This window comes from Curtobacterium sp. VKM Ac-2865 (genome assembly GCF_015350905.1).
Classification (GTDB): domain Bacteria; phylum Actinomycetota; class Actinomycetes; order Actinomycetales; family Microbacteriaceae; genus Curtobacterium.
In genome coordinates, this window is sequence record NZ_JADKRZ010000005.1 from 57,400 (window position 1) to 170,749 (window position 113,350).

A 113,350-nucleotide genomic window follows, 5' to 3' on the forward strand; every position below is an offset into this window, starting at 1 on the left:
GATCGGACGAGATGCGCGAGGACGCACGACTGGTGCGGAAGGGACGCACGACTGGTGCGGAAGGAGGGACTCGAACCCTCACGCCTGAGCACAGGAACCTAAATCCTGCGTGTCTACCGATTCCACCACTCCCGCGAGCACCGACAGCGTACCGAGCCGAGGCCGCACGGTGCGCGTCCGCTCGGCTGGTGCGAGCTCGACCACGTGGTGCGGGGGCAGGACCGCGCACGGGGTGTGCAACCTCGCACCAGGCGGAATCACGGGCCGCACTCGCCGCACTCGCCGCCCCGCCGCCCGAGGCCGCCGGGCGCTCAGCGCAGGCGTCGGGGCAGGTACCGCGGCACGTAGCGGAGCAGGACACCGGCCCCGACGAGCCCGAGCACGCCCATCACCCCGCTGGCGACGGCGATCGTGGCCACCGCGGTGATCCCCGAGATGAGCAGCGGAGCCGCCGCCTGCCCGAGGTCGCCCGTGAACCGCCACGCCCCGAGGAACGGTGCCGGGTTCCCCCGCGGGGCGAGGTCGGCGCCGAGGGTCATCAGGATCCCGGACCCGACGCCGTTCGCGAGCGACATCCCCATCGCGATCCCGACGAACCACCCCACGCGGGCGTCGAGGTGCCCGCTCCACGCGAGCAGGAAGTAGCTGATGCTGAGCCCGAGCATGCACGGCAGGGCGCTCGCGAGCCGCCCCCACCGGTCCATGATCTGACCGCTCGTGTAGAACAGCGCGAAGTCGACGGCTCCCGCGATGCCGATGACCAGGGCGGCGGTCGCGTCGTCGAGCCCGACACTGACCGCCCAGAGCGGCAGGATCACCTGGCGCCCGGCGCGCATCGCCCCGATCAGGCCCGCCCCGCTGCCGAGCCGCAGCAGCACGGCTCGGTTGGCGGCGATGGTGCGGAACAGCCCGTGCGACTCCTGCTGCACCAGGACCGCGCCCGTGTCGGTCGCGTCGTCTGCGGCTCCGCCGTCCTGTCGGTCCGGACGGGAGGCTCGGCTCGGCCGTCGCAGACCGCGCACGCCCGTCGCGGGGTCGCGCAGCACGAGCAGGGTCACCGCCGCCGCGAGGCAGCAGACGACGTGGATCCAGAAGGCGCTCTGCGTGGTGCCGGTGAGGTGGACGACGCCGGCGGCGATGAACGGGCCGACGAAGTACCCGAAGCGGAAGACGCCGCCGAGGCTCGACAGCGCGCGGGCCCGGACGGCGAGGGGGATCGCGGTGGTCATGTAGGCGTGCCGTGCCAGGGCGAAGACCGCCGTGGAGAGCCCGACGAGGAACACCCCGACCGCGAGCACGACGGGGTTCGGCGCGACCGTGCAGACGACCAGGCCGACGACGGACACCAGCGCGGCGCCGATCATCGCGTTGCGCTCCCCGATCCGTGCCACGACGACGCCGGACGGCACGTCGCCGATGAGCTCGCCGACCAGGATGAGCGACGCGACGAACCCGGCGATCGCCAGGCTCGCGCCGAGGGAGTCGGCGGCGATCGGGATGATCGGGATGATCGCGCCCTCGCCGATCGCGAAGAGCGCGGCGGGCAGGAACCCGGACAGCAGCACGGCCTTGAAGTCGAAGGGGGAGGGCTCGGCAGTCGTCATCGCGGACTCCACGGTACGCCCGGGGCGGAGTTACCCTGGACGCATGCGTGTTCTGGCGGCGATGAGCGGTGGTGTCGACTCGGCGGTGGCCGCAGCCCGGGCGGTGGACGCCGGCCACGACGTGGTCGGGGTGCACCTGGCGCTGAGCCGGATGCCGGGGACCCTCCGCACCGGCAGCCGTGGGTGCTGCACCATCGAGGACTCGATGGACGCCCAGCGCGCCGCGTCGGCCCTCGGGATCCCGTACTACGTGTGGGACTTCTCGGCGCGCTTCAAGGAGGACGTCGTCGACGACTTCGTGGCCGAGTACCAGGCCGGTCGCACGCCGAACCCCTGCATGCGCTGCAACGAGCGGATCAAGTTCGCCGCGCTCCTCGAGAAGGCGCTGGCCCTCGGGTTCGACGCCGTCTGCACCGGGCACTACGCCTCGATGGTCACGGGCCCGGACGGCTCCCGCGAGCTCCACCGCTCGGCGGCGTGGGCGAAGGACCAGTCCTACGTGCTCGGCGTGCTGACGGCCGAGCAGCTCCAGCACGCGATGTTCCCCCTCGGGGCCACCCCGTCGAAGGACGAGGTCCGTGCCGAGGCCGCTGCCAGGGGCCTGACGGTCGCGCAGAAGCCCGACTCGTACGACATCTGCTTCATCCCGGACGGTGACACCCGCGGCTGGCTCGCCGACCGCGTCGGGACCGCTCCCGGCGACGTGGTGGAGCGCGACGGCACCGTCGTCGGCGCGCACGACGGCGCCACGGGCTACACGGTCGGACAGCGTCGCGGCCTGGCGCTCGGCCGGCCTGCACCGGACGGCAAGCCCCGGTTCGTGCTCGAGATCCGGCCGAAGGACAACACCGTCGTCGTCGGCCCGAAGGAGGCGCTCGCCGTGTCCTCGATGTCCGGCTCGCGCTTCACCTGGGCGGGCTCCGCTCCCGCCGACCCGGCGACGCCCTTCGCCTGCGACGTGCAGATCCGCGCGCACGCCGACCCGGTGCCGGCGACCGCCCGGGTCGAGGACGGCATGCTCGTCATCGACGTCGACGAGCCGCTGCACGGGGTGGCCCCCGGCCAGACCGCCGTCGTCTACGTCGGCACCCGGGTGCTCGGACAGTGCACGATCGACACCGCGGTCAGCGCCGTCCCCGTCGAGGCCTGAACCCGCCGCTCCCGGGGCGCGCGGCCGCTGACGCGAGGGTCGGTGGCTCCCTGTAGAACTGTTCCATGAGCGAGACCGACGCCACGTTCGAGACCATCGACCCCGCCGAGCTCGACGCCGCCCAGGCAGCGCGGGAAGCCGACCGGCTGCGGGCCCTGGTCAACGAGCTGCGGGCCGGGTACTACGAGGCCGACGCGTCCCCGGCGAGCGACGCCGAGTACGACGCGCTGATGCACCGGCTCGACGCGGTCGAGCAGCGCTTCCCGGAGCTCCTGACCGAGGACAGCCCCACGCAGACGGTCGGGGGCCGCGCGCAGACGACGCAGTTCGCCCCGGTCGAGCACGCCGAGCGCATGCTGAGCCTCGACAACGTGTTCAGCCCGGAGGAGCTCACCGACTGGGCGGTCAAGGTCCAGCGGGACGCCGGCGCCGAGCGTGTCCGGTTCCTCACCGAGCTGAAGATCGACGGCCTGGCGATCAACCTGCGCTACGAGCACGGTCGACTGGTGACGGCGGCCACGCGCGGTGACGGCGTCGTGGGCGAGGACGTCACCGGCAACGTCCGCACGATGGGCACGATCCCCGACCGCCTCACCGGCACCGGGCACCCGCCCCTCGTCGAGGTCCGGGGCGAGATCTTCTTCCCGGTCGCGCAGTTCGACGAGCTGAACGCGAAGCAGCTCGCGGCGGGAGAGCGCCTGTTCGCCAACCCGCGCAACGCCGCCGCCGGGTCCCTCCGCCAGAAGGAAGAGGGCAAGTCCCCGGCGAAGCGCGAGCTCATGGTCGACCGGCTCCGACGACTCCGCATGCTCGTGCACGGCATCGGCGCGTGGCCCGTGGCCGAGCTCGAGCAGGACACCGACGTCCGCTCCCAGTCCGAGGTCTACGAGCTGCTGCACACGTGGGGGCTGCCCACCGGCACGCACCACCGGGTCTTCGACGGCATCGACGACGTGCTCGGCTTCGTGAAGGACCACGGCGAGCGGCGCTCGGCGGTGGAACACCAGATCGACGGCATCGTGATCAAGGTCGACGACCTGGGCCTGCACGAGGAACTCGGCTCGACGTCCAGGGCACCGCGCTGGGCGATCGCCTACAAGTACCCGCCAGAAGAAGTGCACACGAAGCTCGTCGACATCGTCGTCAGCGTCGGGCGCACCGGCCGTGCCACCCCGTTCGCCGTGATGACGCCGGCCGAGGTCGCCGGGTCCGTGGTGCGCCAGGCCACGCTGCACAACCAGCAGGTCGTGAAGGCCAAGGGCGTCCTGATCGGAGACACGGTCGTGCTGCGGAAGGCGGGGGACGTCATCCCCGAGGTCCTCGGCCCGGTCGAGGAACTCCGCGACGGCACCGAGCGCGCGTTCGTGATGCCGACCGAGTGCCCGGAGTGCGGCACCACGCTGGCTCCGGCGAAGGAGGGCGACATCGACCTCCGCTGCCCGAACGCCAGGAGCTGCCCCGCGCAGGTCCGCGGTCGCGTCGAGCACATCGCGTCCCGTGGGTCGCTCGACATCGAGGGCCTCGGCGAGGTCGCTGCGGCTGCCCTGACGCAGCCGCTCGCACCCGAGGTCCCACCGCTGCAGACCGAGGCCGGGCTCTTCGACCTGACGATGGAGGACATCGTCCCGATCGAGGTCATCGTCCGCGACGCCGAGACCGGCATGCAGAAGACCGACGACGCGGGCGTCCCCAAGCGCGTCACGCCGTTCAGCCGTGCGCGCAAGAAGACCGACCCGCCCTTCGACCCGGACGCCCGCGGCGCCGACCACACCGGCGCGCCCAGCCGGTACCCGTCGAAGAACGCCTTCGAGATGCTCGCCAACATCGACGCCGCCAAGACCAAGCCGCTGTGGCGCATGCTCGTCGGGCTGAGCATCCGGCACGTCGGCCCCGTCGCCGCCCGGGCGCTCGCGAACCACTTCGGGTCGCTCGACGCCATCCGGTCGGCCTCACGCGAGGACCTCGCGGCCGTCGACGGCGTCGGCGGCATCATCGCCGACGCCCTCCTCGACTGGTTCGCGGTCGACTGGCACCGCGACATCGTCGACCGGTGGACCGCGGCCGGCGTGCAGTTCAGCACGCCCGGTCACCCCGGACCGGGCGCTGCCGCGGCCGAGGGTGGGGTCCTCAGCGGCGTCACGGTGGTCGCGACGGGTTCCCTGGAGGGGTACACGCGGGAGGGCGCCCTCGAGGCCATCATCGCCGCGGGGGGCAAGGCCGCGTCGAGCGTGAGCAAGAAGACGGACTTCGTCGCGGCGGGTCCCGGCGCCGGCTCGAAGCTGACGAAGGCCGAGCAGCTGGGCCTGCGGATCATCGACGCCGAGCAGTTCGCGCTCCTCGTGACCGAGGGGCCGGCAGCGCTCGGCGAGGGGGCCGAGCCCGTCGTCGAAGCGCCTGACGACACGCCCGACAGGGACTGACCCGACGGACAAGCACGTTCCGGCTTCGAGCGCACGCAGCGACGCGCCGAATTCCGGTCCCCAATTCGGGGTACAAGTTGCAACGAGCACGGCCGATTCCGGCCATTTCTCCGTAGACTCGACAGAGCATCACCTGTCGTCTTCAGGGAGACGACAGGATGGCCTTCCCGGGGGAGACCGGTTTGCTGTTCGTCGTCGCTGCTCTGTTCACCGCCTCGTTCCACTCTCTCGGAGTGCTCGAGTCGTCCGTCGCGCCCGTGCTCACGACCCACTCGGCCGTGCACGTGGCTGCCGATCCGCACGATCCAGGAACCGCGCCCGGGCTGGTCATGACCGGGGGACGAACGACGCTGGCCGACCTCGCAGGTTCGCGCGGCCGGCCGTTCCTCGACGACCTCGTGGCACTCGCCCCGGACGTCCTCGGATCCGCCGACCAGGACGCCCGTGTCGTGGCGACGGCGATGGACGACCCGCCGACGCCCGCGACCGTCGTCGGCTGGTGGTCCGGTCTGAGCGACGCTGACCGAACGCGGCTCGAGCAGCGCGCACCCGTCGTCGTCGGGAACCTCGAGGGCGTCCCGTACACCGTCCGTGGCCGGGTGAACCGTGCCGTGCTCGACGCGGGGCTGCGCGACCCGCACGCCGACGCCTCCCGGACCGCCATGCTCGGTCAGGTCCGCGACGCCCTCGTGCAGGAGTCCTCCGGGGCCCGTCGCTCCCTCATCACGCTCGACACGCGGGGTGCCGGGCGTGCGGCGATCGCGATCGGCGACCTCGACACCGCCGCCGACGTCTCGGTGGTCGTCCCCGGGATGTTCTTCACCGTGACCGGGCAGATGGCCGACTTCACGAACACCGCGGACACGCTCTGGACCGAGCAGGCGACCCTCGCGCCCGTGGCGGCGCCGGCAGCTGGCAGCGGTGTCGCGGTCGTCGCCTGGATGGGCTACCGCACGCCGGACCTGTCGAACATCCTCTCGCTCGACCTCGCCAGGAGCGGTGCCGTGCGGCTGGAGCGGGCCGTCAGCGGTCTCCGGGAGATCCGCGACGGCGCCGAGCCCCGGCTCGGGATCGTCGCCCACTCGTACGGCTCGACGACGGCCCTCATGGCGCTGGCCTCCGGCCGGATGAGCGCGGACAGCCTCACCGTGCTCGGGTCCCCGGGCAGCGACGTCCGGAGCGCCGCCGACCTCGCCGTCACCGCCGACCAGGTGTTCGTCGGGGGAGCGCACTGGGACCCCGTCGCCGGTTCCGGGTACTTCGGCACCGACCCGGGCTCCGCCGGGTTCGGCTCCACGGTCCTCGACCTCGCCGGCGGGGTCGACCCGGACGACGCCGGGGACGCGTTCCGTCGGCCCGTCGGCCACAACGACTACCTCAAGCCGGGCACCGCGTCCCTGCACGACGTCGCCCTCATCGCCGTGGGGCGTGGCGACCTGGTCCGCGAAGCACTCCGACACGGTGGTGGCCGGGGCGAGGGCGTCGTGCAGGCGTCGCCGGACATGTACCTCGTCCGTCCGCAGGACCTGCAGCCCCGCGACTGACCCAGCTGCCTGCCCTCGTCGGACGTGACCGGATCGTGACCGCGAGCGGCGGGACGGGCGCGAGCCCAGCCTCCAGGCCGTTCCGCAGGGGGTGCCGGACCGCACCTGCACGGGAACCTGAGCGGCGGTGCAGCCAGGAGGGCTGCTGGAGCGGCCCCGACCCAGGACCGCTCCCTACCGTGCCGACCATGCGTGTAGTTCGGTGGCCCGGCGCCCTCCTGATGTTCGTCGTGATGTCGGTGCTCGCCGGTCTGCTCGTCGCGGTCGCGGTGACCCCGGGGGTCGCGGTCGCCGGTGAGGGAGCGTCGGGTGCGGCGGCGTTCTTCGAGGACCTGCCGAGCTACCTCGACGTCCAGACGCCGCAGCAGGTGTCCTCCGTGTACGCGGAGCAGGGCGGGCAGCAGGTCAAGATCGCGTCCTTCTACGCCGAGAACCGCACGGTCGTGAAGCCCGACGCCATCGCGACGACGCTCAAGCAGGCCGCGATCGACACCGAGGACCCGCGCTACCACGAGGAGGGCGGCATCGACGTCATCGGCACCCTCCGTGGTGCTGCCGCCACGGCGGTCGGTGGGGACGTGCAAGGTGGGTCGAGCATCACCCAGCAGTACGTCAAGAACGTCCTCGTGCAGCAGTGCGAGCAGCTGACCGGCAAGGACGCCAAGGCGACGCAGGCGAAGATCGACGCCTGCTACCAGGACGCCGCCGGGGTCACGCCGCAGCGCAAGCTGCAGGAGATCCGCTACGCGATCGCCGTGAACAAGAAGTACACGAAGACGCAGATCCTGACCGGCTACCTCAACATCGTCGGCCTCGGCGGCCGGGTGTACGGCGCGGAGGCCGGTGCGGAGTACTACTTCGGCGTGCACGCGAAGGACCTCTCGCTGGTGCAGTCGGCGACCCTCGTGGCGATCCTGAACAACCCGGCGAACCTGCGCATCGACCAGCCGTCCGACACCGGCAACGGGGCGGCGAACGGGTACAAGGAGACCAAGCAGCGTCGCGACTACGTGCTGCGTCGGATGGCCGCGCACCACTCGATCAGCGCCGCGGCGGAGCGGCAGGCGATCGCGACGCCCGTGCAGCCGCACGTCACGCAGACCGCGAACGGCTGCTCCGCCGCCGCGACGGACCACGACGCCGGGTACTTCTGCGACTACGTCCGTGCCCAGGTGCTGCGGGACCCGGCCTTCGGCGCGACGGCGGCGGACCGCATCGCGACCCTCGACACCAAGGGGCTGCAGATCCACACCTCGCTCGACCTGGACCTGCAGGGGCAGGCGCAGGACGCCCTGTCCTCGTACGTCCCCACGACGATGGCGGGCGTCGACGCGGGCGGGTCCAACGTCACCGTCGAGCCCGGCACCGGTCGCATCCTGTCGATGGTGCAGAACACGACCTACACGCAATCCGACTCGGCGACGCGTGGCGAGACCGCGGTGAACTACAGCGCCGACGAGGGCTTCGGCAACTCGACCGGGTTCCAGACCGGGTCGACCTACAAGGTGTTCACGCTCGCCGAGTGGCTGGCGAGCGGGCACACGCTGTCCGAGTCGGTACCGACCACCGAACACACCTTCCAGAACTCCGAGTTCACGAACTCGTGCCAGAACGTCTCCGGTGGCGTCTGGCCGGTCGCGAACGCCGAAGCCGTCCCCGCGTCGATGACCGTGCAGGACGCGACGACCGAGTCCATCAACACCGCGTTCGGCGCGATGGGCAAGCAGCTCGACCTGTGCAAGATCGCCGAGCTGGCCAAGTCGATGGGGATCCACCGCGCAGACGGCGGCGCGCTCGGACAGACCCCGTCCTCGATCCTCGGCGTGAACGAGTTGTCGCCGATCGACCTCGCCGAGGCGTACGCCGGGTTCGCGAACGGCGGCATCGTGTGCACGCCGACCGCGATCGACTCCGTCACCACCGCCGACGGCACGAAGATCACCCCGACCCCGGCGTCGTGCACACGAGGTGTGTCGGCCGAGGTCGCCGGCACCGTGGACTACGCACTGCAGGGCGTACTGAGCGGCAAGGGGACCGCCGCGACCGCGAACCCGGGGGACTCGGTGCCCAAGTTCGCCAAGACGGGGACCACCGACGGCGACGTGCAGAACTGGCTGGTCGCGTCGAGCACGAAGTACACGAACGCGACCTGGATCGGCAACGTCCTGGGCAGCGTCCGGCTGGCGAACTGGCCGTTCCTGCAGGGCACGACCGGGTACAGCGCGAAGTTCGGGGTCGCGAAGTCGATGATGGGCTACCTCGACGCGCACGTCGGCGGGGACCCGCTGCCGGCGCCGGACCAGGCGCTCATCGGGACCCCGGCGCACCAGCAGGCCGCGACCGGTGGCGGCTCCGCGAACCCTGGTGCCGCTGCGAACGGCGGTGCCGCCGCGTCTGGTGGTGCCGCTCCTGCCGCCGGCGCCCCGGCTCCCGCACCCGGGGCGGCTCCGGCTCCTGCCTCCGGTGCTGCCGACGCCGCAGCCGCAGCCGCGGCCGTCGCCGGTGCCGTGGCCGGTGCAGCGAAGCGGCACTGACGGCGACCGCCTGGAGGCCCGACACCGGTCCGGCGGACCGGCACCGGGCCTCCAGGCAGTCCTCCCCAGGGCCCGGGTCGGCTCCGTCGTCCACAGGCGGCCCGACCCCGCTCGGCCCGCCCAATAGACTGGTGCGCACATGACGAATCGATCGACGGAGCACCATGCCTGACATCACGAGCGAGCAGGTCGCCCACCTGGCGAACCTCGCACGTATCGCACTCACGCCAGACGAGATCGAGAAGCTGACCGGGGAGCTGTCGCACATCGTCGACAGCGTCGCGAAGGTGACCGAGGTCGCCACGCCGGACGTCCCCGCGACGAGCCACCCGGTGACGCTGCCGAACGTCCTCCGACCCGACGTGGTCGGCGAGACGCTGACCCAGGAGCAGGCGCTGTCCGGCGCCCCCGACTCCGACGGCGAGCGGTTCCGTGTGACGGCGATCCTTGGAGAAGAGCAGTGACCGACGACATCACGAAGCTGAGCGCCGCGGCGCTCGCCGACGCCCTCGTGGCGCGCGACGTCTCCAGCGTCGAGGCCACCCAGGCCCACCTGGACCGCATCGCGGCCGTCGACGGCGACGTCCACGCGTTCCTGCACGTCAACCAGAACGCCCTCGGCGTCGCGAAGTCGATCGACTCGCGCCGTGCCGCCGGTGACGACCTCGGCCCCCTCGCCGGCGTGCCGGTCGCCATCAAGGACGTCCTCTGCACCATCGACATGCCCTCCACCTCCGGGTCGAAGATCCTCGAGGGCTGGGTGCCGCCGTACGACGCCACCACGGTCCTCAAGCTCCGCCGTGCCGGCCTGGTGCCGCTCGGCAAGACCAACATGGACGAGTTCGCGATGGGCTCCACGACGGAGTTCTCCGCGTACGGCCCGACGCACAACCCGTGGGACCTCGACCGGATCCCCGGCGGCTCCGGCGGCGGGTCGGCCGCAGCGGTCGCCGCGCACGAGGCCCCGCTCGCACTGGGGTCGGACACCGGTGGCTCCATCCGCCAGCCGGGTGCCGTCACGGGCACCGTCGGTGTCAAGCCGACCTACGGCGGGGTGAGCCGCTACGGCGCCATCGCGCTGGCGTCGAGCCTCGACCAGGTCGGACCGGTCGCCCGGACCGTCCTCGACGCCGCGCTCCTGCACGACGTCATCGGCGGGCACGACCCGAAGGACTCCACCTCGATCCGTGACGCCTGGCCCTCGTTCGCCGCTGCGGCGCGCGACGGGCTGCAGGCCGACACCCTCCGCGGGCTGCGCATCGGCGTCGTCAAGGAGCTCGCCGGTGGCGACGGCTTCCAGGCGGGCGTCGTCCAGCGCTTCCAGGAGTCCGTCGCGATCCTGCAGGCAGCCGGTGCCGACGTCGTCGAGATCGACGCCCCGAGCTTCGCGTACGCCATCAGCGCGTACTACCTGATCCTCCCGGCAGAGGCCTCCTCGAACCTCGCCAAGTTCGACTCCGTGCGCTTCGGCCTGCGCGTCACGCCCGAGGGCGGCGCCACGGTCGAGGACGTCATGGCCGCCACGCGTGAAGCCGGCTTCGGACCCGAGGTCAAGCGCCGCATCATCCTCGGCACGTACGCGCTCAGCGCCGGCTACTACGACGCCTACTACGGCAGCGCGCAGAAGGTCCGCACGCTCGTGCAGCGCGACTTCGACGCGGCGTTCGGGCAGGTCGACCTGCTCGTCAGCCCGTCCGCACCGACCACGGCGTTCCCGCTCGGCGAGCGGATCGACGACCCGCTGTCGATGTACCTCAACGACCTCACCACGATCCCGGCGAACCTGGCCGGCGTCCCGGGGATGAGCATCCCGAACGGCCTGGCACCAGAGGACGGTCTGCCGACCGGCATCCAGCTCATGGCGCCCCAGCGCGAGGACGCCCGGCTCTACCGCTACGGTGCGGCGCTCGAGCGCCTGCTCGAGCAGCAGTGGGGTGCCCCGCTCATCTCCCGGATCCCCGACCTCGACCCCGGTCAGCAGTCGGCAGCAGAGGAAGGCGTGGTCTGATGGCCAAGGACGCACTCATGGACTTCGACGAGGCACTCGAGCGCTTCGAACCGGTCCTCGGCTTCGAGGTCCACGTCGAGCTCGCGACCGCGACGAAGATGTTCTCCGACGCCCCGAACTTCTTCGGCGGCGAGCCGAACACGAACGTCACGCCGGTGGACCTCGGGCTGCCCGGGTCGCTCCCCGTCGTGAACGAGCAGGCCGTGCGCTTCTCGGTCAGCCTGGGCCTGGCGCTCGGCTGCTCGATCGCCGAGTCGTCGCGGTTCTCGCGGAAGAACTACTTCTACCCGGACAACCCGAAGAACTACCAGATCTCCCAGTACGACGAGCCCATCGCCTACGAGGGCGAGGTCGAGGTCGAACTCGCGGACGGCACGCTGTTCCAGATCCCGATCGAGCGCGCCCACATGGAAGAGGACGCCGGCAAGCTGACGCACGTCGGTGGAGCCACGGGTCGCATCCAGGGTGCCGAGTACTCGCTCGTCGACTACAACCGCGCCGGGGTACCGCTCGTCGAGATCGTCACGAAGCCGATCGTCGGTGCTGCACACCGTGCCCCGGAGCTCGGCGCCGCGTACGTGCAGGTCATCCGCGACCTGGTCCGCGCGCTCGGGGTGTCCGAGGCCCGCATGGAACGCGGCAACCTGCGCTGCGACGCCAACATCTCGCTGCGTCCGTGGGGCCAGGAGAAGCTCGGCACCCGCACCGAGACGAAGAACGTCAACTCCTTCCGTGCCGTCGAGCGGGCGATCCGCTACGAGATCCAGCGCCAGGCGGCGATCCTCGCCGACGGCGGGACGATCACGCAGGAGACCCGGCACTGGCACGAGGACACCGGGCGCACCTCGGCCGGACGCCCGAAGTCGGACGCCGACGACTACCGCTACTTCCCGGAGCCCGACCTGCTGCCGGTGGTCCCCGACCCCGCCATGATCGAGGAGCTCCGCGCCGCCCTGCCCGAAGCCCCCGTAGCCCGGCGTCGTCGGCTCAAGGGCGACTGGGGCTTCGCGGACCTGGAGTTCCAGGACGTCGTCAACGGCGGGCTGCTCGACGAGGTCGAGGCCACCATCGCCGCCGGGGCCGCCCCGCAGGCCGCACGCAAGTGGTGGACCGGTGAGATCAGCCGCGTCGCCAACTCCCGGGACACCACCCCCGGCGAGCTGGTGTCACCCGCGCACGTCGCGGAGCTCATCACGCTCGTCGAGTCCGGCGAGCTGACCGACCGACTGGCACGCCAGGTGCTCGAGGGCGTCATCGCCGGCGAGGGCTCCCCGTCGGCCGTCGTCGAGTCGCGTGGGCTCAAGGTCGTCTCGGACGACTCCGCCCTCACCGCCGCCGTCGACCAGGCACTCGCGGCGCAGCCCGACGTCCTGGCGAAGATCCGCGACGGCAAGGTGCAGGCCGCCGGCGCGATCATCGGCGCCGTGATGAAGTCCATGCAGGGCCAGGCGGACGCGGCCCGCGTCCGTGAGCTCGTGTTGGAGCGCGCACAGGCGTAGCGACGCACACCCCAGGAGGCACCCGGCGACGCGCCGGGTGCCTCCGTCGTTCCTGAGGACATGCGCACGACCCGGTGACAGGATGAGGCGTGTCAGCAACCATCCGTGCCATCGGGACCGCCGTCCCCGCCACGACCCTGCAGCAGGTCGCCGTCCGGGACCTCTTCGCCTCCCAGCCCGGCCTCGGCCGACTCGGCAGCCGGATCGTCCCCGCCGCGTTCGACGCCTCGGCGGTGGAGCACCGGCACACCGTCCTCGGTGAGCTCGACGCCTCTGCGGCGCCCGGCCCGTTCCGCGACGCCGAGGGGCTGCTGCACTCGCCGTCCACCGGCATGCGGAACGACCGGTACCGCGACCTCGCGCCGGCGCTGTACGTCGAGTCCGCGCGGGACGCCCTCGAGCGTGCCGGTGTCGACGCCGCCGACGTCACCCACGTCATGACCGTGTCGTGCACGGGCTTCACGCAGCCGGGCCCCGACCTGGCCATCGTCACGGAGCTCGGCCTGCGCCGCACCGTGTTCCGGCACCACATCGGGTTCATGGGCTGCTGCGCCGCGTTCCCCGCGCTCCGGAGTGCTGCCGCGTTCGCCGAGTCCGACCCGACCGCCGTGGTGCTCGTCGTCTGCGCCGAGCTGTGCACGCTGCACGTCCGGGCGTCGAACGACCCCGACCAGATCGTCGCCAACAGCGTCTTCGGCGACGGCGCTGCCGCTGCCGTCGTGACCGCTGACGGCCCCGGACTACGGCTCGACGCGTTCGCCACCACCGTCGTGCCCGAGGGGGCGTCGGAGATGGCGTGGAACATCGGCGACGAGGGCTTCGAGATGGTCCTCAGCACCGCGGTCCCCAAGCTCGTCGGTGCGACGGTCGCCGAGGCCGTCGGTCCGCTGCTCGACGGCCCGGCTGCCGACGTCCCCGTGTGGGCGGTGCACCCCGGCGGCCGCGCCATCCTCGACCGCACGCAGGACGCGCTCGGGCTGCCCGACTCGGCGATGGTGAGCAGCCGTGCTGTGCTCCGTGACCACGGCAACATGTCGAGCGCCACCGTGCTGTTCGTCCTCCGGCACGCGCTGGACGCCGGCATCGAGGACGGCAGCCCGGTCGTCGCGCTCGCCTTCGGCCCGGGGCTCACCGTCGAGAGCGCTGCGCTCACCGCGGTCGGGACCTCCGTGGCGGTGGCGAGCGAGGCCCTGGACCTGGCCACGGTCGCGTCGTGAGTCGTCCTGACGATGCCGGGGTGAGCCTCCCGGCACTCGACCTGCGCGTCCGCGACCTGGAGCTCCGTGAACTCATGGACGACCCGGACTGCGACCCGCGGGCACTCGCGCGGACGTTCCGTCGGTTCGCCCTGGTCAACGCGCTGGTCAGCGGATGGCGGTCGGTGTGGCGGACGCACGTCGTGCCCGCGCTGCCGGCGCACGGTCAGGGTCGGATCCTCGACCTCGGGTGCGGTGGTGGTGACCTGGCCCGGGCGATCGCGCGGTGGGCCGCCAGCGACGGCTTCGACGTCGAGGTCGTGGGCGTCGACCCGGACCCGCGTGCGATCGACGCGGCGACCCGACGGGCGCCCCGCGGCGTGACCTTCCGCGAGCAGTCGAGCGGCGACCTGGTGACGGCGGGGGAGCGGTTCGACGTCGTCGTGTCGAACCACGTGCTGCACCACCTCGGCGACGAGGAGCGAGCCGGGTTCCTGGCCGACTCCGAGGCCCTGGCGACGACACGCAGTCTGCACTCCGACATCCGCCGGTCGGCTGCGGCGTACCGGGCCTACGCGTTCGGGTCCGCCCTGGTGTCGGCGGGGACGTTCGTCCGCGTGGACGGGCTGCGCTCGATCCGGCGGAGCTTCACGGTGCCGGAGCTCAGCGCTGCGCTGCCGTCGGGGTGGCGCGCGGAGCAGGCGACCCCGCACCGCGTGCTCGCGATCCGCGACGCCTGAGCCGCGGACGAGACACCCCCGTCTGCGATGGGCGCCGGTGTCTCGGGCGGGCGCAGACGGCTGCGACGAGGGCGTCTCGACAGGGCACGCGAGCGAGACACCCCCGTCTGCGCGAGACGCCGCCCGGCCGCCGAGACGCCGTCGTTCCCGGCGGCGTCTCGCGGCTTCAGAGGCGTCTCGGCCAGACACCGGTGTCTCGGTCGCGCTCTCGCGCCAGACACCGGTGTCTCGGTCGCGCACCCGCCCCGCGGCCTGCGGCTCAGCGGATGAGGGACGTCGTCGACGCGAACGACCGCGACAGCACCGCCGCGCGGTACCGCTCGAGCGCCGCGGCCCCGGCCCCGACGGACTCGAGCGCCGCGAACCCCGCGCCGAGCACCGGCGGGACGGTCACCCACGTGGGCACCGCGCCGGGGACCCGGGCGGCGAGGCCGTCCACGACCGCGTCGACGAGCAGCGGGTGCCGTGCCGCGAGCACGCCCCCGCCGAGCACGACGGGCACCGGCACCGCTGCCGATCCACCGAGCCCGAGGCGCTCGAGCGCGACGGCCGCCAGCAGGACGATCTCCTCCGCCTGGCGTGCCACGACCCCGGCAGCGACGGCGTCACCGGCCCCGGCGACCTCGAACAGCACGGGGCAGAGCCGGTTCACCACGCCCGGGTCGAGCCGGCCGAAGTGGATGGCCTCGGTGACCGAACGGACGGTGTCGAGCCCGAGCGCCGCCGGCACCGCTGCCTCGAGTGCCGTGGCGGGACCACGGCCGTCCTCCGCACGGGCCGCGTGCCAGAGCGCCCGGTTGCCGAGCCAGGCACCGCCGCCCCAGTCGCCGGAGACGTCCCCGATCGCCGGGAACCGGGACGTCTCGCCGTCGGCACGGACGGCGAGGGCGTTGATCCCGGTGCCGCACACGACCGCGGCGGCGTCCGGGGACAGGGTGCCGGCCCGCAGCAGCGCGAACAGGTCGTTGTCGAGGACGTCCGGCGCGCCGCCGTCCTCGGCCCAGTGGGCCAGGGCCGCCTCGGCCGCGACGAGCTCGTCATGCAGGTCGAGCCCCGCCAGGTACACGTGCGTGGTCAGGATCCGCGCACCGCCGAGCGAGCGCACCACCCGCCCGCGCACGTCGTCGAGGATCGGGCCGGCCAGCTCCCACCCGCGGGTCTGCGGGTTCGAGCCCGGCCCGCGGGCGTGGCCGACGATCGAGCCGTCCAGGGCGATCGCGACGACGTCGGTCTTGCTGCCGCCGCCGTCGACGGCGAGCACGACGTCGGTCGCCTGCGGTGCCGTGGTACGCGGCGGAGCCGTCGGACGGGAGGCTCGGGCCGTCCCCGCCTCGCCGGCTCGGCTCAACCCGCCCACGTCCCCTGCTCCGATCGCGCCCACGGGATGTGGTCCGCGTTCGCGGCCAGCAGCAGGTCGGTCAGCTTCTCGGCCTTGTCGAGCTGCCCGACGAGCGGGTGCGCCCACATCGCGCGGAGCACCCGGTCGCGGCCACCGTGCACGGCCGCGTCGAGGGCCAGGCGTTCGTACCCGGCGACGTGCGCGACGAGTCCGGCCATGTCGGGGTCGAGCGGGTTCACGGGCAGCGGGGTGATCGCCTGCCGGGTGACGCGCGCCGGCACCTCGATGACGTGGTCGTCGGGGAGGAACGGGAACGTGCCGTCGTTCCGGACGTTGAGCACCTGCACGTCGCCGCGGTCGCTGAGGATCGAGGAGAGCACGTCGATCGCTGCCTCGGAGTAGTACGCACCACCGCGCTGCTCGAGCTCGACGGGCTTCGTGACGACGGACGGGTCCGCGTACTTCGCCAGCAGTGCCCGTTCGGTCTCCATGACGGCCTCGGCGCGCGTGGGCTCGTGGAGCTGTTCCTCGAGCACGACGTCGTGGCTGTAGAAGTACCGCAGGTAGTACGAGGGGATGGCATGTTGGAGCCGGATCAGGTCCTCGCCCATGTGGACGCTCTCGGACATCCGGGTGAGTGCGCCGCCGTCCGGGCTGAGCAGCTCGTCGAGCACGTCGCGCGAGGACCCGTCGGCGCCGGTGACGTGCACGCCGCGCTCCCACGTCAGGTGGTTCAGGCCGACGTGGTCGAGCCGTACGTGGTCCGGCGCGACACCGAACTCCTTCGCGAAGCGCCGCTGGAAGCCGATCGCCACGTTGCAGAGGCCGACGGCGCGGTGTCCGGCCTCGAGCAGTGCCCGCGTGACGATGCCGACCGGGTTCGTGAAGTCGACGATCCAGGCGTCGGGCTTGGCGTGCTTGCGGACCAGCTCGGCGTACTCGAGCACGACGGGCACGGTGCGCAGCGCCTTCGCGAAGCCGCCGGGGCCGGTGGTCTCCTGCCCGATGCAGCAGGCTTCGTGCGGCCAGGTCTCGTCCTGCTGCCTGGCCGCCTGCCCGCCGATGCGGAGCTGGAACATCACGGCGTCGGCGTCGGTCACGCCCGCGACGACGTCGTCGGTCACGTGCACGGTGCCCGGGTGGCCGGCGTGGGCGAACATCCGCTTCGCCACACCGCCGACGAGTTCGCGGCGCACGGGGTCGGGGTCGACGAGCCAGAGCTCGTCGATGGGGAGTTGGTCGCGGAGCCGGGCGAAGCCGTCCACGAGTTCGGGGGTGTAGGTGGAACCGCCACCAACGACTGTGAGTTTCACTGGTGCTTATCCCTTCACGCCGGTGAGCGCGATGCCCTCGACGAATGCCTTCTGTGCGAAGAAGAAGATGATGACGACCGGGACCATGACGACGACGGTCATCGCCATCGTCATCGACCAGTCGGTGCCGTGCTGCCCGCGGAACGTCGCGAGACCGTACGCCACCGGCCAGGCGGCCTGGTTCTCGGACGCGTACAGGAGCGGGCCGTAGTAGTCGTTCCACGAGTGGAAGAACATGAAGATGGCGGCGGACGCGATGCCCGGTCGGGCCATCGGCACGATCACGCGCCAGAGCACCCGCCACTCACCGCAGCCGTCGATGCGTGCGGCGTCGCCGTACTCCTTCGGGATCGTCATGAAGAACTGCCGGAGCAGGAAGATGCTGAACGCGTCCCCGAGCAGGTTCGGCAGGATCAGCGGCCACAGCGTGCCGGTCAGGTGCAGGTGCGACCACATCACGTAGACCGGCACCGCGGTGACCTGCGGGGGCAGGAGCATCGCGACGATGATCACGGTGAAGATGAGGTTGGCGCCCTTGAACTTGATCTGGGCGAGCGCGTACGCGGCCGGCACCGAGCTGACGAGCATGAACGCGGTGGCGAGCACGGCGTAGAGCGCCGAGTTGCCGAACCACTGCGCGAGCGGCAGCTCCGTGAAGACCTTGCCGTAGTTGCTCAGGTCGAAGGGCTTCGGGATGATCGACGCCGTCAGGGCCTGGTTGCTCGACATCAGCGACGTCAGGACCACGAACAGGATCGGGGCGATCGTCAGCACGGCGACCGCGACGAGTGCGGCGTGCTCGGCGACCCACAGGAGCATGTTCCGGCGAGGCTTCCCAGCTGGCGTGCGGGGAGTGGGAGACGGCAACTCCAGGGCGCGGACGGCCTTCGGCCGCGTTGCCGGTGTCCTCCGGCCGACTGTGCTCATGATCCGTCCTCCGGCCGGAACACAGAGATCCGGCGCAACGTGAACACGAGCACCACGGCGGTCACCACGAACAGCACGACGGCCATGGCGGACGCGTACCCGAACTGGAAGTTCGCGAACCCGTGCTGGTACAGCAGCTCGGTGTAGGTCAGCAGCGACGTGCCCGGGTACCCGAGCAGCGCCGCCGTCCCGCCGCCGATCGTGGCCTTGCCGGACGCGACGCTCGACGCGACCGCGGCCTCGGTGAAGTACTGCAGGGCGGCGATCACCCCGGTCACGGCGGCGAAGCCGATCACCGGCGAGATGGTCGGCAGCGTGATGTGTCGGACCTGCTGCATCCCGGTCGCACCGTCGAGCGACGCGGCCTCGTACAGGTCGCGTGGTACGTCGAGCAGGGACGCCAGGAAGATGATCATGATGTCGCCCATCACCCAGACGCCCAGGATCACGAGCGAGGGCTTCGACCACGACGGGTCGTTGAACCACAGTGGTCCGTCGATGCCGAAGACCCGCAGGATCTGGTTCACCGGCCCGGTGCCGGGGTTGAACAGGAACACGAACGCCACGACGCTCGCCACCGGCGGCACCAGGGCGGGCAGGTAGAACAGCGTCCGCCAGAACCCGGTCATCGTCTTCGCGCGGCTGAGCAGCCCAGCGACGAGCAGCCCGAACACGATGCGGACCGGCACCAGGATGACGACGAACCAGATCGTGTTGAGGACCGCCGGCCCGATCTGCGGGTCCTGGGTGAACAGGAACTTGTAGTTGAGCAGCCCGACGAACTGCGGTTCCTGCAGCTGGTTGTACCGCGTGAACGAGTAGAAGACCGATGCCACGAGCGGGTAGGCGAAGAAGATCGCGAGTCCCGCCAGGGCCGGCGCCAGCATCCCGAGTGCGACCAGACGGCGGCGCGAGTCCGCGGAGCGGCGCCGACGGGGCGGGGCCGCGGCGGGCACCGGACCGGACCCCGTCGGGCCCGTGGGCCGGGAGGACCGGCCGAGCCGGGCCTCCCGGCCGGAGGCGGTCTTGGTGGGTGTGCTCATCAGGGACCCGCCAGCTGGTTCGCGTTGTCGATGTCCGAGTCGAGCTTCTTCAGCTTGGCGTCGAGGTCCCCGCCGTTCTGCTGGTAGGCCTGCCAGAACTTCGTGAACGTGCCGATGTAGGCGGCGCCGTCCGCGGTCGCGGGGGACGTGATCGTCTTCGGGTCACCGGCGACGTCGACGAAGGTCTTGTAGTTCGCGTCCACCTCGAGGTCGGGGGACTTCAGGGCGGACGTGAGCGTCGGGATGTTCTTCAGCCCGTTGCCGAGCGTGACCTGCGCGTCCGTGTCCGTCGACAGGTACTTGAGCAGTGCCCAGGCGAGCTCCGGGTTCTTCGAGCCCTTCGCGACACCCGCCACGTTGCCCGCGATGTACGTCGAGCCGTAGTTGCCGACGCCGTCCAGCACCGGGGTGGGGGCGGTGCCGTAGTCGAGGTCCGGCTTCTGGTCCTTGATGAACGCGGTGCGGTACTCGCCGTCGATCTGCATGGCGACCTGGCCGGTCTGGAACGCGTTGTCGGCGGCGAACTCCTGGCCGAGGCCGGACGTGAAGGCCTTGAGCTTGTCGTAGCCGATCGCGTCGACGTAGCCCTTCTGCCACTCGATCAGCTTCTTCCAGTCGGGGGAGGAGCCGATCTCGCTGTTCCCCTTCGTGTCCAACCAGGTGCCGTTGATCATCGGCGCGAAGTGCTCGGGCGAGTTCTCGTAGAAGTCGATGAGCGGGTTGAAGCCGAGCTGCTTGATCGAGCCGTCCGCGTTGTACGTCGTCAGCTTCAGACCGTCGGCCTTGAGCTCGTCGAGGGTCTTCGGTGGTGTGGTGATGCCGGCCTTCGCGAACGCCGCCTTGTTGTACATCAGCGCGCTCACGTCGGCGAGGGCCGGGAGCGTGCAGCGCGTGCCCTTGTAGGCCGTGTAGCCCCGGACCGCCTTCGGGATGTCGGAGATGTCGACCTTGTCCCGCTTGATGTACGGCGACAGGTCGCGGAAGGCACCGGAGGAGCAGAAGCTGCCGACGATCGCGGTCGAGTACGACAGTCCCACGTCGATGTTCTGCCCTGACGAGATGGCCTTCTGCAGCTTCTCGTCGTCCTGCCCGGCGTGGATGTCGACCTTCACGTCGGGGTTGGCCTTCTCGAAGCCGTCGACGGCGCTCTGCACGACGCCGGCCTCGCGACCGGTGAAGAAGTGCCACAGGGACACGGTGCCCTTGAGCTCCTTCGGCGCGGCCTTGTCGATCGACGCCGCGCTGCTGCCGGAGCTGCAGCCGGCCATGACGAGGGCGCCGGTGGCGGCGACGGCGGTCGCGGTGACGATCCGCCGGAGGGTGGGACGGGGGAGTGACATGCGGTACTCGCTCTCTGGTCTCGCTCCGTGTTGCTCGTCCGGGGCCGACCGCGCGGACGTCGTCCGTGCGACGGGCCCTGGTTCCGGGCGCGACGAAGAGCCCTGTGACAGGGCTGGGGTGGATGTGCCTCGAGTGGTGCGGGTGGGAGTGGTGCTGGTCTAGGTGCGCTGGACGGTGTCCGGCTCGGGCGCATCGTCGCTGATGGTCTCGAGCCGGTCGCCGAGCGCGGACCGCACGACGTCGATGAGGACGTGTCGTGCGCCGTGGAGGACGGGGGTGTCGGGGACGCCGGGTGGCACCACGGCCGTGGACCAGCGCGAGCGGGTCCTGAGCCAGGCGGTCACCGCGGCGGCCAGAGCGGGACCGCCCGCGATCCCGGTCGGGCCGTGCAGCACGACCGTCTCGGGGTCGGCCACGGCGAGGGCGGGGAGCACGTTGTGCCCGACGCGCTCGCCGAGGGCGGTCATGAAGGGGTGCTGCGCGGGGAGCCCCGGCAGCTGCGGGAGCACCTGACGCCAGTCGGCAGCACTGCCGTCCGGCGCCGTGATCCCGTGTTCGGCGGCGAGGGCGATGATCGCGGGCTCGGAGATGAGGTCCGCGACGATCGTCGCCGTCGGGTCGAGGGGGAGCGCGTCGGCGGGCACGCTCAGGTAGCCGATCTCGCCCGCGGCGCCCGAGGCCCCGGCGTGCAGACGGCCGTCGAGGTCGAGTGCCATGCCGAGGCCCTCCGCCATCCAGAACAGCGCGAACGAGCCGGGGGCGCGGCCCGCACCCATGTTCCGCTCGGCGATCGCCGCGAGGTTGGCGTCGTTCTCGATGACGACCCGCACGCCGAGGGCGTCCGACAGGGTCCGCGAGACCTGCTCGCGCGGCCACCCCGGCAGGCCGTCGGTGAAGATGAGGGTGTCCGTGGCGTGGTCGACACTGGCCTGCACGCCCACGGCGACGGCGGTGACGAGGTCGGGGTCGATGCCCGCGGCCGCTGCGGCACGGCTGACGGCGGCCGCGACGATGTCCTCGCCCGGCGCGCGCATCTCCTGCTCGTCCATCCGGTGCTCGGCGACGGGGTAGGACCGCCCGCTTGCGTCGACGACGGTCGAGCGGACGTCGACGAGTTGGACGTCCACGGCGACGGCGAGGTCGCGGTCGGTGATGGCCTCGTACACGACGGCGCTCGGGCCGCGGCGGCCGGCCTGCGAGTCGGTGCCGGCTTCGCGGAGGAGCCCCGCGGCTTCGAGTCGGCGGATGATCTCGGCGGCGGTCGGCTTGCTCAGGCCGGTGCGCTGGGCGATCTCGTTCCGCGTCATCGGGCCGTCGTCGAGCAGCAGGCTGAGGGCGGCGCGGTCGTTGAGCACGCGGAGGAGGGCCGGCTGCCCGGGGGTGCGTCCTCGTGGTGTCATGTCGAGGACTGTAACGGACAACCTTCTTTACTGAAAGGTTTGTTCACAGTTCCGAAACACGCGTTCCGCTGCGCGAAACACGGGGGGTGGGGTGGGTGGCGCTTTCGCGCGTTGGGGGTCGTTTCGCGCGTAGGAGGTCGTTCCTTCCGACCCACCACGCGCGATCCCGCTCGCCAGCGCGACCGTCATGGGTCGGAACGTGCGCCGAGACGGACGGGAGGCTCGGTGCCAGCTGGCGCCGAGCCTCCCGTCCCGTAGTGGTACATCGGGAGCATCCGGTGGGAGGCGCGTCAGGGGGCGACCGTGACTGGCGGGACTGCACCCTGATGGCACGGAGCTCGTCCGGGTCCGCGGTGGCCCGATCTCGTCCTCCGATGGCGATGCGTGGACACCCGAACCGACGTCGTGGAGCACCGTGTGACCCGCGTTCCGGGTGTACCCCATGTCCCCTTTTCAACCCACCGTTCCCTGAGAATCATCATGGAAATCGGAATCCAGGCCTCTGGTATTTCACGCTTCGACGCTACGTTTTCGGGAACCCGATCCGGAGCGGATCGGGAGGAACGGCGGGGGGCCGTTGATTGCGCTCCTCCGCTCAACGCAAGAGGAGAAACGCCATGTCACCGACTGCCGTGAACGAGCTCGAATCCGCTCTGGCCGCCCTCGACGACTTCAGCGGTTGGGACGTCGTCGTCCCGGACACCGCGGAAGCCGTGATGACCGTCGAGCGTCGCGACGTGATCGAGATCACGAGCGAGTTCTCGACGCTGGGCGGAAGCCGCCCGCGTCAGATCTCCTGATCAACGACGTGGCGTGCCGGATCCGGCACGCCACGTCCTCTCCGCCATTCGAACTCGCTCTCGTGAAGGGCTCCAGTGCACCTCGATCCAGTCGTGACCCCGCCGAGCCACTCGGTTTTCGACCACATGCTCGCTGTCCCCACGCCCGCGCTCGTCTATGACCTGGACAACGCGCTGCGGTCGGTCGGCCGGATGCTCGAGGATGTGTCCCTCGTGTCGGGTGCGCGCCTGAACGTCGCCCTCAAGTCGTGCCACACCCCCTCGGTGCTCCGCCATCTGGCGGATGCGGGACTCGGTGCGGACTGCGCTTCAGTGCGTGAGGTCGACCTGGCCGTCTCGGTCGGGTTCCATGAGGTGTCGGCGACGGGGCCGAGCTTCTCCGACGAGGGTGCGCTCGATCGGCTCTCTGAGACCGGCATCGTCGTCGACGCGACGTCGATCGACCAGCTCGAACTGATCGGCGCGATCCAGCCAGGATCGAACGTCGGGCTCCGTCTGCGCCTCACGATCCCTGAGGCTCTGGACACGGCCAACTCCTTCGGCGCGAACAGCCGCTTCGGGGTCGTCGCAACCGATCCGGCCGTCCATGCGGTCCTTGCCCGTCACCAGCTGCACGTCACTCGCCTGCACCTGCACACCGGGCAGATGTCTCCTCGCCTGTTCCTCTGGGAACTCCGCTACACGCTCACCATCGCGGAGTCCCTCTCCGGCGTGGAGCTCATCGACTTCGGGGGAGGGTTCTACGACTTCTACGCGGATCGTGCGAAGGCGCGGCGCGCGTTGCAGACGGCCGACGAACTGCTCGGCCAGTGGCGTGAACGAACCGGGCGGCCGATGGCGATCCGCTTCGAGCCGGGAGCCGCCGTCCTCGGGCCCCACGGGTACCTCGTGACGACGGTCCAGTCGATCGAGCCTGCCCATCCCGTCTACGATGCCGAAGTCGTGCAAGTCGACACGTCCGCCTGGAACTACGCCCCCTGGCACCTCCCTGTTGCGGTGCCTCTCGACGAGCTCGGTCGCCAGCCGAGGGCCCCTCGGCTCATCTCGGGCAACACGCTGTACGAGAACGACTTCTTCGGGATGACTGGTCGGAGTGCACGCCCGCTCATCGACATGGCCTCGGTGTCTGTCGGGGAACGGCTCGTGCTGACCAACGCGGGCGCGTACACCATGACCAACCGGCGTGACTTCAACCTCTTGGGGAACCTCCGCGAGTACCTGGTGGTCGACGACACCCTGCATCCGGTCGACACCGAGATGTCGGCAACGCCGTGATGACCGGCGGCGCGACCGCGCTCGAGCTCGAACGCACACTGCTGCAGCAGCTGATCGACGAGAACGCTCTGCTCGACCGGGCACGCATGGCTCGGATCTCCCAGACGCTCGCGGACGGTGTCATCGGGGGAGATGAGCGCGACCATGAGCGCTTCCTGCACGATCGGTTCCTCGACGTCCGGCACGTGCTACGGAGCCGAGCCGATCGCTCCATGATCGATCGCTTCGCGAGCCCCGCGTCCGGGCGCGATGCGGATCCCGAAGTGGACTACGGATACGAGCGGAGCGCCCCGAGCGCTGTGCTCGACGGCAGACTGATGCACGGAGAGCCTGACGTCGCGGGGTGGACAGCGTCGGGCGTCATGTGCAGCAGTGGAATGGCTGCACTCAGTGTCGCGCTGCACTTCGCGACCTACGAATTCCGCGCGGCGAACGGCAGGCTTCCAAGCATCGCACTGCTCGGTGACTACTTCGAGACGGCGATGCTGATCGAGCTCCTGTCGACGTCGTTCTCGTCCTGGTCCCAGTGCGGGTCGGTGAGCGAGCTCGTCGACGCCCGTGCGGACGTGGTCGTGATCGAGCCCGTCCGCTATGACTGGGATCTCCACACGGTCGACTTCATCGAGTTGACCGCCGCGTGGGCGGTCCAGGGGGCACCGTGGTCAGTGATCGTGGACCCGAGCCTGACGCCGGGTGCCTGGCCGAAACACCAGCTCCTGGCGACCTTGACCGAGACACGGACAGCGATCGTGATCGAGGCGCGCTCGGCGCTCAAGCTCGATCAGGTGGGGCTCGAACTGGCGAACGCCGGTGCGGTCGTCGTCCACCGAAACGACTTGCTGACCACCGCAGCGTCCGACCCAGACACGCTCAGGAACGCCCGATCGGTCCTCGGCGCAGCACTCCCCCCGCGCTCGGCGAGCGCACTCGACAACTCGTTCTTCCTCAGCCCCCGGTGGCGTCGAACACACGTCGCCCTGGTCGCCAGGAACAACGAGGCGTTCGCGCGTTCGTTCTCGGACGAGCGTGGCCTCTTCGAGACCGTCGCGCATCCCGTGAACCGACAGCGGGGCGTCGACGACAGTGAGGGCTCGGTGCGGATCGCACCGTTCACCGTGCTCCGTCTCGAGGACGACGACCTGCTCGGGTACCGCGTGCTCCTCGGGGTCATCCGGGCAGAGGCGGATCGTCGTGGTGTCGACCTGCAGTTCGGAGCGAGTTTCGGATTCCGGTCGCATCGACACGAGACGATCGTTCCCCGGAAACGGGATCTCCGATGTCTGCTCAAGGTCGCGCTCGGCGCCCGAGGTGGGCCCGCTATGGACGGAGTGATCGACCTGTTCGGGGACCTCCACGCGCTCGGCACCATGGATGCCGTGCGACGGCAGTTCCCAGACGTCCGCCCGATCGAGCTGGCGCTGTGAACGCCCCAGAGAAGCGGACCGGGCACACACTTCGATCACTCCCGCCGCTGCTGCGAGGACACCGACGGGCGTTGACGGTGCTCGTCGGTCTTGCACTCGCGGGGACGCTCGCCGAAGCGTGCTTGCCGATCGGGCTCGGGCGCGTTGTGGATGGAGTGCAGCATGGACGATTCGACACCGTGCTCATCGCCTCCGGGGTGTTGGCGCTGGTGGTCGTCGCTCGCGTCGCGTCGTCCGTGGTCGCCCACGCGGTCGGTCGCAACGCCGAGATCGACCTGGCCGTCGGTCGCAAGCGTGGAGTCGGCGCGCACCTCGTGGCGAACCGATCGGTGATCAGTGATCGCTTGAGTCTCGGCGACGCGGTCGAGACCGCGGAGTCGGACACCGAGACGATCGCCGGCGTGGTGGGTGTGGCACGTTCGCTGGTCGTGTCGGTGGTGACCTTCGTCGCGATCGGCGCCTACCTCGTCGTCAACTCCTGGGTGATCGGTGGGTCCATCGTCGCCGGGGCACTGTGCATCGCCGTGTTCCTGCCCGGTCTGATCGGGTCGCTCGAACAGCCGCTCGAAGCACACCGTGCGCGTGCGGGGGCCGTCGCGGGGTTGGCGGCCGACGCGGCGAGCGGGCTGCGCGACCTCCGTGGTGTCGGGGCCGAGGACGTGTTCCTTCGTCGGTTCCGCAGTGCCTCCGCGGAGATGCGTCTGGCGGGTCTCAGGGTCGCGCGTCGTCGAGCGCTCATCGCGGGTGTCCAGGTCGCGATCCCCAGTGCGTTCGTCTTGCTCATCCTCGGGATCGCGCTGTGGCAGTGGCGTTCCGGCGACCAGACCGCGGGCGACCTGGTCACGTACTACGGTCTCGGCGTGTTCCTCGTGGGGCCGGTCGGGTCGTTCATCGGAGCATGGAACGAAGTGCCCGCCATCGCCGTCGCGGCACGTCGGGAGCAGGAACTGCTCGACGCTGGACACCCGCCCCGAGCCGGACGCGAAGGGACACCCACCGGAGACCTCGTGGACGAGATCAGCGGTGTCGCAGCGCATCCGGCCGAGTTCGTGCTCGTGACGGGTGCGGAGCTCGCGACCCTCCGTTCCGTCGCTGCCCGCCTGGCCGGAGCAGCCGACGCGGCGAGCGCATCCGTCGGTCCGACCCGATGGTCGGATTGGGACGAAGGTGCGACGAGGAGGCACGTCGTCGTGCTGGACTCTGACGCGCGCCTGGTGTCCGGCACCGTGCGGGAGATCCTGGGGTGCCGGGACGACGACCACGCCCAGGCCGTGCTGCACGCCGCCGCTGCCGATGACTTCATCGGTGACGACCTCGATCGTGAGGTCAGCGAGGGGGGACGTGATCTCTCCGGTGGGCAGGTGCGCCGGCTCCTCCTGGCCCAGGCGCTCGCAGCAGACACCGAGGTCCTGGTGCTGGTGGAGCCGACACGTTCGCTCGACCTGGTCACCGAACGGCGCTTGCTCGAGCGCCTCGTGCGTCACCGGGCCGGCCGGACCACGATCGTGTGTTCGCAGTCTCCCGCGGTGTTCGCAGTTGCCGACCGCGTCGCCGTCGTGGACAGTGCGGGTTCGGTACCGGAAGCGGCTCGCCTCGCGGTCGACGGTGTCGGGGACACAGTGGGACAGGGGGACGCCCGATGAAGGCTCCGCTCCTCGTTGCAGGGCCGACCGACACACTCAGGGCGATCCGCCGTGTGGTCGGGTCCCATCGTCGTCGCCTTGCTCTCATGCTGGGCTGGCACGCGTTCGCGGTCGCCGCAGCGGTCAGCGCGCCGGTGTTGTTCGGCTTGCTCATCGACAGCGTGAGCGCGGACGGTCAATGGGGCCGGATCGTCACGCTGTTCCTCGTCCTCTGTGGTGTCCTGGTCGTCAGGACCCTGCTGAGTGTGGCGTCCCAGGATGCGTCCTGGAGGTTCGGCGAGGACGTGTTCGCGCAGCTCCGCGACGAGGTCGTTGAGGGGGTGGTGCGCCTCCCGCTCCGCGTCACGGAGCGAGCCGAACGCGGCGAGGTCCTCGCCCGGACCTCGAACGACGTCGACGCGGTTTCCGAAGGCGTGCGCGTGGGCGTTCCCGAGGTGCTGGTCGGCGTCTTCACCGTCGTCTTCACAGCGGCCACCTCCTTCGTGCTCGACTGGCGCGTCGCCATCGCGTCCGTCGTGGGCCTCCCGATCCTCGTCCTGTCGACGAGGTGGTACGTGCGCCGGTCGCAACCCGCGTACGAAGCGGAACTCAGGAGTCATGCCCGCTTCAACGGCAGTGTCCTCGAGACCGCGACGGCGTCACGGACGCTCGGGCTGCTCGGAACAGGACATCGACTCCTCCGGCGCATCGACTCACGAGCGGGTGAGGTCCGCGCAGCCGAGCGCGTGACGCTGGGGCTGCAGTCGCGGTGGTTCCCTGTCGTCCAGCTCGGCTACTACCTGCCGTTCGCAGTGGTGGCGACGTGGGGAGGATGGCTCGCGGTGCAGGGGGAGGTCAGTGTCGGGACCGTCGTCGCAATCGCGCTCAACGTCCAGCTCATCGTCGACCCGCTGGATGACCTCCTGTACTGGTCGGACCAGCTGCAACTGGCGTGGGCAGCCTTCCGGAGGATGTCCGGGGTCTCCCGCCCGGTGTCGGCCTCGTGCGACGACGACCGCGTCGTTCCTCGAGCCGAGGCATCTGGTTGCGCCATCCGCTGTGCCAGTGTCTCGTTCTCGTACGATGACGGCCCGCCCGCCGTTTCAGCGATCGATCTCGACATCGCGCCCGGCGAGCACGTGACGATGTTCGGCGCCTCCGGAGCTGGGAAGACCACCCTGGGGCTGCTCCTCGCCGGTGCGCTGGAGCCGGACACCGGACGGATCGAGGCCAGCGGCGAGACTCGGGGGGCTGCGGTGCGGATGATGGTGAGTCAGGACCCTCATGCCTTCACCGGGACGCTCCGCGACAACCTCACGCTCGCAGCGGGGGCGGCGTCCGACGAAGAACTCCTCGGCGCTCTCGCGGTCGCAGGCGCTCCGACGGACCTCGAGGGGCTCGACTCGGAACTCGGGCCCACGTCGATCGACCCCGTCCACCTGCAGCGGATCGCACTCGCGAGAGTGGTCCTCCGAGACCCGGACATCGTCGTCCTCGACGAGTCGACCTCGCATCTGTCGGTGGGCGAATCACGGATCCTCGACCGCGACATGGCAGCGGTGTTCCGCGGGCGGACCGTCGTCACCATCGCACACCGTCTGAGCGCAGCGTTCGATGCTGATCGCGTCCTCATCATGGAACACGGTCGAGTCAGCGAGATCGGCACGCCGCGCGAACTCCTCGATTCCGGAGGACTGTTCGCCGACCTCCACGAGCAGTGGACCCACCGACCCGAAGAAGGACACCATGAACGCTGATGACGTCCTCGCGGTCGACCAGGGGTTCGTCGTGCGTGGTACCGGCCCCGACGGGACACTGACGCTCTGGTCGCCCAGGACGGGCACGGAGCTGCAGCTCAGCCGCAGTGCGCACGCCCTCCTGTCCCGGTTCGCTGTGCCGACGGCGCCGTCCGTGGCGTTGAGTGCCATTCCCGAATCCGCGCGGGAGCCAGCCCTCCGCGCCGTCACTGCCTTCGTCGAAGGAGGACTGCTCCGTTCCTACGGGGTGGCAGCGGACTCGAGTGGCGCCCCGCGGGGGCTGTTCGGTGTGCCGATGACGACGCTCGGTCACGCGGTGACCGATCCTGCGATCGACGCGGTCGTCGTCGGTGTCGAGTACGACGCTGGTGCATCTGCGCGGGGTGGTTCGAAGACGGCTCCCGATGCTCTCAGACGTGTGGCTGCCAGTCTGTTCGCGCCGAGATCCGACCGGGGTATGTGGGACCCGGCGTTGGGACGGCGCATCCTCGACGGCATCCGGATCGGCGACATCGGGAACATCGGCGACGTCGTCCAGATGCGCAACGGCCCGGTCCTCGATCGACTTGCTGGCGCAGTGGAGGCGGTCACAGCTGCCCGCAAACTCCCGGTGGTGGTCGGTGGTGACCATTCGATCACCCACGCGGTGGTCCGGGGGATCCTTGCAGCGTCTGAGGGCGCGATCGGCCTCATCCATCTCGATGCGCACACGGACTACTTCCGTCCAGCTCGCGGGGACTGGCGTTCGTCGCTCCACCACGGGAACGTGATGAGCTGGGTCGCCGGGGAAGAGCGGGTGGAACGCATCGCGCAGTTCGGTGTCCGGCAGCGAGTGGACGACGACCCAGAGTTCGGCTCCAAGACCGTCGTCTGGGGCGGGCGGTCGTCGATCGACGCCGACATCAACGATCTCCTGGCGGACCTGCCGGCGCATCTCGGGTGGCACGTGACGATCGACGTCGACGTCCTCGATCCGGCGTACATGCCGAGCACGGGAACTCCCGTACCCGGAGGGTTCAGCACCCACGAACTCATCGACCTCGTTTGTCGGCTGGTGTCACGACGCCGGATCGTGGGCGTCGACATCGTCGAACTCATCGGGGAGGGTGAGGGCGCTCAGCGATCGGCGCTCGCAGCCGCGGACGTGCTGGCTCGGACGCTCGACGCCGCGCTCAGACCGTCGGCTGATCGTCCGACAGGAACGGCGTCGTCGTCCCGGTGAGGTGGTCTTCCCGCAGGAGCCCGTACGCGACAGAGTCCCTCGGCGCCCCGCCGTCCACCGGCCAGGTGCGCCGGTAGTGCGCTTCCTTCACCCACCCGTTCCGCACGAGGGCCGCGCGCATGGCGACGTTGTCGTCACGGGTCTGGGCCTCGATCCGTGTCACCTCGGGGAACGCAGCGAAGACGTGGTCGGCGAGCACGCGGACGAGCACGGTGCCGATCCCTTGCCCGCGCGAGCGCTCCGCGAGCCGGACGTCGATCATCGGTGCGTCGTCGTCGAGGTCGTCGAGCACCACGATGCCGGCGGGTGCCCCGTCGACGTCGACCCGGAGCAGCGCGTGCTCGGGCGCGGAGAACGCACCGGCGTCGATCCGCTGCTCGATGGCGTCGCGCGTCGGTGTGGAGGAGACGTGGAACGGGAACCGGTTCGTGGTCAGGAACTCGATGAGGACGGAGCGGTCCGAGGGATCAGCAGGGTCCATCTGGTGGAGTTCCACATCCATGACCCGACCGTACACGCCGGATCGCGGACGACGGGCGCTACGCTCGTGCGGGTGGATGAGGACCGGTACGGCGGCGACGTGCTCTCGGGCGACTGGCGCTCGCGAGGCGTGAAGAAGGTGCGGCAGGTGCCGCTCGAGCGGGACATGGTGCTCGAGGACCCGGTCTCCGGTTGGGCCGGCGCCGTCGTCGGCCTCGAAGCGGGGAACATCGCGCTCGAGGACTGGAAGGGCCGCACCCGCGCCTTCCCCTTCGAGGGGCAGTTCCTGCTCGAGGGCGAGCTCGTCACGCTCGGCCGTCCGCAGGCGCCGGTGGGGCGATCTGCCGCCACCGCTGCTGGTCGAGGTGGTCCCGCTGGTCCCGCTGGTTCCGTCGGTTCCGTCCATGCTGACTGGAGGCCCGGGGCTGCGCCCGCCGTCCGGCAGACGTCCGACGGTGGTCGCCTCCGCACTGCGTCGGGGTCGTTCGCCGTCGAGCAGCAGCGCGCCCGCGTGGCGCTGCCCTCGCGGATCATGGTCGAGGGCAAGCACGACGCCGAGCTCGTGGAGAAGGTCTGGGGAGCGGATCTCCGCGTGGAGGGCGTCGTCGTCGAGGAGCTCTCCGGCGTGGACAACCTGGCTGACGTGCTGGATGACTTCCGCCCTTCGCGGGACCGCCGCGTCGGCGTGCTCGTCGACCACCTGGTGCCCGGGTCGAAGGAGTCCCGCTTCGCCGACGCCGTGATGCGCGGGAAGTGGGGTGCGCACGTGCTCGTCGTCGGGCACCCCTTCGTCGACGTCTGGCAGTCCGTGAAGCCCGCGCGCGTGGGGCTGCAGGCGTGGCCGACGATCCCGCGGTCGATCGAGTGGAAGGCCGGCATCTGCCAGGCGCTCGGGTGGCCGCACGCCGAACAGGCCGACATCGCCCGGGCGTGGCAGCGGATCCTCGGGCAGGTGCGCACGTTCGCCGACCTCGAGCCGCAGCTGCTCGGCCGGGTCGAGGAACTCATCGACTTCGTCACCGAACCGGTCGCCTAGCCCCTGCTCGACCCCGTCGTCCGTATCGTTGGACCATGGACGGCATCGACGGACGCGTGCGGGGCGCCGTCGACGTGTGGCTGCGCTGGCTGCCGCGGTGGCAGATCGGCACCGCACGCCCGCGCACGCGGATCTGTCGGAAGTGCACCGGGTCGCCGATCGCGAGCGCGGCGGGCTTCGGACCCGACGTGCCGCACCCCGTCCAGCACGCGTTGATCGGCCGGATGTCGGCCATCGTCGAGGACGCCGTCGACGACTACACGGCGAAGAACCTGCCGTTGCTGCACCGGGAACTCGAACGGGCCGCTGCACGGAAGCGGCACGCGGGGTACCAGCCGGCCGAGGGGTTGTCGCCGGAGTTCCAGGGACTCGACGTCGACCCGCAGCCGCAGGACGGGTCGCCGTTCCTGTTCACGCTCGAGGAGCTCGCGGGGACCGGGGCGTCGTCGGACACCGTGCCGCGCGAGCCGCTGTCCGAGGAGGCCAAGGCCGCGCTCCGGCACGAGATCGACCTGTCCGACGAGTGCGCCAGGGCGACGGGGACGGCGGTGTGCCTCGCGCTCATCGACCACCGGCCGCGGATCGCCGAGGCCGTCGAGCGGCTGGTCGAACCGCAGATCGAGGCCCTGGTGTCGGACATGTTCCGTGGGCTCGACGGCGACGGTCCGCGCGGCGGGTTGTTCTAGCGCGAGGCGCGCGCGGGTGCGGGGGTGTCAGGCCTCGCGGGTCGGCGGCGTGCGGCGTGCACGGAGCCGGAGGACGCCCCGGACGACGGCGCGCCAGCCGAGCAGGAACACGCCGAGCACGATCGTCGCGACGATGACGAACGAGATCGGCAGCGGGTTGCCGTCGACGACGCCCTGCCCGGTCGCGACGCGGATCGCCATGCCGACGAACACGGTCAGGACCCACACGACGACGCCGGTCGGCCAGAACCGCAATGGGCGTGCCCAGGCGCCGCTGGTGACGTAGCCGATCGCCCAGCCCGCGAGGAACGGGTACGCGGTGGTCCACAGCGCCAGCAGGGTGTTCGCCTCGCCGTGGGAGGACCGCCCGATGAGCGCGAAGACCACGATGAGCACGACGTCGATGACGGCTGCGAGCCAGCCCCAGGTGCGTACGGTCACGCCTCCATTGTCGCAGCCACTGCAGCACGCTCGGGCAGCGTTCACCCGGAGGACACCGGGGGTTCGCGCAGGGACGGGAGCATGACCGGATGACGACGACGGTCCGGACCTCTGACGCGCCCGTGCTCGACACCGCCACCGCCTCCGACACCGGCCTGACCACCGATGCCGCGTCGACGTCCCGGCAGCCGCGCCTCGTCGCCCACCGTGGGGCACCCCGGGTCCGCCGCGAGAACACCCTGCCGGCCGTCGCGGTCGCCGAGGCCCTCGGCGCGGACGTCATCGCGGTCGACGTCCGACGCACCGCCGACGACGTCGCCGTGCTGCTCCACGACGAGACCCTCGGCCGGATGTGGGGCGACGCCCGCCGGGTCCGCGACGTGGCCTGGTGCGACGTCGCCCGGCTCGGCAACGGCCTCGACCGCATCCCGCGGCTCGACGGCGTGCTCGAAAGACTCGACGGCTGCCGGTCCTCGCTCCTCGTCGCCGTGGTGGACCCGCTCGACGCCGTCGTCGCCGCCCAGACCGTGTCCGGCTCGCCGTGGGCCGTCACGGTCGCCTGGTGCGGTGCCCCCGAGGCCGTCGCCGCGGTGCGGACCGTGCTGCCGGACGCCGACGTGTGGCTGGCGTGGGAGTCGCTCGAGCCCCCGACGCCTGAGGCCGTCGCCGCGCTGACCCCGTCGACGCTGCACCTCGACGTCGCGTTCCTCACCCCGAGGACCGTCGCGGCGGCGCACGCCCTCGGCCTGCAGGTCGCCGTGTGGACGGTCGACGACCCGGAGCCGGCGCTGTGGGCGGTCCGGCTCGGCGCCGACCTGGTCACGACGAACGACGTCGCCACGATCCGAGCGACACTCGCCGCCGCCGAGCGTGACGGGTGGCCGCAGCCCGACCGCGAACCGTCCGAGGCCGAGGTCGCCGGCCGCGCCCAGGCCCTCGCGCACCGCATCGCGCACGAGGTCATCGCCTTCACCCGGGAGCACCCGGTCGGTTCCGTCACGACGAAGGCCCACCCGGCGGACCTCGTCACGGACGTCGACCGCCTGGTCGAGCAGCACGTCCGCGGACGTGTCCGTGCCGCGTTCCCGACGCACGGGTTCTCGGGCGAGGAGTACGGCGACGCCCCGGGCGACCGACACCGCTGGTACCTCGACCCCGTCGACGGCACGACGAACCTGGCGAACGGCATCCCCTGGACGAGCACGTCGCTCTGCCTCACCCGGAACGGCGCACCCGTCGTCGGGGTCGTCGCCGACCCGTGGCGCGGCGAGGTCCTCGAGGCCCGACGCGGCCGGGGCGCGAGCGTCCGCGACCGCCAGCTCCGACTCGACGACACCCCGCGCGCGCTCGCCGGCGCCGTCGTGGGCACCGAACTCGACGGGCACCGACCGTGGCCCGGGTTCAGCCAGTTCCTCGACGCCCTCGCCGCCCGGTCCTGCACGGTGCGCGTCCAGGGGTCGAGCACGCTGACGATCGCCCAGGTCGCGGCCGGGCGGGGGATCGGCGCGTGCGTGCCGACCTTCGACCCGATCGACCACGGCGCCGCGGTGCTGCTCGTGCACGAGGCCGGCGGGGTCGTCATGACCGAGGCCGGACCGGTCTCCGGCTTCCCCGACCTCGGTGCGCCGTTCCTGGTGGCGCACCCGGGGGCTGCGGACGAACTGCACCAGGTCTGGACCGGCGCGTTGCGCGCCGGACGCTGACGCACCACGTCCCGGACTGGAGGCTCGGAGCGGCGCCGCCACGAGCCTCCAGTCCGGTGGCGGGTGACGTCCACCGCATTCTGTGCGGCCACACAGTCATCGCTCGCCGCGCGACCATACTGTGGCAGTCCACGGACACGGTGTCCGTGCCGAAGGAGCAACGACATGGGATTCCTCGACCGCCTGCTCGGCCGTGAGGACCGACAGCACCCGCAGGGCTGGAACGCGCCCCGGCAGCAGCAGCCCCAGCAGCAGGGGTACCAGTACGGACAGCAGTCCTACAACGCCCCGACCCCCGGATACGGCGCCCCACAGGACCAGTACGGCAGCGCCCAGGGGCAGTACGGCGCTCCGCAGGGCGGCGACGGTCGGACGCAGGACCAGCAGGCCGTCGACCGCTACCGCTACCTGCTCCGTACGGCTCCGCCCGAGCGCATCGAGGAGGTCCACGCCGAGGCCTTCGAGCGGCTGACCCCCGAGCAGCGTCGGATGGTCTACGACGAGTTCACCCGGACGGCCCCGACCGGCGAGGCGCCCCGCGGGGACGACGCTCGCTCGCTGGCCCAGGCCGCGACCCGCTCGGAGATCCGACAGCCCGGGTTCATGGAGCGCTCGCTCGGCGGCATGAACGGCGGCGGCATGAACGGCGGGATGGGCGGCCGTGGGGGCTTCGGCGGACGCCAGGGACCGTCCTTCGGCGGCATGATGGGCGCCTCGATCCTCGGCTCGGTGGCCGGCTACGTCATCGGTTCGACGCTGATGAGCGCCTTCCTGCCGGATCCGTCGTCCTTCGACGGCGGAACGGACGCATCGGGGGATGCGGGTGACGGCGGTTCGGGGGACACTGGTGCTGACTCCGGTGACGGCGGCGCATCCGACGGCGGCGGGTACGAGAACGCGGGCTGGGACGACGCCGGGTCAGACACCGGTGGCGGCTTCGGCGACTTCGGTGGTGACTTCGACGTGTGACCCACGTCGGGCCACGCCGGTCACCTGACCTGTTGAGTCGCGACCAGGGAGCGACATGGCCATCATCGAGGCCTCCGGCCTGACCAAGACCTACCGATCCAAGTCGGGACCCGTCCACGCGCTGGCGGGTCTCGACCTCTCCGTCCCGCAGGGCACCGTCACGGCGCTGCTCGGTCCGAACGGCGCCGGCAAGACCACCACGGTCAAGGTGCTGACGACGCTCGTCAAGCCCGACAGCGGCACGGCGTCCATCGCCGGCGTCGACGTCGTCGCGGACCCCCAGGCCACCCGTCGGTCCATCGGGGTCTCCGGGCAGTACGCCGCCGTCGACGAGAACCTGACCGGCTTCGAGAACCTCGAGATGATCGGGCGGCTCTACCACCTCGGCGGGAAGGCCTCGCGGGCCAGGGCGCGCGAGCTCATCGACGTGTTCGACCTGGCCGAGGCCGGGGACCGCCCCGTCAAGGGCTTCTCCGGCGGGATGCGGCGGCGGATCGACCTCGCCGGAGCCCTCGTGATGAACCCGAGCGTGCTGTTCCTCGACGAACCGACGACCGGGCTCGACCCTCGGAGCCGACTGGCGCTGTGGGGGATCATCGAGCACCTCGTGGCCGACGGGGCCACGGTGCTGCTGACCACGCAGTACCTCGAAGAGGCCGACCGTCTCGCCGACGACATCGCGGTCATCGACGACGGGCACGTCATCGCCGAGGGCACCAGCGACCAGCTCAAGGCGCAGGTCGGAGGACACCGGGTCGTCGTGACGCTCGTCGACGACGCCGACGGGGACGCCGCCACGACGGTGCTGCGGCGGTACGGCGTCGGGGACGTGGAGACCTCGGGCGACGGACGCACCAGGGCCATCGCCGTGGAGGCCGGGCCGGCCGCGCTGCAGCACGTGCTCGCCGACCTGGGGGACGCCGGCATCGAGCTGCACGACGCCGGCATGCGCCGTCCGACGCTCGACGACGTGTTCCTCCGGTTGACCGGGCACGCCGCGACCGAGGACGACGCCGGGCCTGACGGTGCCCGTGGCGGCTCGTCCGTCGTCGCCGAGCAGCAGGAGCCGGTCCGATGACCGCCACCGCGACCGCACCCGGCCGCCAGCTGCCCGTCGTCGTCACCGCACCGCTCGCCGTCTGGTTCGAGGACGGCTGGACCGTCACCAAGCGCAACCTCATCTAGATCAAGCGGTCCCCGGACATGCTCGTCTTCGCGGTCCTGCAGCCGATCATGTTCGTGCTGCTCTTCAGCCAGGTCTACGGCGGCGCGATCGCGGTGCAGGGCACCGACTACACGCAGTTCCTGATGGCCGGCATCTTCGCCCAGACGGTCGTGTTCGGAGCGACGTTCTCCGGGTCCGCGATGGCGCAGGACCTCAAGGAGGGCCTGATCGACCGGTTCCGCACCCTGCCGATGTCGGCGTCGGCGGTGCTGGTGGGGCGGACGAACAGCGACCTCGTGCTCAACACGATCTCGATGGTCATCATGATGCTGACCGGGCTGGCGGTCGGGTGGCGGGTGAACTCGTCACCGCTGGAGTTCCTCGCCGGCGTCGCGCTGCTGCTGCTGTTCAGCTACGCGTTCAGCTGGGTGATGGCGCTGCTCGGGATGAGCGTGAAGACGCCGGAGGTCATCAACAACGCCTCGTTCATGATCCTGTTCCCGCTGACGTTCATCTCGAACGCGTTCGTCCCGAGCGACACCCTGCCGCTCGTGCTCCGCGTGTTCGCCGAGTGGAACCCGGTGTCCTCGCTCGTGCAGGCCGCGCGCGAGCTGTTCGGCAACGTCGGCTCGGCGCCGGTGCCCGACATCTGGACGATGCAGCACCCGGTGGTGACGGTGCTCATCGGCATCGCGGTGCTGCTCGTCGTGTTCGTGCCGTGGTCGGTGAACAAGTACACGCGGATCAGCTCGAAGTAGCCCGCTGTCCACCGGGACGTCCGGGGTGTGGGCCGCCGCCGCCCGGACGCCCTACGATCAGCGTGTGACCGCGACAGATGCCCGGATCAGACGCTGGATGCTCCAGGACGACAGCGGCGCCGACCACCAGGGCCCCCACCAGGTCGAGGTCGAGAAGACACATCCGTGGTGGCGGGTCATGTGCCTGACCGGCGTCGACTACTTCTCCACGCTCGGCTACCAGCCGGCGATCGCCGCGCTCGCCGCCGGGCTGCTGTCCCCGATCGCGACGATCGTGCTCGTCCTCGTGACGCTGTTCGGCGCCCTGCCCGTGTACCGCCGGGTGGCGCAGGACAGCTTCCGCGGCGCCGGGTCGATCATGATGCTCGAGAAGCTGCTGCCGTGGTGGGCGGGCAAGCTGCTCGTGCTGGTCCTGCTCGGGTTCGCCGTGACGGACTTCATGATCACGATGACGCTGTCCGCGGCCGACGCCACCGCGCACATCGCCGAGAACCCCTTCACCCCGCACTGGTTCACCGAGATCCCGGTGCCGATCACCCTCGTGCTGCTGCTCCTGCTCGGGATCGTGTTCCTCCGCGGGTTCAAGGAGGCCATCGGCATCGCCACGGGCCTGGTCGCGGTGTTCCTCGTGCTGAACGCCGTCGTGGTCGTCGTCGCACTCGCCCACGTGGCCGAGCGTCCGACCGTCGCGAGTGACTGGTGGAGCGGCCTGACCGCGCAGCACAGCAGCCCGCTCGCCATGGTCGGCATCGCCCTGCTGGTGTTCCCGAAGCTCGCACTCGGCCTGTCCGGCTTCGAGACCGGCGTCGCGGTGATGCCGCAGGTCCGCGGGGACGCGGCCGACGAGGGGCAGCCCCGACCGCTCGGACGCATCCGCGGGACACAGCGCCTCCTGACGGTCGCGGCCGTGATCATGAGCACGTTCCTCATCACGTCGTCGATCGCGACGACGTTCCTCATCCCGCAGCACGAGTTCCAGCCGGGCGGTCAGGCGAACGGGCGCGCGCTGGCGTTCCTGGCGCACGAGTACCTGGGCCCGGCGTTCGGCACCGTGTACGACGTCTCGACCGTCGCCATCCTCTGGTTCGCCGGCGCGAGTGCGATGGCCGGGCTGCTCAACCTCGTGCCGCGCTTCCTGCCGCGGTACGGCATGGCACCGCAGTGGGCCCGCGCGACCCGGCCGCTCGTGGTCATCTTCACGCTCATCGCCTTCGTGATCACGCTCATCTTCCAGGCGAGCGTCGACGCCCAGGGCGGCGCGTACGCCACCGGTGTCCTCGTGCTCATCACCAGCGCGGCCGTCGCGGTGACGCTGTCGGCTCGGCGTCGGCAGCAGCGCAAGCGCACCGTCGCGTACGCCGTGATCGCGGTCGTGTTCATCTACACGACGATCGCGAACGTCATCGAGCGCCCTGACGGTGTCCGGATCGCCGCCGTCTTCATCGTCGCGATCGTCGTCGTGTCCCTGGTCTCGCGGGTCCGTCGGTCGTTCGAGCTGCGGGCATCGTCCATCGAGCTCGACGCCACGGCCCGGCAGTTCGTCGAGGCCGACGCCGACCAGTTCAGTTCGGTGTGCATCATCGCGAACGAACCGGGAGCCGGCACCGCGGCGGCGTACCGGGCGAAGGGGCGCGAGGAACGCCGCGACTCGGGCATCCCCGCCCGCGTGCCGACGATGTTCCTCGAGGTGCTGCCCGCCGACTCGTCCGACTTCGAGGAGGACCTCGTCGTCGAGGGCCACGTCGTCGCCGGGCACCGGGTGCTCCGCGTCCGCTCCGGCAACGTGCCGAACACGATCGCGTCGACGCTGCTGGCCATCCGCGACATCGCCGGGGTCGTCCCGAGCATCTACTTCGAGTGGAACGAGGGCAGCCCGATCCGCAACGCGATCCGCTTCGTCTTCACGGGCGTCGGGGACGTGGCCCCGGTGACCCGAGAGGTCCTGCGCGAAGCGGAGCCCGAGGTGAGCCGCCGGCCGAGCGTCCACGTGTCCTGACGCCGGAGCCGGCCCGTGCCGCGGCGAGCCGTGTCAGGCGGACGCGGGGCGAGCCTCCCGTCCGGGTGGAGCCCGACCACCTGCGCCGGCCGAACGTCCGCTACTTCGCCAGGATCTGGTCCCGCACCTTGCGTCGCAGCACCTTGCCGATCATCGAGCGGGGCAGGTCCTCCACCACGACGACCCGACGCGGCACCTTGTACGCCGCCATGTGCTCGCGGGCGTAGGCCCGGAGCGCGTCGGGGTCGAACGTGGCGGGGTCGGTCGGCACGACCGCTGCGACGACCTGCTCGTTGCCGCCGGTGGTGATGCCGACGACGGCGACCTCGCGGACGCTGGGGTGCTTGACGAGGGTGTCCTCGACCTCGGTCGGGGCGACGTTGAACCCGCCCGTGATGATGAGCTCCTTGAGGCGGTCCACGATGTGCACGAAGCCGTCGGCGTCGATCGCGACGATGTCCCCGGTGCGGAACCAGCCGTCGGCGGTGAAGACCTCGTCCGTCGCCTCGGCCTTGCCCCAGTAGCCGCTGAAGACCTGGGGCCCGCGGACCTGCAGCTCGCCGGCTTCGTCGGTGCCGAGGACCTTGGAGGCGTCGTCGGGGTCGACGACGCGGGCCTCGGTGGACGGCAGCGGCAGCCCGACCGCGCCGAGCCGGCGGGAGTCGGCGACGGGGTTCGCCATCAGCACGGGGGAGCACTCGGACAGGCCGTAGCCCTCGACGAGGTAGCCGCCGGTGCGGGCCTCCCACGGTTCGATGACGTCCTGGGAGAGCGGCATCGCGCCCGAGATGCCGATGGCGATGCCCTTGAGCGAGACCTTCTTCGAGTCGGCGGCGTGCTGCAGCCGGGTGTAGATCGGCGGCACGGCGGGCAGGAACGTCGGCGGACGCTTCTTGATCGCGGCGAGGACGAGGTCCGGGTCGAACGCGGGGAAGAGCACCAGGCGTCCAGCGATGCTCATCGCGAAGGTCAGGCAGAGCGTCAGGCCGTAGGCGTGGAACATCGGCAGGACCGCGTGCACGACGCTGTTGTCGCCGGCCTGGATCTGCGGGATCCACGCGCGGGCCTGCGCGGCGTTCGCCATCAGGTTGCCGTGGCTGAGGACTGCGCCCTTTGGGGTGCCCGTCGTGCCGGAGGTGTACTGGATCAGCGCGGTGTCGTCCGTGGTCGGCCGAGGGTGACGCTTCGGCAGGCGACGGGTGGAGACGAGGTCGTCCCACCGCGTCGTCCCGCGGACCTTCGTCGTGAGCTTCGCGCGGGACTCGCGGGCCTTCGCGACCGGCAGCGACAGGGCCAGCCGGGTCGTGCGGGGCGTCGCGCGGGTGAGGTCGACCGACACGATGGCGTCGAGGGCGACGTCGGCGGGGAAGTCCTGCAGCGTCGCGACGGACTTGTCCCAGACGACGGCGACGCGGGCGCCGTGGTCCTCGAACTGGTGGCGGAGCTCGCGGGGTGTGTAGAGCGGGTTGTGCTCGACGACGATCGCCCCGAGCCGCAGGATCGCGTAGAACGCGACGACGTGCTGCGGGCAGTTCGGCAGGACCAACGCCACGCGGTCACCGGCCGTCACGCCGAGCTTGCGCAGGCCGTTCGCCGCGCGGAGGACCTGCTCCTCGAGGTCGGCGTACGAGGTCGTGCGGCCGAAGAACTCCAGCGCGACGAACTTCGGGAACCGCGTCGCCGAGGTCTCCACGAGGTCGAAGAGCGACCCCGTCTGCTCCTCGATGTCGTCGGGGACCCCGGAGGCGTAGGCGGCAAGCCAGGGACGGTCGGTGTCGATGCTCACCGGACCAACCTAGCGGCGGGGCCCGCGGCAGCCTGGGAGCCGCCGGCCGACGCCGACCGCGCCGCCGGCCGACGGGGCGCGCCGCCGGCCGACGGGGCGCGCCGCCGGTCGACGCGGCGCGCCGCCGCTCGTCGTCCGGGGTGCGCGCTCCGTGCGGCCCGCTGTCAGGGGCACGACGGACGATGGCGGCATGTCCTTCGTCACCGGCGCGCTCCGCACCCGCCTCCAAGCCACCTTCACGGGCAACGACCACGGCAGCCCGGAGTGGGTCGACGAACTCGAGCAGGGCACGGACGCGGGCTTCTTCGGCCCCGGCAGCGCGACGTGGTCCGTGCACGGCGGCAAGCAGACGATCGTCGCCGGTGTCCGCGCGCTCCTCGTGCAGGCCCTGCACCCGGGTGCCCTCGCCGGCGTGGCAGACCACTCCCGCTACCGCGAGGACCCCTTCGGCCGCCTCGCCGGCACCATCCGCTGGATCTACACCGTCTCCCACGGCGACACCGCGACGGCCACCGGGGCGAGCAACTGGGTGCTGCGTCTGCACGAGCGCGTCCGGGGGCAGTACGTCGACGGCCACGGCGTCACGAAGGACTACGCCGCGAACGACCCCGACCTGGCCCGCTGGGTGCACCTGGCCTTCACGGACGCCTTCCTCCGGGCAGCGCAGCAGTGGGGCGAGCCGATCCCCGGCGGCGCCGACGCCTACGTCCGCGAGTGGGCCATCGCCGGCCGGCTCATGCACGTCGAGGACGCCCCCGAGTCCGAGGCCGAGCTCCGCGCCCAGATGGACGGCTACCTCGACCGCGGCGAACTCGCGGTCACGCCCCGCACACGCGAGGTCGTCCGCTTCATCAGGAACCCGCCGCTCGCCCACATGCTCCGACCGGGCTACCAGGCCCTGTTCCAGGGCGCCGTGTCGACGCTCGACCCGCGGCACCGGTCGATGCCCGGCAGCGGTCACCCGGCGTCGGTCCGGTCGAGTTCCCCGTCGCGCGGACGACGGGGCTGGTCCTCGACGGTATCGGCGCGGTGCTCGGCAACCAGACCGGGACGGAGCGCGCAGCGCTCACGCGCATCGCGCGGCTGGGACGCGAGGCGGGGAACCCGGAGCGGCCTGCGGCCTGAGACTTGCCCACAGACAGACGGGAGGCCCGGTGTCAGCTGACACCGGGCCTCCCGTCCGTCTCGTGGTGGCGTCAGAAACCGGACGGCACCCGGGGCGTGTAGGCGGACTCGAGTCGTGTGACCTCGTCCTCGGTGAGTGCGATCGCGGATGCGGCGACCGCGTCGTCGACGTGGTGCTCCTTGGTCGCACCGATGATCGGCGCGGTGACGGCGTCCTTGCCGGCGACCCAGGCGAGGGCGATCTGCGCCATGCTGACGCCCCGCTCGTCCGCGATGGACTGGACGGCGCCGACGATCGCGCGGTTGGCGTCCTCGTCCTGGCGGTAGAGCGTCTTGCCGAACTCGTCGGTGGTCGAGCGGGAGCCGGAGCCCTCGGCGTCCCACGGGCGGGTGACCTTGCCGCGGGCGAGGGGGCTCCACGGGATGACGCCCACGCCGGTGGCGGCGCAGAAGGGGTGCATCTCGCGCTCCTCCTCGCGCTCGAGCAGGTTGTACTGGTCCTGCATGCTCACGAACTTGGTCCAGCCGTGCAGCTCGGCGGTGTGCTGCATCTGGGCGAACTGCCACGCCCACATGCTGCTGGCGCCGATGTAGCGCGCCTTGCCGGCCTTGACGACGTCGTGGAGTGCCTCCATCGTCTCCTCGACCGGGGTCAGCGGGTCGAAGCGGTGGATCTGGTACAGGTCGACGTAGTCCGTACCGAGGCGGGTCAGCGAGGCGTCGATCTCGTGCATGATCGCGACGCGGGACAGGCCGGCCCCGTTCTTGCCGGGGCGCATCCGGTTGAAGACCTTCGTGAAGACCTGGACGGCCTCACGCGGGGCGAGCTCCTTGAGGAGCGTGCCGGTGATCTCCTCGCTCGAGCCGTCGGAGTACACGTTCGCGGTGTCGAACGTCGTGATGCCGGCGTCGAAGGCGCGGCGGACGAAGGGCCTGGCGGCGTCGATGTCGACGCTCCACGCGTGGGACCCGCGGTCCGGGTCGCCGTAGGACATCATCCCGAGGACGACGTTGCTGATCTCGAGTCCGGTGTGGCCGAGGCGGACGGTACCCGCGGTGGGGGTGGGGCTGGTGCTCGTGCTGGTGGTGTCGTTCGTGGTGGTGCCTGCGCTTCCGGGTGTCGTGTCGCTCGCGTTCGTCATGCTGCCACTCTGGCATCGCGCCCTGTGACGGCGAGCAGGCGGACCTGGAGCGGGGCGTCGTCGCCGACCTCGACCGGGGCGGCGTACAGCCCGGTCTCCGCGAGGGACTCCATCTGCGGTTCGAAGTGGTGCCACACCGCGCGGACGAGCTCGTCCGGCAGGGTCTCGTCGCTGCCGGTGGCCCGCGCGAGGTCCCACGTGTGGATCGTGATGTCCGAGGTCTGTTCCGCGAGGTACTCGCCCGCGGGCACCACGTCCGTCGCCAGGTGCACGGGGGTGTCCTGCGGGGCCTTCGCCCAGGCCTCGGTCGCGGCGCTCGCGAACCGCTGCCACTCGGCCACGAGGTCGTCGCCCACCGGCTCGAGGTCCGCCTTCGCCTGCTCGTGGTCGCACCCGGTCAGCAGGTGTGGGATCCACCGCTGCTCGTCGATCACGTGCGTGACGAGGTCCCGGGTGGTCCACTCGGAGTCGGGCGTCGAGGCGTCCCACGCGGTCACGGCGGCGACGCGGCGGCCGAACTCGGCTGCGGCCAGTGCTTGCAACGCGATCCAGTCGGTGGCCATGGTGGTGCTCCTGTTCGTCATCGTGTGGCGTGCAACCGGCCTGGCGCGCTCCGGATTCCCGCGCCCGGCCGTGGTGCCACGGTAGCGGGGTGGGCGCGCGGGCGGGCGCGGGCGCGGGCGTGCGGGCGCGCGGGCGCGGGTCATGCCTCCGCGAGCGGGCGCGGGGGTGCGGGTCGGGCCGGGGCGGGCCGCGCGGGTGCGGCGGACGCGAGTCAGGCCTCCGCGAGCGGGCGGACGCGGGCGCGGGGGTGCGGGTCGGGCTTCGGCGAGCGGGCGAAACACCGTGGTGTCCCGTCGGCCCGACCCTGCCGTTCCGCCCGCTCGTCCGGGTGCGGCCTGGAGGCCCGGCTCGGCTCGACCGCCCGAGCTCACCTCAGGAGGTCCACGCGGTCCGTGAGCTCGCAGACGCGCGAGCGGGCGGAATCCCGTGGTGTCTTGGCAGCCCGACCCTGCCGTTCCACCCGCTCGTGCGTGCGCGGCCTGGAGGCCCGGCGCGGCTCGACCGCCCGAGCTCACCTCAGGAGGTCCACGCGGTCCGTGAGCTCGCAGACGCGCGAGCGGGCGGAATCCCGTGGTGTCTTGGCAGCCCGACCCTGCCGTTCCACCCGCTCGTGCGTGCGCGGCCTGGAGGCTCGGCCCGGCTTGGCCGCCCGAGCTCACCTGAGGAGGTCCACGCGGTCCGTGAGCTCGCAGACGCGCGAGCGGGCGGAATCCCGTGGTGTCTTGGCAGCCCGACCCTGCCGTTCCACCCGCTCGTGCGTGCGCGGCCTGGAGGCCCGGCCCGGCTCGACCGCCCGAGCTCACCTCAGGAGGTCCACGCGGTCCACGCGGTCCGCGAGCTCGCAGACGCGCGAGCGAGCGGAATCCCGTGGTGCATCGCCCGAGCGATCCCGGTGTTCCGCCCGCTCGTCCGGAGCAGGAAGACACAGGTCGACGCCCGGCGCGATGGTGCTCGGCTCAGCCGTCGGAGCGCGTCCCGAACACGACGAAGCCCCGACGCCGCATGGGCGTCGGGGCTTCGTCGTGCTGGGTGAGGACTGTTCGGTGCCCTCGGTCAGCGAGTGGTTCCGAGCGGACTACGCCGCCTGGAGGACGAACTGGACGTCGAGGTTGATCGTGACGTCGTTGCCGAGCGTGAACCCGCCGGCCTCGAGCGCTGCGTTCCAGTTCACGCCGAACTCGGTGCGGTCGATCTTGGTCGTCGCCTCGGCGCCGAGCTTGGTCTGGCCGTAGCCGTCAGTGGTCACGCCGCCGAACTCGGTCTTCAGGGTGACGTTCTTGGTGACGCCGCGCAGCGAGAGCTCGCCGTCGATGAGCATGTCGTCGCCGTCCTCGCGGATGCCGGTCGAGCGGAAGGTCATGTGCGGGTGCTCCTCCGTGAGGAAGAAGTCACCGGTGGCCAGGTGCTGGTCGCGCTGGGGCTGGTTGGTGTTGATGCTGGAGACGTCGATCGAGGCCTCGAGCGTCGTGTCGAGGGGGTTCTCGGCAGTGACGAGGGTGGCGTCGAACTGCTCGAACTTGCCCTTGACCTTGCTGATGGCGAGGTGGCGGACCGAGAAGCTGACCTCGGAGTGGGTCGGGTCGACCGTCCAGGTGCCGGTGACGTAGCCGGGGATGGCGGAGGCGGTGAGAGCCATGGTGGTGTCCTTCCGGGACGACGGAGTCTGAGTGACGCGAGCGAACCGGAGCCCGATCCATGCGCCCGCATCGAGATGATGCTACGCCATTGTGCACCGGTTTGGTTGAAGCGTCAACCATTGTTCACGCAACGGCCGCGGACCGCGTGTCGTGCAGCCCACGCCGACCTGTCTCGAGCAGCCGGCGAATGCGCCACACGAATCGCTCCACGCCCGGACCCACATCATCTCCGGTGGTGCGGACCAGCCACCAGTCGACGTCTTTCAGGTGTTCACCACGCGTGAGGTCCTTCCGGAACGTGGACGGGTCAGTCCGGTGGAGGTCGCTCTCGTACTCGATCGCCACCCGGGCTTCCGGGTACGCGAGGTCGACACAGGCGATCCACTGCCCGTCGACGACGACGTCGTGGTTGAGCACGGGTTCCGGCAGCCCCCGGCGCACGAGTGCCAGGCGTGCACGAGTCTCGCTGGGCGACCGCGATCCGACCCGGATCTCCTGGAGGGCTGCGCGGAGGTTCACGATCCCTCGGATCCCGCGCCGACGCCGGACCGCCGCCACGAGCTCGTCCAGCGTCACCCAGTTGAGCCACCCGACGAGCGCGTCGCCGGCGATGATGAGTTCGTCGAGCGTGAGCATCGCTCCGAGCGCGACGAAGGTGTCGGCCGGGCTGCTGATCGGGACGCCTCGCCCCTGCGAGCGGCGGACCGTCCCGGACCGAGCTCGATGTCCCTTGGCTCCGCGGACGCGGAGCGCCTGGTCGGCGCCGATGGTGGTCACGTGCAGTCGGGGGTCCCGCTCGATCCGTCGGGGCAGCGGCACCCCGAGGATCGCTGCGGCAGTCGTGTGGCTGAAGACCTGGTCGGGACGGAGGCGCGGTGCGAGTGCGCGGGCACGCTCGTCCACGGTGGTCGGTTGCGTCGCGGAGCGCGTGCCGTGGAATGCGCGGACGAGGTCCTTCGCGTCGAGCCGGCCGCGCGAGACGCCTCGGTGGAGGGCGTCTCGGACGCGGAACGAGGCGTCCCGCAGCACCAACGGGAGCGGTCGTCGTGCGGTCATCACCACATGCTCGTGCCGTGCCGTCGTCGAGAAGCCGACCCGTGCCTCCCGTGTGGATGACTGCAGACAAGACATGCCTGTGGAGGGACGCCCCCGCGGCCGACCGGGCGGAAGTTCCGGGTCGCGGCCGCGGACCGCCCTGGTGTTTCGCCCTTTCGCTTTCGGCTTCGGCTTCGGCTTCGGCGGGGAGCGGGGAGCGGGGAGGCGCAGCCGCGGGCGGTCGAGCGGGCGGAACGTGCGGGTGGGGGCGTCGGGCGACCACGGTGTTCCGCCCGCTCGCGGTTCCTGGGTGCGCGCGGTCTCCGGGTGCGCTGCGCGACCGGTCACAGCGGGTCGAGCGGGCGGAATGTGCGGGTGTGGGCGTCGGGCGACCACGGTGTTTCGCCCGCTCGCGCTGTCTGGGCCCGCGAGTCCGCCGCGCCCGCTCGCGCTGCCGCGCCCGCTCGCGCTGCCGCGGCCCGGCAGTCCACCCGCGTCGACCGGCCCGCCGCCTGCCGCCGCGCCGCGCTGACCGCGGGCTCATCCCACCCCAGGGCGCGCCCACGCCCGCGCTGCTGACAGGCACCCGCAGGGCCCCGCATGCCCTCGGCGGAACCACTAGCGTCGGAGCCATGGAATTCAGGTACCTGGGCAACTCCGGACTCAAGATCTCCGAGATCACCTACGGCAACTGGCTGACGCACGGCTCGCAGGTCGAGAACGACGTCGCCACCCAGTGCGTGCGGGCAGCGCTCGACGTCGGCATCACGACGTTCGACACCGCGGACACGTACGCCAACACGGCCGCCGAGACCGTCCTCGGCGAAGCGCTCAAGGGGGAGCGCCGGCAGTCCCTCGAGATCCTCACGAAGGTGTACTGGCCGACCGGCCCGATGGGGCACAACGACGTCGGCCTCAGCCGCAAGCACATCATGGAGTCGATCAACGGCTCCCTCGAGCGTCTGCAGACCGACTACGTCGACCTCTACCAGGCCCACCGCTACGACTACGAGACCCCGCTCGAAGAGACCATGCAGGCCTTCGCAGACGTCGTCCGGCAGGGCAAGGCGCTCTACATCGGCGTCAGCGAGTGGACCGCCGAGCAGATCCGTGCGGGTGCCGCCCTGGCGAAGGAGCTCGGCTTCCAGCTCATCTCGAACCAGCCGCAGTACTCGATGCTGTGGCGTGTCATCGAGGGCGAGGTCGTCCCCGCCTCGAAGCAGCTCGGCCTGTCGCAGATCGTCTTCTCGCCGATCGCGCAGGGCGTGCTCACCGGCAAGTACAAGCCCGGTCAGCCGCTCCCCGAGGGCTCCCGCGCCACGGACGAGAAGGGCGGCGCGGACATGATCAAGCGGTACATGCGCGACGACGTCCTCGAGGCCGTCCAGCGCCTGCAGCCCGTCGCCGACCAGGCCGGTCTGACGCTGGCCCAGCTCGCCATCGCGTGGACGCTGCAGAACGACAACGTCGCGTCGGCGATCGTCGGCGCCTCGCGTCCTGCGCAGGTGACGGACAACGTGAAGGCGGTGGGCGTGAAGCTCGACGCCGACGCCGTCGCGGCGATCGACAACGCCCTGGGCGACATCCCCGAGCGGGACTCCTCGAAAAGCGTCAGCCCCACGAGCCGCCCCGCGTAAGCAAGCAACAAGCGACAAGCAACGAACACCAAGCAACAAGCAGGACCCCCGGACGGGAGGCACGGTGCCAGCTGGCACCGTGCCTCCCGTCCGTCGTTCCCGCACCCCGCACCCGTCGCAACCTGACCCCGCGAGCCCGGCCCGACGGCCACGAAACGCCTGATCGGGACCGGATCCGTACCCTGCGTGAACACCAGGAGTCCGGCACCTGGCAGACGCCTGGGGAACCCTGTACCCCACCCAAACCGCCACCCCATCACCCCCGAATCGGGGGCATGACCTCGACCGACACCCTCGTTGTGGTGCCACCCGAACGGGTGGTCCCCACCGGCCGTCTGACGCGGCTGATCGCGACCTCGCGGCAGCTGGTGTCCTTCGGCGCCATCGGCGCGTTCTGCTTCCTCGTCGACCTGGGCGTCTACAACCTGCTGCGCTTCACGGTCCTCGACGACAAGCCGATCGCGGCGAAGGTCGGCTCGGCGGTCATCTCCACGGCGGTCGCCTGGATCCTCAACCGGTCCATCACCTTCCGCGCGGAGCGCACCTCCGGACGTCGCGAGACGCTCCGCGAGGGCCTCCTCTTCGCGCTCACGAACCTGATCGGCCTCGGCATCGCCGCCGCCTGCCTGTTCGTCTCGCACTACCTGCTCGGTTTCACCAGCACCCTCGCCGACAACGTCGCCGGCAACGGGGTCGGCCTGGTCCTCGGCACCGTGTTCCGGTTCGCCGCGTACAAGGCCCTCGTCTTCCGTTCCCGGGACGCACGTCGCACGAAGGAGCTCACAGAATGACCATGTTGACCACGCTGGTCGCGGCCGCCGGGCCGCTGCTGCAGCCGAACGACCCCTCCGGTCCCCGGGGCGACGTCCCGAACCGGGGCACCACGGACGTCCCGACGGGAGGCTCGGGCCAGGCTGCGCAGGCCGCCTGGTCGGTGGGCGAGTGGATCGGCTACTCGGCCCTCGTCGCCATCTCCGTCCTGCTCACGCTGGTCGCGTTGAGCACCCTGTGGTGGATGCTGCACGCCTGGCGTTCGCGCTCGGCGCTGCGCGCCACGAGCTTCAGCCAGACCCCGCGGCCCGCCGCGCACCGCTTCACCCTGCTCGTGCCCGGTCGGCACGAGGAGGAGGTGATGGGGCAGACGCTCGACATGCTCGCCACGCAGGACCACCCCGACTTCGAGATCATCGCGATCGTCGGCGAGGACGACCCGGGCACGGAGCGTGTCGTGCGCGAGGCCGCCGCCCGCCACCCCGGACTGATCAGCGTGGTGGTCGACGACACCCTGCCGAAGAACAAGCCCAAGGCGATGAACCTGGCGCTGCAGTACGCGACCGGCGACATCGTGGGCGTGTTCGACGCCGAGGACGAGGTCTACCCGCGCCTGCTCAGCCTGGTCGACTCCCGCTTCCAGGAGACCGACGCCGACGTCGTGCAGGGCGGCGTGCAGCTGATGAACTTCCGCTCCAGCTGGTGGTCGCTCCGCAACGTGCTCGAGTACTACTTCTGGTTCCGCTCGCGCCTGCACTTCCACGCCGAGTCGAAGTTCATCCCGCTCGGCGGCAACACCGTCTTCGTGACGAAGGAGCGCCTGGACTGGTCGAACGGCTGGGACGCGCACTGCCTCGCCGAGGACTGCGAGCTCGGCGTCCGACTGTCGGCTGACAACGCCAAGGTCGTCGTCGCCTACAGCCCCGAGGCGGTCACCCGCGAGGAGACCCCGCCCACCTTCGCGTCACTCCTGAAGCAGCGCACCCGGTGGAACCAGGGCTTCCTGCAGGTCCTCGGCAAGGGGGAGTGGAAGAAGCTGCCGACGTTCAAGCAGCGCTTCTTCGCCCGCTACCTGCTGACGATGCCGTTCATCCAGGCGGCGACCGGTCTGCTCATCCCGTTGAGCGTCATCATGATCGCGTTCGTGAAGGTCCCGACGGCGATCGCGCTGATCTCCTTCATCCCGCTCGCCCCGACGCTCATGCTCCTGGCGGTCGAGATCGCCGGGCTCGGCGAGTTCGGCCGGCTCTACAAGGAGAAGGTCCGCGTCCGCGACTACGTGAAGCTCGTCCTCGGCCTGGTGCCGTACCAGGTGTTCCTCGCCGCAGCGGCCGTCCGAGCCGTCATCCGTCACTCCCGCGGGCAGAACGGCTGGGAGAAGACCGAGCACACCGGCCAGCACCGTGGTGCCCAGGCCGAGGTCGTGGGCTTCTCGTCCGCGGTCACCGAGCCCGACTCCGCGGCGCAGCCGCAGCCCCAGCCCGACTCCGAACCCGCCCTCGCGTCCGCCGGGGCCCCCTCGACAGGAGGTGACGACCGATGACCGCCAGCATCACGAACACGACCGGCATCCCGATCCGCGGTGCCAGGTCCTCGTCCGGCGCCGGCACGTGGTTCCGCGTGCACGCCAGGAGCCTCGTGTGGCTCCTCCCCGTCCTGGCCGTCGCCGTGGCCGTGCAGTCCTGGAACATGGGCGGCACCCCGCAGCGCATCGACGACGAGGGCACGTACACCGCCCAGGCGTGGGCGATCACGCACCTCGGCGAGCTCACCCACTACACGTACTGGTACGACCACCCGCCACTCGGCTGGATCCAGATCGCCGGGTACACGCAGCTGACCGGCGCCTTCGCCCGCTACGCCTTCGCGGTCGAGGCCGCCCGGGAGTCGATGGTGTTCTTCGCCGCCGTCTCCGCGGTGCTCCTGTTCGTGCTGATGCGTCGGCTCGGCGGTTCGCGGCCCACTGCTGCCGCGGCGGTCCTCGTCTTCGGGCTCTCCCCGCTGGCGCTGCAGTACCACCGCACGGTCTACATCGACAACGTCGCGACGCCGTGGCTCCTCGCCGCGTTCGTGCTCGTCCTCAGCCGTCGTCAGCAGCTCGCCGGGTTCGTCGGTGCCGCCGCCTGCCTCGGGATCGCCGTGCTCAGCAAGGAGACCTACCTGCTGGCGCTGCCGTTCCTCATCTGGATGGCCGTCCGTCGAGCCGACCCGAGCACCCGTCGGTACACGCTCAGCGTCGCCGGAGCCGTCCTCGCCGTCATCGGTGGCGGGTACATCCTGCTCGCGGCCGTCAAGGGCGAACTCCTGCCCAGCGCCGGCAAGGTCAGCCTGCTCGAGGGCGTCACGTACCAGCTCGGCAGCCGGCAGGCCAGCGGGTCGGTGTTCTCCGGCGGCAGCCTGGCGAACGACGCCGCTGCCCAGTGGTGGGCGCTCGACCCGGTGTTCATCGTGCTCGGCTCGGCAGCCGCCGTCGTGGGGCTGTTCCTGCGCCGGGTCCGCCCGATCGCCGCGATGCTCGTCTTCCTGCTCGCGTTCATGTTCCGCCCGAACGGGTACCTGCCCGTGCCGTACGTGATCATGCTGGTGCCGTTCGCCGCGCTGCTCGTCGCGTTCGTCGGCGAGCGTGCCGTCCTCGCCGTGGCCGGCATCACCGCCTTCCGCGCCAAGAGCCGGTTCCGCGGGGTCAGCCGCCGCGTGCTCGGCGGCACCTGGGCACTCGTCACCGCCGCGGCCCTGGTCGTCGCCGTCCCGCTCTGGGGATCGCAGCTCCGCGGGTTCCTGATCACCGACCTGGACAAGCCGATGGCGCAGGCGGAGAACTGGATCGGCGACAACGTCGACAAGAGCTCCCGGATGCTCGTTGACGACGCCATGTGGGTCGACCTCGTCGACGACGGCTTCGCCCGCGACAACGTGGTCTGGTACTACAAGCTCGACACCGACGGAGCCGTGCAGCGCCAGTCGCCGAACGGCTGGAAGGACTCCGACTACGTCGTCACGACGGACTCGATGCGCACCGGCGGCAACTCGTCCGTCGACGTGCGTGACGCGATCCAGAACTCGACAGTCGTCGCGTCCTTCGGCACCGGCAACCAGATGGTCGACGTCCGGCAGATCCACCCGCAGGGGCAGCAGGCCGCCGAACGGGAGATCACCGCGGCGAGCAACGTGCGCAAGACGCTCGGCACGCAGCTCGCGCAGAACCCCGCACTGAACGCGAACGCGGGCACCAAGTCGCAGTTCCGCGCCGGCCAGGTGGACTCCCGCGCCATGATCGCCCTCGGGCAGGTGCTCGCCGACCGCTTCGTCCGGGTCGACCGCTTCACCCCGCTCACCGGCGAGGAGGGCCGCTCGTTCCGACGGGTCGTCCTGCACACCGCCAGCCCGACGGCCGCCGCGAACACCGAGAAGACCCTCGACGCCCTGGCGAAGGACTACCGCGCCGAGTCGGTCGAGCGCGACGGCGACACCCTGACCGTCGTCTGGTCGCCCATGGACCCGACGACCACCGCCGTCACCGCGTCCTGACTGCGCCGCCCCGGCCAGCACCGAACCTGCCAGCGCCGACCCTGCCGCTGACCACCCCGACCGCACGACGAGCACGAGCACCAGCACCGCGATCGCCCTGATCGCACCAGCACCAGCACCACCACCGCCCCGACCCGAAGGAGCACCATCATGACCGCCTCCCTCCGCACCCCTCGCCGCCGCATCGTCGTCGTCGGCGCCCTCGCCACGACGCTCGTCGCCGCGACCGTCGGCCTCGCCCCCCAGTCCGCCAGCGCCGCCACCGCCGCCCCGCAGGACGGCTGGCTCCGCGTCGGCCACCTCTCCCCGGACACGAAGGCCGTCGACGTCGAGCTCTCGAGCCTGTCCGGCGGCAAGACGATCTTCGAGCTCGACGACGTCACCTACGGCCAGGTCAGCCCCTACAAGGAACTGCCGACCGGCACCTACGTGCTCTCGATGCGGGCCTCGGACGCACCGGACTCCACGCCCGTCATCTCCACCGACGTCACCGTGCAGGGCGGGGACGCCAGCACCGTCGTCGCGTACGGCAAGAGCACGTCGCTGAAGACCGCCGCGTACACCGACGACCTGCAGCAGCCCGGCGACGGCAAGGCCAAGCTCCGACTGGTCCAGGCGGCCACCACGGCCAAGACGGTCGACGTCAGCACCTCGGAGGGCACCGCCATCGCGTCCGGCGCGAAGTTCGGCACCGCGACGAAGTACGCCACGGTCGGTGCCGGCAAGTGGAACCTCGACCTCTCCGGCGGCGGACAGGTCGGCAGCGCCGACGTGGACCTCGCCGGCAACACCGTCTCCACCCTGTTCGTCCTCGACGACAGCAAGGGCGACCTGACGGTCGTGCCCGTCACCGACGCGGCAGCGACCGCCCAGACCCCGGCCGGCGGCGTGCAGACCGGCGGCGGCGGCACGGCCGCCGAGCGTCCGTCCACCGACGCGTTCCACGCGCTCGTCCGGACGATCCGCGGCATCTTCAACTGACGCTCGCCTGATCCGCGGTCGTCACGACCGACCCGGACTGGAGGCCCGCCCCACGTGCGCCGATCCGCGCACCTGGTCCGAGCCTCCAGTCCGTGAGCCCCACCCACCAGCAGAGAGCGAGCCAGCATGACCCGCAGGAACTGGATCCCCGTCACCGCCGTGGCGCTCGCCGCGGTCCTCGTCGCCGGCGGCATCGCCGTCGCGGCGGTCCGACCGTGGTCCGACCGCGCACCGGACGCCGGCGGCGTCTCGACGCCCACCTCGACCACCGCACCCGACGGCACCCGCACCGCGGCGCAGCTGCGCACGGCGTTCCTCGACCGGTACGTCGAGGACGGCCGGGTCGTCCGCAAGGACCAGGGCGACGACACGGTCAGCGAGGGACAGGCCTACGGGCTGCTCATCGCCTACGCCGCGGGCGACCGCGACCGCTTCGACGACATCTGGTCGTGGACGAAGCGACACCTGCTCACCGACGACCAGCTGCTCGCCTGGCGTTGGACCGAGGAAAGCGGCGTCTCGGACGCGCAGTCCGCGAGCGACGCCGACCTCGACACCGCCAGGGCCCTCGTGCTCGCCGGTGACGCCTGGGACGACGCGCGCTACACCGCCGCCGGCAAGGAGATGGCGGCAGCGGTGCTCGACCACGAGACGGCCAGGACGGACCTCGGGCTGATCCTGCTGCCGGGGCCGTGGGCCGACTCCGAGCCGTACCGGTACAACGCCTCCTACGCCTCGCCGGCCGCCTACCGGGTGCTCGCCGCGGCCACCAAGGACGACCGCTGGAAGGAACTCGAGACGAGCTCCACCGCCGTGACCCGTGCCGTGCTCGAGAAGTCCGACCTGCCGAGCGACTGGTCGCAGGTGCACGCTGACGGCACCGTCGACCCCATGCCCGCCACGGGGGACGACGCCCGCGTGCTCTACGGGTACGACGCGATGCGGATGCCCCTGCGCTACGCCGAGGCCTGCACGGCCCCGGACCGGGCGCTCGCCGCGTCCGTGGCGCCGACGCTCCGGCGGACGACGCAGCTGGCCGCGCAGCTCGACCTCGGCGGCACGGCCGTCACGGGGGACCGGAGCGCGCTGGCGTACGCGGCGCGGGCTGCTGCGGAGCAGGCGTCCGGGGCGACCGGTGCCGCGCGTGCCGACCTGGAGCGTGCCGACCGGACCTCGGCCACGACGCCCACCTACTACGGGGACGCGTGGGCGGCGCTCGGCGCGACCATGCTGACGTCGGACGTGCTCGGCGGCTGCGCGACCGCGGCCGGGGGTGCGTCGTGAGCGGGGAGCGCGGGCGGCGGTCGGCCGGGCGCGGTGGTGCCGGTACCGGTACCGGTGCTGGTGCCGGTGCCGGTGCGGCTGGCAGCGGCGGCGCGGCTGGTGCTGGTACCGGTGCTGGGCACGAGGCTCGTGGTGGGCGACCGGACTCGCGGAGCACCGCACGTGGGTCGTCGCGTTCCACGAGGCTCGGGCGGCGCGGGGTCGTCGTCGGGATCGTGACCGCCGTCGTGGTCGTGTCGGCGGCCGTCGTGACGGGGGTCGCGGTGGCCGGGAGCGAGCCGGACGGCGCGGCCGCTCCCAGGACCTCCGCGTCGCGGAGCGCTGGTGCCGGTTCGGCTGCCGGTGCTGCCGGTTCCGCAGCCCCGGGCAGCGGCGACCGCGACATCGCCGGGTTCCAGGACCCGGCCGCTCCCGAGGCCCGGTCGGACGCCACCCCGACCCGCGTGTCGATCCCGGCGATCGGGGTCGACGCCTCGCTCGAGGACCTGCACCGCGGTGCTGCCGGCGAGCTCGACCCGCCGAAGGGGTGGGACAACGCGGGCTGGTTCAGCGACGGCATCGTCCCCGGGCAGGTCGGTCCGTCGGTCATCGCCGGGCACGTCGACAGCCCCACCAGCGCCGCGGTGTTCTTCCGGCTCGACGAGCTGGTGGCCGGGGACCAGGTCCACGTCGCCATGACGGACGGCAGCAGCCGCACCTTCACGGTCGAGAAGACGGAACGAGCGTCGAAGTCGGCCTTCCCGACGAGCGACGTGTACGGCACCACGCCCACGCCCACGCTGCGGCTCATCACGTGCGACGGCACGTTCGACACCGCGACTGGGCACTACACCGACAATCTGATCGTCTTCGCAGACCTGTCGGACGGGTGAACCAGCACCCGACCGATATGTTCGATCGAACCATCCGAGGAGCACCATGAGCGACACCCTGGTCATCATCCCGACCTACGACGAAGCGGAGAACGTCCGCCCGATCGTCGAGCGCACCCTCGCGGCGACGGACGACCACGTCCACGTGCTCGTCGTCGACGACAACTCGCCCGACGGCACCGGCGACATCGCCGACGCCATCGCCCGCGAGACCGACCGGGTGCACGTGCTGCACCGGACGGTGAAGGACGGCCTCGGCGGGGCGTACCTCTCCGGCTTCGCCTGGGGGCTCGAGCAGGGCTACGACAAGCTCGTCGAGATGGACGCCGACGGCTCCCACCACCCCGAGTACCTGCCGTGGCTCATCGAGCTCGCGGACTCGAACGACCTGGTCCTCGGTTCCCGGTGGATCAAGGGCGGCGAGGTCGAGAACTGGCCCTGGTACCGCGAGCTGCTCTCCCGTGGCGGCAACCTGTACACGCGTCTGGCCCTCGGCATCGCGGTGCGGGACGCCACCGGCGGGTTCCGGGTCTTCACGGCCGACGCGCTCCGGCGGATCGACCTCGCCGGCATCGCCTCGAAGGGGTACTGCTTCCAGGTCGACCTGTGCTGGCGTGCGCTCGAGGCCGGCCTCCGCATCGTCGAGACGCCCATCACCTTCACCGAGCGGGAGTTCGGCGTCTCGAAGATGAGCGGCAACATCGTGCGGGAGAGCCTGACCCTGGTGACGAAGTGGGGCATCGACCGTCGTGTGCGGGAGGTCCGCGCGTTGGTCCGTGACCACCACCCGCTGCCGTCGGTGCGGCGGAACGCGCACGCGGTGTCGAACCCGATCAACTGACGCGCGCGGCGGTCCGATCGGACACGACGATGCCCGGCTGGGTTCCCCCGGCCGGGCATCGTCGTGTGGTGCTGGCGTCGTGCTGCTGTCGGCCCTAGCGGAGGACGACCACGCCGCGACCGTCGAACCGCACCGTGTCCGACTCGTCCGGCACGCTGACGTCGCCGAACGCGTAGAGGACCTCGCCGGTGGCGTCCGGCACGGGCACCTCGGCAGTGCCGTCCGCCAGGTGGACGACCACGTGCACGGGCGCGGCCGTCGGACCGAGCAGCCCGCGCGTCAGCACGAGCCAGCGGCCGTCCTCGCTGAAGCGGACCGCGTTGGCCTCGTACCGGTGGTCGACGAAGGCCTCGTCGGTCCGACGCAGCGCGACGAGCACCCGGTAGGCCCGCAGGATCGCCGTCCCGCGTTCCGACGTCGTGTCGGACCAGTCCAGCTTCGAGTTCTGGAACGTCGACGGGTCCTGGGGGTCCGGCACGGTGGACTCGTCCCAGCCGTGCTGGGCGAACTCCTTGATGCGGCCCTCGGCAGTGACCCTGCCGAGCTCCTCCTCCGGGTGCGAGGTGAAGAACTGCCACGGTGTCGTCGCGGCGAACTCCTCGCCCATGAACAGCATCGGCGTGAACGGGCCGAGCAGGGTCAGGGCGGCCGCGATCACGAGGCCCTCGTCCGACACGGTCGCTGCGAGGCGGTCGCCGGCAGCCCGGTTGCCGATCTGGTCGTGGTTCTGGTTCGCGACCACGAGCGCGGTCGCGGGGGAGGTGCCGCGGTCGATCGGTCGTCCGTGTCGCGCGCCGCGGAACGAGGACCACGTGCCGTCGTGGAAGAACCCGGACTCCAGCACCTTCGCGAGTGCCGACAGCGGGGCGAAGTCGGCGTAGTAGCCGTTCGTCTCGCCGGTGACCGCGACGTGCACCGCGTGGTGGAAGTCGTCCGACCACTGGCCAGCGAGTCCGTACCCGGCGGCCTCCCGCGGACGGAACATCACCGGGTCGTTGAGGTCCGACTCCGCGATGAGCGACAGCGGCCGACCGATGAAGGCCGAGAACGCGTCGGTCTCGCTCGCCATGTCCGCCAGCACGTGCGGGCGGGAGGTGTCGCGGATCGCGTGCACGGCGTCGAGCCGGAGCCCGTCGACGTGGTGGTCCCGGAACCACATGCGCACGTTGTCGAGCACGTAGCGGCGGACCTCGGGGTCCTCGACGTTGACCGAGTCACCCCAGGTGTTCGCCAGCCCCTGCACCAGGTACGGGCCGTAGAGCGGCAGGTAGTTGCCGCTCGGGCCGAGGTGGTTGTAGACGACGTCCTGGATGACGCCCAGGCCGAGTGCGTGCGCGGTGTCGACGAAGCGGTCGTAGGCGTCCGGTCCACCGTACGGGGCGTGCACGGCGTACCACGCGACCCCGTCGTAGCCCCAGTTCCACTCGCCGTTGATGCCGTTCACGGGCAGCAGCTCGACGAACTCCACGCCGAGTTCGACCAGGTGGTCGAGCTTGGCGGCAGCGGCGTCGAGCGTGCCCTCGGGCGTGAAGGTCCCGACGTGCATCTCGTAGACCACGGCACCGCGCGCCGGACGTCCGGTCCAGCTCTCGTCCGTCCAGGCGAAGCGGTCCGGGTCGACGACCTCGGAGGGGCCGTGGACGCCCTCGGGCTGGAACCGGCTGCGCGGGTCCGAGCGGACCGCGTCGTCGTCATCGATGCGGAACCCGTAGCGGGCGCCCACGACGGGCATCACCACGTCGGTGCTCCACCAGTCGTCGTCGCCGCGGGTCATCGGGTGTTCGGCGCCGTCGACGACCAGGCGCACGCGCTCCGGCTTCGGGGCCCAGACGGCGTAGCGGGCAGGTTCGGTCATGCGTGACCCTCCAGGATGTCGATGTCGGCCTGCGCGTCGGTCTCACCGGGGGCGTCGGTCGTGGTGGTCGCGGCCGCCGGGTCGGCTGCGGTGGGTGCGGCCGGCCGGGAGGCTCCGCTCGCGTCGGTCGCGGTCGTCGCGTCCGCCGTGTGGCCGGTCGTGCCGGCGACGTCCGCGGGCACGAGCAGGGCGACCGGGTAGGTGCTCAGCAGGTCAGCCACGGCGATGCCGCGGGCCGCCGGGACGACCCGGCCGGTCAGCAGGTCGACACGGTCGAGGGGCACCGGGTGCACGAGCGTGTCGCCCCAGCCGCCGACCTGCTCGAGCCCGACGGGCAGGCGCGTGGCGACGGTCACGGCGCCGCCGCGGTCGAAGGCCAGCACGTGGTCCGCTGCGGTGCCGGTGGCCTCGAGCTGCAGGTACCGGGTGAAGAGCTCGGGGTGGTCACGGCGCAGGCGCAGCGCACGGCTGGTGACGAGGAGCTTGACGCGGGCGTCCATGCCGATCGCCGGCAGCTGCTCGGGGCCGTCGTCATCGGGTCCGTCCAGCGCGGCCAGCGCGTGCCGACGTTCGGTGTAGTCCACCGCGCGGCGGTTGTCCGGGTCGACGAGCGACCGGTCCCAGCCCTCGGTGCCCTGGTAGACGTCGGGGACGCCGGGGGCGGTGAGCTGGACGAGCTTGACGGACAGCCCGTTCGACCAGCCCGCGGCGGTGATCCGCTCGTCGAGGGCATCGAGGATCGCCACCACGGCGGGGTCGTCGAACGCGGCGTCGACGAGGGCGTGCATCTGCCCCTCGAAGGCCTCGTCCGGCTCCGTCCACGTGGTGCTGTCACCAGCTTCCCTCGAGGCCTTCTCGGCGTACGCGTGCAGTCGCTCACGGGATGCCGGTCGGGCTCCGACGACCGCCTGCCAGAGCAGGTCGGCGAAGACCGTGTCCTCGAGCGGTGCCAGGGCCTGGAGCCGCCCGAACGTCTCGTTCCACTCGTCGCCGAGTTCGGCGAGGACCGCGATGCGGGCGCGGGTGTCCTCGCTCCGCTTGGTGTCGTGGGTCGTCAGGGTCGTCATCGTGTGCGGCCAGCTCGCGAGACGCTCGCGCTGAGCGGCGTGGAACTCGTCGGTGCTCACGGCGAAGACGCTCGGGTCGCCGCCGACCTCGCTGAGGGACGACAGGCGGGACACCCGGTAGAAGGCGGTGTCCTCGACGCCCTTGGCCATCACCATGCCGCTGGTCTGCTGGAGCCGGAGCGCCGCGGGGTGGGTCGGGTCGACGAGGGCCGGGGCGATGCGGTCGATGACGTCGTCGAGATCCGGTCGGGCTTCGGCTGCGCGCTCGAGGGCGGTGACCAGGTGGTGGACGCCCTCGGGCAGGTAGGTGCGGTAGACGTCGAACGAGGCCACGACCTCGGCGACGGCGTCGACGACGCGCTCGTGGGGCAGGCCGTCGGTCTCGGCGACGAGGATGCGGGCGAGACGGGCGACCTCGCTGCCGAGGATGCCGTCGGCGATCCCGCGGCGTGTGTCGTGCGTCAGCGCCTGCCAGTCGGTCGGCTCGGAACCGGAGGTCGCTCCGAGTGCCTCGGCACCTGCGGGGTCGACGAACACGCGGTCGACGAAACCGAGGGCGTCGTAGCCGGTCGTGCCGTCGACGGGCCACGAGGACGGCAGCTGCTCACCGGGTTCGAGGATCTTCTCGACGAGCGTGTACGCACCGCCGGTCAGCTCGTGCAGGTCCTGCAGGTACCCGGCGGGGTCGAAGAGCCCGTCCGGGTGGTCGATGCGCAGGCCGTCGACCAGACCGTCGCGGAACCAGGCGCCGATGCGTTCGTGCGAGGCGTCGAAGAACTCGCGGTCCTCGACGCGGATGCCCGCGAGGGTGTTCACCGCGAAGAACCGGCGGTAGTTCAGTTCGTGGTCGGCACGCTTCCAGTGCACGAACTCGTAGCGCTGCCGCGCGTGCACGGTCTCGACGTCGTCGCCGCCCTGGACGGTGCCGGGCGCGGTCGGGTAGGCGGTCTCGCCGACCAGCAGTCGGTCGCCCTGCAGCACCACGGCGTCGAGCAGACGGTCGTCGAGCACGGGGATGCGGAGCTTGCCGTCGCCCGCGTCCCAGTCCACGTCGAAGGCGCGTGCGTACGGGGAGTCCTTGCCGTGTTCCAGCAGCGACCACCACCACGGGTTGACCTCGGGGGTGGCGACGCCCACGTGGTTCGGGACGATGTCCACGAGCACGCCGAGTCCGGCAGCATGGGCCGCTTCGGCGACCGCGCGGAAGGCGTCGTCCCCGCCGCGCTGCGTGTCCACGTGGGAGTGGTCGACGACGTCGTAGCCGTGGTCGGAGCCGGGCTCGGCCTGGAGCACGGGGGAGAGGTAGACCCAGTCGGCGCCGAGGTCGCGGACGTAGTCGATGACGTCCTTCGCAGCGGTGAGGTCGAAGTCGGGCGAGACCTGGAGCCGGTAGGTCGAGGTCGGGATCCGGCGGTTCATCGGGGGGTTCCGTTCGGGTCGGGTTCGTTCGAGGAGGGTCCGGTCGTCCCCCGGGCGGGCGCGGTGCCGCTCGGAGCGTGCGAACCGGCCGGGTTCACGGGGCTGACGGCGTCCTGTGGTGCGTCCGGTCCTGTCGCAGCGGCGTCCTGGACCTCGACCGGGGTGGTCGTGACCACGTGGTCGGGCTCGGCGCGGAGCACGATCATCGAGCGGGCCGGCACGTCGAGCGGGGAGCCGGCGTCGAGCACCTCGTCGCGGGCGCCCGGCGACGCGGTGTCGATCCGGACGGTCCAGCCCGGGGAGTACTCCTCCGGGGGCAGGGTGAACGTCACGGTGTCGTCGTGGGCGTTGAAGTACGTGATGAACGCCACGTCGGTGACCCGGTCGCCGCGGGAGTCGCGCCCGCGGATGCCGTCGCCGTTGAGGTACATGCCGACGCTCTTGCCGAAGCCGGAGTCCCAGTCCTCGGGCTCCATGGCCTCACCGGAGGGGGTCAGCCACACGACGTCGGGCAGGGGCTCGTCCTGGCCACGGCGGACCGGGCGCCCGTTGAAGTAGCGCGTGCGACGGAACGTCGGGTGGTCGTGCCGGAGCTTGACGACGTCGGCCGTGAACTGCACGAGGTCGTCGTCGGCGGCAGCCCAGTCGATCCAGCTCAGCTCGGAGTCCTGCGCGTAGACGTTGTTGTTGCCGTGCTGGGTGCGCCCGAGCTCGTCGCCGTGCGCGATCATCGGCACGCCCTGGCTCAGCAGCAGCGTCGCGATGAAGTTCCGGCGACGCTGCACCCGCAGCGCGTTCACCGACTCGTCGTCGGTCGGGCCCTCGTCGCCGGAGTTCCAGGACCGGTTGTGGCTCTCGCCGTCGTTGTTGTCCTCGCCGTTGGCGTCGTTGTGCTTCTCGTTGTAGGCCACCAGGTCGTACAGCGTGAAGCCGTCGTGCGCCGTGATGAAGTTGATGCTGGCCTTGGGCGTGCGGCCGTCGTGCTCGTAGAGGTCGGCCGACCCGGAGATCCGCGACGCGAACTCGCCGAGGGTCGAGGGCTCACCCCGCCAGAAGTCGCGCACGGTGTCGCGGTACTTGCCGTTCCACTCCGACCACTGCGGCGGGAAGTTGCCCACCTGGTAGCCACCGGGGCCGACGTCCCACGGCTCGGCGATGAGCTTCACCTGCGACACGATCGGGTCCTGCTGGACGAGCTCGAAGAAGGCCGACAGCCGGTCGACCTCGTAGAACTCGCGGGCGAGCGCCGCGGCGAGGTCGAAGCGGAAGCCGTCGACGTGCATCTCGGTGACCCAGTAGCGCAGGGAGTCCATGATGAGCTGCAGCGAGTGCGGGTGCCCGACGTTGAGCGAGTTGCCGGTACCCGTGACGTCCATGTAGTACCGCTTGTCGTCGTCCATCAGGCGGTAGTACGCGGCGTTGTCGATCCCGCGGAACGACAGCGTCGGGCCGAGGTGGTTGCCCTCTGCCGTGTGGTTGTAGACGACGTCGATGACGACCTCGATGCCGGCCCGGTGGAGCTCGCGCACCATCGTCTTGAACTCCTGCACCTGCTGCCCGCCGTCGCCCGAGGACGAGTAGTGCGAGTGCGGCGCGAAGAAGCCGATGGTGTTGTAGCCCCAGTAGTTCGACAGCCCCTTGTCCTGCAGGGTCGAGTCGTTCACGAACTGGTGCACCGGCATCAACTCGAGCGTCGTCACGCCCAGGCGCTTGAGGTGCTCGATGACGGCCGGGTGTGCGACGCCGGCGTAGGTGCCGCGCTGCTCCTCGGGCACGCCGGGGTGCGTCTGGGTGAGGCCCTTGACGTGCGCCTCGTAGATGACGGTCTCGCCGTAGGGGGTGCGCGGCGCGCGGTCGCCCTGCCAGTCGAAGAAGGGGTTGATCACCACGCCCTTCACCATGTGCGAGGCGGAGTCCTCGTCGTTGGTGGAGTCCGGGTCACCGAACGTGTACGAGAACAGCGACTGGTCCCAGTCGATGTCGCCGCTCGTCGCCTTGGCGTACGGGTCGAGGAGCAGCTTCGCCGGGTTCGAGCGGACACCGTTCGCCGGGTCGTACGGGGCGTGGACGCGGAAGCCGTAGCGCTGTCCGGGGCCGACGTTGGGCAGGTACGCGTGCCAGACGTAGGCGTCGACCTCGACCAGGGGGACGCACTCCTCGGTGCCGTCCTCGTCGAAGAGGCAGAGCTCCACGCGGTCGGCCACCTCGCTGAACAGGGCGAAGTTCGTCCCGCTGCCGTCGTAGGTCGCGCCGAGCGGGTAGGGGTTGCCGGGCCAGGTGTGCAAACGTTCCTCCGTAGGTGGTTGCAGCAAACGTATCGGCGGCTCCCTGTGCTGTCCGCCGCGCCGGAGCCGTCGGTGGACAGCATCTGAGCGCTGCCCGGGCTGTGGACAGGTCGCGCGCCGGCCAGGACCGCGGGAGTAGCCTCGCGCCATGACCAACATCGTCACGCAGATCGCAGACAAGGTCCGCCCCGTCGGGGTCTCCACGAACTACGGGGACCCGGTGGAGGTCGGCGACCAGACCCTCATCCCGGTGTCCGTCGGCTGGTTCGGCTTCGGGGGCGGCGGCGACGACCAGAACGGTGGCGGCGGTGGCGGCGGCGCGACCCTCCCCGTCGGCGCGTACGTGCGTCGTCCCGGCAAGGACCTCGAGTTCGAGCCCAACCTCATCTCCCTGCTGGTCGTCAGCATCCCCGTCATCTGGGTGACCGGCACCGTCCTCCGCAAGCTCATCCGCGTCCTCAAGAAGTAGGGCTCTGAAGCAGTACACTTCTGGGACACACACGGGAGTCCGGGATCGCCGGGCTGAGAGGGAGCGAGCAGCGCTCCGACCGTCGAACCTGATCCGGGTCATGCCGGCGCAGGGAGGAGTCTCGAATGATGCCGTCCGGCACGCCCACCACCACCGCCCACTCGACGGCGACGACGTCGGCCCCCAAGCGCTCACTGCGCTGGCGGGTCGTCGACATCGTCGTCGCCAGTGTCCTCGCCGTCGCGGTCGGCGTCGTGTTCAAGCTCTGGGAGTTCGGCTACGAGCCGCTCTCCGCCGCGGTCGCACTCCTGCTCCCCGGCACGCAGGCGCTGTTCGGCGGGGTGTGGCTCCTCGCCGGACCGATCGTCGCGATCATCGTGCGGAAGCCCGGCGCTGCCCTCTACGCCGAGATCGTCGCCGCGAGCGTCGAGGCCCTCCTCGGCACCCAGTGGGGGTGGAGCACCCTCGAGGCCGGCCTCGTGCAGGGCCTGGGCGCCGAGCTGGTCCTCGCGCTCTTCCTGTACCGGGTGTACCGCCTGCCGGTCGTCGTCCTTGCGGGCGCCGCTGCCGGTCTCGCACTCGGCATCAACGACTCGGTCCTCTGGTACGCAGGGCTCGACGCCGCCTTCAAGGCGGTCTACATCGTCTGCGGCACGATCTCCGGCGCCGTGATCGCCGGCCTCGGGTCGTGGCTCATCGTCCGAGCCCTCGCCCGGACCGGCGTGCTGTCGTCCTTCGCGGTCGGGCGTGAGCACGCGAAGCGACGTCCGTCCTCGGCAGTCTGAGCATGGCGGGCGTCCACCCCGCCCGGATCGAGTTCCGCGACTGGGGCTGGCGGTACGCCGAGCGTGACAGCTGGGCCGTCCGCGGTGTCGACCTGGTCGTCGAACCGGGGGAGCGCGTCGCCGTGGTCGGGCCGTCCGGCGCCGGCAAGTCAACGCTGCTGCGGGCCGTCGCGGCGGTCCTGCCCGACGAGCCGGACGCCGACGACGACACCGCGGCCGAGGTCCGGGGCAGCGTGCTCGTCGACGGTGCGCCACCCGAGTCCGTCCGCGGGCGCGTCGGCCTGGTCATGCAGGACCCCGAGGCCCACACCGTCATGTCCCGCATCGGCGACGACGTCGCGTTCGGGTGCGAGAACACCGGTGTCCCGCGCGCCGAGACGTGGGAGCGCGTCCGTTCGGCCCTGGACGTCGTCGGGCTCGACCTCGAGCTCGACCGCTCCACGACGATGCTCTCCGGTGGCCAGCGGCAGCGACTCGCACTCGCCGGGGTGCTCGCGATGCGCCCGGGAGCCCTCGTGCTCGACGAGCCGTGTGCGAACCTCGACCCGGACGGTGTGGAGCAGGTGCACGACGCCGTCCGGGCACTCCTCGAGGACACCGGCGCCACGCTCCTGGTCGTCGAGCACCGGATCGGGACGTGGCTCGACCTGGTCGACCGACTGGTGCTCATCGAACCCGCTGGCGGTGTCGTGGCCGACGGCAGTCCCGCCGAGGTGCTCATGACCCACGGCGACGCGCTCACGGCCGCTGGCGTCTGGGTCCCCGGCTCCGAACCCGCCAGGGGCTCGGCCCGCCGGCCCCGCCCCACGCCCGGTCGAGCGGGTGGAATGCCAGCGTCGGGCGACCGCCCCACCCCGGCATCCCGCCCGCTCGATGGAGACCCCCTGGACGACTCCGCGCTCCTCCGCGCCGAGCGCCTCGCCACCGCACGTGGACGACGACAGCGCGTCGGCACGGGCATCGACCTCACCGTGACCCGCGGGCGCGTCCTCGCGCTCACCGGCCCGAACGGCGTCGGCAAGTCCACGCTCGGCCTCACGCTCGCCGGACTGCTCCGCCCGGCCGACGGCACGCTCCACGCCACCGAGGCCCTGGCAGACGGAGCCGGACCAGCGCCCCACGCGTGGACCAGCCGCGCCCTCGCCGCCCGGATCGGCACCGTGTTCCAAGACCCCGAGCACCAGTTCGTCGCCCGCACCGTGCGCGCCGAACTCGAGGCCGGCCCTCGCGCCCTCGGCCTCCCGGACGCGCAGGCCCGCGCCGACGACCTGCTCGACGCCTTCGCCCTCCGGCACCTGGCGGACGCCAACCCCTTCACGCTGTCCGGCGGGGAGCAGCGCCGCCTCGCGATCGGCACCGTCGTCGCCACCCGCCCGCCGGTCGTGGTCCTCGACGAACCGACCTCCGGGCAGGACCGCGCCACCTGGCAGGCCGTCGTCCACCGCCTCGGCGCCCTCGCCGACAGCGGGACCGCGATCGTCGCGGTGACCCACGACCGCGACCTGGTCCGCGCACTCGACGCCGACGAGGTCGTCCTCACCCCGTCCGGCACGGCACCCGCACACGACGACACGGGCGCACCCGGCGAGACGGACGCGACCACGGGAGGCGCGTGGTGACCGTCCCGACGACCCCGGCGTCCCCGTCGTGGCGGGGCGAGCCTCCCGTCCGGCGCGCCCGCGGCGTGCACGCCGTCCAGCCGGTGGCCGTGCTGCTCGGTGTCCTCGGACTCGGCATCTGCCTCGTGCTGAGTCTCGACGTCGTGTCCGCGGCGGTCGCCCTGGTGATCGAGCTCGCGCTGCTGCCGCTGCTGCGGATCCCGGTGCGCACGCTGCTGCTGCGGACGTCGCCGGTGCTGCTCGCGGTGCCCCTGACGGGTCTGAGCATCGCACTCTACGGGCGTGCTTCCGGCCGGGAGTGGTTCGACCTCGGTTTCGCCCACGTCACCGACGGCTCGCTGGTGCTCGCCCTCGCGACGATGCTGCGTGTGCTCGCCGTGGGGATCCCGTCGGTGGCGCTGTTCATCCGGGTGGACCCGACAGACCTGGCGGACGGGCTGGGGCAGGTGCTGCGGTTGCCGGCCCGCTTCGTCCTCGGTGCGCTCGCCGCGATCCGCATGATGACGCTCCTCGGTGAGGACTGGCGGCAACTCGGCATGGCCCGCCGTGCCAGGGGTGTCGCGGACACCGGTCGCCTCCGCCGTGGGGCGTCGATGGCGTTCGCCCTGCTCGTCGTGGCGTTGCGGCGGGCGACGACGCTGGCCGTGGCGATGGAGTCCCGAGGTTTCGGCGCGCCCGGCACGCGGACGTGGGCGCGGCCGGCGCGGTTCGGCGGGCGCGAGTGGGCGACGGTCGCGGCGTTGGTCGGCATCGGGCTGGTGTCGATCGCCGTGGCGGTCGCGATGGGGACGTGGCGTGCCTGATCGGGCGATGCCCGGACCGGCCGCATCCTCCGATCAGGCGAGGTCCTCCGATCGGGTCGCGTCGCCTGCATCCGGCCGGGAGGCTCGGCTCGGCCCCGTCACGTCGCTCGCCGCGCGCGCACGGGCCGCCGACACCGCCTCCACCTCCGGTCGACGCTCGGTCGTCCTGGTCGACGGCCGTTCCGGCACCGGGAAGACCACGCTCGGCGGTGCGCTCGCGATCGAGCTGGGCGCGCAGCTCGTCCACCTGGACGATGTCTACCCCGGTTGGGACGGCCTGCTGGCAGCGTCAACGGCCGTGGTGGAGGATGTGCTCGGCACGCCGTCTGGCTACCGCCAGTGGGACTGGGAGCGGTCGGAGCCGGCCGCGTGGGTGTCCCTCGACCCGGACGAGCCGCTCGTGGTCGAGGGCTGCGGCGCGCTGTCCCGCGCGTCGGCGTCCCTCGCCACGCTGCGGATCTGGATGTCGGCGGACGACGCCGAGCGGAAGCGCCGGGCGATCGACCGCGACGGGGCGGTGTTCGCCGAGCAGTGGGACCGGTGGGCCGCACAGGAGGACGCCTTCATCGCGGAGCAGGACCCTGCGTCCCTGGCAGACGTGGTGCTGCGGTCCTGACCCCGGCGACAGTCCGTCTCGGCGGTGGGTCTCAGGCCCAACCGAGTTCGTGGAGGCGCTCGTCGTCGATGCCGTACCAGTGGCCGATCTCGTGGACCAGGGTCGTGTGGACCTCGTCGCGGAGTTCCTCGTCGGTGTCGCACTCCGCCAGGTGCTGCTTCCGGAACACGACGATGCGATCGGGGAGCTCGCCGAAGCCGTACTGCCCGCGCTCGGTCTGCGCGACGCCGTCGTAGATGCCGAAGAGCTCGGAGCCGTCCTCGGGTTCGTCCTCGACGACGAACACCACGTTGTCGAGTCCGTCGACCATCTCGTCCGGGAGCAGGTCGAGTTCATCGGTCACGAGGGCCTCGAAGGCCTCGGCGGACATCTCCATCACGGGGTCGATCGTGGCACACGCGGCCGGACGTCAGCCGGGTCGGCCTCGTGGTCTCACGGAACGACGAAGGCCCCCGTCACCCGACGGGGGCCTTCGCACATGGGGTGAGTAACGGGGCTCGAACCCGCGACCTCCTAGACCACAACCAGGCGCTCTACCAGCTGAGCTATACCCACCATGTCTGTCACCCGAACTGCCGGGCAACCACTCAATAGTAGTACACCCCGGCGGGTGTCCGGGACACTACTCGGCTGCAGGACTCGCGAGCCGAGGCGCCCAGGCCTCGATGACCTCGGCGGCCACGGCGCGGACGTCTTCCGTCGAGGGGCCGGGCTCGGCGATGAAGCCCGCACGACGGTAGTACTCGAGCTCGCGGATCGACTCGAGGATGTCAGCGAGGGCACGGTGTCCGCCGTGCTTCTCGGGCGCGTTGAAGTACACGCGCGGGAACCAGCGGCGGCAGAGCTCCTTGATGCTCGACACGTCGACGCTGCGGTAGTGCAGGTGGCCGTCGACGCGGGGCATGTACTTCGCCAGGAACGCCCGGTCGGTGCCGATGGTGTTGCCGGCGAGGGGCGCGCTGCCCGCGGCGGGGACGTGCGCGAGGATGTACTCGAGCACCTGGTACTCGGCGTCCGCGAGGCCGACGCCGTTCGGGATCTCCTCGCTGAGGCCCGACGTGGCGTGCATGTTCGTCACGAACTCGTTCATGTTGTCCAGCGCCGACTGGTCGGGCTTGATCACGATGTCGAACCCCGGGTGCACGGGGTTGAGGTCGAAGTCGGTGATGACCACGGCCACCTCGACGAGTTCGTCGACCTCGACGTCGAGGCCCGTCATCTCGCAGTCGATCCAGACGAGGCGGTCATTCGCGGTTGCCATGTCCCGATCCTATTGCCGGGCACGGACACCCCGGACCGCTGTCGTCGCTGGGCGCCCTCGTGACCGGGCGGCTGCGCGGTCCTTCTCCGTGCGGCCGGAACGCCGAGCGGGCGGAATGCCGCGGTCGGTCCAGCGGCGCACGCCGGCATTTCGCCCGCTCGGCCCGGCGGGCGGTTGCACGCTTCGTCTCCGTCGACCCGGAACGCCGAGCGGGCGGAATGCCGCGGTCGGTCCCGTGGCAGACGCTGGCATTTCGCCCGTTCGACCCCGGCGGGCGGTCACGCGCTTGGTCACCATGCGGCCGGAACGCCGAGCGGGCGGAATGTCGCGGTGGGTCCCGTGGCGGACGCTGGCATTTCGCCCGCTCGACCCGGACGGCACGCCGCCGCGCACCCAGGCGCCCGGGCCACCCGGGCCGCCCGGGCCGCCCGGGCCACCCAGTCCACCCGGGCACCCGGGCACGGGCCCGGCGCAACCAGCTGGAGGCCCGGTGCCGGTCCGACGGACCGGCACCGGGCCTCCAGGCTGAAAGCGGGAGCCCGGAACGCGACGAGACTCAGACGACCTCGCCGGCGGAGATCGCCTCGGCCTCGACGCGCGAGGCCTCCGGGCCGTCGTCCACCCGGCGGAGCGCCCGAGCGGCGACGATCGTCACCACGAAGGCCACGGCCACGGACGTCCCCGCGAAGACGTAGGCGGCACTCGGCGAGTACGCGTCCGCGAGCAGGGTGGCCACGGGCGGGGCGATCGCTCCACCGATGAACCGCACGGCCGAGTACGCACTCGACGCCACTGAGCGGGGGAGGTCGGTGGCCTCCATGACGCACTCGGTCAGCACGGTGTTGAGCACGCCGAGCACCAGGCCGCCCACGACGACGCAGACGATGAGCCCGGCCGGTGACCGCACAACCACGGCCGCGGCGAACAGGTCGAGCGCCAGCAGCGGCAGCGCGATCCGGAGCACGGTCGTCCGACGCAGCCGTGCGGTGAGCATCGGGGCGACCCACACCGAGGTGACGGCGAGGCCGACGCCCCAGCCGAAGAACGTGAACCCGATGCCGAGCGCCCCGAACCCGAGGGGGAACGGCGTGTAGGCGAGCAGCACGAAGAACCCGATGTTGTAGAACAGGGCGGTGGCGGCGAGGGCTGCGAGCGTGGGGTGCGCGAGGGCACGGAACGGCGCGGAGAGCTTCGTCGGCGTGGGCTTCTCGAGCCCGGAGGTCTTCAGGAGCACGACGACCGCGACGAAGGCGATCGCCATCAGGGTCGTGACGCCGAAGAACGGCCCGCGCCAGCTCACCGACCCGAGCAGCCCGCCGACGAGGGGGCCGATCGCGATGCCGAGGCCGAGTGCTGCCTCGTACAGGATGATCGCGGACGCGGTGCCTCCTGATGCGGCACCGACGATCGTCGCGAGTGCGGTCGAGATGAAGAGCGCGTTGCCGAGCCCCCAGCCGGCGCGGAAGTCGATGATCGTCCAGACGTCGTTCGACACGGCGGCGAGCACGGAGAACACCACGATGAGCGCGAGCCCGATGAGCAGGGTGCGCTTGGCGCCGATGCGGCTCGACACCCAGCTGGTGAAGAACATCGCGACGCCGGTGACGGCGAGGTAGCTCGTGAAGAGCAGCTCGGTCTGCGCGGGCGTCGCCCGGAGGGAGCCGGCGATCGCAGGCAGGATCGGGTCGACGAGGCCGATGCCCATGAAGGCGACGACACAGGCGAAGGCGATCGCCCACACCGCCTTCGACTGCTTGAGGATGCTGCCCGTGGCAGCGGGACCGGCAGCGGGACCGGCAGCGGGACCGGCGGCGGCAGGACCGGCAGCGGGTGCGTGGGCGTTCACGCGGGGATCTCCGTTCTGGTCCTCGTCGCGATGAGGGCCGATGCTTCGTGCAGGACGTCCCACTGGTCGTCGTCGAGGTCCGCGAAGACCGGGCCGACGGTGCGGGCGAGGGTGGCGCGCCACTCGAGGAGGTGCGCGCGGCCGGCTTCGGTGATCCCGATGCGCTGGCCGCGGGAGTCATCGGGGTCGACGGACCGAGTGACGAGGCCGTCGTCGAGCATCCCGCCGACGAGCCGGGTCATGGTCGGCTGCGACACGCGCGAGGCGGTCGCGAGTTCACCGACCCGGAGCGGCTGGCTGGTCTCGAGGATCCCGAGGGTGCGCCAGACGGCGGGGGAGGTGGTGTTGCCGGTCGACTGGACGGCCGTGCGGATCAGGCGGTTCACGGAGACGAGGAGCGTCTCGATCGTCTCGACGCGCGATGATTCCATGGATGAACTATATAGCAGAGCTATGGAACAGGCAACGGCGTCCTGGACAGCAGCCCCCTGGTAGACAGGGGGACATGAGCGACATCACCATCCACGAGGGCGACGAGTACACCGCCATCTACCACCAGGGTCCCTTCGACGGCACGACGGACACCCGCACCGCCACCGGCGACGCGATCGAGGACGAGGTGACGGTCTTCGCGGACGTGGAGGGCCTGCAGACGGCCTTCACCTACAAGGCCACGCACACCCGTCACGTCGTCGACCAGGTCTCGGTCGACTACACCTACGAGCCCGACAAGTCCGACGACCTCGACGACCTGCAGGAGCGCGGCGACCGCAGCGGCGGGTTCGACCGGGAGTAGTCCCACCCACCCCGACGTTGCAGGACCACATGCAGCTCGACCTCTGGACGTCCGCCTTCTGCGCACCGTGTGCCGCCGCCCGCCGGGTGGCCGCCGACGCGGCACGGATCGTCCCCGGGCTCGACGTGGTCGAGCGTGACGTCGCGTCGTACCCCGACGACGCAGAAGACCTCGGCATCCGTTCGACCCCCACGATCATCGTGCGGCGGGCGGACGGTGCCGAGGTCTTCCGTTCTCCAGGCGTCCCGTCACGCGACCAGCTGCTGCTGGCCGTCGCGAAGGCGGTCGACTAGCCGGACGGGAGGCCCGGCTGGGCTCCCCGAGACCGTCCGGCTCACCGGGTGGTCGCCACCACTGCCGTGGTCGCCGCCGCGGCCGACGTCGCGTTCGGCGCGTCGGTCTGCTGCCGCTGCGTGCGCGGTGCCCCCACGACGGTCGGAGCCGGCGGCCGCACGACCCGGACGACCTGACGCACGAGGCGCTTCGCCGTGCGCACCGGGACCCCGGCCACGAGCGCGGCGAGCCCCAGGACCGAACGGTCGGCTGGTCCGAGGGCGTTCTTCCGCTCCCACGCCCGACGCAGCACCCCGCCACGGCTCCGGCGCGCGGCCGGTCGGTCGACCAGGGCACCGGCGTCCCGGAGCGCCATCAGCCGATCGGTCCGGATCACCCAGTCGTCGTCGGACTCCTGGTGGAAGTAGTTGTCTCTCCTCCAGTCGGGCCGGACCGTTCCGAAGACTCCGCCCACCAGGTCGATGGCGTCGCCCTCGAGTCCGCTGTCGACGAAGACCTCGTTGATGAGCGGCCGGCTGATGCCGAAGTCCGTCAGGGTCAGCGCGGGGATGCCGCGGGCGACGGCCTCGAGCACGGCGGTGGAGCTGATCGTCACCAGGGCCACCGCGCGGTCGAGGTGCGTCGCCATGGGCCCCGTCGCGACGACGAGGTTCGGCGGTGCGTCCGCGGGGACCAGGTCGGCGTACGGGAAGGCCTCGCGGTGGGTCTGCTGCTCGCCGGCGAGCGCGCGGGTCTTCACGACGACGCGCCACTCCGGGTGCTGCCTGGCCGTCTCGGCGAGCCACTGCACGACGCGGGCCCGTTCCTCGCGGGTGGGCGGCACGCTCGGCTGCGCGGCGAACACCACGGAGTCCCGTGTCGGCGCCGGGCCAGGGCGCGCGGCGCGGGCAGGTGCCGCGGCGAAGGGCAGCGTGGCGAGCGCGAAGAACGGTTCGACGCCGTTCTCGGCTGCCAGTGCCTCGTAGTCGCGGACCTCGCGGTGGCTGTGCAGCACGAAGAGGTCCGCTCGGGCGCGGGAGAACACGCCCTTCCACTTCGCCGGGAACGAGATCCCGGGCAGCCCGGTCACCAGGACCGGGCGGTGCGGGACCCGGCGGTGGACCTCCTCGATGAGCAGCTCGGCGACCGGACCGATCACGGACACGAGCACCGCGTCTGGTGGGTCCACGCGCAGGCGTTCCACCACCGCGTCGACGTCGAGCGGTGTGGGCGGCTCGGTGGCCAGGTGTGCGAGCCGGTCGTCGAGCCCGCGGAACGCCGACCGGAGCTGCGCCGGGCTCGCCGTGCGCGGGGTGTGCACCACGAGGAGCTCCAGCGACCAGTCGTCGGGCGCTGCCGACAGGAGGTGGGCGCCCCACTTCGCGAAGGAGTCCGTGTCCACGATCCCGACCACGAGCCTCCCGGCCGTGCCGTCGCGGTCACGCGACCGCGCCGTCGTGACCGGACCGTCCGCCGTCACGCGTCGACGCGACGCAGCTTCGCGAGCGGCGCCAGCTCGCCCGGCATGACCCGCTTGACCCCGTCGCCGAGGGCGGTCTCGATGATGCGGACGTCGCGCGCGAGGGTCTGCAGGCCGTGCGGCTCGAGCGACGCGGCGTGGTCGGAGCCCCACATCGTGCGGTCGAGCGTGATGTGGCGCTCGACGGCGGTCGCGCCGAGGGCGACGGCGGCGACGGAGATCTGCAGGCCGGGCTCGTGGCCGGAGTAGCCGACCGGCACGCCGCTGTAGCGCTGCGCGAGGGTGTCGATCATGCGGAGGTTGGCCTCCTCGGGCGGCAGCGGGTACGTCGAGGTCGCGTGCATCAGCACGAGCCTGTCGGTGCCGAGGGCCGCGACCGCACGGTCGATCTGCTCCAGCGTGGACATGCCGGTCGACAGGATCACGGGCTTGCCCGTGGCGGCCACGGCGGCGAGCAGGCCGAGGTCCGTGACGGAGGCCGAGGCGATCTTGTACGCGACGACGTTGAGGTCCTCGAGGAAGTCCACCGACGGCTCATCCCACGGCGACGCGAACCAGTCCAGGCCGCGGAGGGTGGCGTGGTCGCCGATCTCGATGTACTGGTCGCGGTCGAACTCGACGTGGTAGCGGTACTCGAGGTAGGTCATGTCACCCCACGGGGTGCTGCGCGGGGTCTGCTTCATGTGTTCCGGCGTGGAGATCGCCGGCGTGCGCTTCTGGAACTTGACCGCCTGGAGCCCGGCGTCGGCCGCGACGTCGATGAGCTGCTTGGCGATGTCGACGTCGCCGTTGTGGTTCAGGCCGATCTCGCCGATGAGGTAGGCGGGGTGCCCGGCGCCGATCGTGGACGTGCCGATGTGGACGGTCATGGTGCTCCGTTCGTCGTGGCGAGTTGCCACCATTGGGGATCGAGGGGCTCCGGCAGGGTCGCGCGGTGGAGTTCGTCGTGCGTTCCGGGCTGCCCGGCGTGTGCGTCGGCGTGTGCGGCGTGTGCTTCGGCCTGGGCCAGGTCGGACTCGTCGTCGATGTCGATCGCGCCGCGCGGGTCCACCGAGACGATCTCCACGCGGCCGAAGAACCGGTGCTGGTGCTCGCGGAAGCCGTCCGTGCGGAGGGCGTAGAAGGCGCCGGTCTCGCGGTGCTCCGGCTCGCGGTCCTGGCGCCGCGGGCGGACGGCTGCGTCGTGGTTCACCGCGACGGCGTGTCCGGCGGCGTCGACGCGCCAGAGGAACGCGTGCGAGGGCGTGGCCGCGAACACCGCATCCGCCGAGCCCCCGATCACGCGGGCGACGGCGTCGTCGAGGTCGGCCGGGTCGATGAAGGGCGAGGTGGCCTGGAGGAAGAGGAGCACCTGCGGCTCGTCCCCCGTGGCGCGCAGCGCGTCGAGGGTGTGCAGCAGCGCGGACTCGGAGGACGCCTCGTCGCCGGAGAGTTCCGGCGGGCGGCGGACCACGCGGGTGCCGGCGGCGACGGCCTCGGCGGCGATGTCGTCACCGTCCGTGGAGACCACCACGCCGTCCACGAGCCGTGCGCGCTGGGCGGACTCGATCGCGCGGCGGACCAGGGTGCGGCCCCCGACGGTGCGGAGGTTCTTGCCGGGGACGCCCTTCGAGCCGGCCCGCGCCGGGATGACGGCGACGACGCGCATGGTGCTCATGCTCGAACGCTAGGGAGGCCGCGTTGCCGGGAGGCGAACGGCGGGCAAGCGCGCGCCCAACGCGGAGTTGCGGGGGCGGGCGGCGCGCCGGACGGCCGGGTGGACGGCCGAGCGGGCGAAAGGCCGGGGTGCACGTGCGGCCCGACCGCACCATTCCGCCCGTTCGACCTCGGGGGCTGCGGAGGCGGTACGTGCGATGGCCGAGCGGGCGAAAGGCCGGGGTGCACGTGCGGGCCGACCGCGGCATTTCGCCCGCTCGACTTCGGGCGGAGGGACCACGGGTGCGCCCGAGCCCGGTCGGGACTCCGGACGGCCGAGCGGGCGAAATGCCGGGGTACGCGTCTGGGCCGACTGCACCATTCCGCCCGTTCGTCGGAGGGGGATGGCGACATGGAAAGGTCCGGTGGCCGAGCGGGCGGAAACGCGGGGTGCGCGAGCCGGCCGACCGCACCTTTCGGCCCGTTCGACTTCGGGGCTGCGGAGGCGGCACGTGCGACGGCCGAGCGGGCGAAATGCCGGGGTGCACGTGCGTGCCGACCGCGGTATTTCGCCCGCTCGACTTCGGGCGGAGGGACCACGGGTGCGCCCGAGCCCGGTCGGGACTCCGGACGGACGAGCGGGAGAATCGGCGGGGTGCACGTGCCGGCCGACCGCACCTTTCCGCCCGTTCGACCTCGGGGCTGCGGAGGCGGCACGTGCGACGGCCGAGCGGGCGAAATGCCGGGGTGCACGTGCGGGCCGGCGGCGGCATCCCACCCGTTCGACCAGTGGGGGCTGGGGATGCCGGACGGGCTCACGGCGAGCGGGCGAATCGGCGGGGTGCCCGGGCGAGCTGACCGCGGCATTCCGCCCGTTCGGCACACGAGGCACCGAGGCATCGGGGCGGGGCGGGGCGGGACGGGACGAGGCGGGACGAGTGGGTAGGGTCGACGGATGTTCGGCGCCGAAGACGTCCTCGACCCTGCGCCCCGGCGGGTGCTCGTCGCGGGGACGACCGGCGTGGGCAAGACCACGACCGCGGGGCGCATCGGTCGGGCGCTCGGGATCCCGCACACCGAGATCGACAGCCGGTACCACGGGCCGGGGTGGGTCCCGCGGCCGGAGTTCGTCGCCGAGGTCGAGGCCTACACGTCGCAGCCGACGTGGGTCACCGAGTGGCAGTACCACCAGGTGCGGGCGATGCTGGTCGAGCGCGCCGACACCCTGGTCTGGCTCGACCTGCCGATCCCGGTGGCGTTCTGGCGGCTCCTGCGACGGACGATCCGGCGACGAGTCGGTCGCGTCGAGCTGTGGAACGGCAACGTCGAGCCGCCGTTCTGGACCTTCTTCACGAGCAAGGACCACATCGTGCGGTGGAGTCTCCGCACGCAGTGGAAGATGCGGCAGCAGGTGCCGCCACTGGAGCACTCCGCGCCGCATCTGCGCATCGTGCGTCTGCGCTCGCAGCGTGCGGTCGACGCGTGGGTCGACCGACTGACCCGTGGTCCGGAATAAGATCGAGGGAGTCGGCCCCCGTAGCTCAGTGGATAGAGCAGGTGGTTTCTACCCACCGTGCCGCGGGTTCGATTCCTGCCGGGGGCACCGACGACGAGGGCCGCCATCCGATCGGATGGCGGCCCTCGTCCGTGTCCAGGGTGTGCGGCTGACTACTCGTCGTCCTCAGCACGGCGACGGAGCTCGTTCGCGCTGATCGGCTGGGTGTAGGTCGCGTCGTCCGTCTCGGCGGGGGCGTCCTCGGCCGGAGGAGTCGGGGCCGACGCGGTCGTGTCGGTGCGGGGAGCGTCGAGGTCGTTGGCCCGATTGTGCTCGCGGGCGTCACGCAGTTCTGCGAGACGCTCGGGGGAGACGGTGTCGTCCACCGCGTCGTCGTTGTCCGAGTCGGACGCCGACGTCGAACCCGACGTCGAGCCCGACGATGCCGGGGACGCGGGCGACGAAGCCGAGGACCACGACGGGATCGACGAGTCGCGTGTGGACGAACCAGGGTTGCCGAGCGCCGGGCGCACCGGCGCGACCTGGTCGTCACCGTACGGCCGGGTGACCCCGTCAGACGAGCCCGAGTACGGCTGAGTGACACCGTCGGACGAGCCCGAGTACGGCCGCGTGACCCCGTCGGAGTACGGCTGGGTGACGCCCTCGGAGTACGAGCGCGTCGCACCGTCGGAGATCGGCGTCGTCGCGTTGGCGTCGCCGTTCGTCGTGCTGGAGTCGGCGCGCGCGGCAGCGGGGGTGGAGGCCGAGGCCGTCCCGCCGACCGCGGCAGGAGCGGTGGAGCCGGCCACGGCGGAGGCGGGCTGCGCGGCGGAGGCGGGGGAGCCTCCTGTCCGCTGGGGGGCGCGGAGCGACGTCGTGGTCGGGGTCGCCGGTGTCGGCGTCGACTCGGGGGCGCGCTTGCTGTCGGCCTGGTCCGCGCTCCAGTTCTGCTGGCGCTTGATCAGGTCTGCGTCGGGGTCGGGGGACTCGAACTTCCAGCGCTCGAGGTCGCTCTTGAAGAGCTTCTTCGCACGACCCGGGCGGGCCTGCCACTCGAGCAGCCGGTCACGGAACTCGGCGAGGGACTGGTCCGCCTGGAAGTTGAAGGTCGAGGAGTTCTTCTTGATGTCCGCGATCTCGTGCTGCGCCCAGGTGGCGGCGAGCGGTGCTCCGGTGGTCGGGAGCAGGCGCAGGCGGATGTCGGCGTCCTCGGCGAGGTGGTCGGTGTAGTTCCGCTCGTCGTGTCCGAGCGAGCCCCAGGTCGCGGCCTTGCGAGCAGCGGTGATGATCGCTGCGACCGCGGCGTTCTTCGACTCGCGTTCCTGCAGGGCGACCACCCGCTTGGTGGCGCTGCGGCCGATGAGGGCCGCGACGATCCCGGCGACGATGATCGCCACGAAGGGGATCACCGCTCCCGAGAAGACCCGCCAGCCCGTGTCCGACGAAGTCCAGTCGATGAAGTCGTTCCACCAGTCCATGCGCGCACCATATCCAGGAGCGGCCCGGTTCTGAGGGACCTTCGGCGGCGTTCCCCGCATCCGATGGTCGCCGGCGCCGGGGAACCCACCGGGGTCACCAGCGCAGGCAGTCCACGGCGTCGTCGGCGGACCACACGTTGGGCAGCTCCACGAAGCGGCGTTCAGCCGGGACGTAGCGACGGGCGCGGTACGCGGTGCCGCCGGCGATGTCCACCCGGTCGACGTACCCGACGATCTCGCCGTTGGTGCGGGTGACCCGGGAGAGGTCGTCACGGACGTCAAGGATGCGGAGGTCCCCGCGCGACCGGGCGACGGGGGAGACCGTGCGGATGTGCAGCTGGGGTTCGGTGCTCGTCAGCAAGGGGTCTCCTTCGTTCGTCGGTGCGTGGTGCTGGGCGGTGGCTGTCCGTCTGGTGGAGACGCTACGGGCGACCACCGACACGCCGGAGGGGTGATGGTGCACTGGGGAACAGACAACGCTCGACCGGTGTTGTGGAGGAGGTATCCCCCAGTCCGGTCTCCTCGGAGGCCAGGAAGATAGGTTGTTCCCATGACCACGTTCGTGCTCGCAGGTGGATGTTTCTGGTGTCTCGACGCCGTGTACCGCACGCTCCAGGGTGTGCAGGACGTGGAGTCCGGCTACATCGGTGGCCGTGTCGAGAACCCGTCGTACGAGCTCGTGTGCACCGGTTCGACCGGTCACGCCGAGGCCGTCGCGGTGACCTTCGACGAGTCCGTCATCCCTGCCGACGTCATCCTCGACGTCTTCTTCACGCTCCACGACCCGCGTCAGCTGAACCGCCAGGGCGCCGACGTCGGGACGCAGTACCGCTCCGCGATGTTCCCCGCTGACGACGAGCAGCGTGCGCTGTTCGAGAAGGCGATCGAGCGCGCGTCGGACATCTGGGACGGCGGGATCGTCACGACGATCGAGCCGCTCACCACGTTCTTCCCCGCCGAGGAGTACCACCAGGACTTCTTCGCGAAGAACCCCGGTCAGGGCTACTGCCTCGCAGTGGCGCTGCCGAAGGTGAACAAGGTCCGCAAGGCCTACAGTCAGTACATCCTGGCGTCCTGAACGACGGGCGTCGGGGCCACGAGGAGGTGGTCGAACGATGACGAACGACACGATGTCGGGCAACACGACGACGAGTGACACCGCGACCTGGGTCGCCGTGGGGCCGGCGGGTGCGGTGGGCGCGATCCACCGGGCCGCTGACGGCTTCCGGGTCGAGCTCTACGGAGTCCGAGCGGGTCGAGGCGGGACGTACCCGTCCCTCGAGACCGCGAAGGGCGCCGTGCACAAGGCGCTCGGACCACTCGCGTCACGCCCGGAGTTCCACGCCCACTGATCGGTGATCCGGTCGGGAGGCTCGGGGGACTTCTCCTCCACAGGTCGCCTTCTCGGGTCCCACTGCACACATCGAGCCCCGGCCCGCCACGGCGGACCGGGGCTCGATGACGATCGGTGCATGAACGACACCATCACCGTCTGCGGCATCGTCGCGACCGAGCCCCGCCACCTCGTCACCGAGACCGGCATCGCCATCACGAGCATGCGCCTGGCATCCCCGTCCCGACGTTGGGACCGCGCCAACGCCACCTGGACCAACGGACCGACGAACTGGTTCACCGTCACGGCGTTCCGCTCCCTTGCTGCCAACGTCCACAAGTCCGTCAAGAAGGGCGACCGGATCATCGTCACCGGCCGGGTCCGGATCCGGACGTGGGAACGGGACGGCCGCGGCGGGACGTCCGTGGAGATCGACGCCGAGGGCATCGGTCAGGACCTCGCGTGGGGCATCAGCAACTGGATCAAGGTCCCGCGGCACGCGTCCGAGGGCTCGGTGGTCCCCGGAGTGGGTCCGTCCGTGGACCCGAAGACCGGGGAGGTCCACGAGCCGCACCACGACGACCCGCACCACGAGCGGGATGACGACCAGCAGCACGACGGCGACGAGTCCCACGGCGACGACCAGCAGCACGGGTCCGGCAGCCACGGGACGGTCGGTGGCGCGGACGACGAGCTCCCGGACCCCGCGACCGCGGCCCGCGCGGCGGCGATTGTGCAGGGCGACGCCGAGCACCGCGATGCCGCCTGACGTGCTCGCCCCCGCACGGCCAGGCGATCCGGTCACTACACTTGGGCGAGATATGGCCGAGTACATCTATTCCATGGTCCGTGCCCGCAAGGCAGTGGGCGACAAGCTGATCCTCGACGACGTCACGATGTCGTTCCTCCCCGGCGCCAAGATCGGCGTCGTGGGGCCCAACGGTGCCGGCAAGTCCACGATCCTGAAGATCATGGCCGGTCTCGACCAGCCGTCGAACGGCGAGGCCAAGCTCACGCCGGGCTTCAGCGTCGGCATCCTCATGCAGGAGCCCGAGCTCGACGAGACGAAGACCGTCCTGGAGAACGTGCAGGAAGGCGTCGGCGAGATCCACGGCAAGCTCTCCCGCTTCAACGAGATCTCCGCGCTGATGGCCGAGCCGGACGCCGACTTCGACACGCTGCTCGCCGAGATGGGCACGCTGCAGGAAGAGATCGACGCGGCCGACGCGTGGGACCTCGACTCGCAGCTCGAGCAGGCCATGGCCGCGCTCCAGTGCCCCCCGGGGGACGAGCTCGTCACGCACCTGTCCGGCGGTGAGAAGCGCCGTGTCGCGCTCTGCAAGCTCCTGCTCCAGAAGCCCGACCTGCTGCTCCTCGACGAGCCCACCAACCACCTCGACGCCGAGAGCGTGCAGTGGCTCGAGCAGCACCTGCAGCAGTACCACGGTGCCGTCCTCGCCGTGACCCACGACCGGTACTTCCTCGACCACGTCGCCCAGTGGATCGCCGAGGTCGACCGCGGCCGTCTCTACCCGTACGAGGGCAACTACTCGACCTACCTCGAGAAGAAGCGTGCTCGTCTCGAGGTCCAGGGCAAGAAGGACGCCAAGCTCGCGAAGCGTCTGACCTCGGAGCTCGACTGGGTCCGCAGCAACACGAAGGGCCGCCAGGCGAAGTCCAAGGCCCGTCTCGCCCGGTACGAGGAGATGGTCACCGAGGCCGAGCGCACGCGCAAGCTCGACTTCGAGGAGATCGTCATCCCCGTCGGGCCGCGTCTGGGCTCGCAGGTCATCGACGCCGAGAAGCTGCACAAGCAGTTCGGCGACCGGGTCCTCATCGGCGACCTGTCGTTCACGCTGCCCCGCAACGGCATCGTCGGCGTCATCGGCCCGAACGGCGTCGGCAAGACCACGCTCTTCAAGACGATCGTCGGCCTCGAGCCCCTCGACGGCGGCACGCTGAAGATCGGCGAGACGGTCGACATCTCCTACGTCGACCAGAGCCGTGGTGGCATCGACCCGAACAAGAACCTGTGGGAGGTCGTCTCCGACGGTCTGGACTACATCCAGGTCGGCAAGACGGAGATCCCGTCCCGCGCGTACGTCTCGCAGTTCGGGTTCAAGGGCCCGGACCAGCAGAAGCGTGCCGGCATCCTCTCCGGTGGTGAGCGCAACCGCCTGAACCTGGCGCTGACGCTCAAGCAGGGCGGCAACCTCCTGCTCCTCGACGAACCGACCAACGACCTGGACGTCGAGACCCTCGGCAGCCTCGAGAACGCCCTGCTCGAGTACCCCGGCTGTGCCGTGGTCATCACGCACGACCGGTGGTTCCTCGACCGCATCGCGACGCACATCCTGTCGTGGGAAGGCCTGAACGAGGACGGCACCCCGAACTGGTACTGGTTCGAGGGCAACTTCGAGGCGTACGAGGAGAACAAGATCGAGCGCCTCGGTGCCGACGCGGCCAAGCCGGGCCGGGCGACGTACCGCAAGCTCACGCGGGACTGACCCCGCATGGCGCGGCTGCACACGCCGGTCCGCATCCGCTGGAGCGACATCGACGCCTACGGGCACGTGAACAACTCGGCGATGCTCCGGCTGCTCGAGGAAGCACGCGTGCTGGCGTTCTGGGCGCCGGATCCCGACGAGGTCGACGAGTCGGGGTCCGCGCCCGAGCCGGTCATCGACGGCCGACCCGGCTCCGGCACGATGACCGTCATCGCAGCGCAGCGCCTCGAGTACCTCGCGTCCACGCCGTACTACCGCCGGCCGCTCGACATCCAGCTGTGGATCGGGCGGCTCGGTGGTGCGAGCCTCGACATCTCCTACGAGGTCTGGTCACCCGTCGGGCAGGAACCCGCCGAGCTCTACACGCGGGCGACCACCACGCTCGTGATGGTGGACGCTGCGACGAACCGGCCGCGGCGCCTCACGGCCGAGGAACGGGCGGCGTGCGAGGAGTACGTCGAGCCTCCGGTCGTGTTCTCCCGGCCCTGAGCAGTCGCGGGCTCACCGCTCGCGGGGCATCCGCACCATGCCCTCCTGGGCGACGCTCGCCAGCAGGCGCCCGTCGCGGGAGAACATCCGACCGAACGCCAGACCACGACCGCTCTGGGCGCTCGGGGACTCCTGCGTGTACAGGATCCACTCGTCCGCCCGGCCGTCCCGGTGCCACCACATCGCGTGGTCGAGGCTCGCGCTCTTCACCCCGGGCGTTCCCCACGCGACCCCGTGTCGCCGCATGATCGGCTCGAGGATCGACAGGTCGCTCGCGTAGGCCAGCACCGCGCGGTGCAGGGCGGGGTCGTCCGGCAGGGCACCCTGCACCCGGAACCACACGGCCTGGTGTGGCACGTGCGCACCCTCGACGTCGACGAACACCGGGCCGTCCACGTGCCGCAGGTCGATAGCCCGCTCCGCCCATGCCCGTGCGACCGGGTGGTCGATCGCGGACAGGATCGACGCGGCCGTCGGCAGGGACTCTGGCTCGGGGACGTCCTCGGGGAACGGGTCCTGGTGTTCGGCGCCCTCGTCCTCGGTCTGGAACGACGCGATCATCGAGAAGATCGGGACGCCGTTCTGGTACGCCTGCGCCCGCCGGGTCGCGAACGAGCGGCCGTCGTGGATGCGCTCGACACCGAACGTGATCGGCACCTCGATGTCGCCGGGCCGCAGGAAGTACCCGTGGACCGAGTGGATGGCCCGCCCCTCGATCGTCGACTGCGCAGCGACGACGCACTGGGCGAGCACCTGGCCGCCGAACACACGGCCGTTCGCCGACCAGTGACTCGCACCCGTCAGGATCGTCTCGCGCGTGCTCGCACCCGTGTCCTCGAGTCGCAGGGTCTGCAGGAAGTCCGGTTCACCGATCACCACCCCTGCAGTCTACGAACGGCACGGTCCCGGTAGGATCGGAAGGACATGAGCACCTCGTTCACGCTGCCCGACGCCGCCTCGCTCGGGGACCTCCGCACGTACCTCGCACGTGCCGCCCGCGTCGAGGACGGCTCCGTCCGCCTGATCGCCGACTCCGGCGTGCTGGCCGTCTACACGGCGATCATGTACCCGCAGGGGCTGCTCGACGAGCTCCCCACCGTCCTCGGCCTCCGCACCTTCTCCCTGACCCAGCCGGCGACCATCGACGTCGTCGTGCCGCTCGCGTCGTTCCTCGAGCGCCTCCGGGTCCTCGGGGAGACGCAGGACGCCGAACACGCGGAGGGGGCCGACCCCACCCGGGCCACCCCGATCGAGGTCGAGCTCCCGCACGAGGTCCACACGGTCACCTGGGCCGCCATCTCCCCGCCTCGCGGTGGCTGGGTCCCGCTGCCGGACGTCTCGCCGGAGCTCCTCCGCCGCGCGGCGAAGTCGGGCATCGCCGAGGTCGCCGACGCCGTGCCGACGAACTCGGGCGAGGCCGTCGTTCGCAAGGTCCGCTCCGAGGTCTGGGGCCGACCGGTGCCGGGCATCGAGCACCTGCCGGCCGCCGCGGGCTTCGCGGGGGAGAGCCTGGGGTTCCTCGGGCACGACCCCGTCCGTCTGTTCGAGACCGGTCCGTGGAGCCGCCTCACGACGTCCCGCGGGCACGTGCTCGTCAAGCGTCGTGCCTGGACCTTGAACTGAGCCTGGCCCCCACGACGCGGACCGCGCGTGCCCCCAGCCGCGCCGAAACCGCGGACAGCGCCGAACCCGGGGACCGCGAAGACCGCGCCGACCGCGTGACCGGCGCGCATGGTTGTCTGGACCGATGCACGTCTTCCTGACCGGCGCGTCCGGCTACATCGGCTCCTCCGTCCTCCGCGCGCTCATCGCCCACGGGCACCGTGTCACGGCGATCGTCCGCTCCGACGAGAAGGCCCAGGCCGTCCGCGAAGCCGGTGGACACGCCCTCGTCGGGGACGTCACGGACACCGACGTCGTCGAGCGACTCGCGCACGAGGCCGACGGCGTCGTCCACACCGCCAGCGCCGCCGAGGTCGACCCGGACTTCGTGCGCACCGTCCTCCGCGCACTCGAGGGCACCCCGAAGCCGTTCGTGCACACCGGGGGGATCTTCACCTTCGGCAACTCGACCGACATCTCCGAGCAGTCGCCCGTCTCCCCGCCGGCGCTCACCGCCTGGCGCGGCGCGAACGAGGCTCTCGTCCGTGCCAGCAGCGCACGCACGACGATCGTCGCCCCGGGGATCGTCTACGGCCGCGGCGCCGGCATCCCGCAGATGTTCGTCGGCGACGGTGAGCACGAGGTCCGCCTGGTCGGCGACGGCTCGCAGCGCTGGACGACGGTGCACGTGGACGACCTGGCGGAGCTCTACGTCCTCGCGCTGGAACGAGACGAGCAGGACGGGTACGTCCTCGCCGCCACCGGGGACAACCCCACGCTGCACGAGATCGCCGAGGCCGGGGCGCACGGGTCCCCGGTCGTCGCCGAGAGCGTCGACGCGTCCCGCGAGCGGCTGGGCGCCGACTTCGCGGACGCCCTGCTCATGCACCAGGAGTGCTCGGGCGCGCACGCGCGCTCGGCCTACGGGTGGTCACCGACGCGCCCCACGCTGCTGCAGGACCTGGCCGCCACCCACTGACGGACAGGAGGCCCGTTGCCAGCTGGCAACGAGCCTCCAGGCCGCCTGTGGTTGCGACCGCGACCGCGACCGGTCAGTCGAACGTGTTCGTCATCGCGTGCGCGGCGCGGTCCAGATAGCCCCAGAGTTCGGCCTCGTCGAGGGGCGCGAGCTCGAGCGACTCGACCGCGTCGCGCATGTGGAGGAGCCAGTGCTCGCGGGCCTCGGACGTGATGCGGAAGGGGTTGTGCCGCATGCGGAGCCGGGGGTGGCCGCGTTCCTCGCTGTAGGTGCCCGGCCCGCCCCAGTACTGCTGCAGGAACAGCGACAGGCGGCTGATGGCGCCCTCGAGGTCGTCCTGCGGGTACATCGGCCAGATGACGTCGTCGGTCTGGACGCCGGCGTAGAAGCGGCGGACCAGGCGGTCGAACGTCGGGGCGCCGCCGATGCGGTCGAAGAACGACCCCGACGCGGACGACCCGCCGGGCCCGACCCGCAGCGTGATCGGCTGCCCGGGAACGCCACCGGGACCGCCGACGGGCAGCCCACCGGGACCGCCGACGGGCAGCCCACCGGGACCGCCGACGGGCAGCCCGCCCAGGGAACTGCTCGGGGAGGGCAGGTCGGTCATCGGTCGTCCTTCCGGGGCTCCGGCCGGTCGGTGTCGATCGGCTGCCCGTACACGTTCGTCTTCCGGCCACGACGGGGCTTCGTCTGCGGCACGGGGGTCGGCTGCGTGCGCACGGTGCGCAGGCCGTTGATCGAGGTGGCGTTCTCCCAGCCCTCCGGCATGATCATCGCCATCGCCGGCAGGGTCACGCCGAGCTCGTCGACGGAGTGCTTGAGCCGGATGCGGAGTTCGCGACCGACGACGTCGAGTTCGGACGCGCGGGTCTTCACGACGAGGCGGAACACCATGCCGTCCTCGCTGATGGACTGCAGGCCCCAGATCTCCGGCTTCTCGACGATGCGCTGGCGCCACCGGGGCTCCTGCGACATCCGGACGGCGGCGGCGAGCAGGGCGTCCTGCACGGCGTCGATGTCGGTGTCGTACGGCACGGTGATGTCGACGAGCACCCGGGACCACCCCTGCGACAAGTTCCCCACGCGCAGGATCTGCCCGTTCGGCACGAACCACAGGATGCCGTTGACGTCGCGGATCTGCATGACGCGCAGCCCGACGTTCTCCACGACCCCGGTGGCGGGCCCGGTGTCGACGACGTCGCCGACGCCGGCCTGGTCCTCGAGGATCATGAAGACGCCGGAGAGCAGGTCCTTCACGATGGACTGCGCACCGACGGCGAGGCCCGCCGCGACGAGTGACGCGCCACCGACGATGCCCACGGCGGCGTCCGGGATCGCGGCGGGGATGATGATCGCCAGCGCGATCACCACGACGAGCACCGTCGCCAGGTTCTCGAGCACGCTGCCGAGCGTGCGCGTGCGCTGGACGACGCGGGCGGTCTGGATCGGGGACGCGATGAGCGCCTGGGTGTCCTCAGCACCCTGGCGCTTCTTGACCCCGTTGACGATGCGGCCGACGATCTGGTTGATCATCCGTCGGAGGATCAGCCGGAGCACGATCGCCGCCAGCACCGTGATCACGATCGTGATCGGGACGTGCCAGGTGTCGACGAACTGGGTGAATGCGTTCGACGCCCACTTCGGGACGTCGGTGGTCTCTGCAGCCAAGATCATGTCCGGTCGATGGTAAACGGACGGGGTGTGGTGTCCCTGCAGGAACACCACACCCCGTCGCGGTTCAGCGGTTCAGCGGTTCAGCGGTTCGGACTCAGACGTCCGCGGCCTGCACCCGCAGGGCACGCTCGGTGCCCGCGAGGTTCTCGGTGACGATGCGCCGGAGCGCCGGGGTCTCCGGGTGGGCCTCGAGCCACGCGGCAGCGGCGTCACGGAGCTCGACCGAGGCGAGCGGCGCCGGGTACAGCCCGGTGACGATCGTGTCGGCCATGTGGTAGCTCCGCTCGGCCCAGATGCGCGTCAGCACGTCGAAGTACCGAGGGACCAGGCCCTCGAGCACGACGGGTGCGTTCGTGTGCTGGAACCCGACCGTGATCTGGCGGACGATCGCGTTCGGCAGGGCGTCCGAGTCGACGAGCGACGAGAACGCGGCGAGCTTGCCCTCGGCGGTGGGGATCGTCGCACGGGCGCGTGCGGCGGCCTGTTCGCCCGACGCGGTGCGGTCGGCGGCGAGTTCGGCGTCCACCTCGGCGTCGCCGGCAGCGCCCGCGAGCACGAGGCCCTCGAGCAGCTCCCAGCGCAGGTCGGTGTCGATCTCGAGCCCGCTCAGCGTGACGGAACCGTCGCGCAGGCCGGAGAGCGTCGCGACGTGCTCCGGGGTCGATGCGACCTGGGCGAAGAACTTCACGAACTGGAACTGGGCGTCCGAGCCGGCCTCGGCCGAGGACGCCAGCTGCCAGAGCGTGTCACCGACGGTGCGGACGGTCGTGTCGGACGTGGCCGGGGCGACGTAGTTCCGCGCGGTCAGCAGCAGCTGCGAGAGCGTCGTGCGGATCGTCGTGGACTCGGACTCCGTGGCGATGTTGCCGAGGACCAGGCGGACGTAGTCGCTGGCGGGGGACTCGGCGTCACGGGTGGCGTCCCACATCGCACCCCAGACGATCGAGCGGGCGAGCGGGTTCGCGATCGAGGCGAGGTGCTCGATCGCGGTGCGACGGGACTGCTCGTCGAGGCGGATCTTGGCGTACGCCAGGTCGTCGTCGTTGAGCAGCACCAGGTCGCCGCGGTGGGTGCCGACGAGCTCGGGGACCTCGGTGCGGGCGCCGTCGACATCGATCTCGACACGGGCGGCCCGCTCGAGCTTGCCGCCGGCCGACGCGGTGTCCGCGCCGAACGGGGCCGAGGGGTCGTTCGTGAAGGCGTAGACGCCGATCGCCAGGCGGTGCGGGCGGAGGGTCGGGTAGTCGGCCGGGGCCTCCTGCAGCACGGTGAAGGACGTGATGACGCCGTCGGCGTCGGTCTCGATCTCGGGGCGCAGGGTGTTCACGCCGGCGGTCTCGAGCCAGAGCTTCGACCATTCGCCGAGCTCACGGCCGCTGGTGGCCTCGAGCTCGACGAGCAGGTCCGCCAGCTCGGTGTTGGAGTGGTGGTGCTTCTTGAAGTACGCGGAGACCCCGGCGAAGAAGGCGTCGATGCCGACCCACGCGACGAGCTGCTTCAGGACGGAACCGCCCTTGGCGTACGTGATGCCGTCGAAGTTGACCTGGACGTCCTCGAGGTCGTTGATCGTCGCGACGATCGGGTGCGTCGAGGGGAGCTGGTCCTGGCGGTAGGCCCAGGACTTCTCCATCGCCTGGAAGGTGGTCCAGGCCTCGGTCCACTCGGTCGCTTCGGCGGTGGCGATCGTCGACGCCCACTCCGCGAAGGACTCGTTGAGCCAGAGGTCGTTCCACCACTTCATCGTCACGAGGTCGCCGAACCACATGTGCGCGAGCTCGTGCAGGATCGTGACGACCCGGCGCTCCTTGATGGCGTCCGTGACCTTCGAGCGGAACACGTAGGTCTCGGTGAAGGTCACCGCGCCGGCGTTCTCCATCGCGCCCGCGTTGAACTCGGGCACGAAGAGCTGGTCGTACTTCTCGAAGGGGTACGGGACGTCGAACTTGTCCTCGTAGTACGCGAAGCCCTTGCGGGTGGTCTCGAAGACGTAGTCGGCGTCGAGGTACTCGGCGAGCGACTTCCGGGCGAAGACGCCGAGCGGGATCGTGCGGCCGTCGCTGGAGGTCAGCTCACTGCGGACCACCGCGTACGGACCGGCGATGAGCGCCGTGATGTAGCTCGAGATGCGGGTGGTCGGCGGGAATGCCCACGTGGCGGTGTCACCGTCGACGGTGGGCTCGGGCGTGGGGGAGTTCGAGACGACCTGCCAGCGCGAGGGCGCGGTGACGGTGAAGGTGAACTCGGCCTTGAGGTCGGGCTGCTCGAACACCGCGAACATCCGGCGGGAGTCCGGCACCTCGAACTGGGAGTACAGGTAGACCTCGTCGTCGACGGGGTCGACGAAGCGGTGCAGGCCCTCGCCGGTGTTCGTGTAGAGCGCGTCGCTGACGACGACGAGCTCGTTCGTCTCCTGCAGGTCCGCGAGCTGGATGCGGACGCCGTCGTTGACGGCGGCGACGTCGAGCTCGGTGCCGTTCAGCGTGACCGAGTGCACGGTCTTGGTGATCGCGTCGATGAACGCCGACGCGCCGGGCGTCGCGGTGAAGCGCACACGCGTGGTGCTGCCGAAGGACTCGGCGCCACGCATCAGGTCGAGCTCGACGTCGTACGACTGGACGTCGACGATCGAGGCGCGTTCCTGGGCTTCGATTCGGGTGAGGTTCTCTCCGGGCACGGACGCTCCATCTTCGATGCGGGCACGGACGATCGATGTCCGCGCAGCTGTGTCCCACTTGCGCGTCGTGCACCCGCGGGACGTGTCGGAACCAGCCTAGCGAGCGCGCGTACGCTCGCACCCGTGACCGAGACGACTGTGGACAAGACCGAGACGACCCGTACGGCTGTGGACTTCTGGTTCGACCCGAACTGCCCGTGGGCCTGGATGACGAGCCGGTGGGTGGAGGAAGTGGAGCGCCACCGCGACCTCGACGTGACCTGGCACGTGATGAGCCTGTTCGTGCTGAACGAGCACCAGGACATGCCGGCGGAGTACAAGGAACGCCTCGAGCAGGGCCAGGTCTACCCGCGCCTGGTCACGGCAGCGCGGCTCCGGCTCGGCGACCAGGTCGTCAAGCCCCTCTACGACGCCCTCGGTGAGCACATCCACCACCGCCAGGAGAAGGACCCCGCCCAGGTCGTCCCCGCCGTCCTCGCCGAGCTCGGCCTCGACGCGGACCTCGCCGACGCGGCCTGGTCGGACGAAGCCGACGCCGCCACGCGCGAGAGCCACCGCGACGGCATCGAGCGCGTCGGCCAGGACGTCGGCACGCCGGTCATCGCCGTCGACGGCGTCGCGTTCTTCGGCCCCGTCATCTCCCCGGCGCCGAAGGGCCAGCAGGCACTCGACCTCTGGGACGGCGTCGTCGCAGCAGCCCGGTACCCGGGCTTCTTCGAGCTCAAGCGCTCCAGGGACGTCGGCCCGATCTTCGACACGGCCCCCGCCACCGCCTGACGGGAGGCTCGGCTCGGCTCCGCCCCGCACCTCGCGTCCGACGAGCCTCGTCCCCGGCGACCGCCCGCGCGTTCCGGGAGCCACGTTCTGTCGCCCGGCACGAGCCTCGGGCGAAGGGCGTCAGTCCTGCGGCCGTCAGGACAGCGGCAGGCGCATCAGGGTGAGGTCGAGCCAGCGGTCGAACTTGCGCCCGACCTCGGGCAGCACAGCCACGACCGTGAACCCGAGGCGCTCGTGCAGTGCGATCGACCCCGTGTTCGTGCTGCAGATGCCGGCCATCATCACGTGCAGGTCCTGCTGTCGGGCGTGGGCGACCAGGGCGCGCATGAGCTCGGAGGCGATGCCGCGTCCCCGGAACGCCGGCACCACGTAGACGCTGTGCTCGACGGTGTGCCGGTAGCCGTCGTGCGGGCGGAACGGTCCGTACGACACGTAGCCGGCGACCTGCCCGTCGACCTCGGCGACGAACACCGGCAGCCCCGCCGCTCGGCGCTCCGCGAGCCAGCCGTCGAACCACAGCCGCGGCCAGGGCTCGTCCTGCCAGATGGCGGTCGTGTGCAGCACCGCGTCGACGTGCAGCTCGTGGACGACGTCGAGGTCGGCCGGTGTGCAGTCGCGGATCCGGACCCCGTCTGTCGCATATGCTGTCGTCATGTCTCAGATCGTAGACGAACCCGGAGCGGAACCGGAACCCGCGGACGCCGCCGACCAGCGCCGTCTCGGAGCACGGTTGCACGCACTGCGGGACGAGCGGCGGTGGAGCCTCACGGAGCTCGCCGAGGCGTCCGGGGTCTCCCGCGCGATGATCAACCGCGTCGAGCGCGGGGTGTCGAGCCCGACGGCGACGATCCTCGGGCGGCTGTCCGGGGCGTTCGGGCTCACGGTCTCCCAGCTGCTCGACGGGTCCCACGAGGCGCACGCGCACGAGTCCCACGCGCACGACGAGGCGGAGTCGGCCGATCCCGACGACGCGACCGGCGTGCAGCGCGCCGCGACCGCCGACCACTGGACCGACCCCGACACCGGGTACCGCCGCCGTCCGCTCTCGAGCGCGGAGTTCCCCGTGGACGTCACCGAGGTGCGCCTCCCGGCCGGTCGTGCCGTGACCTACCCTGCGTCCGCGTGCGCGTTCCTGCGCCACTGCATCTGGGTCGTCGACGGCGAGCTCCAGCTCGTCGTCGGCGGCGAGCCCGTCACGCTCGCCGCAGGGGACCGGATCGAGCTCGGCGACCCCGCCGAGGTGACCTACCGGAACGACGGCGACGACGCGTGCCGGTACGTCGTGGTCGTGGCCCGAGGTGCGCGCGGCCGGGAATAGGATCGGTCCATGCGCATCCACCTCGGAACGGACCACGCCGGCCTCGAGTTCGCCAAGACCCTCGCCTCGCACCTGACGGAGGCCGGACACGAGGTCGTCGACCACGGCCCGACCGAGTACGACGCGCTCGACGACTACCCCTCGTTCTGCATCAACGCCGCCCACGCCGTCGTCGCCGACCAGCGTGCCGGCGTCCAGGCGCTCGGCGTCGTCTTCGGCGGCTCGGGCAACGGCGAGGCGATCGCCGCGAACAAGGTCGAGGGCGTCCGGGCTGCGCTCGTGTGGAACGAGTCGACCGCGCTCCTCGCCCGCCAGCACAACGACGCCAACGTCATCTCGCTCGGCGCCCGCCAGCACACCGAGGCCGAGGTCATCGACTTCGTCGACCTGTTCATCGCCGAGCCGTTCTCGGGCGAGGAACGCCACGCCCGTCGCATCGCGCAGCTCGCCGAGTACGAGCAGACCGGCACCATCGCCGGCAAGCAGGTCGACGCGTAGCAGGCCGTCGGGGGACACCGACCGTCAGCGGCACCGGGTAGAACAGGACGCATGCCCGAGGGTCACTCCGTCCACCGAATCGCCAACCAGTTCACCCGCCACTTCGTCGGCAAGCGCTGCGAGGTCTCCAGCCCACAGGGCCGCTTCGCCGCGGGTGCCGAACAGCTCGACGGCAAGACGCTCATCGCGGCGCGGGCCGTCGGCAAGCAGATGTTCCTGGAGTTCGAGGACGACCTGTTCCTCCGCGTCCACCTCGGTCTGTACGGCGCGTGGGACTTCGCCGGCGTGATCTCCACCGCCGAGGCCCTGTCGGACGACGACGACCGAGAGGAGTCGCTGTCCTCCATCGGTGCCCCGCGGCTCGCCCGCTACCGGATGGCCGAGCAGGAGAAGAACGAGGACCCGATCGAGGCCTTCCCGCCGGACCCGGTGGGGCAGGTGCGCGTGCGGCTGCTGACCGAGGACACCGTCGCCGACCTCCGCGGCCCGACGAAGTGCGTCGTGGAGACCCCGACCGAGGTCCAGCAGGCCCTCGACAAGCTCGGCCCGGACCCGATGAACGACGACGGACCAGAGGCCGAGAAGGTCTTCGTGGAGAACATCCGGAAGCGCAACGTCGCGATCGGCCAGCTCCTGATGGACCAGTCCGTGGTGAGCGGCATCGGCAACATCTACCGCGCCGAGCTGCTGTTCCGGCAGCGCATCGACCCGTACAAGGTCGGCAAGAAGATCACCGTGAAGCAGGCGAAGGCGCTCTGGGCCGACTGGTCGAAGCTCCTGCACGACGGCGTCCGCGACGGCCTGATGATGACGATGGACGGCCTGTCCGCCGCCGACCACAAGAAGGCCCTGCGCTCCCGGAAGGACCGCCACTGGGTGTACCACCGCCAGGGCGAGCCCTGCCGGGTGTGCGGCACCGAGATCCGGATCGCCGACATGGCGGGCCGCAAGCTCTACTGGTGCCCGAAGGACCAGAAGTAGCGCGTCCGGTCACAGGTCCCGGTGGGTCCACCGCCCCGCGACCGCGGTGCCGAGCACGGTCATGGACCGCAGCGACGCCGAGGACGCCGCGAGCGGGTCCGCCTCGGTGAGCACGAGGTCCGCGACGTCCCCGACGGCGACGGAGACCCGTCCGTCCGTCGAGCCCCGCCACGCGGCCAGCGCCGACATCCGTTCCTCGGGGTGCCACGGATCGCGGCCGTCGCGGTCCCGCCCGACGGCCGCGGCGAGCGACACCCACGGGTCGAGCGGCGCCACGGGGGCGTCCGACCCGAGGAGCACCTGGGCCCCAGCGCGGACCAGGGACGCGAACGCGAACGCACGGTCGGTGTCGCCCGCCCAGTGCCGCTCCGCGATGTCCCGGTCGTCCATCGCGTGCTCCGGCTGCACCGACGCGGCGACACCGAGGCGGGCGAACCGCTCGACGTCGGTGTCCACGAGCAGCTGGGCGTGCTCGATCGTGCCGCGGGTGCCGACGGCCTCGAAGACGTCGAGCGCGAGCGTGTTCGCCCGGTCGCCGATGGCGTGGATCGCAGGCGTCAGCCCGGCGTCGACGGCGCGGCGGGTGATCGCGACGAGGTCGTCGAAGGCCCAGGCGAGCGAGCCCGAGCCGTCCACGAGCGCCGCCGTCCTGGTCCCGAGCGAGCCGTCGGTGATCACCTTGAACGGCCCCATCGTGAGCAGGCCGCGGGTGCCCGGCACGACGTCGCCGGTGCGGAGCCCGCGGGCGATGACGTCGGACAGCTCCGTCGCGTACACGCCGGACGTCACGCGCAGCGCGTCCGTCCCGCCGTGGATGCGTCGCACCCAGCGGTCCAGCCCGAAGCGCATCTCGAGGTCCACCACCCGGGTCACCCCGCGCGCGGCAGCGGCCTCGGCAGCGTCCGCGACGTAGCCGTCGAGGACGGCGTCCGGCACGCTCGACAGCGCGCCGGTGACGTCGAACGCGTCCTGCTCGCGCAGCACGCCGTCCTCGCCGGCCTCGAGCGGCCGCCCGAGGACCTGGCCGAAGTGGGCGAGCGCGCTGGTGCTGCACCAGACGGCGTGCAGGTCCGCGCTGATGACGACGGTCGGGAGGCTCGGTGCGGCCGCGTCGAGCAGCGCACGTCGAGCGGGGCGCGGCCAGAGACCGTCCCGGTAGCCGTGGCCGACGAGGACCGGGTCCGCCACCCCGGTGCGGGCGACCGCGGCGAGGAGGTCGGCGGTCGCCTCGGCGGAGTCGCAGCCGGTGACGTCGACGCGCCGGCGCACGAGCGCCCACTGGTCGAAGTGCGTGTGGTGGTCGACGAGCCCCGGGCCGAGCCAGGCGCCGGCGGCGTCGACGACATCGGTGTCGACGACATCAGTGCCGGGGCCGGTCGGAGCCAGCGTGCCGGCCGGGGCGATCGCGGTGACGACGCCGTCGGCGACGAGCACGTCGGCCGGGGTGCCGGAGGTGCCCACGCGGCGGACGGAACGGAGCAGGACGGCGCTCATCGAGCCTCCCGTCCTTCCGTGGTCTGGTGCACCCGCTCCATCTCGGCGGCGAGCGCCGGCGAGGCGTAGGGCCCGTCGCCGCGCAGCCCGGCGATGACGTCGTCGACGACCTCCGGTGCCTTGTTCTGCGAGAGCTTGGCGCGGGCGTCGAAGCGGGTGACCCGGATGCGGATCCCCACGGTGCCCTTCGCCATGCGCCTGGCGGTGTCCTCGTCGACCTGCAGCGAGACCGGGTCCGGCATCACCCGCTCGAAGTGGTCGACGAGTTCGCCGAGGACGCGGAAGTTCTCCTCGTCGGACAGGATCTCCGGCGTGCCCCACAGGTGCGCGGTGACGTGGTTCCACGTCGGGACGAACTGGGCTGCCGGGTACCAGGCGGGGGAGACGTAGCCGTGGGGACCCTGCACGACGACGAGCACCTCGTGCTGCCCGAGTTCGTGGGCCTGCTCGTCGGGACGTCCGACGTGCGAGACGAGCACGAGCTGGTCGGGGTCCTCGTCGGGGCCGGGCGCCTCGAGCACGAAGGGGTAGTGCGAGGCCACGAGTCCGGCGTCCGTGTGCGACACGATCGTCGCCCACGGGTTGTCGTCGACGAGCCGCTTCACCTCGGCGACGTCGGTCATCAGGAAGTGCGGTGTGTGGCGCATGCACGTCAGCGTGGCACAGCGGACTGTCCCAGCGCGACAGGTGTCGTTTCGCGGGTGTTTCTGCCCGGTAAAAGTTTCAGAGTCGATTGAAAGAAGCCTTGCGATCGGGATTCGCCGGGGCCTAGCTTTCCGGACAACGACGACCGGGCAGTGGACCGGACGCACCCGATCGAAGGAGTTGTCATGCGACGCAGGACGATCGCCGCGCTCGCCGCGGCTGCCACGGTGGCCCTGGTGGCGACCGGCTGTTCAGCGAGCGGCACCGCCGACTCCGCAGCGGACGCGAGCCTGGTGTACGCCACCGGCGAGCCCGACCACCTGACGCCAGGGCGGCAGACGGTCGCGTTCGACCAGGTGATGAGCCTGTTCGCCCCGCTGACGCAGACCGACGCGAAGGGCGAGCTGCACGACGTGGCCGCGAAGAGCGTCGAGAGCGACGACGCCACCACGTGGACGATCACGCTCCGCGACGGGTGGGAGTTCCAGAACGGCGAGGCCGTCACCCCGGAGAGCTACGTCAAGGCCTGGAACCACGTCGCCTACGGCCCGAACGCCTGGGAGAACAGCGGCCAGCTCGCGTCGATCGTCGGGTACTCGGACCTGAACCCGGCGAAGGGCACCCCGACGACCAAGGAGATGTCCGGGCTGAAGGTCACGGGCAAGGACACCTTCACCGTCACCCTGACCCACGCCGACAGCCAGTTCCCCCTGCAGCTCAGCCAGGCGCAGACGGCGTTCTACCCGATGCCGTCCGCCGCGTACGAGGACCTGAAGGCGTACGACAAGAAGCCGATCGGCAACGGCCCGTACGAGATGAGCAAGGCCTGGAAGGCGAACCAGGAGTTCACCGTCACGGCCTGGAAGGGCTTCGAGGGCGCGAAGCCCGCGACCCCGAACGTCACCTTCCGCAGCTACTCCGACATGAACACCGCGTACACCGACGTCCTCGCCGGGAACGCCGACGTGCTCTTCCTGCCGACGGACAAGATGACGAGCGCGAAGGACGACTTCGGCGACCGGCTGCACTCCTTCGACGCCCCCGGCATCGACTACCTCGGCTTCCCGCTCTGGGACGAGCGCTACTCCGACCCCGACGTCCGCCGCGCGATCTCGATGTCGATCGACCGCGACGAGGTGAACAAGGCCATCTACGGCGGCCTGTACGACCCGGCGACGGCACTCACCCCGCCGTCGATGTCCGGGACGAAGGAGGGCATCTGCGGCGAGGCCTGCGAGTTCGACCCGGCAGCGGCCAAGCAGCTCCTGGCGAAGGCCGGCGGCTTCGACGGCAGCATCGAGATCGTCTACCCGGGCGGCAACGGCCTCGACTCGCTGTACCAGGCGTACGCCAACCAGATCCGGCAGAACCTCGGGGTCGACGCCGAGGCGAAGGCCACCACCGACTGGGCCTCGTACTACTCCGAGCTGACGGACAAGACCGTCAAGGGCCCGCACTTCGGCCACTGGGGTGCGCTCTACATCAGCCAGCAGAACACCCTCCGCGCCCTGTTCACCACCGCCGGCGGCTGCGCACCCTGCACCGGCTACTACCAGGACGACGAGGTCGACTCGCTGCTCGCGAAGGCCGACTCCGCGGGGACCCAGGCCGAGGCGAACGAGTACTACACGAAGACGCAGCAGGCCGTGCTCGAGGACTTCCCGGTCGTCCCCACGTTCTTCGACAAGTACTCCTACGTCACCAGCGACAAGATCGCGAAGCTCCCCGCGGTCGCCGGCAGCCCGGTCATCGCCAAGATCGCCGTGAAGTAGGGCGCCGCATGGACAGCGACACCATCCTGCGGCTCGTCCGCGAGGTCCCCGACCACGACGGCTTCCCGCTCGTCGACGACCTGCACGCCCGGTTCGACGCGCTCGCCGCGGCCCACCCGGACCGGGTCACGGTCACCAGGATCGGCACCAGCCGCCTCGGCGAACCCCTGCACAGCTACCGCATCGGCACCGGGTCGCACGCCGCCGTCATCGTCGGCGGGGTGCACCCGAACGAACCGATCGGCTCGTGGACGGCGCTGCACCTCGCCGAGACGATGCTCGGCGAGGACCAGGACGCCACCGCGCTCGACGTCACCTGGCACATCGTCCCGACGATCGACCCGGACGGCATGCGGCTCAACGAGGCCTGGTTCCACGACCCGTACGACCGGGTCTTCTACTCCCGGCACTTCTACCGGCCCGCACCGGACAGCCAGGTGGAGTGGACGTTCCCGAACAGCCACAAGTCGGTGTACTTCGACCAGGTGCTGCCTGAGACGCTCGCGTTCATGCGGCTCATCGACGACACCGAGCCGGACCTGCTGGTCAGCCTGCACAACGGGGAGATGGGCGGCGTCTACTACTACCTCTCCGAGGACCTGCCCGACGTGATCGACGTGCTGCACGCGGTGCCCCGGGCGCTCGGGCTGCCGCTCGACACCGGGGAGCCGGAGTCACCGCACCTGCGCGAGCTCGCTCCCGCGGTGTTCGCGATGGACGGGGTGGAGCAGGTCTACGACTACCTCGAAGGCCTCGGCGTCGACCCCGGCGAGCACATCCACGGGGCGTCCAGCGCCGCGTGGGCCCTCCGCCACGGGGCCCTGTGCATGGTGGCCGAGCTGCCGTACTGGAGCCACCCCGACGCCGACGACCAGACCCCGACCGACGAGTCCTACGCGGACCTGCTCCGGCGGTGCGCGGACGACCTCGGCGGCTCCGGGGCCGAGCTGCAGCGGGTCCTCGACGCCGCGTCGCCGATGCTCACGCTCGAGACGCCCTTCGTCGAGGCGTCGCGGGCCTTCATCCCGATGCTCGCCGCGACGCCGGAGACCGACCGTGCCCGCGCCGACCGCGAACCAGCGACCCGGATGGCCACCGTCGCCGAGCGCTTCGGCTGCGAGGATCTGGTGCGCTGCTTCCGGCTCCGCTACGGCGGCATGCTCCTCCGCGCGCTCGAGGCGGAGACCACCGCCGGCACGGCGTCCGCGCCGCTCCGGCGGCTCCGCGACGACCTGGCCGAGCGGTACGCGCTCTGGCAGGCGGACGCGGTGACCGACGCCGCACCGATCCCGGTGGGGAAGCTGGTGGGGGTGCAGTACGGGGCGATCCTCGCCTGCGCGAGCCACGTGGCGGACCCGACACGAGCCTCCCGTCCGGTGTCCGTTGGCATGCCGGGAGGCGCGTGATGCGTCCGACGCTCGCCGTCGGTCGGCGACTCGGCGGCCTGGTCATCGTCTTCCTCGGGGTGACCTTCCTGATCTACGCGATGACCTTCGCGCTGCCGGGCGACCCGATCCGGGCGCTCGGCGGCGACCGGCCGCTCAGCGAGTCGGTCGTGCGGGCGCTCCGGGCCGAGTACCACCTGGACCAGCCGCTGTGGCTGCAGTACGTGCAGTACGTCGGCGGGCTGTTCCGGGGCGACTTCGGCACCGACTTCACCGGGCAGCCCGTCGCGGCGCAGATGGCCTCGCGCTGGCCGGTGACGATCACGCTGGCGCTCACCGCGTGGGCGCTCGAGATCGTGCTCGGCATCGGGCTCGGGGTGCTGTCGGCGCTCAAGCGCGGCACCGTGCTCGACAAGACCGTCCTCGTCGGCACGATCGTCGTCGGCGCGGTCCCGGTCTTCGTGCTCGGCGTCGCCCTGCAGCTCGTGTTCTCGGTGCGGCTGCACTGGTTCCCCGTCGCGGGCGCCACCGCCGGCTGGCCGACCGCGTACGTGCTGCCCGCGTTCGTCATCGCGCTGTTCGGCCTCGCCGCGGTGTCCCGGCTCACCAGGACCTCGATGATCGAGACCCTCGACGCCGACTACGTCCGGACCGCCCGCGCGAAGGGCCTGACGCCCGGCCGGGTCGTCGGGGTGCACGTGATGCGCAACTCGCTCATCCCGACCGCGACCTACCTGGCGACCGACCTCGGCTACCTGATGGGCGGCACGGTGATCATCGAGGGCATCTTCAACCTGCCGGGCGTCGGGAACCTGCTGTTCCAGGGCATCCGCTCGCACGAGGGCGCCGTCGTCGTGGGCATCTCCACCGCCCTCATCCTGGTGTTCCTCGTCACGAGCGTGCTCGTCGACCTGCTGCACGCCGCCCTCGACCCGCGCGTCCGATCGGGAGCCGCCGCATGACCACCTCAGCCCTCGCCGCGACCGTCGAACCCGTCGTCGGCGTCAAGCGTCGTCCGCTCGCCGCCGCCGCGCGCACGCCGGGGTTCTGGGTGCCCGCGTCGGTCCTCGTCCTCGTGCTGGCGATCGCCGCGTTCCCACAGCTGTTCGCCGGGCTGTTCGGCAACGGCGACCCGCGCGTGTGCGACCTCGGCCGGAGCGGGGACGGATCCGCCGCCGGGCACCCGTTCGGCTTCGACCTGCAGGGCTGCGACGTGTACGCCAACGTCGTGTACGGCACGCGCTCGTCGATCGCCGTCGCGGTGCTCACGACCGTGCTCGCGGGCATGGTCGCCGTCGTCGTGGGCACCGTCGCGGGCATGGTCGGCGGCTGGGTCGACGCCGTGCTCGCCCGCCTGACCGACGTGTTCCTGGGCTTCCCGTTCCTGCTCGGCGCCGTCGTGGTGCTCAACAGCGTCGGGGAGCGGTCGGTGCTCACCGTGTCGCTCGTGCTCGCCCTGTTCGGCTGGCCGACGATGGCCCGGCTCGTGCGGTCCAGCGTCCGCGGGGTCCGGAACGCCGAGTTCGTCCTGGCCGCCCGCACGATGGGGCTCTCCACGTGGCGGATCACCACCCGGTACGTGCTGCCGTCGTCGATCTCCCCGCTGCTCGTCCTCGCCACGATCACCGTCGGCGGCGTCATCGTGTCCGAGTCGTCGCTGACCTACCTCGGCATCGGCCTCGAGAGCCCGGCGATCTCCTGGGGCCTGCAGCTCTCCGCCGCCACCAGCCAGTTCCTGCGCGCTCCGCACATGCTCATCGCGCCCGCGGCGTTCCTCGCCGTCACCGTGCTCGCCGTCATCGCGCTCGGCGACACCCTGCGGGCCGCACTCGACCCGCGTCGCCGCTGACGCCAGACTCGAACCCCCTGCTCTCCCTGGAAGGAACCACCGTGACCGACACCGAGGCCGCCCGCACCGCCTACCGCACGACGCTGCCCACCATCCGCGACTGGGTCGCGTACAAGGTCTGGCAGCTGCGGGTGCCCGGCGTGCAGGTCGCGATCGGCCACCAGGGCGAGGAGCTGTTCTCCGAGGCGTGGGGCCACGCCGACGTCGAGGCCGGTCGCCGCCTGACCACGAACGACCTGTTCCGCATCGCTTCGCACTCGAAGACCTTCACGTCGACGGCGCTGCTGCTCCTCGCCGAACGGGGCGCCCTGCGGCTCGACGACACCGTCGGCACCTACGTCCCCGCACTCGTCGAGGGCGGTTCCCCGATCGCCGACGCCACCGTCCGCGAGCTGATGGAGATGGGCGCCGGCGTGATCCGCGACGGCCACGACGGCGACTACTGGTCCCTCGCCCGGCCGTTCCCCGACGAGGACGAGCTGCTCGCACTGGTCCTCGACCGCGGGCAGAAGGTGCCGACGGGCTCCTCGTTCAACTACTCCAACCTCGGGTACTCGCTCCTCGGGCTCGTCATCGCCGCGGCGTCCGGGCGGAGCTACAACGACTTCGTGCGCCAGGAGATCGTCGAACCGCTCGGCCTGCGGAACACCGGACCCGACTGGGACCCGTCGCGCGAGGACGACTTCGTGGTGGGCTACTCCGGCTTCCACGTGGCACGGCACCGGCAGCGCATCGCCCACGTCGACACCCGCGCGATGGCCGCGGCGACCGGCTTCCACGGCACCGCGTCCGACCTGGTCAAGTACTTCTCCGCACACGTGCTCGGACAGGGCGAGCTGCTGAGCGACCACTCCAAGCGGCTGGCGCAGCGGAAGTCGTGGAGCGCCTCCGACGACGACCCGGCGGCCCGTGGCTACGGTGCCGGCTTCATCGTCGACCGGATCAACGGCCGCGAGGTCCGTGGCCACTCCGGCGGCTTCCCCGGCCACATCACCCAGTCGCTGTTCGACCCGGAGTCCGGCCTGGTCGTGTCCGTGATGACGAGTGCGGCCGCCGGCCCCGCGACGCTCCTCGCCACCGGGATCGTCAACCTGCTCGACGCCGCCGCCGACACGGCAGCACCCGGCGCGGTCGTGCCCGAGGACGTCGCCGCGCGCTACACCGGCCGCTACGCCAACCCGTGGGGCGTCACCGACATCGCCAGGGTCGGCGACCGGCTGCTCGTGATCGACCCCTCCGGCGCCGACCCGATGGAGTCGCCCACCCGGCTCGAGGTCGTCGACGCGGACACGCTCCGGATGACCCACGGCAACCGCTTCGGCTCCGTCGACGAGGACATCACGTTCACCCGCGACGCCGACGGCACCGTCACCGGCATCCGCGGCGGTGGCGGCATGACCGAGGAGCCGTGGACGATCCCCGACGAGGCGCCCGAGGTCGCAGCCGGGCTCGCATAGCCTGACGCGGACCACGGATCGACGAGGGGACCACCATGACCGAGCAGCAGCAGACCGTCACGACCGACGACCGCGTCCTGGACCCGGTGCGCCAGGCGTTCGTCGAGGAGTTCGCGCTGATGCTCGGCGACGGCGCGGGCATGCCCCTCACCGACGCCCGGGTGCTCGGCTACCTCATCATGACCCGCGCCCCGTACTCGTCGTCCGCCGACCTGCAGGCAGCCCTCGGTGCGAGCTCGGGGTCGGTGTCGATGGCGACCAGGCGGCTCGTCGACTCCGGCTTCGTCAAGCGCCACACGGTGCCGGGGGAGCGCAGCCACTACTTCCGCGCCGAGACCGACGTGTGGGGCAGCTGGCTGGCCAGCGAGCGGAAGTACCTCGACCGGCAGCGGGACATCATCGCCCGCGGGCTCGCCGTCGTCGAACAGGACGGCCACACCGGCCCCGGCGACGTGGACGCCCCCGTCCGCGAACGCCTGCGCAACGGGCGCGACTACATGCAGTGGCTGCACGGCCACCACCGCAAGATGCTCGAGGACTGGGAGGCCTTCAAGGCCGCTCGCGACACGGGCGACGACGCACCAGGGACGGGAACACCATGACCGAGCCGCGCGAGGACGTCCTCGTCGTCGACCACCTGACCGTCACGTTCGACGTCGAGGGCGAGGTGGTCCGCGCCGTCGACGACGCCTCCTTCACCGTCGGCCGGGGCGAGGTCGTCGCCGTCGTCGGGGAGTCCGGCTCCGGCAAGAGCATGACCGCGATGACCGCGATGGGCATCGCCCCCGACGGCGCCGTCGCCACCGGCGCGATCCGCATCGGCGGCGTCGACGTGCTCAGCGCCGGCGAGCAGCACCTCCGCGACGTCCGAGGCCGCACCGTCTCGATGATCTTCCAGGACCCCTCCGCCGCGCTGAACCCCGTCTTCACCGTCGGGTTCCAGCTCGCCGAGGCCGTCCGCCGTGCCGACTCCTCGACCGACCGGGCGGGCGTGAAGGCCCGGGCACTCGAGCTCCTGCGCGCCGTCGAGGTCCCGGAGCCCGAACGCCGCCTCGGCCAGTACCCGCACGAGCTCTCCGGCGGCCAGTGCCAGCGCGTGATGATCGCGATGGCGCTCGCCGCCGACCCGGACCTGCTCATCGCCGACGAGCCCACGACCGCGCTCGACGTCACCGTGCAGGCCGAGGTGCTCGACGTGCTGCGCGCACTCCGGGAGCGCACCGGCACCGCGATCCTGCTCATCACGCACGACATGGGCGTCGTCGCCGACATCGCCGACCGGGTCGTGGTGATGCGTCGCGGTCAGGTGGTCGAGTCCGGCAGCGCCGCCGCCCTGTTCGCGGCGCCCACCGCCGACTACACGCGCGAGCTGCTGGCCGCCGTGCCGCGGCTGCGGGCCGTCGACGGCCTGGAGGCGCGGGTCGACCCCGCCACGCCCCTCCCGACGACCGTCCTCGACGTCCGCGACCTCGTGGTCGAGTACGGCGGCGCGCTGCGCCGCCGCTTCCGGGCGGTCGACCACGTGTCGTTCACCGTCGGCCGCGGGGAGATCGTCGGCCTGGTGGGGGAGTCCGGCAGCGGCAAGACCACGATCGGTCGCGCTGCCGTCGGCCTCGCCCCGATCACCGCGGGCTCGGTCTCCGTGGACGGCATCGACCTCGCCGGTGCCGGTCGTGCCGAGCGCCGGAGCATGCGGCGCCGCGTCGGCGTGGTGTTCCAGAACCCGCTGCGCTCCCTGAACCCCCGGTACACGGTGGGGCAGACCGTCGCGGAGCCCCTCCGGCAGATCCTCCGCCTGTCGGCCGCCGACACCGAGACCCGGGTCGAACGGCTCCTGTCTGACGTCGGGCTGGACGGCGGGTTCCGGGAGCGCTACCCCCACGAGCTCTCCGGCGGCCAGCGCCAGCGCGTCGCCATCGCCCGCGCCGTCGCACTCGACCCCGCGCTGCTCATCGCCGACGAGCCCACGAGTGCCCTCGACGTGTCGGTGCAGGCCCGCGTGCTCGACGTCTTCCGCGAGCTGCAGGAACGCCTCGGGTTCGCGTGCCTGTTCGTGACACACGACCTCGCCGTGGTGGACACGCTGTGCGACCGCGTCGTCGTGCTGCACCAGGGGCGCGTCGCCGAGCAGGGGACGTGCGACGCCGTCCTCCGCGCGCCCGAGGACCCGTACACCCGACGACTCATCCAGGCCGCTCCGGTCCCCGACCCCGAGGAGCAGGCGGTCCGTCGTGCCGCCCGCCTGGCCGCACTCGCCTCCTGACCGCCCCGCCCCTTGCCCGCCCCCGCCTGTTCAGCCCGGCCCGGCACTGTTCGGCCTCGCCCTGACTTGCCCCGCCCCGGCCGTCCGGGACTGCACGCATCTCGTCGGCGCGCGTGACGGATCCGGTTCGCGGATCCCGAGGTGAGCGAACCGGATCCGTCATCGGCCGGAACGCGGTCCGATGTCGGGTTCGGTGCACCCGCCACCCGCCACCCGCCACCCGCCACCCGCCACCCGCCACCCGCCACCCGCCACCCGCCACCCGCCACCCGCACCGCCGGCTGCTTCTGCCCCCTCGCCGCCCCCGCATCTCGCCGGAGCGGTCAAGCCGTCGATCGCAGATCGATGCCCGGACGTAATCCCGAGGTGAGGGAACCGGATTCGTCATGCCGCGCCTCCCGGTGGGGTCCGCGGTGGTGGGCTGGCGTCGACACGCCGATCCGGGCCTCCAGGGGGTCCGCCGGGACGCACCGGACTTGACGTCCGTTCGAACACACGTTCGAATGATCCGGTGGGACGGCGTCGCGAGAACCGGTGGCAGCCTCCGGAACACCCGGAGGTCGAACGTCCCAGCGCCTACACGTTGTCCGACGACGCACGGGGGCCGGACGTCTGCCACGCGGTGACCCCGCTGCCGGTCTGGGCGTGGGTGCAGTTCCCGACCTTCCACGTCCGGGTGAAGGCCTTCGCGAAGAGCTGGACCCGCGACGCCGTGCTCGTGGAGTGGGCCCAGTTCGGGCAGCAGGCGCAGGCCTGGGTGTGGCGGTCGGCCGTCAAGCACCGGGTGTTGCGGGTCGACGCCGACCGCCGGGCGCGTGCACCGGACGCCGGATAACGCACCCGGTTGACAGGGCTCCGGCGTCGCGGGATCGTTCATGGAGTCGGGGTTCGGTGAGAATCTCGACGATCGAGACATCAGCTCGCGTGTGTCCAGACCGGAAGGAGGCACCGTGAACCGTCATGAGGTGCCGTCCTGGGTGGCACACGTGCTCACCCCACCCGAAGTCATCGCGGCCTACGTCGAACGCCGTGTCAACGACCCCTCGCTGCTCTCCGGCGACGCGCACGAACCGACCTACGCGGACTTCCTCCGCGCCGAGTAGACGGTCACGCCGACGCTCGCCGCGGTGACGCACGCGAGCGCGACGACCTCCACGGGCGACAGGGCCTCGTGCAGCACGAGCAGCCCGGCGAGCGCTGCCACCGCCGGCCCGAGGCTCTGCAGCACGCCGAACACGCGCGTCGGCATCCGGCGCAGTGCGAGCATCTCGAGCGCGTAGGGCAGCACGCTCGACAGGACGGCGACGGCGCCGAACACGACGAGCAGCATCGGGTCGGCCACGACGCCGTCGACCGCGGTGTGCAGGCCGAACGGCAGCGACACCACCATCGCGACGAGCATCGACACCGCCAGGCCGTCGACGCCCGGGATGAGCGCGCCGACGTGCCGGTTCATCACGATGTACCCGGCCCAGCACGCCGCGGCGGCGACCGCGCACGCCACGCCCCCGAGCGCGGTGACGGCGGAGGGGCCGACGCCGAGGAGGACGACGCCGGCGAGCGCCAGCACCGCCCAGAGGACGTCACGCCAGCGGCGGGTGTGCGCGAGCGAGAGGGCGAGCGGCCCGAGGAACTCGATCGTCACGGCGACACCGATCGGGATCGTCGCGAACGCCAGGTAGATGAAGACGTTCATGCCGCCGAGTGCCAGCCCGAGCAGCACGGCGGCGGTCCACCGGGCGCGGTCCCAGTGCCGGACACGGGGGCGGACGACCAGGGCGAGGACGACCGCACCGATCACCAGGCGGAGCGTCGCCGCCCCGACCGAGCCGACCTCGTCGAAGCGGGTCTTCGCGACCGCGGCGCCGAGCTGCACGGAGACGATCGCGGCGAACGCCAGGAGCGGCGCCGGGACACGGGTCATCCGAGGTAGGCGAGCACGGCGAGCACGCGGCGGTGGTCCTCGCCGGTGTCCTCGAGCCCGAGCTTCGCGAAGATGCTCGACACGTGCTTCTCGACCGCGCCGGTGCCGATGACGAGCGCGCGGGCGATGGCGGCGTTCGTGCGGCCCTCGGCCATCAGCCCGAGGACGTCGCGCTCGCGGGGCGTCAGCGCGGCGATCGGGTCACGGCGGCGGCTCATGAGCTGCGTCACGACCTCGGGGTCGAGCACGGTGCCACCGGCGGCGATGCGGCGCACGGCGTCGTCGATCTCCTCGAGCCGGGTCACGCGGTCCTTGAGCAGGTAGCCGATGCCGGCGGTGCCCGATGCCAGGACGTCCTCGGCGTAGGTGGCCTCGACGTACTGCGACAGCAGGAGCACTCCGGTGCCCGGTGCCAGGCGTCGGGTCTCGACGGCGGCGCGGACGCCCTCGTCGGTGAACGTCGGCGGCATCCGGACGTCCATCACGACGACGTCGGGGGCGGCATCCGGCAGCGTCGCGAGGAACGACGTCGCGTCGGAGTACTGCGCGACGACGTCGATGCCGGCCTCGAGCAGGACGCGGGACAGGCCCTCGCGGATCAGGACGGCGTCGTCGACGACGACGGCCCGGATGCGTGCTGCATCCGGGCCGTCGGTCATGCTCACCACCCTAGTGGGAGGGCACCGTCCTCATCGTGCGGAGGGCACCGTCGTCATCGTGCGGCGGGCGTCGGGACGCCGTTCAGCGCGCCGAGCGGGATCCGCGCGGTGGCCTCGGTCGGGCCGCCGGCGGGGCTCGACACCGTGAGCTCGCCGTCGAGGGACTGCATCCGCCCCATCAGGCCCTGGATGCCGTGCCCCTCGCGGGTCCTCGCACCACCGACGCCGTCGTCCGTGACGCTGACCATGAGGTACCAGACACCGGAGGCGTCGACGGAGAGCCCGAGGTACACACCAGCCGTCGAGGCGCCGGCGTGCTTCGTCGTGTTCGTCAAGAGCTCGGACACCGTGAAGTACACGTTGCGCTGGATCTCGGTCGCGAGCTGCAGCCCGTCGGGCAGGCGGACGTCGAGGCCGACGGGGATCGGGGTCCTGGCGACCAGGGCCTCGAGGGCGGCGACGAGCCCACGGTCGAGCAGGATCGGCGGGGCGAAGCCGCGGGACAGCGCCCGGAGCTCGTCGAGGGCGTCCTTGGCGTGCTCGGACGCCTCGGCGATGAGCTGCTTCGACGCCGCCGGGTCCTTGTCGAACTGCCGCTCGGCAGCCGCGAGGTCCATCCGCAGCCGGACGAGCCGCTGCTGGGGGCCGTCGTGCAGGTCGCGCTCGATCTGGCGGAGCGCCTGTCCCTCGGCGGTGACGGCTCCGGCGCGGGAGGCCTGGAGCCCGGCCACGCGCTGCTCGAGCACCTCGGCGCGGAAGCCACCGAGCAGCCCGAAGTCGATCCAGTAGTGCGCGGTGACCGACCCGCGGGACCACAGCGGGAGGAGCACGACCGAGGCCACCACGCTCACGACGCACGCTGCGAAGCCGAGGCCCCACGCCCAGCCCTGGTCCATGCTGTTCACCATCAGCCACTGGTTCACCTGCCAGCCGAACCGCAGGGCCGTGAAGCCGGCGACGAACGGCCCGAAGAAGCCGACGACCAGGAGCGCACCGGCACCGACCGTGACGAGGGCGGCCAACGGGTAGACGACCGCCGCGTGCAGCAGGTACAGCCAGTAGTGCGGGTTCGCGACGGCCGAGCCGGTCCGCGTCCACCAGTTCTGCTGCCAGCGCGGGGTCCAGTCGACCGGACGGATCGGCCGCGGGTCCGCCCACGAGATGCGCAGCCGTTCGAACTGTCCGAGCCACCGCGCGATGAACAGCGCGATGAAGAACATCAGCAGCACGAACGGGTTGAACAGGTCGCGGAACCCGCCGCCGAGCACCGCCGCGGGGAACGCAAAGTAGAGCGTGCAGAGCAGCACCGCCGTCAGGGCCATGTACCCGAAGTCGCGGGGGAACCGGCGCCAGGCGTGGCGGTAGAACTCCCGTGCGCTCATGCCGGGCGGGACGTCGTCAGCACCGGTGCTCGTGACGGGCTGCTCGGGCATGGGCTTCGTGGCTCCGGGTGGTACGGCGTCGTCCAACGGCACGGTGGTGGCCAGGTCGAGACGGTCGGTGTCGGTCATGGATCCAGCATCGCGAGGTCCGACGCTCCACCCCATCCTGCCCCCTCCCGGACTCCGGGTGGGGTTAGCCCTACCCTGGTGCCATGGGGTCGATGACGACGCACAGGCAGGAACAGTGGACCGCGCTCGCCGGGGTGGTGGCAGCGCTCGCACCGGCGCTCTCGGGGGTGGTCGGTCTCGTGCTCCTCACCCAGTGGTACCTGGAACCACCCGTGCTCATCGTCGGGGCCGTCGTCGGCGGCCTCGCTGCGGTCGTGGTCGCCCTCGCCGCCCGACGCCGACGCGACCGGGTCACGCTCGGGTTCGCCCTCTCGGTGCTGTGCTTCGCGCTGGGGTGGCTGCCCCTCGGTGGAGCGTCCTTCGCGGTCTCGTCGATCCTGACGCTCGCGTCCCAGGCGCTGGCCGTCGCGTTCGGCGTGATGGTCGCCCGTCGCGGTCGTGGGGCGTCGCGGGTCGCCGGTTGGGTGATCGCGGTGGCCGCCGCCGTGTGGCTCGTCGGTGGCTTCTCCCTGTGGTTCGGGACGAGCCCGGATGCGTCCGAGGGACTCCTCGACGTGCTCGTCACGCTCCCGGCGCTCGGACAGACCGTCGCGTTCCTGACCGCGGCCCTGCTCTTCGTCGGACCGCTGCTCCGCCCCGTCGGTGCCGGCGCCCGGTACCTCTGGTCCACAGCCGAGGTGCGCTGACCCGCTCTCCACAGATCACCCCGTGCCCGTCCAGGGTCTTCGCGGGCCCGTCACGCTGGGTGCATGGCTGATGCGCTCCGCACCCTGATCGGCGCCGTCGGTCTCGACGTGGCCCACACGGCCGAACTGGAGGCTGACCCCGGCTCCGCCTGGACCCACCGGTTCCCGACGGACCGCGATCACCACGTCTGGGTCGCCACCCGGTCGCAGCCGGTCTGGGTGGGCCGCGGCGAGGAGCGCGAGCGCCTGGAGCGCGGCACGGCCGCGCTCCTCGCGCCCGGTGCAGCGGCCTGGGTCGGCACCGACCAGCACCCCCACCCGCCACCGACCGTCTCCGGCACGTGTCCGGACTGGGGCCTCGGCGTCGCGATGGTGCTGACGGGCGTGCACCACGGCACGGCTGCGTTCGGACCGCTCATGCCCGAGGCGCTCGCGCTGCCGGACTGCTGCACGACCGTGTGGCGTCCCGACCCCGGCGACGACCTCCGCCGCACCCTGGAGCACCTCGACGAACAGGGACACCGCCGCTGGCCTGGCCCGTACCAGGACGCCCTCGCGCGGATGCTCGTCCTCACCGTGCTCAGCGCCTGGCGTCCGCCGGTCCTGCGGGACAACAGCCTGACGCGGGCGGTCAACGCGATCGCCGACCTCGAGGCCACCACGCCCCCGACCGTCCCCGAGCTCGCAGCCCTGGCCGGGGTGTCCCCGTCGACGCTGCTGCGCCGCTTCCGCGCCACCACCGGCCTGACCCCCGACGAGTTCACCCGGTGGTTCCGCACGCTGCCCGTCCGCGCAGCGCTGTCGGCCGGCACGCCGCCCGACCGCGTGGCCGCCGACCACGGGTACCCGTCCGTCGCCGCGATGCGCCGTGTCCTCCGGCGGGTCGAGCGGACGACCTCGCGGCTCGACCGATCACCCCCGGACCTCCTGGTCCCGCTGTGACGGATCCGGGCGGCCCGACCCGACGCCGTCGGTCTGTTCCGCCGCGCCCACCGCCGCCGGTCGGGCCGCCGCGCCCACCGCCGCCGGTCTGTTCCGCGCCCATCTCCGCCCGGGAACTGGAGTTCCGTTTCCGCCGTGACGGATCCGGTTCGCGATCCCCGAGGATCGCCGACCAGATCCGTCACCGAACGAGACGCGATGGCCTCCGCCCCCCGGCCCCCGCGTGGAGTCCTGATTCCGCCGTGACGGATCTGGTTCGCGATCCCCGAGGAGCACCGACCGGATCCGTCACCGAACGAGACGCGAAACTGGGACGGGTGCGGGCGCGGGTGCGGACCCGAATTTCAGGGGACGGGTGTCAGCGAACGGGTGTCATGGCCACGGTCAGCGGGAGCGAACGGCGGTCGGTGGCTGCCAGGTGTCCCCGGGCGGGTGCGCCGGCCGGCCGTCCGGTCGCCGGTTCCCGCCCCGCGTGGAGTTCCGTTTCCGGCGTGACGGATCCGGTTCGCGATCCCCGAGGATGGCCGACCAGATCCGTCACGAACGCACAGCGAAACGGGTGGGGAGCGGTGAGCGGGGAGCCGGGAACAAGAACGGAGCACCGGGAACAAGAACGGAGCACCGGGAACAAGAACGGAGCACCGGGAACGGGCGGCACGGGGAGAGTCAGTCGGACGAGACGGGATGGGCGGGTCGGTGTGGCCAACTGTCGGTGCGCTGCGGGCAGGTGCGCTCAAGGGGCGGTGCGCGCGTGCACCGGGAAGTGGTCCGGACGTCGGTTGCTCGGATCCCTCGTACCCCTCTCAGCCCGACGTTCACATTGCGCTGTGACGGATCCGGTTCTCGATTCCCGAGGATCGCCGACCAGATCCGTCACGACCGAAACGCGAAACTGCCGAACCGAACCGAAACGGCCGAACCGAACCGAACCGAGCTGGGCCGGGGCGGTGGTCGGGCGCGGGGGTGGACCGCGTCAGTGGGCGATGCGGCCTGTCGACTCGCGGACGCTCAGGGTGAGCAGCGGGCCGGGCAGCGACGGCAGCGGGTCGTCGGCGTCGATCTGCGCGCGCAGGAGGGTGGCGGCGCGCTGCCCGAGCTCGACGGTGTCACGCGTGAGCGAGGTGATCGCCGGCCGCACCAGCCGGATCATCGCGGAGTCGTCGAACGACACGATCGAGACGTCGGCGGGCACGCGCACGCCCATCTCGCTCGCGACGCCGAGGCCCGCGACGGCGAGCACGTCGTTGTCGAACACGATGGCGGTCGGGCGGACGCTGCGGGAGAGCAGGTCCCGGGTGGCGGCCGCACCGTTCTCGGCGGAGTAGTCGGTCGGGATGGACTCGGCGGCGTCGAGCCCCTCGGCAGCGGCGAAGTCGCGCAGCCGGTCGATGCGCATCGCCGTGTGCTCGAACTCCGGCCGCCCGGCGACGTGCGCGATGCGCCGGTGCCCGAGGGCGTGCAGGTAGCGGAGGACCGTGGTGGTGGCGGCGGAGTCGTCGATCCAGACCGTCGGAGCGGCCCCGGGAGGGGAGGGGTGCGAGCCCACGACGACGGTGGGCATGCCGAGGTCGTCGAGCAGCCGGAGCCGGGCGTCGTCGTGCCGCGGGTCGATGACGATCACGCCGTCGACCCGGTGCCCGTTCCACCAGTCGCGGTACGTCTGCAGCTCCTCGTCGGCGTCGCGGGCGACGAGCAGGGTCATGCCGACGTGGGTGCCGGCGAGCCCGAGCTGGATGCCGGAGATCAGGTCGCCGAAGAACGACTCGGTGCCGAGCGTGCGAGCCGGACGGTTCAGCACGAAGCCGATCGAACCGGCCTTCGCGCCGCCGAGTGCACGTGCCGCGGTGTGCGGCTGCCAGTCGAGTTCGCGGGCCACGGCACGGACGCGCTCCCGGGTCGCGGCGGACACTCCTGGGCGGTCGTTGAGGGCGAACGAGACGGCGCTGATGGACACGCCGGCCTTCGCGGCGATGTCGGCGATGGTCGTCCGGCGCTTGCTGGCCATGCACTTGACTATAGCGCTTTAGTCGTCGATAGTCGGCGTCACACAGTCGTCCGGCCGTCGGAACTGAACCGGTTCAGCACCGCAGGACCGTCGGCGACGCGCACGACCATCCGCACGCACGAAGGAGTCCGCAGCGATGAGAACCACCACACGTACGACGACGGGACGCGCCGTCGCGGTCCTCGCGGGGGTCGCAGCCGCGGCACTCGCACTCACCGGCTGCTCGGCCGGTGGCAGCTCCTCGGGCAACGGCGGCGACGACGTCTCCGGCTCGATCACCCTGCAGACGTGGGCCCTCACACCGAGCTACACGGACTACCTCAACGGCGTCGTGAAGGCCTTCGAGAAGAAGTACCCGGAGGCGAAGGTCAAGCTCGTCGACCAGCCGGGTGACGGCTACGCGGACAAGGTCCTCAGCCAGGCCTCGTCGAACTCGCTGCCGGACGTCGTCAACCTGCCGCCGGACATCGCCCTGCCCCTCGCCAAGCGCGGGTTCCTGCAGGACGTCGCGAAGGACGACAGCAAGCTCTCGAGCACCTACGTCAAGGGCGCACTCGCGGCCTACAACTACAAGGACGTCGAGGGCACCTTCGGGTACCCCTGGTACCTCAACACCGACATCGACTACTGGAACAAGACGATGTTCACCAAGTGCGGTCTCGACCCGGCCAGCCCGCCGAAGACGACCGACGAGCTGTTCACGCAGGCCGAGACCATGCACCAGAAGTGCCCCGACGACTACCTGATGAGCCGCAAGCCCGGCCTCAGCGACTTCTCGCTCGCCGGCGTGAAGATCATCAACGACAAGGGCACGAAGTTCACCTTCGCGAACTCGTCGAAGGCCGCCGACCTGATCAGCAAGTACGCCAAGGCCTACAAGGACGGCCTCATGCCCTCGTCGGTCCTGAACACCGACTACCTCGGCAACTCGACGCTGTTCACCCAGGGCAAGGTCGCCTGGACCACCGGTGGCGCCACCGCGATCACGGACTTCGAGAAGAACAACCCGTCGCTCAAGGGCAACATCGTCGTCTCCCCGGCGCTGGACAACCCGCCGCTGTACGTGCAGGGCCTGAGTGTCTCGGCGAAGAGCAAGCACCTGGCCACGGCCGAGGCGCTCGCGTCCTTCATGACGAACGCGAAGAACCAGGAGGCCTTCGCACACCTGGTGAACATCTTCCCGTCGACCACCTCGTCGCAGTCCGACTCGTTCTTCTCGAAGGACGACGGCACGGTCGAGGGCAAGGCCCGCGTGCTCGCGAACGACGCGCTGAAGACGGCGAAGAACCTCAACCCGGTCGAGGCCAACTCGGCCATGACCGACTTCCTCGACCAGCAGATCGCGCTGGCGATGAAGGGCGGCGTGAGCCCCGAGAAGGCGCTGCAGACGGCCCAGACCAAGATGAACACGCTGCTCGCCAACGGCTGATCCGGTCCCCGAGAACAAGAGAGAGGGAGGATCGCCATGCGCGCCAACCGCTGGTTCACCCCGTGGCTGCTCGTCCTGCCGGCGCTCGTCTGGCTGGTCGCGTTCAGCCTCTGGCCGTCGATCAACACCGTCCGGCTGTCGTTCACCAACGCCAGCCCGCTCGGCGGGGTCAGCCGCTGGGTCGGTCTGCAGAACTTCGAGACCCTGCTCGCCGACCCGCAGGTGTGGGAGGCGCTGCTCAACAGCGTCATCTACATGGCGATCTGCCTGCCGCTCCTGACGGTCCTCCCGCTCCTCATGGCCGTGCTCGTGCAGCAGAAGCTGCCCGGCATCGCCTTCTTCCGCACGGCGTACTACACGCCGGTCATCGCCAGCGCGGTGGTCGTCGGGCTGATCTGGAACTGGATCCTCGACGACCGCGGCGTCATCAACGAGATGGTGCAGTCGCTCGGCATCGCGCAGGGCAGCATCCCGTTCCTGACCGACCGGTGGCTGCTGCTGTTCAGCGCGATCAGCCTGACGGTCTGGAAGGGCCTCGGGTACTACATGATCATCTTCCTGGCGGCCCTCGGGAACGTCGGCAAGGAGCTGCACGAGGCAGCGGCACTCGACGGCGCCGGCTCCGTCCGCCGCTTCTGGTCGGTCACGATGCCCGGCGTCCGCGGCACGTTGACCCTCGTCGGGATCCTGGTGTGCGTCAGTGCACTCCGGGTGTTC

General features: G+C 71.4%; 100 protein-coding genes, 3 tRNA genes and 1 riboswitch (1 of these 104 cut by a window edge). Of the genes, 64 read left to right on the forward strand and 39 right to left on the reverse strand.

Translation table 11 applies throughout. The features are described from left to right. Window positions 1-52 precede the first annotated feature (52 nt). Window positions 53-135, reverse strand: a tRNA-Leu gene (locus ITJ54_RS12860). Between the two features lie 176 nt (window positions 136-311). Then, the gene (locus ITJ54_RS12865; RefSeq protein ID WP_194628901.1) at window positions 312-1,604 is read right to left on the reverse strand and encodes an MFS transporter; all 1,293 of its coding nucleotides are present in this window, start codon (window positions 1,602-1,604) and stop codon (window positions 312-314) included. A gap of 43 nt (window positions 1,605-1,647) precedes the next feature. Between ITJ54_RS12865 and mnmA the strand changes: the two genes are divergently transcribed. The 9 genes from mnmA to ITJ54_RS12910 all read left to right on the forward strand — a co-directional run bounded on the left by mnmA (window position 1,648) and on the right by ITJ54_RS12910 (window position 14,695). Next, window positions 1,648-2,754, forward strand: a complete 1,107-nt coding sequence (gene mnmA / locus ITJ54_RS12870; protein WP_194628903.1) for a tRNA 2-thiouridine(34) synthase MnmA — start codon at window positions 1,648-1,650, stop codon at window positions 2,752-2,754. A 65-nt stretch (window positions 2,755-2,819) separates the two neighbouring features. Further along, window positions 2,820-5,174, forward strand: coding sequence for an NAD-dependent DNA ligase LigA (gene ligA / locus ITJ54_RS12875; protein WP_194628905.1), 2,355 nt, complete (start codon window positions 2,820-2,822; stop codon window positions 5,172-5,174). Between the two features lie 329 nt (window positions 5,175-5,503). Next, entirely contained in the window at window positions 5,504-6,718 is a 1,215-nt protein-coding gene (locus ITJ54_RS12880; protein ID WP_194628907.1) for an alpha/beta hydrolase, read from the forward strand. Between the two features lie 188 nt (window positions 6,719-6,906). Then, entirely contained in the window at window positions 6,907-9,252 is a 2,346-nt protein-coding gene (locus ITJ54_RS12885; RefSeq protein ID WP_194628909.1) for a transglycosylase domain-containing protein, read from the forward strand. A 164-nt stretch (window positions 9,253-9,416) separates the two neighbouring features. Then, window positions 9,417-9,716, forward strand: coding sequence for an Asp-tRNA(Asn)/Glu-tRNA(Gln) amidotransferase subunit GatC (gatC, locus tag ITJ54_RS12890; RefSeq protein ID WP_071271805.1), 300 nt, complete (start codon window positions 9,417-9,419; stop codon window positions 9,714-9,716). Continuing rightward, on the forward strand, window positions 9,713-11,260 hold the full coding sequence (gene gatA, locus ITJ54_RS12895; RefSeq protein ID WP_194628911.1) for an Asp-tRNA(Asn)/Glu-tRNA(Gln) amidotransferase subunit GatA: 1,548 nt from the start codon (window positions 9,713-9,715) through the stop codon (window positions 11,258-11,260). The genes gatC and gatA overlap by 4 nt, the downstream gene beginning before the upstream one ends. Next, a complete protein-coding gene (gene gatB, locus ITJ54_RS12900) occupies window positions 11,260-12,759 on the forward strand; it encodes an Asp-tRNA(Asn)/Glu-tRNA(Gln) amidotransferase subunit GatB (protein ID WP_194628912.1) in 1,500 nt (499 codons plus the stop codon). Before gatA ends, gatB begins: the two co-directional genes overlap by 1 nt. Window positions 12,760-12,848: 89 nt before the next feature. Continuing rightward, window positions 12,849-13,976 (forward strand): type III polyketide synthase, encoded by a 1,128-nt coding sequence (locus ITJ54_RS12905; RefSeq protein WP_194628914.1) that lies wholly within the window; start codon window positions 12,849-12,851, stop codon window positions 13,974-13,976. A gap of 20 nt (window positions 13,977-13,996) precedes the next feature. Then, on the forward strand, window positions 13,997-14,695 hold the full coding sequence (locus ITJ54_RS12910; protein WP_323741714.1) for a methyltransferase domain-containing protein: 699 nt from the start codon (window positions 13,997-13,999) through the stop codon (window positions 14,693-14,695). A gap of 259 nt (window positions 14,696-14,954) precedes the next feature. Here the strand turns inward: ITJ54_RS12910 and ITJ54_RS12915 are convergent, their stop codons facing one another. The 6 genes from ITJ54_RS12915 to ITJ54_RS12940 all read right to left on the reverse strand — a co-directional run bounded on the left by ITJ54_RS12915 (window position 14,955) and on the right by ITJ54_RS12940 (window position 22,058). Further along, complete coding sequence (locus ITJ54_RS12915) at window positions 14,955-15,956, reverse strand: N-acetylglucosamine kinase (protein WP_323741715.1); 1,002 nt, start codon at window positions 15,954-15,956, stop codon at window positions 14,955-14,957. Between the two features lie 83 nt (window positions 15,957-16,039). Next, window positions 16,040-17,347, reverse strand: coding sequence for a 6-phospho-beta-glucosidase (locus tag ITJ54_RS18340; protein ID WP_194628917.1), 1,308 nt, complete (start codon window positions 17,345-17,347; stop codon window positions 16,040-16,042). Between the two features lie 6 nt (window positions 17,348-17,353). Further along, complete coding sequence (locus ITJ54_RS12925) at window positions 17,354-18,166, reverse strand: carbohydrate ABC transporter permease (protein ID WP_228509401.1); 813 nt, start codon at window positions 18,164-18,166, stop codon at window positions 17,354-17,356. Between the two features lie 104 nt (window positions 18,167-18,270). After that, window positions 18,271-19,317: a carbohydrate ABC transporter permease gene (locus tag ITJ54_RS12930; RefSeq protein WP_228509402.1), complete on the reverse strand. Its 1,047-nt coding sequence runs from the start codon at window positions 19,315-19,317 to the stop codon at window positions 18,271-18,273. After that, window positions 19,317-20,657 (reverse strand): extracellular solute-binding protein, encoded by a 1,341-nt coding sequence (locus tag ITJ54_RS12935; protein WP_194628921.1) that lies wholly within the window; start codon window positions 20,655-20,657, stop codon window positions 19,317-19,319. The genes ITJ54_RS12930 and ITJ54_RS12935 overlap by 1 nt, the downstream gene beginning before the upstream one ends. 159 nt (window positions 20,658-20,816) lie before the next feature. Next, a complete protein-coding gene (locus tag ITJ54_RS12940) occupies window positions 20,817-22,058 on the reverse strand; it encodes an ROK family transcriptional regulator (protein WP_194628922.1) in 1,242 nt (413 codons plus the stop codon). 617 nt (window positions 22,059-22,675) lie between these two features. Between ITJ54_RS12940 and ITJ54_RS12945 the strand changes: the two genes are divergently transcribed. The 6 genes from ITJ54_RS12945 to ITJ54_RS12970 all read left to right on the forward strand — a co-directional run bounded on the left by ITJ54_RS12945 (window position 22,676) and on the right by ITJ54_RS12970 (window position 30,158). After that, complete coding sequence (locus ITJ54_RS12945; protein ID WP_194628923.1) at window positions 22,676-22,858, forward strand: hypothetical protein; 183 nt, start codon at window positions 22,676-22,678, stop codon at window positions 22,856-22,858. 93 nt (window positions 22,859-22,951) lie between these two features. Beyond that, window positions 22,952-24,133 carry a hypothetical protein gene (locus tag ITJ54_RS12950; protein ID WP_194628924.1) on the forward strand — a complete coding sequence of 394 codons (1,182 nt, stop codon included), beginning with the start codon at window positions 22,952-22,954 and terminating at the stop codon, window positions 24,131-24,133. A gap of 377 nt (window positions 24,134-24,510) precedes the next feature. Then, a complete protein-coding gene (locus ITJ54_RS12955; protein ID WP_194628925.1) occupies window positions 24,511-25,557 on the forward strand; it encodes a hypothetical protein in 1,047 nt (348 codons plus the stop codon). 77 nt (window positions 25,558-25,634) lie between these two features. Then, complete coding sequence (locus ITJ54_RS12960; RefSeq protein ID WP_323741729.1) at window positions 25,635-27,200, forward strand: ABC transporter ATP-binding protein; 1,566 nt, start codon at window positions 25,635-25,637, stop codon at window positions 27,198-27,200. An 86-nt stretch (window positions 27,201-27,286) separates the two neighbouring features. Beyond that, entirely contained in the window at window positions 27,287-28,936 is a 1,650-nt protein-coding gene (locus ITJ54_RS12965; protein ID WP_194628927.1) for an ABC transporter ATP-binding protein, read from the forward strand. 295 nt (window positions 28,937-29,231) lie between these two features. Beyond that, the gene (locus ITJ54_RS12970) at window positions 29,232-30,158 is read left to right on the forward strand and encodes an arginase family protein (protein WP_194628928.1); all 927 of its coding nucleotides are present in this window, start codon (window positions 29,232-29,234) and stop codon (window positions 30,156-30,158) included. Here ITJ54_RS12970 and ITJ54_RS12975 read toward each other — a convergent pair. Further along, the gene (locus tag ITJ54_RS12975) at window positions 30,109-30,660 is read right to left on the reverse strand and encodes a GNAT family N-acetyltransferase (protein WP_194628929.1); all 552 of its coding nucleotides are present in this window, start codon (window positions 30,658-30,660) and stop codon (window positions 30,109-30,111) included. The two genes, ITJ54_RS12970 and ITJ54_RS12975, sit on opposite strands and share 50 nt — an antisense overlap. A 51-nt stretch (window positions 30,661-30,711) precedes the next feature. Between ITJ54_RS12975 and ITJ54_RS12980 the strand changes: the two genes are divergently transcribed. Together ITJ54_RS12980 and ITJ54_RS12985 are read left to right on the forward strand one after the other, a co-directional pair. Further along, entirely contained in the window at window positions 30,712-31,674 is a 963-nt protein-coding gene (locus ITJ54_RS12980; protein ID WP_194628930.1) for a DUF3097 domain-containing protein, read from the forward strand. Window positions 31,675-31,709: 35 nt separating this feature from the next. Beyond that, window positions 31,710-32,360, forward strand: coding sequence for a spermidine/putrescine ABC transporter substrate-binding protein (locus ITJ54_RS12985; RefSeq protein WP_194628931.1), 651 nt, complete (start codon window positions 31,710-31,712; stop codon window positions 32,358-32,360). A 27-nt stretch (window positions 32,361-32,387) separates the two neighbouring features. On the opposite strand, the gene ITJ54_RS12990 is transcribed toward ITJ54_RS12985, so the two are convergent. Next, window positions 32,388-32,801: a DUF3054 domain-containing protein gene (locus ITJ54_RS12990; RefSeq protein WP_194628932.1), complete on the reverse strand. Its 414-nt coding sequence runs from the start codon at window positions 32,799-32,801 to the stop codon at window positions 32,388-32,390. A gap of 89 nt (window positions 32,802-32,890) precedes the next feature. Between ITJ54_RS12990 and ITJ54_RS12995 the strand changes: the two genes are divergently transcribed. The 5 genes from ITJ54_RS12995 (at window position 32,891) to ITJ54_RS13015 (ending at window position 39,392) form a co-directional block, all read left to right on the forward strand. Further along, window positions 32,891-34,504: an inositol monophosphatase family protein gene (locus tag ITJ54_RS12995; RefSeq protein ID WP_194628933.1), complete on the forward strand. Its 1,614-nt coding sequence runs from the start codon at window positions 32,891-32,893 to the stop codon at window positions 34,502-34,504. Between the two features lie 165 nt (window positions 34,505-34,669). Further along, window positions 34,670-35,473, forward strand: a complete 804-nt coding sequence (locus tag ITJ54_RS13000) for a hypothetical protein (RefSeq protein WP_194628934.1) — start codon at window positions 34,670-34,672, stop codon at window positions 35,471-35,473. Window positions 35,474-35,528: 55 nt separating this feature from the next. Then, window positions 35,529-36,551 (forward strand): ATP-binding cassette domain-containing protein, encoded by a 1,023-nt coding sequence (locus ITJ54_RS13005; RefSeq protein ID WP_194628935.1) that lies wholly within the window; start codon window positions 35,529-35,531, stop codon window positions 36,549-36,551. A gap of 107 nt (window positions 36,552-36,658) precedes the next feature. Beyond that, on the forward strand, window positions 36,659-37,396 hold the full coding sequence (locus ITJ54_RS13010) for an ABC transporter permease (protein ID WP_323741730.1): 738 nt from the start codon (window positions 36,659-36,661) through the stop codon (window positions 37,394-37,396). Between the two features lie 97 nt (window positions 37,397-37,493). Further along, the gene (locus ITJ54_RS13015; RefSeq protein WP_194629330.1) at window positions 37,494-39,392 is read left to right on the forward strand and encodes an amino acid transporter; all 1,899 of its coding nucleotides are present in this window, start codon (window positions 37,494-37,496) and stop codon (window positions 39,390-39,392) included. A 100-nt stretch (window positions 39,393-39,492) separates the two neighbouring features. Here ITJ54_RS13015 and ITJ54_RS13020 read toward each other — a convergent pair whose 3' ends face one another. Next, window positions 39,493-41,178 (reverse strand): long-chain-fatty-acid--CoA ligase, encoded by a 1,686-nt coding sequence (locus ITJ54_RS13020; RefSeq protein WP_194628937.1) that lies wholly within the window; start codon window positions 41,176-41,178, stop codon window positions 39,493-39,495. A 190-nt stretch (window positions 41,179-41,368) separates the two neighbouring features. Here ITJ54_RS13020 and ITJ54_RS13025 point away from each other — a divergent pair, with 190 nt between their 5' ends. After that, window positions 41,369-42,343, forward strand: a complete 975-nt coding sequence (locus tag ITJ54_RS13025) for an oxygenase MpaB family protein (protein ID WP_228509403.1) — start codon at window positions 41,369-41,371, stop codon at window positions 42,341-42,343. Between the two features lie 31 nt (window positions 42,344-42,374). On the opposite strand, the gene ITJ54_RS13030 is transcribed toward ITJ54_RS13025, so the two are convergent. The 4 genes from ITJ54_RS13030 to ITJ54_RS13045 form a co-directional block, all read right to left on the reverse strand. Next, the gene (locus ITJ54_RS13030) at window positions 42,375-43,301 is read right to left on the reverse strand and encodes an aldo/keto reductase (RefSeq protein WP_228509442.1); all 927 of its coding nucleotides are present in this window, start codon (window positions 43,299-43,301) and stop codon (window positions 42,375-42,377) included. A gap of 140 nt (window positions 43,302-43,441) precedes the next feature. Then, a complete protein-coding gene (locus ITJ54_RS13035) occupies window positions 43,442-44,008 on the reverse strand; it encodes a TIGR03086 family metal-binding protein (protein WP_194628941.1) in 567 nt (188 codons plus the stop codon). A 1,076-nt stretch (window positions 44,009-45,084) separates the two neighbouring features. Beyond that, entirely contained in the window at window positions 45,085-45,645 is a 561-nt protein-coding gene (locus ITJ54_RS13040; RefSeq protein ID WP_194628943.1) for a YceI family protein, read from the reverse strand. Window positions 45,646-45,769: 124 nt separating this feature from the next. Beyond that, window positions 45,770-46,702 (reverse strand): hypothetical protein, encoded by a 933-nt coding sequence (locus tag ITJ54_RS13045; RefSeq protein WP_194628945.1) that lies wholly within the window; start codon window positions 46,700-46,702, stop codon window positions 45,770-45,772. Window positions 46,703-47,313: 611 nt separating this feature from the next. On the opposite strand from ITJ54_RS13045, the gene ITJ54_RS13050 reads away from it, so the two are divergent. The 8 genes from ITJ54_RS13050 (at window position 47,314) to ITJ54_RS13085 (ending at window position 56,595) form a co-directional block, all read left to right on the forward strand. Beyond that, on the forward strand, window positions 47,314-48,318 hold the full coding sequence (locus ITJ54_RS13050) for an aldo/keto reductase family protein (protein ID WP_194628947.1): 1,005 nt from the start codon (window positions 47,314-47,316) through the stop codon (window positions 48,316-48,318). Window positions 48,319-48,593: 275 nt separating this feature from the next. Further along, a complete protein-coding gene (locus tag ITJ54_RS13055; RefSeq protein WP_194628949.1) occupies window positions 48,594-49,109 on the forward strand; it encodes a GtrA family protein in 516 nt (171 codons plus the stop codon). Continuing rightward, on the forward strand, window positions 49,106-50,632 hold the full coding sequence (locus ITJ54_RS13060; protein WP_228509404.1) for a glycosyltransferase: 1,527 nt from the start codon (window positions 49,106-49,108) through the stop codon (window positions 50,630-50,632). Before ITJ54_RS13055 ends, ITJ54_RS13060 begins: the two co-directional genes overlap by 4 nt. Further along, the gene (locus tag ITJ54_RS13065; RefSeq protein ID WP_194628951.1) at window positions 50,629-52,617 is read left to right on the forward strand and encodes a glycosyltransferase family 39 protein; all 1,989 of its coding nucleotides are present in this window, start codon (window positions 50,629-50,631) and stop codon (window positions 52,615-52,617) included. Before ITJ54_RS13060 ends, ITJ54_RS13065 begins: the two co-directional genes overlap by 4 nt. Window positions 52,618-52,767: 150 nt before the next feature. After that, a complete protein-coding gene (locus ITJ54_RS13070) occupies window positions 52,768-53,598 on the forward strand; it encodes a DUF4397 domain-containing protein (RefSeq protein WP_194628953.1) in 831 nt (276 codons plus the stop codon). A gap of 126 nt (window positions 53,599-53,724) precedes the next feature. Continuing rightward, window positions 53,725-54,882, forward strand: coding sequence for a glycosyl hydrolase family 8 (locus tag ITJ54_RS13075; RefSeq protein WP_194628955.1), 1,158 nt, complete (start codon window positions 53,725-53,727; stop codon window positions 54,880-54,882). A 215-nt stretch (window positions 54,883-55,097) separates the two neighbouring features. Next, entirely contained in the window at window positions 55,098-55,754 is a 657-nt protein-coding gene (locus ITJ54_RS13080) for a class F sortase (protein ID WP_323741716.1), read from the forward strand. Window positions 55,755-55,800: 46 nt separating this feature from the next. Continuing rightward, the gene (locus ITJ54_RS13085) at window positions 55,801-56,595 is read left to right on the forward strand and encodes a polyprenol monophosphomannose synthase (protein WP_194628957.1); all 795 of its coding nucleotides are present in this window, start codon (window positions 55,801-55,803) and stop codon (window positions 56,593-56,595) included. A gap of 94 nt (window positions 56,596-56,689) precedes the next feature. Here the strand turns inward: ITJ54_RS13085 and treZ are convergent, their stop codons facing one another. Genes treZ through glgX form a run of 3 tightly spaced genes read right to left on the reverse strand, consistent with a single transcriptional unit; the run spans window position 56,690 to window position 63,221 of the window. Then, window positions 56,690-58,450: a malto-oligosyltrehalose trehalohydrolase gene (gene treZ, locus ITJ54_RS13090; protein WP_194628959.1), complete on the reverse strand. Its 1,761-nt coding sequence runs from the start codon at window positions 58,448-58,450 to the stop codon at window positions 56,690-56,692. Then, a complete protein-coding gene (gene treY / locus ITJ54_RS13095) occupies window positions 58,447-60,936 on the reverse strand; it encodes a malto-oligosyltrehalose synthase (RefSeq protein WP_194628961.1) in 2,490 nt (829 codons plus the stop codon). Before treY ends, treZ begins: the two co-directional genes overlap by 4 nt. Next, a complete protein-coding gene (gene glgX, locus ITJ54_RS13100; protein ID WP_194628963.1) occupies window positions 60,933-63,221 on the reverse strand; it encodes a glycogen debranching protein GlgX in 2,289 nt (762 codons plus the stop codon). Before glgX ends, treY begins: the two co-directional genes overlap by 4 nt. 148 nt (window positions 63,222-63,369) lie before the next feature. Between glgX and ITJ54_RS13105 the strand changes: the two genes are divergently transcribed. The 5 genes from ITJ54_RS13105 (at window position 63,370) to ITJ54_RS13125 (ending at window position 67,513) form a co-directional block, all read left to right on the forward strand. Further along, window positions 63,370-63,690 carry a hypothetical protein gene (locus ITJ54_RS13105; protein WP_194628965.1) on the forward strand — a complete coding sequence of 107 codons (321 nt, stop codon included), beginning with the start codon at window positions 63,370-63,372 and terminating at the stop codon, window positions 63,688-63,690. A gap of 21 nt (window positions 63,691-63,711) precedes the next feature. Then, window positions 63,712-63,823, forward strand: a riboswitch (TPP riboswitch). Then, complete coding sequence (locus ITJ54_RS13110) at window positions 63,819-64,475, forward strand: ECF transporter S component (RefSeq protein ID WP_194629337.1); 657 nt, start codon at window positions 63,819-63,821, stop codon at window positions 64,473-64,475. (Overlaps the previous riboswitch by 5 nt.) 2 nt (window positions 64,476-64,477) lie before the next feature. Continuing rightward, complete coding sequence (locus tag ITJ54_RS13115) at window positions 64,478-66,094, forward strand: ABC transporter ATP-binding protein (protein ID WP_194628967.1); 1,617 nt, start codon at window positions 64,478-64,480, stop codon at window positions 66,092-66,094. Continuing rightward, a complete protein-coding gene (locus tag ITJ54_RS13120; protein WP_323741718.1) occupies window positions 66,091-66,897 on the forward strand; it encodes an energy-coupling factor transporter transmembrane component T in 807 nt (268 codons plus the stop codon). Before ITJ54_RS13115 ends, ITJ54_RS13120 begins: the two co-directional genes overlap by 4 nt. A gap of 7 nt (window positions 66,898-66,904) precedes the next feature. Further along, the gene (locus ITJ54_RS13125) at window positions 66,905-67,513 is read left to right on the forward strand and encodes an ATP-binding protein (RefSeq protein ID WP_194628969.1); all 609 of its coding nucleotides are present in this window, start codon (window positions 66,905-66,907) and stop codon (window positions 67,511-67,513) included. A 31-nt stretch (window positions 67,514-67,544) separates the two neighbouring features. On the opposite strand, the gene ITJ54_RS13130 is transcribed toward ITJ54_RS13125, so the two are convergent. From ITJ54_RS13130 to ITJ54_RS13150, 5 genes are all read right to left on the reverse strand, one after another. Then, window positions 67,545-67,889, reverse strand: a complete 345-nt coding sequence (locus ITJ54_RS13130; RefSeq protein ID WP_194629341.1) for a metallopeptidase family protein — start codon at window positions 67,887-67,889, stop codon at window positions 67,545-67,547. Between the two features lie 103 nt (window positions 67,890-67,992). Beyond that, a tRNA-His gene (locus ITJ54_RS13135) sits at window positions 67,993-68,068 on the reverse strand. A 67-nt stretch (window positions 68,069-68,135) separates the two neighbouring features. Then, entirely contained in the window at window positions 68,136-68,774 is a 639-nt protein-coding gene (gene orn / locus ITJ54_RS13140) for an oligoribonuclease (RefSeq protein WP_194628971.1), read from the reverse strand. Window positions 68,775-69,330: 556 nt separating this feature from the next. Then, window positions 69,331-70,536, reverse strand: coding sequence for an MFS transporter (locus ITJ54_RS13145; RefSeq protein WP_194629343.1), 1,206 nt, complete (start codon window positions 70,534-70,536; stop codon window positions 69,331-69,333). Window positions 70,537-70,616: 80 nt separating this feature from the next. Continuing rightward, the gene (locus tag ITJ54_RS13150; protein WP_194628973.1) at window positions 70,617-71,051 is read right to left on the reverse strand and encodes a MarR family winged helix-turn-helix transcriptional regulator; all 435 of its coding nucleotides are present in this window, start codon (window positions 71,049-71,051) and stop codon (window positions 70,617-70,619) included. Between the two features lie 74 nt (window positions 71,052-71,125). On the opposite strand from ITJ54_RS13150, the gene ITJ54_RS13155 reads away from it, so the two are divergent. Beyond that, the gene (locus ITJ54_RS13155; protein WP_194628974.1) at window positions 71,126-71,416 is read left to right on the forward strand and encodes an oligoribonuclease; all 291 of its coding nucleotides are present in this window, start codon (window positions 71,126-71,128) and stop codon (window positions 71,414-71,416) included. Between the two features lie 29 nt (window positions 71,417-71,445). Then, entirely contained in the window at window positions 71,446-71,709 is a 264-nt protein-coding gene (locus ITJ54_RS13160; RefSeq protein WP_194628976.1) for a thioredoxin, read from the forward strand. 41 nt (window positions 71,710-71,750) lie between these two features. On the opposite strand, the gene ITJ54_RS13165 is transcribed toward ITJ54_RS13160, so the two are convergent. The 3 genes from ITJ54_RS13165 to ITJ54_RS13175 are packed head-to-tail and all read right to left on the reverse strand — an operon-like array spanning window position 71,751 to window position 74,826. Continuing rightward, window positions 71,751-73,169: a DUF6716 putative glycosyltransferase gene (locus tag ITJ54_RS13165; protein ID WP_194628978.1), complete on the reverse strand. Its 1,419-nt coding sequence runs from the start codon at window positions 73,167-73,169 to the stop codon at window positions 71,751-71,753. After that, on the reverse strand, window positions 73,166-74,038 hold the full coding sequence (locus ITJ54_RS13170; RefSeq protein WP_194628980.1) for an N-acetylneuraminate synthase family protein: 873 nt from the start codon (window positions 74,036-74,038) through the stop codon (window positions 73,166-73,168). Before ITJ54_RS13170 ends, ITJ54_RS13165 begins: the two co-directional genes overlap by 4 nt. Beyond that, complete coding sequence (locus ITJ54_RS13175; RefSeq protein ID WP_228509405.1) at window positions 74,035-74,826, reverse strand: cytidylyltransferase domain-containing protein; 792 nt, start codon at window positions 74,824-74,826, stop codon at window positions 74,035-74,037. The genes ITJ54_RS13170 and ITJ54_RS13175 overlap by 4 nt, the downstream gene beginning before the upstream one ends. Before the next feature lie 933 nt (window positions 74,827-75,759). Here ITJ54_RS13175 and ITJ54_RS13180 point away from each other — a divergent pair. Together ITJ54_RS13180 and ITJ54_RS13185 are read left to right on the forward strand one after the other, a co-directional pair. Beyond that, entirely contained in the window at window positions 75,760-76,320 is a 561-nt protein-coding gene (locus ITJ54_RS13180) for an AAA family ATPase (protein ID WP_194628982.1), read from the forward strand. 14 nt (window positions 76,321-76,334) lie between these two features. Next, window positions 76,335-76,407 (forward strand) — tRNA-Arg (locus tag ITJ54_RS13185). A 65-nt stretch (window positions 76,408-76,472) separates the two neighbouring features. Here ITJ54_RS13185 and ITJ54_RS13190 read toward each other — a convergent pair. Beyond that, window positions 76,473-77,777 (reverse strand): hypothetical protein, encoded by a 1,305-nt coding sequence (locus ITJ54_RS13190; RefSeq protein WP_194628984.1) that lies wholly within the window; start codon window positions 77,775-77,777, stop codon window positions 76,473-76,475. A gap of 94 nt (window positions 77,778-77,871) precedes the next feature. Further along, window positions 77,872-78,138 (reverse strand): hypothetical protein, encoded by a 267-nt coding sequence (locus ITJ54_RS13195; RefSeq protein ID WP_194628986.1) that lies wholly within the window; start codon window positions 78,136-78,138, stop codon window positions 77,872-77,874. A 189-nt stretch (window positions 78,139-78,327) separates the two neighbouring features. Between ITJ54_RS13195 and msrA the strand changes: the two genes are divergently transcribed. The 5 genes from msrA to ITJ54_RS13220 all read left to right on the forward strand — a co-directional run bounded on the left by msrA (window position 78,328) and on the right by ITJ54_RS13220 (window position 82,106). After that, window positions 78,328-78,855 carry a peptide-methionine (S)-S-oxide reductase MsrA gene (msrA, locus tag ITJ54_RS13200; RefSeq protein WP_194628988.1) on the forward strand — a complete coding sequence of 176 codons (528 nt, stop codon included), beginning with the start codon at window positions 78,328-78,330 and terminating at the stop codon, window positions 78,853-78,855. 37 nt (window positions 78,856-78,892) lie between these two features. Next, on the forward strand, window positions 78,893-79,129 hold the full coding sequence (locus ITJ54_RS13205; protein ID WP_228509406.1) for a methyltransferase: 237 nt from the start codon (window positions 78,893-78,895) through the stop codon (window positions 79,127-79,129). 120 nt (window positions 79,130-79,249) lie between these two features. Continuing rightward, a complete protein-coding gene (locus tag ITJ54_RS13210; RefSeq protein WP_194628990.1) occupies window positions 79,250-79,879 on the forward strand; it encodes a single-stranded DNA-binding protein in 630 nt (209 codons plus the stop codon). 52 nt (window positions 79,880-79,931) lie between these two features. Then, window positions 79,932-81,617: an energy-dependent translational throttle protein EttA gene (gene ettA, locus ITJ54_RS13215; RefSeq protein ID WP_071270713.1), complete on the forward strand. Its 1,686-nt coding sequence runs from the start codon at window positions 79,932-79,934 to the stop codon at window positions 81,615-81,617. A gap of 6 nt (window positions 81,618-81,623) precedes the next feature. Further along, the gene (locus ITJ54_RS13220) at window positions 81,624-82,106 is read left to right on the forward strand and encodes an acyl-CoA thioesterase (protein ID WP_194628992.1); all 483 of its coding nucleotides are present in this window, start codon (window positions 81,624-81,626) and stop codon (window positions 82,104-82,106) included. 12 nt (window positions 82,107-82,118) lie between these two features. Here the strand turns inward: ITJ54_RS13220 and ITJ54_RS13225 are convergent, their stop codons facing one another. After that, window positions 82,119-82,979, reverse strand: a complete 861-nt coding sequence (locus ITJ54_RS13225; protein ID WP_416354910.1) for an acyl-CoA thioesterase — start codon at window positions 82,977-82,979, stop codon at window positions 82,119-82,121. Between the two features lie 51 nt (window positions 82,980-83,030). On the opposite strand from ITJ54_RS13225, the gene ITJ54_RS13230 reads away from it, so the two are divergent. Together ITJ54_RS13230 and ITJ54_RS13235 are read left to right on the forward strand one after the other, a co-directional pair. Beyond that, window positions 83,031-83,729 (forward strand): hypothetical protein, encoded by a 699-nt coding sequence (locus ITJ54_RS13230; RefSeq protein WP_194628994.1) that lies wholly within the window; start codon window positions 83,031-83,033, stop codon window positions 83,727-83,729. Between the two features lie 124 nt (window positions 83,730-83,853). Beyond that, the gene (locus ITJ54_RS13235; protein ID WP_194628996.1) at window positions 83,854-84,687 is read left to right on the forward strand and encodes an NAD-dependent epimerase/dehydratase family protein; all 834 of its coding nucleotides are present in this window, start codon (window positions 83,854-83,856) and stop codon (window positions 84,685-84,687) included. A 73-nt stretch (window positions 84,688-84,760) separates the two neighbouring features. Here the strand turns inward: ITJ54_RS13235 and ITJ54_RS13240 are convergent, their stop codons facing one another. The 3 genes from ITJ54_RS13240 to pepN all read right to left on the reverse strand — a co-directional run bounded on the left by ITJ54_RS13240 (window position 84,761) and on the right by pepN (window position 89,038). Continuing rightward, complete coding sequence (locus ITJ54_RS13240) at window positions 84,761-85,165, reverse strand: globin (protein ID WP_228509446.1); 405 nt, start codon at window positions 85,163-85,165, stop codon at window positions 84,761-84,763. A gap of 128 nt (window positions 85,166-85,293) precedes the next feature. Next, complete coding sequence (locus ITJ54_RS13245; protein WP_194629001.1) at window positions 85,294-86,364, reverse strand: mechanosensitive ion channel family protein; 1,071 nt, start codon at window positions 86,362-86,364, stop codon at window positions 85,294-85,296. Between the two features lie 94 nt (window positions 86,365-86,458). Continuing rightward, the gene (gene pepN, locus ITJ54_RS13250; RefSeq protein WP_194629003.1) at window positions 86,459-89,038 is read right to left on the reverse strand and encodes an aminopeptidase N; all 2,580 of its coding nucleotides are present in this window, start codon (window positions 89,036-89,038) and stop codon (window positions 86,459-86,461) included. A 207-nt stretch (window positions 89,039-89,245) separates the two neighbouring features. Here pepN and ITJ54_RS13255 point away from each other — a divergent pair, with 207 nt between their 5' ends. Beyond that, entirely contained in the window at window positions 89,246-89,815 is a 570-nt protein-coding gene (locus tag ITJ54_RS13255; RefSeq protein ID WP_228509447.1) for a disulfide bond formation protein DsbA, read from the forward strand. Between the two features lie 135 nt (window positions 89,816-89,950). Here the strand turns inward: ITJ54_RS13255 and ITJ54_RS13260 are convergent, their stop codons facing one another. Continuing rightward, complete coding sequence (locus ITJ54_RS13260) at window positions 89,951-90,469, reverse strand: GNAT family N-acetyltransferase (RefSeq protein WP_194629005.1); 519 nt, start codon at window positions 90,467-90,469, stop codon at window positions 89,951-89,953. Here ITJ54_RS13260 and ITJ54_RS13265 point away from each other — a divergent pair. From ITJ54_RS13265 to ITJ54_RS13275, 3 genes are read left to right on the forward strand one after another with little or no spacing between them, the layout of a single operon-like run. Next, entirely contained in the window at window positions 90,468-91,133 is a 666-nt protein-coding gene (locus tag ITJ54_RS13265) for a helix-turn-helix domain-containing protein (RefSeq protein WP_194629007.1), read from the forward strand. The genes ITJ54_RS13260 and ITJ54_RS13265 overlap by 2 nt on opposite strands. 9 nt (window positions 91,134-91,142) lie before the next feature. Beyond that, window positions 91,143-91,631: a ribose-5-phosphate isomerase gene (locus ITJ54_RS13270; protein ID WP_194629009.1), complete on the forward strand. Its 489-nt coding sequence runs from the start codon at window positions 91,143-91,145 to the stop codon at window positions 91,629-91,631. 51 nt (window positions 91,632-91,682) lie between these two features. Next, window positions 91,683-92,612, forward strand: a complete 930-nt coding sequence (locus ITJ54_RS13275) for an Fpg/Nei family DNA glycosylase (RefSeq protein ID WP_194629011.1) — start codon at window positions 91,683-91,685, stop codon at window positions 92,610-92,612. A gap of 9 nt (window positions 92,613-92,621) precedes the next feature. Here the strand turns inward: ITJ54_RS13275 and ITJ54_RS13280 are convergent, their stop codons facing one another. Together ITJ54_RS13280 and ITJ54_RS13285 are read right to left on the reverse strand one after the other, a co-directional pair. Next, window positions 92,622-94,106: an amidohydrolase gene (locus tag ITJ54_RS13280; protein WP_194629013.1), complete on the reverse strand. Its 1,485-nt coding sequence runs from the start codon at window positions 94,104-94,106 to the stop codon at window positions 92,622-92,624. Next, a complete protein-coding gene (locus tag ITJ54_RS13285) occupies window positions 94,103-94,753 on the reverse strand; it encodes an FMN-binding negative transcriptional regulator (protein ID WP_194629015.1) in 651 nt (216 codons plus the stop codon). The genes ITJ54_RS13280 and ITJ54_RS13285 overlap by 4 nt, the downstream gene beginning before the upstream one ends. Window positions 94,754-94,936: 183 nt before the next feature. On the opposite strand from ITJ54_RS13285, the gene ITJ54_RS13290 reads away from it, so the two are divergent. The 9 genes from ITJ54_RS13290 to ITJ54_RS13330 all read left to right on the forward strand — a co-directional run bounded on the left by ITJ54_RS13290 (window position 94,937) and on the right by ITJ54_RS13330 (window position 104,580). Continuing rightward, window positions 94,937-96,523, forward strand: a complete 1,587-nt coding sequence (locus ITJ54_RS13290; protein ID WP_228509407.1) for a peptide ABC transporter substrate-binding protein — start codon at window positions 94,937-94,939, stop codon at window positions 96,521-96,523. Window positions 96,524-96,531: 8 nt separating this feature from the next. Next, window positions 96,532-97,929: a M14 family zinc carboxypeptidase gene (locus tag ITJ54_RS13295; protein ID WP_194629017.1), complete on the forward strand. Its 1,398-nt coding sequence runs from the start codon at window positions 96,532-96,534 to the stop codon at window positions 97,927-97,929. Further along, window positions 97,929-98,870: an ABC transporter permease gene (locus ITJ54_RS13300; RefSeq protein WP_194629019.1), complete on the forward strand. Its 942-nt coding sequence runs from the start codon at window positions 97,929-97,931 to the stop codon at window positions 98,868-98,870. The genes ITJ54_RS13295 and ITJ54_RS13300 overlap by 1 nt, the downstream gene beginning before the upstream one ends. After that, window positions 98,867-99,757, forward strand: a complete 891-nt coding sequence (locus ITJ54_RS13305) for an ABC transporter permease (RefSeq protein ID WP_194629021.1) — start codon at window positions 98,867-98,869, stop codon at window positions 99,755-99,757. Before ITJ54_RS13300 ends, ITJ54_RS13305 begins: the two co-directional genes overlap by 4 nt. Before the next feature lie 41 nt (window positions 99,758-99,798). Next, window positions 99,799-101,214, forward strand: coding sequence for a serine hydrolase (locus ITJ54_RS13310; RefSeq protein WP_323741720.1), 1,416 nt, complete (start codon window positions 99,799-99,801; stop codon window positions 101,212-101,214). 35 nt (window positions 101,215-101,249) lie between these two features. Continuing rightward, window positions 101,250-101,816, forward strand: coding sequence for a GbsR/MarR family transcriptional regulator (locus tag ITJ54_RS13315; RefSeq protein WP_194629023.1), 567 nt, complete (start codon window positions 101,250-101,252; stop codon window positions 101,814-101,816). Next, window positions 101,813-103,477 carry a dipeptide ABC transporter ATP-binding protein gene (locus ITJ54_RS13320; protein WP_194629025.1) on the forward strand — a complete coding sequence of 555 codons (1,665 nt, stop codon included), beginning with the start codon at window positions 101,813-101,815 and terminating at the stop codon, window positions 103,475-103,477. The genes ITJ54_RS13315 and ITJ54_RS13320 overlap by 4 nt, the downstream gene beginning before the upstream one ends. A 583-nt stretch (window positions 103,478-104,060) precedes the next feature. Beyond that, window positions 104,061-104,312: a hypothetical protein gene (locus ITJ54_RS13325; protein WP_194629027.1), complete on the forward strand. Its 252-nt coding sequence runs from the start codon at window positions 104,061-104,063 to the stop codon at window positions 104,310-104,312. Window positions 104,313-104,427: 115 nt separating this feature from the next. Next, entirely contained in the window at window positions 104,428-104,580 is a 153-nt protein-coding gene (locus tag ITJ54_RS13330; protein ID WP_194629029.1) for a hypothetical protein, read from the forward strand. On the opposite strand, the gene ITJ54_RS13335 is transcribed toward ITJ54_RS13330, so the two are convergent. The 3 genes from ITJ54_RS13335 to ITJ54_RS13345 are packed head-to-tail and all read right to left on the reverse strand — an operon-like array spanning window position 104,553 to window position 107,571. Next, window positions 104,553-105,401 carry an EamA family transporter gene (locus ITJ54_RS13335; RefSeq protein ID WP_194629031.1) on the reverse strand — a complete coding sequence of 283 codons (849 nt, stop codon included), beginning with the start codon at window positions 105,399-105,401 and terminating at the stop codon, window positions 104,553-104,555. The two genes, ITJ54_RS13330 and ITJ54_RS13335, sit on opposite strands and share 28 nt — an antisense overlap. After that, a complete protein-coding gene (locus ITJ54_RS13340; RefSeq protein WP_071270657.1) occupies window positions 105,398-106,060 on the reverse strand; it encodes a response regulator transcription factor in 663 nt (220 codons plus the stop codon). Before ITJ54_RS13340 ends, ITJ54_RS13335 begins: the two co-directional genes overlap by 4 nt. A gap of 53 nt (window positions 106,061-106,113) precedes the next feature. After that, on the reverse strand, window positions 106,114-107,571 hold the full coding sequence (locus ITJ54_RS13345; protein WP_194629033.1) for a sensor histidine kinase: 1,458 nt from the start codon (window positions 107,569-107,571) through the stop codon (window positions 106,114-106,116). Window positions 107,572-107,663: 92 nt separating this feature from the next. On the opposite strand from ITJ54_RS13345, the gene ITJ54_RS13350 reads away from it, so the two are divergent. Together ITJ54_RS13350 and ITJ54_RS13355 are read left to right on the forward strand one after the other, a co-directional pair. Beyond that, on the forward strand, window positions 107,664-108,257 hold the full coding sequence (locus ITJ54_RS13350; RefSeq protein WP_194629035.1) for a hypothetical protein: 594 nt from the start codon (window positions 107,664-107,666) through the stop codon (window positions 108,255-108,257). 63 nt (window positions 108,258-108,320) lie between these two features. Beyond that, entirely contained in the window at window positions 108,321-109,199 is an 879-nt protein-coding gene (locus ITJ54_RS13355; protein WP_194629037.1) for a helix-turn-helix domain-containing protein, read from the forward strand. 973 nt (window positions 109,200-110,172) lie between these two features. Here ITJ54_RS13355 and ITJ54_RS13360 read toward each other — a convergent pair. Continuing rightward, on the reverse strand, window positions 110,173-111,204 hold the full coding sequence (locus ITJ54_RS13360; protein WP_194629039.1) for a LacI family DNA-binding transcriptional regulator: 1,032 nt from the start codon (window positions 111,202-111,204) through the stop codon (window positions 110,173-110,175). Between the two features lie 136 nt (window positions 111,205-111,340). Here ITJ54_RS13360 and ITJ54_RS13365 point away from each other — a divergent pair, with 136 nt between their 5' ends. After that, complete coding sequence (locus ITJ54_RS13365) at window positions 111,341-112,633, forward strand: ABC transporter substrate-binding protein (protein ID WP_194629041.1); 1,293 nt, start codon at window positions 111,341-111,343, stop codon at window positions 112,631-112,633. A gap of 36 nt (window positions 112,634-112,669) precedes the next feature. Next, on the forward strand, window positions 112,670-113,350 hold the 5' portion of the coding sequence (locus tag ITJ54_RS13370; protein ID WP_194629042.1) for a carbohydrate ABC transporter permease. The gene runs 198 nt beyond the window's last position; only the first 681 of its 879 coding nucleotides appear in the window; it begins with the start codon at window positions 112,670-112,672; its stop codon lies beyond the right edge, outside the window.

What these genes read in the sequence shown, in the direction of transcription:
- ITJ54_RS12865 (WP_194628901.1), bottom strand. Translation starts at nt 1,604, where the DNA reads ATGACGACTGCCGAGCCCTCCCCCTTCGACTTCAAGGCCGTGCTGCTG.
- mnmA (WP_194628903.1), top strand. Translation starts at nt 1,648, where the DNA reads ATGCGTGTTCTGGCGGCGATGAGCGGTGGTGTCGACTCGGCGGTGGCC.
- ligA (WP_194628905.1), top strand. Translation starts at nt 2,820, where the DNA reads ATGAGCGAGACCGACGCCACGTTCGAGACCATCGACCCCGCCGAGCTC.
- ITJ54_RS12880 (WP_194628907.1), top strand. Translation starts at nt 5,504, where the DNA reads ATGACCGGGGGACGAACGACGCTGGCCGACCTCGCAGGTTCGCGCGGC.
- ITJ54_RS12885 (WP_194628909.1), top strand. Translation starts at nt 6,907, where the DNA reads ATGCGTGTAGTTCGGTGGCCCGGCGCCCTCCTGATGTTCGTCGTGATG.
- gatC (WP_071271805.1), top strand. Translation starts at nt 9,417, where the DNA reads ATGCCTGACATCACGAGCGAGCAGGTCGCCCACCTGGCGAACCTCGCA.
- gatB (WP_194628912.1), top strand. Translation starts at nt 11,260, where the DNA reads ATGGCCAAGGACGCACTCATGGACTTCGACGAGGCACTCGAGCGCTTC.
- ITJ54_RS12925 (WP_228509401.1), bottom strand. Translation starts at nt 18,166, where the DNA reads ATGCTCCTGTGGGTCGCCGAGCACGCCGCACTCGTCGCGGTCGCCGTG.
- ITJ54_RS12930 (WP_228509402.1), bottom strand. Translation starts at nt 19,317, where the DNA reads ATGAGCACACCCACCAAGACCGCCTCCGGCCGGGAGGCCCGGCTCGGC.
- ITJ54_RS12935 (WP_194628921.1), bottom strand. Translation starts at nt 20,657, where the DNA reads ATGTCACTCCCCCGTCCCACCCTCCGGCGGATCGTCACCGCGACCGCC.
- ITJ54_RS12940 (WP_194628922.1), bottom strand. Translation starts at nt 22,058, where the DNA reads ATGACACCACGAGGACGCACCCCCGGGCAGCCGGCCCTCCTCCGCGTG.
- ITJ54_RS12945 (WP_194628923.1), top strand. Translation starts at nt 22,676, where the DNA reads ATGTCACCGACTGCCGTGAACGAGCTCGAATCCGCTCTGGCCGCCCTC.
- ITJ54_RS12955 (WP_194628925.1), top strand. Translation starts at nt 24,511, where the DNA reads ATGGCTGCACTCAGTGTCGCGCTGCACTTCGCGACCTACGAATTCCGC.
- ITJ54_RS12965 (WP_194628927.1), top strand. Translation starts at nt 27,287, where the DNA reads ATGCTGGGCTGGCACGCGTTCGCGGTCGCCGCAGCGGTCAGCGCGCCG.
- ITJ54_RS12970 (WP_194628928.1), top strand. Translation starts at nt 29,232, where the DNA reads ATGACGACGCTCGGTCACGCGGTGACCGATCCTGCGATCGACGCGGTC.
- ITJ54_RS12975 (WP_194628929.1), bottom strand. Translation starts at nt 30,660, where the DNA reads ATGGATGTGGAACTCCACCAGATGGACCCTGCTGATCCCTCGGACCGC.
- ITJ54_RS12985 (WP_194628931.1), top strand. Translation starts at nt 31,710, where the DNA reads ATGGACGGCATCGACGGACGCGTGCGGGGCGCCGTCGACGTGTGGCTG.
- ITJ54_RS12995 (WP_194628933.1), top strand. Translation starts at nt 32,891, where the DNA reads ATGACGACGACGGTCCGGACCTCTGACGCGCCCGTGCTCGACACCGCC.
- ITJ54_RS13000 (WP_194628934.1), top strand. Translation starts at nt 34,670, where the DNA reads ATGGGATTCCTCGACCGCCTGCTCGGCCGTGAGGACCGACAGCACCCG.
- ITJ54_RS13005 (WP_194628935.1), top strand. Translation starts at nt 35,529, where the DNA reads ATGGCCATCATCGAGGCCTCCGGCCTGACCAAGACCTACCGATCCAAG.
- ITJ54_RS13015 (WP_194629330.1), top strand. Translation starts at nt 37,494, where the DNA reads ATGCTCCAGGACGACAGCGGCGCCGACCACCAGGGCCCCCACCAGGTC.
- ITJ54_RS13025 (WP_228509403.1), top strand. Translation starts at nt 41,369, where the DNA reads ATGTCCTTCGTCACCGGCGCGCTCCGCACCCGCCTCCAAGCCACCTTC.
- ITJ54_RS13030 (WP_228509442.1), bottom strand. Translation starts at nt 43,301, where the DNA reads ATGATGTCCTACGGCGACCCGGACCGCGGGTCCCACGCGTGGAGCGTC.
- ITJ54_RS13035 (WP_194628941.1), bottom strand. Translation starts at nt 44,008, where the DNA reads ATGGCCACCGACTGGATCGCGTTGCAAGCACTGGCCGCAGCCGAGTTC.
- ITJ54_RS13040 (WP_194628943.1), bottom strand. Translation starts at nt 45,645, where the DNA reads ATGGCTCTCACCGCCTCCGCCATCCCCGGCTACGTCACCGGCACCTGG.
- ITJ54_RS13045 (WP_194628945.1), bottom strand. Translation starts at nt 46,702, where the DNA reads ATGACCGCACGACGACCGCTCCCGTTGGTGCTGCGGGACGCCTCGTTC.
- ITJ54_RS13050 (WP_194628947.1), top strand. Translation starts at nt 47,314, where the DNA reads ATGGAATTCAGGTACCTGGGCAACTCCGGACTCAAGATCTCCGAGATC.
- ITJ54_RS13055 (WP_194628949.1), top strand. Translation starts at nt 48,594, where the DNA reads ATGACCTCGACCGACACCCTCGTTGTGGTGCCACCCGAACGGGTGGTC.
- ITJ54_RS13060 (WP_228509404.1), top strand. Translation starts at nt 49,106, where the DNA reads ATGACCATGTTGACCACGCTGGTCGCGGCCGCCGGGCCGCTGCTGCAG.
- ITJ54_RS13065 (WP_194628951.1), top strand. Translation starts at nt 50,629, where the DNA reads ATGACCGCCAGCATCACGAACACGACCGGCATCCCGATCCGCGGTGCC.
- ITJ54_RS13070 (WP_194628953.1), top strand. Translation starts at nt 52,768, where the DNA reads ATGACCGCCTCCCTCCGCACCCCTCGCCGCCGCATCGTCGTCGTCGGC.
- ITJ54_RS13075 (WP_194628955.1), top strand. Translation starts at nt 53,725, where the DNA reads ATGACCCGCAGGAACTGGATCCCCGTCACCGCCGTGGCGCTCGCCGCG.
- ITJ54_RS13085 (WP_194628957.1), top strand. Translation starts at nt 55,801, where the DNA reads ATGAGCGACACCCTGGTCATCATCCCGACCTACGACGAAGCGGAGAAC.
- treZ (WP_194628959.1), bottom strand. Translation starts at nt 58,450, where the DNA reads ATGACCGAACCTGCCCGCTACGCCGTCTGGGCCCCGAAGCCGGAGCGC.
- treY (WP_194628961.1), bottom strand. Translation starts at nt 60,936, where the DNA reads ATGAACCGCCGGATCCCGACCTCGACCTACCGGCTCCAGGTCTCGCCC.
- ITJ54_RS13105 (WP_194628965.1), top strand. Translation starts at nt 63,370, where the DNA reads ATGACCAACATCGTCACGCAGATCGCAGACAAGGTCCGCCCCGTCGGG.
- ITJ54_RS13110 (WP_194629337.1), top strand. Translation starts at nt 63,819, where the DNA reads ATGCCGTCCGGCACGCCCACCACCACCGCCCACTCGACGGCGACGACG.
- ITJ54_RS13115 (WP_194628967.1), top strand. Translation starts at nt 64,478, where the DNA reads ATGGCGGGCGTCCACCCCGCCCGGATCGAGTTCCGCGACTGGGGCTGG.
- ITJ54_RS13125 (WP_194628969.1), top strand. Translation starts at nt 66,905, where the DNA reads ATGCCCGGACCGGCCGCATCCTCCGATCAGGCGAGGTCCTCCGATCGG.
- ITJ54_RS13130 (WP_194629341.1), bottom strand. Translation starts at nt 67,889, where the DNA reads ATGGAGATGTCCGCCGAGGCCTTCGAGGCCCTCGTGACCGATGAACTC.
- orn (WP_194628971.1), bottom strand. Translation starts at nt 68,774, where the DNA reads ATGGCAACCGCGAATGACCGCCTCGTCTGGATCGACTGCGAGATGACG.
- ITJ54_RS13150 (WP_194628973.1), bottom strand. Translation starts at nt 71,051, where the DNA reads ATGGAATCATCGCGCGTCGAGACGATCGAGACGCTCCTCGTCTCCGTG.
- ITJ54_RS13155 (WP_194628974.1), top strand. Translation starts at nt 71,126, where the DNA reads ATGAGCGACATCACCATCCACGAGGGCGACGAGTACACCGCCATCTAC.
- ITJ54_RS13160 (WP_194628976.1), top strand. Translation starts at nt 71,446, where the DNA reads ATGCAGCTCGACCTCTGGACGTCCGCCTTCTGCGCACCGTGTGCCGCC.
- ITJ54_RS13170 (WP_194628980.1), bottom strand. Translation starts at nt 74,038, where the DNA reads ATGACCGTCCACATCGGCACGTCCACGATCGGCGCCGGGCACCCCGCC.
- ITJ54_RS13175 (WP_228509405.1), bottom strand. Translation starts at nt 74,826, where the DNA reads ATGAGCACCATGCGCGTCGTCGCCGTCATCCCGGCGCGGGCCGGCTCG.
- ITJ54_RS13180 (WP_194628982.1), top strand. Translation starts at nt 75,760, where the DNA reads ATGTTCGGCGCCGAAGACGTCCTCGACCCTGCGCCCCGGCGGGTGCTC.
- ITJ54_RS13190 (WP_194628984.1), bottom strand. Translation starts at nt 77,777, where the DNA reads ATGGACTGGTGGAACGACTTCATCGACTGGACTTCGTCGGACACGGGC.
- msrA (WP_194628988.1), top strand. Translation starts at nt 78,328, where the DNA reads ATGACCACGTTCGTGCTCGCAGGTGGATGTTTCTGGTGTCTCGACGCC.
- ITJ54_RS13205 (WP_228509406.1), top strand. Translation starts at nt 78,893, where the DNA reads ATGACGAACGACACGATGTCGGGCAACACGACGACGAGTGACACCGCG.
- ITJ54_RS13210 (WP_194628990.1), top strand. Translation starts at nt 79,250, where the DNA reads ATGAACGACACCATCACCGTCTGCGGCATCGTCGCGACCGAGCCCCGC.
- ettA (WP_071270713.1), top strand. Translation starts at nt 79,932, where the DNA reads ATGGCCGAGTACATCTATTCCATGGTCCGTGCCCGCAAGGCAGTGGGC.
- ITJ54_RS13220 (WP_194628992.1), top strand. Translation starts at nt 81,624, where the DNA reads ATGGCGCGGCTGCACACGCCGGTCCGCATCCGCTGGAGCGACATCGAC.
- ITJ54_RS13230 (WP_194628994.1), top strand. Translation starts at nt 83,031, where the DNA reads ATGAGCACCTCGTTCACGCTGCCCGACGCCGCCTCGCTCGGGGACCTC.
- ITJ54_RS13235 (WP_194628996.1), top strand. Translation starts at nt 83,854, where the DNA reads ATGCACGTCTTCCTGACCGGCGCGTCCGGCTACATCGGCTCCTCCGTC.
- ITJ54_RS13245 (WP_194629001.1), bottom strand. Translation starts at nt 86,364, where the DNA reads ATGATCTTGGCTGCAGAGACCACCGACGTCCCGAAGTGGGCGTCGAAC.
- ITJ54_RS13255 (WP_228509447.1), top strand. Translation starts at nt 89,246, where the DNA reads ATGACGAGCCGGTGGGTGGAGGAAGTGGAGCGCCACCGCGACCTCGAC.
- ITJ54_RS13265 (WP_194629007.1), top strand. Translation starts at nt 90,468, where the DNA reads ATGTCTCAGATCGTAGACGAACCCGGAGCGGAACCGGAACCCGCGGAC.
- ITJ54_RS13260 (WP_194629005.1), bottom strand. Translation starts at nt 90,469, where the DNA reads ATGACGACAGCATATGCGACAGACGGGGTCCGGATCCGCGACTGCACA.
- ITJ54_RS13270 (WP_194629009.1), top strand. Translation starts at nt 91,143, where the DNA reads ATGCGCATCCACCTCGGAACGGACCACGCCGGCCTCGAGTTCGCCAAG.
- ITJ54_RS13275 (WP_194629011.1), top strand. Translation starts at nt 91,683, where the DNA reads ATGCCCGAGGGTCACTCCGTCCACCGAATCGCCAACCAGTTCACCCGC.
- ITJ54_RS13280 (WP_194629013.1), bottom strand. Translation starts at nt 94,106, where the DNA reads ATGAGCGCCGTCCTGCTCCGTTCCGTCCGCCGCGTGGGCACCTCCGGC.
- ITJ54_RS13285 (WP_194629015.1), bottom strand. Translation starts at nt 94,753, where the DNA reads ATGCGCCACACACCGCACTTCCTGATGACCGACGTCGCCGAGGTGAAG.
- ITJ54_RS13290 (WP_228509407.1), top strand. Translation starts at nt 94,937, where the DNA reads ATGCGACGCAGGACGATCGCCGCGCTCGCCGCGGCTGCCACGGTGGCC.
- ITJ54_RS13295 (WP_194629017.1), top strand. Translation starts at nt 96,532, where the DNA reads ATGGACAGCGACACCATCCTGCGGCTCGTCCGCGAGGTCCCCGACCAC.
- ITJ54_RS13300 (WP_194629019.1), top strand. Translation starts at nt 97,929, where the DNA reads ATGCGTCCGACGCTCGCCGTCGGTCGGCGACTCGGCGGCCTGGTCATC.
- ITJ54_RS13305 (WP_194629021.1), top strand. Translation starts at nt 98,867, where the DNA reads ATGACCACCTCAGCCCTCGCCGCGACCGTCGAACCCGTCGTCGGCGTC.
- ITJ54_RS13315 (WP_194629023.1), top strand. Translation starts at nt 101,250, where the DNA reads ATGACCGAGCAGCAGCAGACCGTCACGACCGACGACCGCGTCCTGGAC.
- ITJ54_RS13320 (WP_194629025.1), top strand. Translation starts at nt 101,813, where the DNA reads ATGACCGAGCCGCGCGAGGACGTCCTCGTCGTCGACCACCTGACCGTC.
- ITJ54_RS13335 (WP_194629031.1), bottom strand. Translation starts at nt 105,401, where the DNA reads ATGACCCGTGTCCCGGCGCCGCTCCTGGCGTTCGCCGCGATCGTCTCC.
- ITJ54_RS13340 (WP_071270657.1), bottom strand. Translation starts at nt 106,060, where the DNA reads ATGACCGACGGCCCGGATGCAGCACGCATCCGGGCCGTCGTCGTCGAC.
- ITJ54_RS13345 (WP_194629033.1), bottom strand. Translation starts at nt 107,571, where the DNA reads ATGACCGACACCGACCGTCTCGACCTGGCCACCACCGTGCCGTTGGAC.
- ITJ54_RS13350 (WP_194629035.1), top strand. Translation starts at nt 107,664, where the DNA reads ATGACGACGCACAGGCAGGAACAGTGGACCGCGCTCGCCGGGGTGGTG.
- ITJ54_RS13355 (WP_194629037.1), top strand. Translation starts at nt 108,321, where the DNA reads ATGGCTGATGCGCTCCGCACCCTGATCGGCGCCGTCGGTCTCGACGTG.
- ITJ54_RS13360 (WP_194629039.1), bottom strand. Translation starts at nt 111,204, where the DNA reads ATGGCCAGCAAGCGCCGGACGACCATCGCCGACATCGCCGCGAAGGCC.
- ITJ54_RS13365 (WP_194629041.1), top strand. Translation starts at nt 111,341, where the DNA reads ATGAGAACCACCACACGTACGACGACGGGACGCGCCGTCGCGGTCCTC.